The organism is Parabacteroides sp. D25, from assembly GCF_000307475.1.
GTDB lineage: Bacteria > Bacteroidota > Bacteroidia > Bacteroidales > Tannerellaceae > Parabacteroides > Parabacteroides distasonis.
Genome location: NZ_JH976500.1, coordinates 1 through 115,343, shown reverse-complemented (window position 1 = coordinate 115,343; position 115,343 = coordinate 1). Strand labels below are relative to the sequence as shown.

84 protein-coding genes and 2 pseudogenes (1 of these 86 running past the window's edge) are annotated in these 115,343 nt (G+C 47.7%); 32 read left to right on the top strand and 54 right to left on the bottom strand.

The features are described 5' to 3' along the window. From HMPREF0999_RS00420 to HMPREF0999_RS00360, 13 genes are all read right to left on the bottom strand, one after another. On the bottom strand, positions 1-2,764 hold the 5' portion of the coding sequence (locus HMPREF0999_RS00420; RefSeq protein ID WP_009274845.1) for a hypothetical protein. Its footprint begins 821 nt before the window's first position; only the first 2,764 of its 3,585 coding nucleotides appear in the window; the start codon lies at positions 2,762-2,764; its stop codon lies off the left edge, out of view. Between the two features lie 55 nt (positions 2,765-2,819). Next, positions 2,820-4,067: a hypothetical protein gene (locus HMPREF0999_RS00415; protein ID WP_009274844.1), complete on the bottom strand. Its 1,248-nt coding sequence runs from the start codon at positions 4,065-4,067 to the stop codon at positions 2,820-2,822. A gap of 52 nt (positions 4,068-4,119) precedes the next feature. Further along, a complete protein-coding gene (locus tag HMPREF0999_RS00410; RefSeq protein WP_009274843.1) occupies positions 4,120-5,109 on the bottom strand; it encodes a FimB/Mfa2 family fimbrial subunit in 990 nt (329 codons plus the stop codon). 141 nt (positions 5,110-5,250) lie between these two features. After that, on the bottom strand, positions 5,251-6,780 hold the full coding sequence (locus tag HMPREF0999_RS00405; RefSeq protein WP_009274842.1) for an Mfa1 family fimbria major subunit: 1,530 nt from the start codon (positions 6,778-6,780) through the stop codon (positions 5,251-5,253). Positions 6,781-6,834: 54 nt separating this feature from the next. After that, on the bottom strand, positions 6,835-8,319 hold the full coding sequence (locus HMPREF0999_RS00400; protein ID WP_009274841.1) for a DUF3868 domain-containing protein: 1,485 nt from the start codon (positions 8,317-8,319) through the stop codon (positions 6,835-6,837). Positions 8,320-8,366: 47 nt separating this feature from the next. After that, positions 8,367-8,963: a DUF3575 domain-containing protein gene (locus tag HMPREF0999_RS00395; protein ID WP_009274840.1), complete on the bottom strand. Its 597-nt coding sequence runs from the start codon at positions 8,961-8,963 to the stop codon at positions 8,367-8,369. Between the two features lie 478 nt (positions 8,964-9,441). Continuing rightward, positions 9,442-10,335 carry a glycine betaine ABC transporter substrate-binding protein gene (locus tag HMPREF0999_RS00390; RefSeq protein WP_010185031.1) on the bottom strand — a complete coding sequence of 298 codons (894 nt, stop codon included), beginning with the start codon at positions 10,333-10,335 and terminating at the stop codon, positions 9,442-9,444. Continuing rightward, entirely contained in the window at positions 10,332-11,156 is an 825-nt protein-coding gene (locus HMPREF0999_RS00385) for an ABC transporter permease (RefSeq protein ID WP_009274838.1), read from the bottom strand. The genes HMPREF0999_RS00390 and HMPREF0999_RS00385 overlap by 4 nt, the downstream gene beginning before the upstream one ends. Further along, positions 11,153-12,385: a glycine betaine/L-proline ABC transporter ATP-binding protein gene (locus HMPREF0999_RS00380; protein ID WP_009274837.1), complete on the bottom strand. Its 1,233-nt coding sequence runs from the start codon at positions 12,383-12,385 to the stop codon at positions 11,153-11,155. Before HMPREF0999_RS00380 ends, HMPREF0999_RS00385 begins: the two co-directional genes overlap by 4 nt. A gap of 6 nt (positions 12,386-12,391) precedes the next feature. Continuing rightward, positions 12,392-13,522 carry a porin gene (locus HMPREF0999_RS00375; protein ID WP_009274836.1) on the bottom strand — a complete coding sequence of 377 codons (1,131 nt, stop codon included), beginning with the start codon at positions 13,520-13,522 and terminating at the stop codon, positions 12,392-12,394. Between the two features lie 416 nt (positions 13,523-13,938). Continuing rightward, positions 13,939-14,799 (bottom strand): pirin family protein, encoded by an 861-nt coding sequence (locus tag HMPREF0999_RS00370; RefSeq protein WP_008779542.1) that lies wholly within the window; start codon positions 14,797-14,799, stop codon positions 13,939-13,941. 152 nt (positions 14,800-14,951) lie between these two features. Further along, positions 14,952-15,374, bottom strand: a complete 423-nt coding sequence (locus tag HMPREF0999_RS00365; RefSeq protein ID WP_009274835.1) for a YceI family protein — start codon at positions 15,372-15,374, stop codon at positions 14,952-14,954. A 128-nt stretch (positions 15,375-15,502) separates the two neighbouring features. Beyond that, entirely contained in the window at positions 15,503-16,135 is a 633-nt protein-coding gene (locus tag HMPREF0999_RS00360; RefSeq protein WP_008779541.1) for a hydrolase, read from the bottom strand. 313 nt (positions 16,136-16,448) lie between these two features. Between HMPREF0999_RS00360 and HMPREF0999_RS00355 the strand changes: the two genes are divergently transcribed. Beyond that, on the top strand, positions 16,449-17,333 hold the full coding sequence (locus tag HMPREF0999_RS00355) for a helix-turn-helix domain-containing protein (protein ID WP_009274833.1): 885 nt from the start codon (positions 16,449-16,451) through the stop codon (positions 17,331-17,333). A gap of 504 nt (positions 17,334-17,837) precedes the next feature. Here the strand turns inward: HMPREF0999_RS00355 and HMPREF0999_RS00345 are convergent. From HMPREF0999_RS00345 to HMPREF0999_RS00330, 4 genes and pseudogenes are all read right to left on the bottom strand, one after another. After that, positions 17,838-18,086: a helix-turn-helix domain-containing protein gene (locus HMPREF0999_RS00345; protein WP_009274832.1), complete on the bottom strand. Its 249-nt coding sequence runs from the start codon at positions 18,084-18,086 to the stop codon at positions 17,838-17,840. A gap of 125 nt (positions 18,087-18,211) precedes the next feature. Continuing rightward, entirely contained in the window at positions 18,212-18,511 is a 300-nt protein-coding gene (locus HMPREF0999_RS22810) for a hypothetical protein (RefSeq protein WP_009274831.1), read from the bottom strand. 66 nt (positions 18,512-18,577) lie between these two features. After that, positions 18,578-19,801 (bottom strand): annotated as a pseudogene (locus HMPREF0999_RS00335) (type II toxin-antitoxin system HipA family toxin). Continuing rightward, positions 19,794-20,144 (bottom strand): helix-turn-helix transcriptional regulator, encoded by a 351-nt coding sequence (locus HMPREF0999_RS00330; RefSeq protein WP_029257240.1) that lies wholly within the window; start codon positions 20,142-20,144, stop codon positions 19,794-19,796. The pseudogene HMPREF0999_RS00335 and the gene HMPREF0999_RS00330 overlap by 8 nt, the downstream one beginning before the upstream one ends. A 191-nt stretch (positions 20,145-20,335) precedes the next feature. Between HMPREF0999_RS00330 and HMPREF0999_RS00325 the strand changes: the two genes are divergently transcribed. The 8 genes and pseudogenes from HMPREF0999_RS00325 (at position 20,336) to HMPREF0999_RS22375 (ending at position 25,905) form a co-directional block, all read left to right on the top strand. Next, positions 20,336-20,533 carry a helix-turn-helix domain-containing protein gene (locus HMPREF0999_RS00325; RefSeq protein ID WP_010185038.1) on the top strand — a complete coding sequence of 66 codons (198 nt, stop codon included), beginning with the start codon at positions 20,336-20,338 and terminating at the stop codon, positions 20,531-20,533. Positions 20,534-20,551: 18 nt separating this feature from the next. Then, the gene (locus HMPREF0999_RS00320) at positions 20,552-20,878 is read left to right on the top strand and encodes a HipA N-terminal domain-containing protein (protein WP_008779537.1); all 327 of its coding nucleotides are present in this window, start codon (positions 20,552-20,554) and stop codon (positions 20,876-20,878) included. Next, positions 20,875-21,879 carry a HipA domain-containing protein gene (locus HMPREF0999_RS00315; RefSeq protein WP_009274826.1) on the top strand — a complete coding sequence of 335 codons (1,005 nt, stop codon included), beginning with the start codon at positions 20,875-20,877 and terminating at the stop codon, positions 21,877-21,879. The genes HMPREF0999_RS00320 and HMPREF0999_RS00315 overlap by 4 nt, the downstream gene beginning before the upstream one ends. Positions 21,880-21,993: 114 nt before the next feature. Further along, the gene (locus tag HMPREF0999_RS00310) at positions 21,994-23,214 is read left to right on the top strand and encodes a hypothetical protein (RefSeq protein ID WP_048926853.1); all 1,221 of its coding nucleotides are present in this window, start codon (positions 21,994-21,996) and stop codon (positions 23,212-23,214) included. 779 nt (positions 23,215-23,993) lie between these two features. After that, positions 23,994-24,655 (top strand): annotated as a pseudogene (locus HMPREF0999_RS00305) (JAB domain-containing protein). Positions 24,656-24,832: 177 nt separating this feature from the next. After that, complete coding sequence (locus HMPREF0999_RS00300; protein WP_009274822.1) at positions 24,833-25,243, top strand: hypothetical protein; 411 nt, start codon at positions 24,833-24,835, stop codon at positions 25,241-25,243. A 359-nt stretch (positions 25,244-25,602) separates the two neighbouring features. Then, on the top strand, positions 25,603-25,737 hold the full coding sequence (locus tag HMPREF0999_RS23105; RefSeq protein ID WP_009274821.1) for a hypothetical protein: 135 nt from the start codon (positions 25,603-25,605) through the stop codon (positions 25,735-25,737). 24 nt (positions 25,738-25,761) lie between these two features. After that, complete coding sequence (locus tag HMPREF0999_RS22375) at positions 25,762-25,905, top strand: hypothetical protein (RefSeq protein ID WP_154395886.1); 144 nt, start codon at positions 25,762-25,764, stop codon at positions 25,903-25,905. An 80-nt stretch (positions 25,906-25,985) separates the two neighbouring features. On the opposite strand, the gene HMPREF0999_RS00295 is transcribed toward HMPREF0999_RS22375, so the two are convergent. Continuing rightward, positions 25,986-27,863: a SusD/RagB family nutrient-binding outer membrane lipoprotein gene (locus tag HMPREF0999_RS00295; protein ID WP_009274820.1), complete on the bottom strand. Its 1,878-nt coding sequence runs from the start codon at positions 27,861-27,863 to the stop codon at positions 25,986-25,988. A 37-nt stretch (positions 27,864-27,900) separates the two neighbouring features. Further along, positions 27,901-31,329, bottom strand: a complete 3,429-nt coding sequence (locus tag HMPREF0999_RS00290; RefSeq protein ID WP_009274819.1) for a SusC/RagA family TonB-linked outer membrane protein — start codon at positions 31,327-31,329, stop codon at positions 27,901-27,903. A 385-nt stretch (positions 31,330-31,714) separates the two neighbouring features. Here HMPREF0999_RS00290 and HMPREF0999_RS00285 point away from each other — a divergent pair, with 385 nt between their 5' ends. Next, positions 31,715-34,003: an NADP-dependent malic enzyme gene (locus HMPREF0999_RS00285; protein WP_009274818.1), complete on the top strand. Its 2,289-nt coding sequence runs from the start codon at positions 31,715-31,717 to the stop codon at positions 34,001-34,003. A gap of 111 nt (positions 34,004-34,114) precedes the next feature. On the opposite strand, the gene HMPREF0999_RS00280 is transcribed toward HMPREF0999_RS00285, so the two are convergent. Together HMPREF0999_RS00280 and HMPREF0999_RS00275 are read right to left on the bottom strand one after the other, a co-directional pair. Continuing rightward, positions 34,115-35,008, bottom strand: coding sequence for a D-isomer specific 2-hydroxyacid dehydrogenase family protein (locus tag HMPREF0999_RS00280; protein WP_005858200.1), 894 nt, complete (start codon positions 35,006-35,008; stop codon positions 34,115-34,117). Between the two features lie 24 nt (positions 35,009-35,032). Then, the gene (locus HMPREF0999_RS00275; protein WP_029257243.1) at positions 35,033-35,512 is read right to left on the bottom strand and encodes a DUF456 domain-containing protein; all 480 of its coding nucleotides are present in this window, start codon (positions 35,510-35,512) and stop codon (positions 35,033-35,035) included. 95 nt (positions 35,513-35,607) lie between these two features. On the opposite strand from HMPREF0999_RS00275, the gene HMPREF0999_RS00270 reads away from it, so the two are divergent. The 3 genes from HMPREF0999_RS00270 (at position 35,608) to HMPREF0999_RS00260 (ending at position 41,344) form a co-directional block, all read left to right on the top strand. Further along, a complete protein-coding gene (locus HMPREF0999_RS00270) occupies positions 35,608-37,014 on the top strand; it encodes an efflux transporter outer membrane subunit (RefSeq protein ID WP_005858204.1) in 1,407 nt (468 codons plus the stop codon). Between the two features lie 69 nt (positions 37,015-37,083). After that, the gene (locus HMPREF0999_RS00265) at positions 37,084-38,199 is read left to right on the top strand and encodes an efflux RND transporter periplasmic adaptor subunit (protein ID WP_005858206.1); all 1,116 of its coding nucleotides are present in this window, start codon (positions 37,084-37,086) and stop codon (positions 38,197-38,199) included. A 7-nt stretch (positions 38,200-38,206) separates the two neighbouring features. Further along, a complete protein-coding gene (locus tag HMPREF0999_RS00260; protein WP_005858208.1) occupies positions 38,207-41,344 on the top strand; it encodes an efflux RND transporter permease subunit in 3,138 nt (1,045 codons plus the stop codon). Positions 41,345-41,452: 108 nt separating this feature from the next. On the opposite strand, the gene HMPREF0999_RS00255 is transcribed toward HMPREF0999_RS00260, so the two are convergent. Beyond that, a complete protein-coding gene (locus HMPREF0999_RS00255; RefSeq protein ID WP_005858210.1) occupies positions 41,453-41,854 on the bottom strand; it encodes an FKBP-type peptidyl-prolyl cis-trans isomerase in 402 nt (133 codons plus the stop codon). A 987-nt stretch (positions 41,855-42,841) separates the two neighbouring features. On the opposite strand from HMPREF0999_RS00255, the gene HMPREF0999_RS00245 reads away from it, so the two are divergent. Continuing rightward, positions 42,842-44,308: a catalase gene (locus HMPREF0999_RS00245; protein ID WP_005858216.1), complete on the top strand. Its 1,467-nt coding sequence runs from the start codon at positions 42,842-42,844 to the stop codon at positions 44,306-44,308. Positions 44,309-44,379: 71 nt separating this feature from the next. On the opposite strand, the gene HMPREF0999_RS00240 is transcribed toward HMPREF0999_RS00245, so the two are convergent. Genes HMPREF0999_RS00240 through HMPREF0999_RS00220 form a run of 5 tightly spaced genes read right to left on the bottom strand, consistent with a single transcriptional unit; the run spans position 44,380 to position 49,508 of the window. After that, positions 44,380-44,754 (bottom strand): YbaN family protein, encoded by a 375-nt coding sequence (locus HMPREF0999_RS00240; RefSeq protein WP_005858218.1) that lies wholly within the window; start codon positions 44,752-44,754, stop codon positions 44,380-44,382. Then, a complete protein-coding gene (gene fmt, locus HMPREF0999_RS00235) occupies positions 44,754-45,728 on the bottom strand; it encodes a methionyl-tRNA formyltransferase (protein WP_005858220.1) in 975 nt (324 codons plus the stop codon). The genes HMPREF0999_RS00240 and fmt overlap by 1 nt, the downstream gene beginning before the upstream one ends. 30 nt (positions 45,729-45,758) lie before the next feature. Next, on the bottom strand, positions 45,759-47,543 hold the full coding sequence (locus HMPREF0999_RS00230; protein WP_005858223.1) for a chloride channel protein: 1,785 nt from the start codon (positions 47,541-47,543) through the stop codon (positions 45,759-45,761). Position 47,544: 1 nt separating this feature from the next. After that, positions 47,545-48,945 carry a sugar transferase gene (locus tag HMPREF0999_RS00225; protein WP_005858225.1) on the bottom strand — a complete coding sequence of 467 codons (1,401 nt, stop codon included), beginning with the start codon at positions 48,943-48,945 and terminating at the stop codon, positions 47,545-47,547. A 2-nt stretch (positions 48,946-48,947) separates the two neighbouring features. After that, a complete protein-coding gene (locus HMPREF0999_RS00220; RefSeq protein ID WP_008779520.1) occupies positions 48,948-49,508 on the bottom strand; it encodes an L-threonylcarbamoyladenylate synthase in 561 nt (186 codons plus the stop codon). A gap of 223 nt (positions 49,509-49,731) precedes the next feature. Here HMPREF0999_RS00220 and recJ point away from each other — a divergent pair, with 223 nt between their 5' ends. Both recJ and HMPREF0999_RS00210 read left to right on the top strand, forming a co-directional pair. Continuing rightward, positions 49,732-51,456, top strand: a complete 1,725-nt coding sequence (recJ, locus tag HMPREF0999_RS00215; RefSeq protein ID WP_005858229.1) for a single-stranded-DNA-specific exonuclease RecJ — start codon at positions 49,732-49,734, stop codon at positions 51,454-51,456. 9 nt (positions 51,457-51,465) lie between these two features. Beyond that, a complete protein-coding gene (locus HMPREF0999_RS00210; RefSeq protein WP_010185069.1) occupies positions 51,466-53,382 on the top strand; it encodes an ATP-dependent DNA helicase RecQ in 1,917 nt (638 codons plus the stop codon). 97 nt (positions 53,383-53,479) lie between these two features. On the opposite strand, the gene HMPREF0999_RS00205 is transcribed toward HMPREF0999_RS00210, so the two are convergent. The 3 genes from HMPREF0999_RS00205 to HMPREF0999_RS00195 all read right to left on the bottom strand — a co-directional run bounded on the left by HMPREF0999_RS00205 (position 53,480) and on the right by HMPREF0999_RS00195 (position 57,210). After that, entirely contained in the window at positions 53,480-54,391 is a 912-nt protein-coding gene (locus tag HMPREF0999_RS00205; RefSeq protein WP_009274815.1) for a ThuA domain-containing protein, read from the bottom strand. Between the two features lie 40 nt (positions 54,392-54,431). After that, positions 54,432-55,289, bottom strand: coding sequence for an ROK family protein (locus HMPREF0999_RS00200; RefSeq protein WP_009274814.1), 858 nt, complete (start codon positions 55,287-55,289; stop codon positions 54,432-54,434). Between the two features lie 244 nt (positions 55,290-55,533). Further along, positions 55,534-57,210 (bottom strand): putative transporter, encoded by a 1,677-nt coding sequence (locus HMPREF0999_RS00195; protein ID WP_029257245.1) that lies wholly within the window; start codon positions 57,208-57,210, stop codon positions 55,534-55,536. Positions 57,211-57,318: 108 nt separating this feature from the next. Between HMPREF0999_RS00195 and HMPREF0999_RS00190 the strand changes: the two genes are divergently transcribed. Next, complete coding sequence (locus tag HMPREF0999_RS00190; RefSeq protein WP_009274812.1) at positions 57,319-58,128, top strand: peptidylprolyl isomerase; 810 nt, start codon at positions 57,319-57,321, stop codon at positions 58,126-58,128. Between the two features lie 12 nt (positions 58,129-58,140). Continuing rightward, a complete protein-coding gene (locus tag HMPREF0999_RS00185) occupies positions 58,141-58,530 on the top strand; it encodes a hypothetical protein (RefSeq protein ID WP_009274811.1) in 390 nt (129 codons plus the stop codon). Here the strand turns inward: HMPREF0999_RS00185 and HMPREF0999_RS00180 are convergent. Genes HMPREF0999_RS00180 through HMPREF0999_RS00165 form a run of 4 tightly spaced genes read right to left on the bottom strand, consistent with a single transcriptional unit; the run spans position 58,524 to position 63,683 of the window. Then, entirely contained in the window at positions 58,524-59,645 is a 1,122-nt protein-coding gene (locus tag HMPREF0999_RS00180; RefSeq protein ID WP_009274810.1) for a glycoside hydrolase family 43 protein, read from the bottom strand. The genes HMPREF0999_RS00185 and HMPREF0999_RS00180 overlap by 7 nt on opposite strands. A gap of 17 nt (positions 59,646-59,662) precedes the next feature. Further along, positions 59,663-61,267: an NAD(P)/FAD-dependent oxidoreductase gene (locus HMPREF0999_RS00175; protein WP_005858245.1), complete on the bottom strand. Its 1,605-nt coding sequence runs from the start codon at positions 61,265-61,267 to the stop codon at positions 59,663-59,665. Positions 61,268-61,280: 13 nt separating this feature from the next. Beyond that, the gene (gene radA, locus HMPREF0999_RS00170; RefSeq protein ID WP_005858247.1) at positions 61,281-62,651 is read right to left on the bottom strand and encodes a DNA repair protein RadA; all 1,371 of its coding nucleotides are present in this window, start codon (positions 62,649-62,651) and stop codon (positions 61,281-61,283) included. A 33-nt stretch (positions 62,652-62,684) separates the two neighbouring features. Next, positions 62,685-63,683, bottom strand: a complete 999-nt coding sequence (locus HMPREF0999_RS00165; protein WP_005858249.1) for an isoaspartyl peptidase/L-asparaginase family protein — start codon at positions 63,681-63,683, stop codon at positions 62,685-62,687. A 133-nt stretch (positions 63,684-63,816) separates the two neighbouring features. Between HMPREF0999_RS00165 and HMPREF0999_RS23100 the strand changes: the two genes are divergently transcribed. After that, on the top strand, positions 63,817-63,951 hold the full coding sequence (locus HMPREF0999_RS23100; protein ID WP_005858250.1) for a hypothetical protein: 135 nt from the start codon (positions 63,817-63,819) through the stop codon (positions 63,949-63,951). A gap of 60 nt (positions 63,952-64,011) precedes the next feature. Here the strand turns inward: HMPREF0999_RS23100 and HMPREF0999_RS00160 are convergent, their stop codons facing one another. Continuing rightward, positions 64,012-66,318: a GH92 family glycosyl hydrolase gene (locus tag HMPREF0999_RS00160; protein WP_005858252.1), complete on the bottom strand. Its 2,307-nt coding sequence runs from the start codon at positions 66,316-66,318 to the stop codon at positions 64,012-64,014. A gap of 118 nt (positions 66,319-66,436) precedes the next feature. Here HMPREF0999_RS00160 and HMPREF0999_RS00155 point away from each other — a divergent pair, with 118 nt between their 5' ends. Then, positions 66,437-67,309 (top strand): arginase family protein, encoded by an 873-nt coding sequence (locus HMPREF0999_RS00155; RefSeq protein WP_005858254.1) that lies wholly within the window; start codon positions 66,437-66,439, stop codon positions 67,307-67,309. A 68-nt stretch (positions 67,310-67,377) separates the two neighbouring features. Here HMPREF0999_RS00155 and tatC read toward each other — a convergent pair whose 3' ends face one another. Both tatC and HMPREF0999_RS00145 read right to left on the bottom strand, forming a co-directional pair. Continuing rightward, on the bottom strand, positions 67,378-68,205 hold the full coding sequence (gene tatC / locus HMPREF0999_RS00150; RefSeq protein ID WP_005858256.1) for a twin-arginine translocase subunit TatC: 828 nt from the start codon (positions 68,203-68,205) through the stop codon (positions 67,378-67,380). Between the two features lie 6 nt (positions 68,206-68,211). Then, on the bottom strand, positions 68,212-68,406 hold the full coding sequence (locus tag HMPREF0999_RS00145; protein WP_005858259.1) for a twin-arginine translocase TatA/TatE family subunit: 195 nt from the start codon (positions 68,404-68,406) through the stop codon (positions 68,212-68,214). 139 nt (positions 68,407-68,545) lie between these two features. Between HMPREF0999_RS00145 and fabD the strand changes: the two genes are divergently transcribed. Further along, positions 68,546-69,427: an ACP S-malonyltransferase gene (gene fabD / locus HMPREF0999_RS00140; protein WP_005858261.1), complete on the top strand. Its 882-nt coding sequence runs from the start codon at positions 68,546-68,548 to the stop codon at positions 69,425-69,427. A 168-nt stretch (positions 69,428-69,595) separates the two neighbouring features. After that, entirely contained in the window at positions 69,596-70,402 is an 807-nt protein-coding gene (locus tag HMPREF0999_RS00135; protein ID WP_005858263.1) for an alpha/beta hydrolase, read from the top strand. A gap of 76 nt (positions 70,403-70,478) precedes the next feature. Here HMPREF0999_RS00135 and HMPREF0999_RS00130 read toward each other — a convergent pair whose 3' ends face one another. The 9 genes from HMPREF0999_RS00130 to HMPREF0999_RS00095 form a co-directional block, all read right to left on the bottom strand. Continuing rightward, positions 70,479-72,398 carry a SusD/RagB family nutrient-binding outer membrane lipoprotein gene (locus HMPREF0999_RS00130; protein ID WP_005858265.1) on the bottom strand — a complete coding sequence of 640 codons (1,920 nt, stop codon included), beginning with the start codon at positions 72,396-72,398 and terminating at the stop codon, positions 70,479-70,481. A gap of 41 nt (positions 72,399-72,439) precedes the next feature. Further along, positions 72,440-75,607: a SusC/RagA family TonB-linked outer membrane protein gene (locus tag HMPREF0999_RS00125; RefSeq protein ID WP_005858267.1), complete on the bottom strand. Its 3,168-nt coding sequence runs from the start codon at positions 75,605-75,607 to the stop codon at positions 72,440-72,442. 454 nt (positions 75,608-76,061) lie between these two features. Then, positions 76,062-76,427, bottom strand: coding sequence for a hypothetical protein (locus tag HMPREF0999_RS00120; RefSeq protein WP_005858269.1), 366 nt, complete (start codon positions 76,425-76,427; stop codon positions 76,062-76,064). 109 nt (positions 76,428-76,536) lie between these two features. Beyond that, positions 76,537-78,492, bottom strand: coding sequence for a SusD/RagB family nutrient-binding outer membrane lipoprotein (locus HMPREF0999_RS00115; protein WP_008779507.1), 1,956 nt, complete (start codon positions 78,490-78,492; stop codon positions 76,537-76,539). Positions 78,493-78,507: 15 nt separating this feature from the next. Continuing rightward, positions 78,508-81,654 carry a SusC/RagA family TonB-linked outer membrane protein gene (locus tag HMPREF0999_RS00110; protein ID WP_009274809.1) on the bottom strand — a complete coding sequence of 1,049 codons (3,147 nt, stop codon included), beginning with the start codon at positions 81,652-81,654 and terminating at the stop codon, positions 78,508-78,510. A gap of 525 nt (positions 81,655-82,179) precedes the next feature. Further along, a complete protein-coding gene (locus tag HMPREF0999_RS00105; RefSeq protein WP_005858275.1) occupies positions 82,180-83,184 on the bottom strand; it encodes a M28 family metallopeptidase in 1,005 nt (334 codons plus the stop codon). 233 nt (positions 83,185-83,417) lie between these two features. Then, on the bottom strand, positions 83,418-83,579 hold the full coding sequence (locus tag HMPREF0999_RS22570) for a hypothetical protein (protein WP_005858277.1): 162 nt from the start codon (positions 83,577-83,579) through the stop codon (positions 83,418-83,420). Between the two features lie 186 nt (positions 83,580-83,765). Further along, positions 83,766-84,308, bottom strand: coding sequence for a beta-class carbonic anhydrase (locus HMPREF0999_RS00100; RefSeq protein WP_009274808.1), 543 nt, complete (start codon positions 84,306-84,308; stop codon positions 83,766-83,768). A 34-nt stretch (positions 84,309-84,342) separates the two neighbouring features. After that, on the bottom strand, positions 84,343-85,119 hold the full coding sequence (locus tag HMPREF0999_RS00095) for a Cof-type HAD-IIB family hydrolase (RefSeq protein ID WP_005858281.1): 777 nt from the start codon (positions 85,117-85,119) through the stop codon (positions 84,343-84,345). A gap of 96 nt (positions 85,120-85,215) precedes the next feature. Here HMPREF0999_RS00095 and HMPREF0999_RS00090 point away from each other — a divergent pair, with 96 nt between their 5' ends. Together HMPREF0999_RS00090 and HMPREF0999_RS00085 are read left to right on the top strand one after the other, a co-directional pair. Then, the gene (locus tag HMPREF0999_RS00090; RefSeq protein WP_005858283.1) at positions 85,216-86,250 is read left to right on the top strand and encodes an aldo/keto reductase; all 1,035 of its coding nucleotides are present in this window, start codon (positions 85,216-85,218) and stop codon (positions 86,248-86,250) included. Positions 86,251-86,397: 147 nt separating this feature from the next. Continuing rightward, a complete protein-coding gene (locus tag HMPREF0999_RS00085; RefSeq protein WP_009274807.1) occupies positions 86,398-87,567 on the top strand; it encodes a porin in 1,170 nt (389 codons plus the stop codon). Between the two features lie 284 nt (positions 87,568-87,851). On the opposite strand, the gene nifJ is transcribed toward HMPREF0999_RS00085, so the two are convergent. From nifJ to HMPREF0999_RS00065, 4 genes are all read right to left on the bottom strand, one after another. Further along, on the bottom strand, positions 87,852-91,403 hold the full coding sequence (gene nifJ, locus HMPREF0999_RS00080) for a pyruvate:ferredoxin (flavodoxin) oxidoreductase (protein ID WP_009274806.1): 3,552 nt from the start codon (positions 91,401-91,403) through the stop codon (positions 87,852-87,854). Between the two features lie 38 nt (positions 91,404-91,441). Then, positions 91,442-92,620: an ATP-binding protein gene (locus HMPREF0999_RS00075; RefSeq protein ID WP_010185112.1), complete on the bottom strand. Its 1,179-nt coding sequence runs from the start codon at positions 92,618-92,620 to the stop codon at positions 91,442-91,444. Positions 92,621-92,800: 180 nt separating this feature from the next. Further along, positions 92,801-93,820: a branched-chain amino acid aminotransferase gene (locus HMPREF0999_RS00070; RefSeq protein ID WP_005858291.1), complete on the bottom strand. Its 1,020-nt coding sequence runs from the start codon at positions 93,818-93,820 to the stop codon at positions 92,801-92,803. A 181-nt stretch (positions 93,821-94,001) separates the two neighbouring features. Beyond that, positions 94,002-97,241 carry an AAA domain-containing protein gene (locus HMPREF0999_RS00065; RefSeq protein WP_009274804.1) on the bottom strand — a complete coding sequence of 1,080 codons (3,240 nt, stop codon included), beginning with the start codon at positions 97,239-97,241 and terminating at the stop codon, positions 94,002-94,004. A 120-nt stretch (positions 97,242-97,361) separates the two neighbouring features. Here HMPREF0999_RS00065 and metF point away from each other — a divergent pair, with 120 nt between their 5' ends. Together metF and HMPREF0999_RS00055 are read left to right on the top strand one after the other, a co-directional pair. Further along, positions 97,362-98,315, top strand: coding sequence for a methylenetetrahydrofolate reductase [NAD(P)H] (metF, locus tag HMPREF0999_RS00060; RefSeq protein WP_005858295.1), 954 nt, complete (start codon positions 97,362-97,364; stop codon positions 98,313-98,315). A gap of 254 nt (positions 98,316-98,569) precedes the next feature. After that, positions 98,570-99,694: an ATP-binding protein gene (locus tag HMPREF0999_RS00055; protein ID WP_005858299.1), complete on the top strand. Its 1,125-nt coding sequence runs from the start codon at positions 98,570-98,572 to the stop codon at positions 99,692-99,694. A gap of 4 nt (positions 99,695-99,698) precedes the next feature. On the opposite strand, the gene HMPREF0999_RS00050 is transcribed toward HMPREF0999_RS00055, so the two are convergent. Then, positions 99,699-101,021 (bottom strand): MATE family efflux transporter, encoded by a 1,323-nt coding sequence (locus HMPREF0999_RS00050; RefSeq protein ID WP_005858302.1) that lies wholly within the window; start codon positions 101,019-101,021, stop codon positions 99,699-99,701. A 108-nt stretch (positions 101,022-101,129) separates the two neighbouring features. Here HMPREF0999_RS00050 and HMPREF0999_RS00045 point away from each other — a divergent pair, with 108 nt between their 5' ends. Both HMPREF0999_RS00045 and HMPREF0999_RS00040 read left to right on the top strand, forming a co-directional pair. Next, complete coding sequence (locus tag HMPREF0999_RS00045; RefSeq protein WP_008779463.1) at positions 101,130-102,128, top strand: hypothetical protein; 999 nt, start codon at positions 101,130-101,132, stop codon at positions 102,126-102,128. Between the two features lie 181 nt (positions 102,129-102,309). Then, positions 102,310-103,881 (top strand): ClC family H(+)/Cl(-) exchange transporter, encoded by a 1,572-nt coding sequence (locus HMPREF0999_RS00040; RefSeq protein WP_010185117.1) that lies wholly within the window; start codon positions 102,310-102,312, stop codon positions 103,879-103,881. Positions 103,882-103,962: 81 nt separating this feature from the next. Here the strand turns inward: HMPREF0999_RS00040 and HMPREF0999_RS00035 are convergent, their stop codons facing one another. Further along, positions 103,963-105,246 carry a DcaP family trimeric outer membrane transporter gene (locus HMPREF0999_RS00035; protein WP_005858308.1) on the bottom strand — a complete coding sequence of 428 codons (1,284 nt, stop codon included), beginning with the start codon at positions 105,244-105,246 and terminating at the stop codon, positions 103,963-103,965. Between the two features lie 143 nt (positions 105,247-105,389). Here HMPREF0999_RS00035 and HMPREF0999_RS00030 point away from each other — a divergent pair, with 143 nt between their 5' ends. From HMPREF0999_RS00030 to HMPREF0999_RS00015, 4 genes are all read left to right on the top strand, one after another. After that, complete coding sequence (locus HMPREF0999_RS00030; protein WP_005858311.1) at positions 105,390-105,776, top strand: HYC_CC_PP family protein; 387 nt, start codon at positions 105,390-105,392, stop codon at positions 105,774-105,776. 237 nt (positions 105,777-106,013) lie between these two features. After that, the gene (locus HMPREF0999_RS00025; RefSeq protein ID WP_009274803.1) at positions 106,014-109,760 is read left to right on the top strand and encodes an efflux RND transporter permease subunit; all 3,747 of its coding nucleotides are present in this window, start codon (positions 106,014-106,016) and stop codon (positions 109,758-109,760) included. Positions 109,761-109,779: 19 nt separating this feature from the next. Beyond that, entirely contained in the window at positions 109,780-111,246 is a 1,467-nt protein-coding gene (locus tag HMPREF0999_RS00020) for a TolC family protein (protein ID WP_010185127.1), read from the top strand. 4 nt (positions 111,247-111,250) lie between these two features. Next, positions 111,251-112,876, top strand: a complete 1,626-nt coding sequence (locus HMPREF0999_RS00015; protein ID WP_009274801.1) for an efflux RND transporter periplasmic adaptor subunit — start codon at positions 111,251-111,253, stop codon at positions 112,874-112,876. A 162-nt stretch (positions 112,877-113,038) separates the two neighbouring features. Here the strand turns inward: HMPREF0999_RS00015 and HMPREF0999_RS00010 are convergent, their stop codons facing one another. Next, the gene (locus tag HMPREF0999_RS00010) at positions 113,039-114,484 is read right to left on the bottom strand and encodes a glycoside hydrolase family 30 protein (RefSeq protein ID WP_008779458.1); all 1,446 of its coding nucleotides are present in this window, start codon (positions 114,482-114,484) and stop codon (positions 113,039-113,041) included. Between the two features lie 27 nt (positions 114,485-114,511). Continuing rightward, positions 114,512-115,330: an alpha/beta hydrolase gene (locus HMPREF0999_RS00005; RefSeq protein ID WP_029257248.1), complete on the bottom strand. Its 819-nt coding sequence runs from the start codon at positions 115,328-115,330 to the stop codon at positions 114,512-114,514. Positions 115,331-115,343: the final 13 nt, after the last annotated feature.

Below are 115,343 nucleotides of genomic sequence, written 5' to 3'. Positions count from 1 at the left end.
CCGTCGGATACTTGTCCACTATCCAGATGTGCCAGGACCAAAGTGTCGGATTCCCCTTGATCTTTCCTGACTTAATCTCTATCAGCACATTCCCCGGTTTCTGTCCGGGCTTGACATAGATATATGAACCCGGTCCGGAACCTCCCTGCTCGGATAATTCACTGAGTCCTGCTCGCTCTATGTCATTCTGCCCGTCGGGCTTTTGAATGTCCGTCCACACGATATTGACTTTCCAGTCATCATCTTCATCCAGTTTATTCAGCATGAAGTCTGATCTGCTTCCGGGAAGCCCTTGCTTACCACTCAAAACAGCGTCATGTTCCAAAAGCTTGTTATAATACCTATAGGCGGTATTCACGCGGGAAACGGGGATAAATATCCCTTGCTTTGCACCTGCTTTGAGCATATAAGTATTCGCTTCAGGCTGCACTATTCCGGAAACCAGTTCCACCTCGAACTCTCTCTCAGGAAAAAGACCGTCAGGGGAATAAATTTTGAATCTCGCCTTTCCGGAGTAAAGACGTGAGGTTGTGATATCGTCAACAGCCGTGAAAGAAACTGGTTTTCCGGAAAGAGAAGGATCCTTCTCATAGAAAGGAGTGAACGTCTCTATCACATCACCCGCTCCGTTATCGGACAAAGCGGAAACCAGTTCGATCTTGTATTCGCTGTTGGCCTTGACATAATATTGCTTCTGTTTGCCGTCCATCAGGTAGATACTGTTGCTGGACACCAGCAATGACTGATGCAGCCATTTGTCGAAGAAGGGGATGGCATTATATTCTTTCTGCAAGAGGCTGAGTTTTCCCGATGCGCTTCTATCGGTTCCCGCATGTGTTATGGTGAAGACATAAGTAGTATTGAAATTATCGAAATACTCCAGATTCTCCGTGATATCGGGAGCTGTCACCGTGTATCTCCATATCCCTCCCGCAAGTTGATCCGCTTTTTCTATTTTGAACGGGTTGGCGGCTTCGGCATGGAAAACGGGTTCCAGGTCATGGGGCTCTGTCTTCACATAGAAAGTGACCTTGGCACCGGCCTCTTCCGCCGTAAGCGTTCGTCCGTCTTTCATTATCACCTTACCAGGCTGCCCATAGCTCTCGCCGTACTGGTTGACCTCGATAAACTCCAGCGGCTGGCTGCACGCCTCGTCCGCGAAGATCCGTAGGGTGACATTGATATCCTTGGACTGCTCAAAGCCAAGGAACCATTTCATACGGCCCGCTTTCACATAAGCGGCTTTCAGCGCATTCTGGGCATCTTCTGTTTTTTCCGGCCACGTGCGGTCCGTGTCCACTTGCTCCGTGACCGTAAAGGTCACGATTTTCTCGTCGGTCGGTGCTGACTTTCCTGGTTCCGAGGGTTTTATGGAATAGCTGATCCATGCGGGCAGCCCCTCTACCGTGAACCCCTCGGGCCAGGAAGTCTGCACTTTCGCCGTCAGGCTACCCCCCTCCCTATAAAAAGTGAAATGATCATCGCTGACCCCCAGCATATATTGCCCGTCATACTGCACGTTGGACATCGTGGACTCGTTCCATACCACGACATTGTACATGATATTGGCGGCCGGCCCTTTCCTAGCGTCCTCTTCCGTATCGAATCCCGGGCCACCCACCTCCGTGATGTTCACCAAGTAACGGTGGTTCCGCAGTAAGGGCAGGTACTCGTATGTCGCGTCGGCCTCGGTTCCCGTACGTTTCAAATAGTCTATCCGGAAGAACGTCTCCTTGTCGGGACGACTCTTGTCCACGCCGGTCAGCCCGACAACGATATAGGGGCGTCTCAAGAAATTTTCCGTATCCTCTTCCGGGAGCGTCTCTCCGTTGGCTCCTTGCGTGGCACCCGTCGGGGTATTGACCGCCTCCGGGACATAGACTTCACGCAATAATATCTTCTCTTCCGCTATGGAAGATGTCCTGTCGGTCCTTCCTGTTACGGCCGGAGCGGGATCGGGAATGGAAGGTTGTTTCGCCTTTCTATTAACCTGATCCCAATAAGCCTCGCTCTCGAACGGAGAGATCCGCCCTTTTGTATTGGTGTTATAAAAAAATACCTTGGTCAGCGTTATCCCCTCGATACCCTCGGCTTTCTCGTCAAACGTGGAAGCCCCTTCCGACGTTTCGCTCAGTTTAAGCCCCACATCTACACGTGCCACGGCACGGATCAGGTAGATGGTCCCGAGTTTTGGAACGGCGCCGGAACCGTGATCCACCTTGACCGGATCCGAGACTCCCCACATCGGGAGCTCTCCGTCCTTCCATTCCCCCTTGTCGGGCATGAAGAATGTGAAAAGCCCCATGACCTCTTCCCGTGTTTTTCCGGTCAACTCATCCGCCCCGATCTCGTCTGACGTAGCGATATTGGCCAGCATCACGAAGGTACTGGTATTGCCCGAAGGGGTATTTTTCGCCAGCAGGGTCATGGTACCCTTGCTTTTCTTATCATCCGGGGCGCTGGAGGGAGTGAAAGAAGTCACTTTGGCCTCGTATGAGAACCTATTGTCTTTGTCAAACACAAGTACCCTGATCCTCTCCGCCGCCGTCTCGTTCTCTCCCTCCGGCGTAAGGGAGCGGGTCAGAGGATTCCGAAGCCCAAGCCCTTCGACGGACATGGTGACAGATCCCCAGCCATCCTTGGTTGCTATTTCCGTTCCTCTGCCTCCATGCTCATCAAAGGGGTCACTGCACCCTTGCATGAGAGGCATTCCCATAAATATCGCCAAGAAAGCGAATAGCAAAGTGTAATGTTTGATTCTCATATGTATCTATTTTTTAAACTGTTTCTCTTTTTGATGGCATGAGCGGGTGCCTTTGTTACCAGGGGATAGCCACTTCCGTATCCTCCCATTCATCCACAACAACGTCATGCTCCATGTTCTTGGTCCCTTTCAGCGTGGAGAAGACACGGTAGATGGTATTACGACGAATATTGTAATACGCCTTGTCATCTTGCCCAAGATCCGGATTATAGAGTTCGATCTTGTACGTCTCATCGGGGTCTCCCGTCCGGTAATCGATAGATAGTACCAAGGCCAGCGCTTCCTCTTTCCCGTAGACTCCCGGAGCCACATAGATATAGCGAGGTGTCTCTCCCGTATATGGGAGCAACCTTCCTTGACATTTAGCCACAAAGGCGGATTCTCCGGAACCCTCGTTGGCACCTTCGTGAAAACTGGGCCTTTCCGGTAACAACAGGGGATCTCCCGCGTAGTCCACTCCCCTGATATCCGGATTGCCGCTACCGGTGGCGGTATATTCCCCGGCGGAAGGCAGTACGGAATAACCGCTGGTCTCATTATTTAAGGAGAGTTTCGTCACTCTGGAAAGCGGTAACAAAGGCGACAGGTAGTTTCCCGTATCATCAACCGTCGTAAGGATAAACTCGACACGTGCGTGCGTGCGTTCCAGGAGTATACTGGGTGAAAGGGTTACCCTGCCATTGCCGCCCATATTGTCCGGAACGTGGAGATTGCGTTGGCCTGCCATGGGAAGATACTTCCGGTTTTCTCCCTTCAGATCGTCGGACGTGAAAATCTCGGTTTTCTCCGTCAGCAGTTTCGGATCAGGAATCATATGCTCTTCCCGGATCTTTTTCAATCCGGATTCGCAATTGACCAATAAGACAAAATTATAATTACCACCCATCAGCTCCAGGTCCAGGGCTATATCGGAGTCCCCTACGTTTATTCCTCCCATCTCTCTCATCTCGAAATGATCAATGCCGGTTATACCCGTCAATGGGTTGGCAGTGCCTTGGGGATAATAGAAAATGACTTTCTCCGGAGAGGTTCCGATGTTCTTATAAGCGAAGAGGAGGACATGCCTGACGGTTTTCTCATATACCTCCGCGCCGATATAATTCTCCTTCCATTCCCCCTCTGAACGCACGGGGGCCTTCGTCATCCGGGAAGAACTCGTGCCCTTGTTCATTTCCGCCACGATCCGGATGGGAATACCCGTAACGAATCTTTTCATATCCTCCGTATCAGGCGAGCATCCGGTCAATTGTACGATTGCCAGGCAGGTCACTGTCAACAACCTTATCACAGTTCCGTATTTCATTATATATCGTTTTTTATAATAATCTCAACTCCTTTCAGATACCACACGAGTCTTAAATCTGTCCTGAGATGATATCAGCACCTAGCTCTACGGGACGGGAGACGACATTCCAATCCAAGACGGTCGCCTGTACCAGCGTCCATGTACTCTTCTCATACTTGAGTTTCAGAGTTATGGGAAAATCATGGTCACACTCCAGGCTATACGGTGGTTCGCCCGAATCACCCCGGAACATGATGATGTCATCCACCAGATTGGCGGTATAAAAGATTTCCCCGGTTGTCTTGTTGACCAGGGATACGAGCGTGTTTCTGCCTTCCTCCAGCTTCATCAGCGTAAAGTCAGCCTTTAACACCCCTTCCGTGTCACGTGTGGCTTCGGCCACGTACTCAAAACGTTCGCAAAGGGCGATCTGCCCGTTAAAGTCATAAACACCGTTGTCATCTTCTATCCTTATGACGAATTTCTCGTCCATAGGGAATGGATCGGGGATGGACTTGATGGTAAAATGTACCCGGTATGTCAGTTCCCGCATGTTGAAGGACACCCGCTCATATACGCTTCCCATATCCTCCCGGTTCTCCAGCGATACGGAAGCGAGCCCGACATACAGAGGCGCAGGGACTGAAGAGACCCTTCTGTCTTTCAACCGTAGCGCGCCCCACATCTCCTGCTTGGCCGTGACGCCTTCCTTAAAACCTGAAAAATCATAGGCCACCAAGTCGCTGCCACCCCATGCGACAAACGTGAGCTTCCCCGTATGCCGCAATGTGGCGGGCAAGGAATAATCCGCCGAAAGAACCGCCTTCTTGTCGGAGAATTCACCCACCAGCACGTCTTGCTCGTCAAAGGCAAATACCCGGACCTGCCTGATATCTGACGGATAATTGGGGAATTGTTCGCAAGAAGTCCGGCTGTAAAATTGGAAATTGACACCTTGCGGACAACCACTCAAGTTATCGAATATGGCTGAATCGCAACCTATAAGGCAACAGGCCAGCAACATGATAAATATGGCAGGATGTACGCTTCTGATTCTCATTTGATATAGCTTATAATTGGGATTATTAACCGTTTGAGGTCTAACTATTTGTCTATTGGAGAAAGAAGGGGAAAGACTCCCCCTTCCCTCTTTGAAGGTTATGTAAGAAATCGTTGGCTGAGTTTACCTCTTATCTGAATATCATTCAAGAACGACATCACGTGAGACAAGGTTCCACTGGAGTACCTTGGCCACGACACGCATGTAGGTCTCTTCTTTCTCGATATCTGGATTTTCGGGATTAGTTGGTTCAGTAGGGTCTGGATCGGGCTTCGGCAGGTACGGATCCTTAGGGTCGGAAGGGTCCCACGGCATACCCAGGCCCTGGAAAGCCGTAATTGTCAGCAGATAGGTGTTATTACGACGAACATCAGCGTTCACAACCGTCTTTCCATCAGCGGTTGTTTGACGGTTCCACAACGCGCGGTATGCGCATCTTCCGTTTGTATAGGTATAAGCGTTTTGACCCGGGTTCAACTGGCTTTTCCGTGCGGCTTCCTTGCTAGCGTAGATAAGCCCATCACCTTCTCCTCGATAGAACGTCTCGCCCTTTACCCCAGATTTACTGATTAACTTACCTTGATCCGCGTCCCAATCCCATACCTGTTTTGGAGTATAAGTAGCGTAGACCTTGGCATAAGGCAGGCGGTAGTAACCATAATTCTTGTTTCCGGCCGTGAGAGCCTCTTTCTTCACTGAATTCTCCAAGAAATAAATACCTGGTACCTTTTTAGCCTCGGCTGCATTTGCCGCGACCGTCTTGGCCGCGTACATGCCAAGATCAGTCGTTTGTGAACCTTGTGCCGTCAATAGGTTTCCCAGGCGGACCAAATGCTCCCTGGCTGTACCATTCGGGGCTTGGGCATTTTGAAAATCAACATAGTCATCAATGGCGGATGTAAAATCTTTGTAAAGCCCGTCACTCTCCGTGATTGTACGCTCTCCCGCATGGTTGCGGAAAAGATATGTCTTTGCGGCGCCGTTGATAGCCGTATACGTGAGGTCGTCAAGATCAACGGATCCTCTTCCATCCGTTGTTTCCGTATTTAAATTATCCCCCTTTGCGACCATGCCTTGCGACACGACACGTTCCATGTCAAAGGAGAATACATTCTGGGCCTCTTCCGTGCCTGTCTTAACTGTTTCCTTGGAGATATTGTCCTGGATGGTTTTCTGCTCGACGCTCGAGGCCATCACGAACTTATTTTCCGAGGCGAGAGCCGTGATGTCGGCCACCGCGGTAGCCGTATTTCCATACACATAGTTCGTGGCCGTTGCGATACCGGGCTCAAGATTTCCCCTGTTAAACAACAACGCCATTGCTTGGGAGCCCGCAGTGACTTTCCATGGAGCGACCGTGTAAGTGCCGTTGACTGTCGTTGCCCAGAATTTATCCTCCTCGTCAGCCTGTCCTAGCGTCCAGTCTTTAGTCTTGCCGGGAGAAATAAACCGTAAAGTCTCGAGTTTGCTCTCCGCTTCTCTACCCGCATAATCTCCTTGGCTGTCATTTACCGCCTTGGTCATGACATCTTTCATGGTAGAGATGTACATTCCAGCGAATGTGCTTCCCTCGGCAGGATTCCCTACCGGAGGAACATCGTCATCATTGCAGGCCGTCATGCCTAGACCTAAGACCGCAACACCCGCTAAAAGAAATTTGTTTACCTTCATAACTTAAAAGTTTAGTGAATAAATAAATTACTATTGTTATATAAAGTCTTAACTTTATTCATAAGCGCCTTCGCCATAGAAAACCTTGGCACGGTCATCCCCCTGTTTATAAGCCTCCTTCAGCAATTCTTCCGCCTTTTTCCAGTCCCCCTTGATATGGTAGGCGACCGCCATCGGGAAAAGGGCACGGCTGTCGTTCCTCACGTCGCTCAACACCCGTAAGGCGCTGTCTGCCTTTTTCCCGTATTTTAGCAAGGCGTTGGCATAGTTCAGTTTCGCCACCACGTCTTCGGGAAACTGTTCGTACGCCTTTTGGAAGACGGGGAGGGGGCTCTCCCCCCGGATGAGATATATTTCCGAGAGCTGGAACATCTCGTGTGAGCTCAGACACTCCGGCCTCGTGGCAAATATTTCAGGTAACTCCTCCTGGGTATAAGCCCTTACGTCGAAACTGAAACGAAAGGTCGTTCGACGGAGTTGCGGATAAAACTCATTCAAGAGGATGTCATAGGTCCTGCCGTTGTCCAAGTTACGTATGGCGGATTCTCGTTCCGTATCCGTCGGATACCGGTCTATGATAGACAGCAACTCCTCTTTATTGGACAGGGGAGAGATGCCTACGAGCTTTTTAAGGCCCTCCCAATCCTCCCCGGCACCGACCGTCCGGTAAGTCACTGCCCTTTTAAGTCCGGGATATTTCCCGGAGATGTAATTCGAGAGCGCAAGGGTACGCCCTTCCGCCAGTGACCGGTTATATTCCGCTTTACCCTCGGGGGAAGCGAAACCTTCTATGAGGACCTCTTTCAACTCGGCCCCTTTTATATCCAGGCTTCTTGATATGAAGATTTCCAGCCGGGCGAGCTCCTGCCCGTTATTGGCGAAGGCTTTTCTCAGTTCGTAGCTCGCCACGGGAAAAGTGACCTTGCAGTCAAAGGAGTCTTTATAATATTTGAATGCCACCTTCTCTGGCTCGATGAAATCATACATATAATCCTCTTTCTTGAAAATAGGCAGGTCAATAACAGCCACGGTTCCTTGATTCTCACGTATGCCACAACCAACGCAACCCAACAGCTCCTCTCTCACCATCACATGTCCATCCGCCATCCAGCGTTCGAAAGGGACGGATTCCTGCAGGGAAATGCCCTGCTCCTCTATGTCCGAAAAAGGATGGAGCTTATTGTCGAACCGTGATGTCCTTGAATTTTCGCCGAGAGCCTTCGACCGTGTAATGGCCTTATACCGCATTCTGCCCGCTACACTGACAGGCGCGAAATCAATCCTGTCATCCTCATCGGCGGAAACCAGGGATGGATAGATGACAAGGGCGTCCTGTGACTCCAACCGGGTCATGGCATCCACATGCAGGGAAAGACGCAGGCTTTTTCCGTCTGCGCTTCGCTTGACCCTCACGTCATACCCCCAATGTAATGGTGACATGTTCCGCCCAACGACCTTTTGGGCCTGCGTGAATATAGCCGTCAAACCAAGGCTGGCACAGACGGTTGACAGCTTTATGTAATAATGTATCGATCTCATTGACTTCATGTTTTTATATCCTACACCTATTTTACCCAAGGCCTGTTTTATTTAAGTATATAAATGATAGAGAGGGCGGCTCTTGTCGGGCCGAGGTAATCGGCCCCTCCCTTCCCCGTCCTTTGTCCACAAGCCGTACATTTGAACTCGTCATATCTCACGTGCGCGTACCCTATCCCCAAAGCGGCTTCAAGGCTGAACCTGTCGGATAGGATCCAATGATAACCGGCGCTGATGCCGCCACCGTAGAAATAGCCCTCATAACGGTGCGCCTTCATCTCTTTATGCTTGTTCTGGAGAATAAAAGGGATGTTTATCCCACCGACATTCATCTGGCCTCCATGCGCGTGCAGCCCGAGAAACCAACCGTTGAATCTCTCGCAAGCCCAATAGCGTATCTCGGGTTGCACAAGCCAATGGCTCCATTTCCTTGTCTTGTATCCATCTGCGGTGGGATCGTTCTCATAGAAGAAAAAATTCATGCCCACCTGGGTATCCAAGGTCCATTTTTCCCCTAGAGAGAACTCCAGCGAGAGATTAGGAGTTAACAGCGCATCGTATACGAGATTATTCTTTATCGCGACCCTTTGTGAAAAAGACTGCAAGCTGAATAACAGGAAGAAGAAAAAAATACTTTTTTTCATTTTGGCACTGATATTATTTTTAGCGACCGAACCGCTTGGTTCATAATGTTAATTTTTGATGATGCAAAGTTATAAAAGCTAAATGTTACACTTGTTACATAAAACAGACAATTAGTTATCGATAAAAGTCATTTTGAACGAGTTATGTCCGTAATATCAACAATAAGACATAATTCTTGATGGTTTCTGCCATTCCGCTCGCGGTAATAGTGCAAGTCTCATCATACCACAAATCCTCTCATCGTATTTGTAGCGTGTCGTATTTTTTATTCCATGCACGCAATGGTGACAGCATTAGAACGGACAAGGTCCTTCTGAAATATGATAGTACCGACATCAAGAGAGCGAGGCACTTCCCGATGCTACGAGAGAACGAGTGCGGAAACCGGTATCTTTAGAACGATCTCCCCTTTCGGGGCCGGAGATCTACCTAAAAGAGAGGCCGTGGACAGCCTAGCCATCCATTCCATCGTGATGTTCATCGGCTGTATTCCTCCTTGTCCGGAATCCAGCTGTCTATCAAATCCCTATGCCCGTCCATCCACTGGCGTATGGCTCTAGTCTCGGTCCCACTGGTTTCTTCTATGGCCCGCATCAGAGAGTTGATCTCGGTATCAGATAGGTGGATGTTTCCCAGAAGGGCGGCAGCGAACGGATGCTCCTTACTGAATCCTTTCCTAGCGATGGAATGGATTTGCTCGGCCTCCCCATAAACATTTCTCGAGTCTTCCAGCACCCTCAGGCGAAAGCGGTCAAACATCCAGTGCGGGGTCCAGCCGGTCACGACGATCCATTCCTTCTTGTCGATGGCCTTCTTCAGCAATGCCGTCATGGCGGGACCGCTGGAGATCATGAGTCTGTAATCCAGGCCGTATTCAGGGATGGCTTTCTCCGTGCATTTCATGATGCCGGTACCGGCGTCAATCCCCACGATCTCCCCGGAAAACCGCCGGGTATGGGCACCCAGTTCCTCTATCGTATGGATCGGGACATATTCAGGTACCACAAGCCCGATACGGGCGCTGTCGTATATCTGCCCGAGGATTTCCAGCTTACCATCGTATTTCCGAAAATAATCGGCATGGGTCACCGGCATCCAGCTGTCCATGAACACGTCTGTCTTGCCTCTTGCCAGAGAGGTGAATATGGGGGCGATGTCTGCGTTCAGGAGCTCGGTCCTGTACCCTTGTTCCGAAAGGATCTCCTTGGCCAGATAGGTGACCGCTATCCCTTCCGCCCAGTTCGCGTAGGCGATGCGGATTTTCTTGTCGGATATGTTACCGCACGAGAAGAATATCGTGATGGCCATCAGGGCCGTGAAAAGTATCGTTCTGTCTCTCATAATCATTTTGCTTTTTATTATATGTGTCATTCCTTTTGTTTTTTCCGAGCCATTCCCTGCGTGATCCGGTCAAGCACGATCGCCAGTATCACGACGGCAATCCCCCCCTCGAATCCCATGCCTATCTTCATCTGGGTGATACCTTTCAATACCACTTCCCCCAGACCTCCAGCTGAGATCATGGCGGCTACCACCACCATGGAGAGCGACATCATGATGGTCTGGTTGACACCGGCGAGAATGGTGGGCAATGCCAATGGCAGCTCCACCTTGAACAGGAGCTGGACGGGAGTGGCACCGAAAGAGCGGGCGGCTTCCTCCACGTTCTTCGGCACCTGCCGGAGGCCCAATGCGGTGAGCCTCGCTACCGGAGGCAGGGCGAAAATGATCGTGGCGAAGGCTCCCGGTACCGTTCCCAACCCGAAAAATAGCACCGCCGGTATCAGATAGACAAAGGCCGGCATGGTCTGCATGCAGTCAAGCACCGGCTGCAAGATCTTGTTGCAGTGTCCGCTGCCCGCCATCCAGATCCCCAGGGGGATTCCCAGCATCAGCGCCATGCCGGTGGAGGAGAGTACCAGGGCCAGGGTCTGCATGGTCTCCTCCCAGAATCCCATCCCGTAAACGAGCGACAGCCCCAGGAGGGTGAAGATCCCTGTCCCCCTGCCACTCTTGTATAACGCCAGGAAAGTGAGTATCGCGATGGTTATGTAAAAAGGTATCCCGAGCAGGACGCACAGTATCCCGTCGATAACACTTTCCACCCCTAAGCTCAGCAGGTCAAAAAACGATGCGCCGTGCTCGGTCAGCCATTCCACGGCCATTTCTATATATTCTCCTATATTTATCATAATTCTATTGCGTTTTGAATGATTTCATTGATTTCTTCCTTGTCTTTTCCCGTCACCTCGATAATGAGCGACGAGAGCGGTACCATTCCCTCGAACTCCCGTTTCTCGTTGACCACCCAGATGGGCGAGTTGGTCTTCGTCATCAGGGGGAGTATGTCCTCCACCACAGTATCGCCCAATATGGAGTGTACCTCTTTCCTTACGATAGAGTCGATGTTCAGGATACGCTCCTTCCTTAATTGGATAAGTTCCTTCAGATGGACCTCGCCTACCAGTATGCCATCCGGATCCACTACGGGCAACACGGTTATTTTACGTTCTCTCATCTTCCTGATCAGGACCTCCGGTCCCTCTTTTCCCTGCCTTGCCACCATAGGCTTGTCCACCATGATGGATGCGGCGGTGATAATCCTGCTGCGGTCCACGTTCTCCACGAAACACCTCACGTACTTATTGGCGGGATCGGTCAGGATCTCCTCGGAGGTACCGATTTGCTGTATCTCCCCGTCACGCATGATGGCGATACGGTCACCGAGCTTGACAGCCTCCTCCAGGTCATGCGTGATAAATACGATGGTCTTTTTCACCTTCGACTGCAAGGCCAGCAGCTCGTCCTGCATCTGTACCCGTATCAGCGGGTCCAAGGCGGAGAAGGCCTCGTCCATCAGCAGGACTTCCGGATCATTCGCTAAGGCACGTGCCAGTCCCACCCGTTGCTGCATGCCTCCGGACAGCTCGTTGACCATCAGGTCGGCGTATCCGTCCAGCCCGACCAGACGCATGCTTTCCGCCGCCTTTTGCTCGCGTTCCCTCTTTTCCTGGCCTTGAAGCTCGAGTCCGAAAGCGATGTTCTGCAATACGGTATAGTGGGGCATCAGCCCGAAATGCTGGAAAACCATCGCCAGCTCCTTCCGGCGCAGGGAACGCAACCGTTCATCCGGAACTCCGGCGATATCCTCCCCGTTAATCAGTATCTCACCGGAAGTGGGCCTGTTCAAGCGGTTGATACACCTGAGCAGGCTTGACTTGCCGCTTCCCGAAAGTCCCATGATCACGAATATCTCACCTTCCCGGACAGAGAGGCTCGCGTTGTTCACGGCAACCGTACATCCGGTCTCCTTCAGGAGCTCACTTTTACTTTTCCCTTTTTTCAGCATCTTGAAAGCCTTGTTCCTTTCAGAGCCGAAAATCAAATACAAATCCTTGATCTCAATTTTATTTTTATCCATAATCCTTTAAAAATAATATCCTATGTTTATATTAAACCTGACATTCCAGTTGTCTTCCGTTCCACCGGCAAAGGCTTCGTCCCATACGTCGCCAAGCCATGCGTGATTCCTCCCCACGGCATAGTCGATGTAGGTGAAGACCTTTCCTATCGCCAAAGAACACCCCGTCACGTTCTCCAGGCTGTCATTAAACCCGGCGACGCGTTTGCCCAGCAGGCTGAAATCATTGTACAGGCAGATATCGTCCAGAAACCACTTGTTCACGGGGATCCGGTAGGACAATGACACCGTATATATATCCGCCCTGGAGGCGATCCGGTAAGACGACCCGTAAGCCGCCATCGTCACCACACTTCTGTCTTCCCCTGGAGCCCGCACGGGTCTGAGATTATAGTTGGTATACTGCATTTTAAGGTTCCACCGCCGATAGTCGGCAACATAGTGCAGGGCAAAAGCGGTACGGAGTCCTGTCTTTCGTGTGTCCATATTATACAAACCTCCCATAAGGACCGAACCTCCGAGTTGATGTCTCCACAAGTTTCCGAAATGATATACCACCCGGATATTGCCCTGATGCGCCTCCTTATCGCGTCCGGCGATGTCATAGGCATAGCGGCTGGCGGACAGTTCCGAGTCTCCTCCGGTCCCGGAAAGGTCGGCGTTCTGGAAATAGGCGAGCGACAACTCCCAGCGGTCCTTATGGAAGAGGTATTTTATCCCCATGTCCGCATCGTCCTCAAGACCGGCATAATAGTTCAGGTTGAAGAAATAATTGTTACCCGTATAAGGCAGGACACCGAAAGGGACCGTTGTCAGGCCTATCTGTAACCGGTGTGAATCATTGAAACGATAGCCTATCCAACCTTCCCTGAGCATGCCGCCTCCCGAGGAAGAGGGATAGAAGCGGTAATCCACCGCTAAATCGATTTTTTTATAGGAAGCGTTCACGTTCAGACGGAGCACGTCGAAGTCGAATTCTCCGCCACGATTCCGGCTTTCCGGTTTCCAGTCTGAGTAATTGTAGTTGAACCGGAGTGCGCCTCCTATTTTTAACCTCGGTTTTTCCTGCGCTGTCACAGGCAAAATGATATTTATCGCCAAAAGGAATGGCAATAGCAAACTTTCTTTATATCGCATAAAGTCACGTTTTGGCAAGGCATTTATCCAATACCTCGCAATGGTTTATAAAATGATTTTCTTAAAGCAGGCCCTGCGTAATTTCTAAGAGAGGATGAAAAGTTATCCAATGCGTAAAATAGAACTAAATGTACTTAAAAAGTAGTTGGTTTTCGCCTGCGAATTTTTGCAAAGTTAAGAAAAGCAAATGAATATACCAAATTTAACCCAAGAGAACCCTTGAAAATGTGGGACCGAGCTTTTAAAAATGCAAGAAAACCGGCAGCCCCCGTTCTTTCCACTAACCCTGTAATGTTTTCGACATTATCTCGCTACAGAAAACATATATTTTAATATTGACACGTAAGACATAGTCTATAAACCAAACCTCTTGATTCATACTAAACATGGCGGAAAGTATCTGACTCTTCTCAGATTCATTTGATAAACGTTCCGTTCCTCAATTCTTCGAAAGATTCTCGCAGCTCCTCGTGGGTATTCATGACGATGGGACCTCCCCAGGCGACCGGTTCCCTCAAAGGACTGGCGGCGAGCAGGAGAAAACGTGCGCCTTCCGCTCCGGCCTTCACAACCACGGGCTCATGTGTCCTTTCTCCAGGAGCGGAAACGGAATATAATATGGCGCACCCCTTATCCTCGATCGACCGTTGTTCCGGATCGGGGATAAGCGAGCCTTCCAGTAAATAGATAAATAGTGTCTCATTATTGTGGGCCTCCTCGTAGCTCCATAAAATGCCGGCAGGCAAGGTTATGTCCAGATATGTAACCCGGGCGTGCGAACCGTTCAGAGCCCCCCGTATCCCCTGATAGCAACCGGATAGGATACGGACGGTCGCTTTATCGGCCACCACCGGGATATCGGTTAACGAGATATCTCTATATGTAGGTGGCACCATCTTTTTCGTAGCGGGCAGGTTTACCCACAACTGGCACCCGAGCAGCCTTTCCGAAGGCTGCGGCATCTCCTTGTGGAGTATCCCGGATCCGGCGGTCATCCACTGACAGCCCATAGAGCGGATCACCCCCTTGTTTCCCAGGCTGTCCTCATGCGCCATTGTTCCGCTGACTAAATAGGTTACGGTCTCTATTCCACGATGAGGATGCCAGGGAAATCCCTTTATATAATCCTGAGGATTGGTGGAGTCAAAACCGTCAAGCATCAAGAACGGATCGAAATCCTGTATCGTCCGATCCCCCAATATACGGCGCAGACGCACACCCGCCCCGTCAACTGCGTTCCGTCCCCTTACAATTCGGGTCACTTTTCTTTGTCTCATATTGCTGTCATTTCAATATTAATTATCCTTTCTCTATTCATGTGTGAATTCACAGTCCACAATAATCCGTATATCGTCTGCAATCATGGCCGGAACAAACTTAAGACCGAGATCAAACTCTGAGCGTTTGATTTTGCCGCTAAGACGAACGCCTACTGTGTCTTTTTAGATACGGGACTCTTCCTCTTCCCTATCAGTAGTACTTCCAGCTCTATCCTTTGGGTAACCCCGTGAAGTGTAAGGTCTCCATATATTTTTCCTTTCCTGGTCTTCTCCATCTTTATCTTTGTACTTTTAAATGTCATTAGGGGAAAGACCTCCACATTAAAAAAATCTGGAGAACGCAGATGGTTGTCCCGTGCCACCACGCCCGTACTTATACTCGTGGTCTGCACTTCCGCCAGGATATGCGTATTCTTATAATCGTCATTTGCCTGCCTTACAGAGATGTCAAAATCCGAGAAATATCCGCTGACAAAGGAGAGCCCCGCATGTTTCACCTCAAAACCGATACGAGTATGATCGGGATCATCCTTCCATATGGCAGCCAGTGCACTGAGGTTGGTAGTTATCATAAATAAATAATAACAAGATGAAAATTAGTGCTATCATAAATCAAATAACATTTTTGAAAGGCGTATATTATTCCATCTGGTTTCAGGAGAATAAACCCGCCTTCGTTTTTATAGTCCTTCCGACCATATCATTCCTTAAGGGTCTCAACGAAGAAAGAACCATTATCCAACAATCCCTGGACAAACACAGGAACAGTCTCCTTACGCTCCCAGTCCCTTTGCAGTTCACAAATATATTGCGTAACGGAAGTCAGACGGACTCCGGCCTGCTCCATCCGCCTAAGGGCAATCTCATGGGCTACTTCGGATGTGCCACCAACAGCATCAACAATGGTATATACCTCATATCCCTCTTTCAACAAGTCCAAAGCGGGAAAAGAAAGACACGCCTCTGTCCATAGCGCACAAATCACTAATTTTTTTCTCCCTAGTGCCTTGACCGCTTCTTGAAAATCTTTGTCCTCCCATGAATTGATTGAGGTCCTATCGATCTCAGGCTGGTCCGGAAGGACCTTTTTGATCTGGGGAATGGTAGGCGTATTAAGACCAGTGGCGACATTTACCGTAGTTAAGACAATCGGGACGTTGAAACCTTTAGCAATCCGGCATACATTAGATATATTTTCCACCAATTTCTGTCTGTCCATAGAAGTAATGGAATGAACCTGTATTGGTTGATAATCAATTACTAACAACGCTGAATTTTCAGGTGTCAACAAATGATCCGTCTTAGGATCTCTAATAGGCTTAATACTGCTCATTGTATAATGTTTTATAGTCGTTAAATAATTATTGACATGATGATATCCTCTGTTTTTCAGAATCTATTTACTACGACAAAGTTCGTGAATTTTCTCCGTTACGATGTGTTCCTAATAGAGCGGTATTTAGTCCATCACGATACACCTTGCCGGAGATGTGAAGATGATTATCCCATTTGCATATTTGATTTTTTTTTTGTATTTTGCGTTCGCATTTTTAGATGGACGCTGATTTTGTTTATCGGACATTCTAATTTGAGAGACTGACCATTCTAAGAAATTTTATCATTTAATTATGTGATTTTTTGACAACATGGATCATACCAAAGATACACTATTGGAGTTGATACGGGGAACGTTATCGACAACCATATATAATCAAGGAGTCTATATCCTTAATATAGAAGAAATTCTTGATAACTATAAACGTAGGATGTTCCATGCCGGTTTTTTCTATTATATGCTGGTAGAGAGTGGAACGGCCAAATTCATGATAAATTGCCATTCCCTTACCTTAAAAAAAGGTGATATGCTTCTCGTTACTCCCAGGATGTCTGTTTCATTGAAATCCAAGAGCATGGAATTTAACTCCTATGGTATATGTATAGAACCTTCCTTTTTTGACTCATTAGCAGTAGGAAGTTATGCGTATAAAAGCCTCTATAACGCTGGTTCTATGACGTTGGCTTTACAGTTGGATAATGATGATTTTGCATATGTGCATAAAACATTAGAGCTACTGGCTCATAGCCTCACTTTTAATTATCCTGTTGAAATGATGAGTCATTTGGTCAATTTCCTATTATTACAAATAACAAAAATTGTTGACAATCAAAGTGCGCGTTCCTCTGGAAAGATCAGCCGTCCTGACGAACTGTTCCGCTTGTTCAGAAAATTATTGGCCGAACATTACCGACATGAACATACCATTGCTTTTTATGCGGACAGGCTTCATGTGTCCCGTCCTTATCTTTCAAGGATTATACGTCAGGTTTCTGGAAAGACAGTAAATATCTATATAATGGAGGCCCTTCTCTCTGAAGCTAAACGTTTGTTGACGTTTACAGATTTGGCAATAAAAGGTATTGCGGAAAGTTTGGGGTTTGCGGATCAATCGTCTTTCGGAAAGTTTTTTAAGAAAGGAACCGGAATGTCACCCCTAAATTTTCGTAACAAAAATCAAACCTCTATAGAATAAACACTTATCTGTTCCTGAACACCTGTATATTCTCTCTTATCTAGCTTCTTCCTGCCATTGTTTTTTAGGGTACGAGGCCGGTTATTCACGAGAAGGCAGTTTACGGGCTTAATTTTCCCGTCAAGCCAAATGCTAGCTGTTTTCTTCTAACCAAAGGCAGAAACAACCGTTCCATAAGCCTTTCTTGTTTTCAACGGGTACTTTGTTTCTGCCTTTGGCTATGATTTCAGCGGCTAAATCGCTTTTACGCCCGACAACGTGTTTTTGTGGCTTTCCGTTGATGATGGCCTCGATACGAAAGTCATGCCGGGTGTCCTCGATAACGTTGATTTCTGATACCTGAAAACTGTCTTTGTTTCGTATGGCTCGATGACGGTGGGCAAGCAGTGTTTCATGGCTTCTCCTATGGTCGGAGATACTAAGGTGAAAAGATGTCAATCCCCCCTCTAACACTCACAACATTATTTCCCATGTCTTATCCTTTTCGGTTTTTTTATTCATCATTTATTCCATTGTATATGCTGAAACAGGTACCGGCAGTAGGCCGTCCATCTGTTCCAAGCAGTTCACTACCCGTAATAGGAAAAGAAAGTTCCCCATATCGATATTGTAGACCTTTCCATTCTCAAACAGGCGCAAGGTGATAAGGCTGACACCGGCTTTCTCGGCAGCCTCTTGCCGGGTGGGCCCATAGGCTAGTCTATATTCCTTAAATCGTTTGACTAAATCCGCTATGATTTCTGGGTTAGCCATGGCTTGGGTGACGTGATTCGTTGTCTCGCTGCAAGGGTAAATATATTAACTGCTAAATCAAAATATGATAGGTTACAACTAATATATTTACTATTATATTGAATTGTGCGAGATGTCTTTGTGTACTAACCTCCCAATTCCATGCTTCGCTTATTCCCGTCTATAATTGGGCTTTGAGCAGGCTTTATGTCCTGAATACTTTTTAGCATTCTTTCCATTTGGAATATTTTGGCGGCAGCGATAAAGGTGGTGGATGATATATCCGGCTGGAGGCTTTTCAGTACGTTATCCGATGGCTGATATCCTTTCATCTTCAACTCCAGAATGGTGTTGAAGTCATCATCTCGCATAGCCTTTATGAAGGTCTGTTCTTGTTCGTTGACAATATTCGGCATTTGGATCGTATGCGGTTGCTTACCGAACAAGAGCAGATTTTTTCCGATAAAATCAGCGTGTTCCGGTTTGACCCCGCAATCCTTGGCTGTTTCAAGCTAGTGCGATACGGTTTCCTGTACCTTTTCGATAATCTGTTTGTGTTCCCGGATACCCATGTTCTCTCCCACTTTTTGCAGATCTTCCATCGTGAAATTGTCTTGTTTGCCATTGAGTGACAGTTGGTGACGGTTCGTCCATTTGCCGCCCGGTGTGTATGAGTAGCAGAGGTCGTATGCAGGAGACAGTTTCCACTTCCCTTGTTTATCCATCAGGAAAGAGAAGTTCTTGCTATGGTCGTCATGGTTCCGGCTCATGACGTTGAACACCATACGCCGGTATAGTTCTTCTTGTTGCGGATAGGGCAGGTTCATCTGCCGCATGAAACGGAAGATCTCTTCGTATGAACGGCGTTAGTCACGGTCATAGTGGGCAATCCCGGCTAATGTTTGTACATGGATCTTCTCTCCGTTTTCCACACGGTCGAAACGACGTGTCATGAAGTGGCATGACTCTTTTTCCTGAAGTAACCGGCATTCCATCATATCGATACCGCAGGCTTTTGCCATCCGGTGATAGGCATATTCGATGTTACCTATTCCTCGTGGATTGTCCGTTATCTGCGTGTGTTCGCTGTATTTGCCACCATCAAATTTCAATAGCCAGTACCCGAAGCCTTCGGGGGCTTTTACCTGTCCGGAGCGTACTTCTCCGGTGATATCGTTATAGGCGATGATTGCTTTGGGCTTGGCACCTCCGGCGGATGTCCCCACTTTCAGTATGTCCAGTATGTTTCTTCCTTCCTGACGCAGTTGGGCCTGAAATGCTTTCCTGTCCGTGAATATGGATTTGGCAAGCTCCGTCAGTTCCTCGATATGGAGGACCGATGACTCGTTCATGCCGTTGATCGGTGAGTACGGCTCAAACTCCAGTGCGCCCATACCACGTTTACCTACATAGCAAAGCCTGTCTAAAGGGGTGATCTCTTCTCCGGACAATCCCCGGCTGGCGAACCACTCGTTGATGATCTGGTTTCCGAAAGTATCCGGCAGTGAATCGGCGAACAATCCGGGCAACCCTTTGAAACAGTCCGTACGGTTTTCAAGGAACTGGTAGGGCGTGTTTCTGTACTGGGCAATGGGCATAATGATAGGAGAAATGTCAAGACCAGAGCGGATGAACTTCCGTTCATAGTCGAACAAGGCAGAATTGCTTTCCTTTTCCCAATAGAGAGAACCTACGCTTTCTCCCCACAGCTTCACGTCTACTATTAAATCATTCATGGCTATCTTGTTTTAAATGGCGTACACGGTAACGTTTTTTCCCTTGCAGTTTTTTGAGTTCTATCGGGCTGATCCGGATTTCCGGTACCAGTTGTTCCAGGTTCTCCAAAAGGCCGAGTGAACGAAGTACACTGATGAACAACAGCAGCGATACCGATTTGCCTTTCTCGATGTTCGCAACGGTCAAGGGGCTTACACCGGAAGCCGTTGCCAGTTCTTCCTGCGTGATGTGCTGCCTGATACGTGTCTCTTTGATGCGTTGGCCGATTTTCACCAATACAGCCGGGTTGCTCATTTCATTCCACATGGTTGTTCCTTTTTTGTAAATATACAAATAATCTATATAAATAGATGGATTAATCTTGAATATTAGAGTTAATCTATATAAATAAAATGATTATGGTTGTCTAGATTTATCTGTTATTCTTTTTTGAACATAGATGGATTTAATAAAATCACAACACATTGTGATTTTATTTGTTTTTCATGTTTTAAATTGGTATTTTTGTCGAAAAATCACAATATACTGTGAATATGAAAGAGATAGGAAAGATTATCAGGGAACGCAGGAAGAGTTTGAGGGTTAATCAGCTGGAGTTATCCGAACTGGCAGGCGTGGGTATCAATACGCTGGTGGCCATCGAGCGTGGAGAAGGTAACCCTAAATTGAAAACATTGCTTTCCATACTTGACACGCTTGGGCTTCAAATGACTATCGAATTGAAAAGTTGAATTTAACGGTTAATTGAAATGAGACAATGTGAGGTTTATTTGCACGGCATTAAAGCCGGAATGTTGACAGAAGAGGATAATGGAGAATATACATTTATCTATGATTCTTCTTATTTGGAGAAAGGGGATTGTCCATCGGTCAGCTTGACTCTTCCATTGCGTGAAGAACCGTATCGGTCAACGGTCTTGTTCCCGTTCTTCTTTAATATGTTGTCGGAAGGTGAAAACCGGAAATTGCAATCTCAGTTATTGCACGTCGATGCCGAAGATGACTTTGGCATACTGCTGGCCACCGCCCACTATGATACCATAGGTGCCGTAACCATTAAACCTGTATTGCCATGATCACCTTGACGGTTTGTCCTTCAACACTGGCGGAAGGGTTCGATACTCATTCTCCTGCCGCACGTAAAAAAATGTTTGACGATAAAATGGTATCTCATTATTTGAGAGTGCCAAGCCCTTCGACCAACAGTAAAGAAGCCAATGAAGCTATACGAAACGCGAAGCGAATCTCACTGTCGGGCGTACAGCCCAAGTATTCGGTAATTGTTGATGAACAGGAATCGTATCTTCGTTATACACAGGAAGGCGAGCAGGGAACATATATATTGAAGCCGTGTCCCAGCAGTTACCATATACTGAACCGGGATTATTGCGCTGCCAATGAGCATTTGACCATGCAAATAGCGGCACAGGTATATGGAATAGAAACGGCGGCCAACGGGCTTTGCTTTTTCAATAATGATGAAGCCGCTTATTTGACACGGCGGTTTGATGTTCATGACGGGAAAAAATCTCAGCAAGAGGATTTTGCGGCACTGATGGGATATACGAAAGCGAATGGCGGAAGTGATTATAAATATTGCAATGGCAGTTATGAAGAGTGTGCGGAGGTAATACAGAAATATGTAAAAGCTGCCCGGATTGATATACTTCGTTTCTTCAGGTTGATTGTATTTAATTTCATCTCTTTGAATGACGATGCGCATCTGAAAAATTTCTCGCTGATTAATAGTGGAGATGAATATCGGCTTTCTCCCGCATATAACCTGATAAACACCTCATTGCATTTGACTGAACCCAGGAGATTCGCTCTTGATAAAGGATTGTTCAAAGAGGGGATGAATTTGGGGGATACCCATCGGGTAGGTCGGAAGGATTTCGAGGAATTTGGGCGGCGCATAGGGTTGGGCGATAAATTGATAAAGCGTGAAATTGATGGGTTTATTCATGAGAAACCGTTGGTGCAGGCATTGATAGATCGGTCTTTCCTATCAGAAGAACTGAAAAAGCAATACAGGTTGTCTATGAGCTACAGGTGTAAGATGCTTTCTTTGCAATAAAAAGTGGTAAGGCTTATCGGTAAATTATATCTTTGTTTTTCATATTGTTCGTATCTTTAAAGTAAAGTGATAATGATGATGTGTATGTGCCCCGGTATGTCTATCATTGTGGCAATGAAAGCAGAGAGAGGATTGATTTTTAAGTATTGTCATGGCAAAAGAACTGATCGTGTTCCCAGGATTCTTGGGGAAAATTATAATTCCGACCTGATAGAACGGTTGTATGAGGCAGGTGGCAATGTCATGCTGGATCTTATCATATACCTGAGCAGCCATCACCTGAAAGACCTGTTCGGTACCTCTTGGTTCTCTGTGGAGGATTTTTGCCACAAGATGGGTTATAACCGTACCAACTTACAGCGGAAACTGACCGAAGAGCAGTTGACAGCTATGTTCGGAAGCAGGACACCCCCGAAATATGTAGTTGCCGGTACGGCAGGGAAATCGGTCACTCACCCGATAGAGACGGTATTTGAGGCGGCGATCTATAAATTGGGATTGGAGAACTTGTATTATCCGGTAGCCGGTGAAGATGGCCGTACATCTTATAACTTCGTGCAGATCTTGAAACGATTTGATATTGTTTCCGACTTCGAGACAAAGAAATCGACGAAAAGGCTGTATTCGGCGGTGATAAGCCCGGAGATTAAAGACTTCATGTTTTCGCTCTATAACCTCTTGGAACTTCAGGATTATCGAAACTTACCCAGCCGTTATCGTTATTTTTACTTGGAGCTATCCAAGATGATTTACCTGATCAAGTATAGAGTCAAGAATAACGAAACTCCTTTCTATGTGCTGACAGTCGATCAGCTGGCTAAGAGGTTGGGGATAGAAATAGCTGAACCCAAATATCGGAAAAAGAAAATCGCCTCGATACTTACGAAGATGAACGGCTACCTGAAATATACCAATTTCAACTTTTCCTTCATCAAAGGTGAGCATGATAGATGGGCTTATACCGTTTTGTTCTCGTTTCCCCAAGATACGTTGCGTTATTTCGATGAAGGACAGTATGCGGTCGTGACGAAGCGATTTTATAAGAGCCTGCTTAAGTTATATGTGGAGCTGGTTTATCCTGAGATAGAGTTGGAATCCAGAGGAAAGGAAGTGAAAGAACAGGAGAATGATAAGGAACTGTATGGCGAGTTCCTTCAGTGGGCCAATTTCTCTGAAAATATCGAGAAGAAAAAGCAATTATATATAAATGATTTTGTGGCTGTTTTCGGCAGGTTTCCCGAAGGGTGGACACCAGAGAGGCAGCAGGAAGTTCCTGATCCGGAAAAATTCATTTCTTCAAAGAGTGGTGCTGATAGAAAGTCCCCAACTGTGTAAAATCGTTCACTTTTCACGTTTTTTTTGCTGTTTTAGTTGTGTACAGATGTCCCGTTCTTTACTTCCAGCTGTATGCGACCGTCCCTCTTTCCTGCTCCAATTGTGTACAACCGTCCGTAATATAGTGATAGCTGTGTGAAAGTATCCACTCTTTTCAAGAAAGGAGTGATAGGGGGGTAAGTCAGTACATGATTGTTATATAGTCGAATAAAGAAACGGAATCTTCTAAAAAAGCCTGATAGCTGTGTAAAATGATCCACCATATTACATAAGTATACCTAAAACCCTAACCCTTTATATTCCCCGAAAAACTACATACAAAGAAATGACCGGGAAAATGAATTTTCCCTTCACACGCTCCATACTTACTTTCGGAAAAATATTTTCCGGAAGTAGATGTTGAATTTTACGGTTTTTAATATGCCTGAAAGGGTGTCTTGCTCTTTTACGCTAAACTTATTTCTAGGGCGTTCCCTTTCGGGCGGGCTATCCGTTGCAAGTCCTCGTTACCCTCCGGGCTTTTCCCTGCTATCCTTAACGCTTTATGCTCCGGCTGTGCCGGAAGAGAGGTATGATGATTTTTTCCTGAACTGATAGGAACATTGCGAAGGTAGGCGGGGGCGGAACGTCCGATATTGAAAAGCCAAATCTCCAGCCTTCCCTTTGGGAAGGTAGTATTTACCAGTTCAATCCCGTCCTAATATCCGTCTTTCCCGCTTTCTCTTCAAAGCACTGTTCCCAATCAGTTGAGGAAAAATTTATGGTTGGGGCGACAAGCGATGTTTGCGAGTATTAATCTTTTAATTTTTGGCAGTATGAAAACGAAGAGAACCGTATTTGAAGTGAATGACGTTTATCGGGTGATGGAAAACAGCGAGTTGATTTATACCTTGACGAACAGTGAGAAACTGAAACGTGAAGAATATAAGTATGAACAGATGGAAATGGACGGGTTGTTTTTGTCTGATGTACTGGAAACATTGACACCCAGCCGTAAAAAAGTCGCTTATGCGGCGATTGAGCTGTATAAACGGCTGAAAGAAGGACAAGTCGAAAATCCCGCGGTTTTGTCCAGCGGTAATGTTTGAAAATGATGCATCCCGTTTTGTGCGATATCACTACTGAAGAGATGTGGGTGCTGTTGTTGAACAGCTCGTCCAAACTCATCCGTAAAGTCCGTATCTCATGCGGTGTGATAAATACCGCCCCTGTGGATATACGGGTTATCATGAAGCAGGCATTGTATTATAACGCCGTATCTTTTATCATGGTGCATAACCACCCGTCAGGAGCACGCAAGCCTAGCAGTGCGGATGACCGCTTGACGGAAGCGGTTAAAAAAGCCGCTGAAACATTAGACATCCGTCTGTTAGATCATGTGATTGTTGCCGGTAATATATATTATAGCTATGCGGACGAGGGAAGATTGCAAAAAAGGTAAAGATGGACGGGAGGAATCCCGTCTGCCTGAATTTCAGCTTCGGGGTTCTTTTTTGGCAGTCATCCCCAAAAAAGAGCCCCAAAAATGCTTTTCTGACTATCGGATACGATATCGTAAAATACGCAAAGACGTAGCTTTTCAGAATAAATACATATCTTCACGTTAAAGGTAATCGGAATGAATATATTTTCTGCTTTTGATACAAGCGTTATGGTGGCTCTCTTACTGGGTATTGAGTTTCTTAGGAGTGATATCCGAACGATTCTCTATTGTAAAAGGAATGATCCCTGGATTCTTAAGAGTTGCTTATATACGCTGCTTATATTATTGACAAGCCTTTATTCTATCGTGGTCGGTGCCATGCTTCATCCGGAACCCGTACCTGTTTATGAATTGATGCCCGGTTTTCAAATAGGGGTTTATGGCTTTTCCTTCTCGTTTATATTACTTGCTATAGCATGTCTTTATCGTAAAATATTACCTTTTGTCCTTGGGGGATACGCTATAATATATGTAATAGGTGTACTGGTACCGTTACTTAGATTTGTAGTGGCTATGATGGATTATTTCGCTCGAGCAAGGGTGTAGCTGGTTAATTTATTGATTGTATCGGATCGCCCTTTCTGTGGGTTGCCTCCCCCCTATTCTTTTCCTCCGATCCAGGTCCGGCTTTTTGCCCGGCAAAGGTTCCAGTATTCCGCAAATGGCAAGTTACAGCCAAGTGTCTTTACTGTATGAAAAATAACGATGAAGAAGTGTCGCCGTATACAGGCTACACCGATTGTTAACGCATAAAACGCAAAAGTAAGCGAATGACTTAATTAATATTTCGGTGAAAAATTACCAAAGTATTGTACACATTAATCAAAGTTTAAATAAAGTCGTGTTACCGGAGATAAGGAATATGAAAGGATATTTGAATTTCGATATGATCGGTTGTAACAATAATGAGGAAGCCTACCCATATGGTTTATCTCTTCATGAAAGTGTACCCTGCTTTCAGTGGTTGGCAGAAGAACGATATCAAGAGATACGACTTGAATCTGACAATGGATTATCGTCCATGGGATAATTCAGCGTGAGACGATAGCGAATCGTTCGCCAAGGTGGGTATTCCTATCACCTGGCATCATACCGATCCTCGTCCCTACTACAACTTACCGGACGATCATGCGGATCGGATCAATTGGGATAAGGGAGTCGATATTATCACGAAAGCTTCTTTCTCGAGTATGTGGGCCTGTGACTAACGATAAGGAGTTTTAGACAGTTAAATATAAAGAGAGGATGCCGCTATCCTCTCTTTATATTTAACATTGTCTTGAGTGCATTAAAGGATCGGACCAGCTCCCCATTGCGGCGCATTGGTGTCCTGCCAAATACGCTCGCTATTCAATATGTCGCCGGAGCCAACGCTTAAGCCCTGTTCTTTATAAGCCTCGATCAAGTTATCATACATCAAGTCTGTTGGATTCGGTGCGTTCAATGCTACACGACGCGGGATATTGGTCACGGGATAACCATTAGCGCTATAATCCATACGTGGGAAAATTGAAGATCCTATCTTAGGCACGCCGGAACGACGGGCGGTCGAGTAAGCGTCTATCGGAGACATCAAGAAATGTAAGATTTGTTGGATATATACCTTTTCCAAATCAGAAGCCTTGTTTCCTGTCAACTGATAGTCTTTATAAGACATCATCTCATCGATCTCGCCTGCTACCAAATCAATAGGTTTCTCGTTTGGATCATAGTTGTAAGTCGTACCGTAATACGGGATCTTATTCGAGCGAGCCAAACGGTCGTATTCCTCAACAGAAGCGCGAAGCGCTTTATTGAAATAATCTTGGGCCGATCCGGGCAGGTTCGCTCCCAATAACTTGAACTCAGCCAGATACAGGTTCACCTCGGCTGTTGTCATATACATACCATACCAAGGATTGTCTTCGATGTCTTGGATCACAGGATCTCCTGCCGCAACCGGATAAGTAAAGTCTATTCGACCGTAAACTTGCTCTTGTTGGAAGCGAGAGAATGGTTCATAGATATAATCATCATTGTATTTACAATTAATATTATAATTGAACCAATCCCCAAATTTACCAGCTTGTTGTCCGGCATTGTAATCCAATGGGAATCCTTGGTAACGTACCCATGGTTCTCCGGCTCCTTTCCAAGCGTTGAATTTATATTTACCGTCAGCTCTTACTGAATAATCGATGCTCTCCATGATATAGTGAGGAATTTGTGCCTGCTTGCCAGCATCGAAGAATAACTGTACGACATTGGAATTCCATTCATTTTTTTGAAAAACGAAACGGACACGCGGGTCACGGTTGTTAACCATGAAGTCGATCAGCGTCTTCGAGCCTCCCACACTTTGCAAAATGCCATTGTTCCAGTGGTAGGTCTTATCTTGGTTGGATGAATTGTAAGTAACCTTGTTGAACAAGAAATCATCATCCGTGCCATTCAACACGCCACAGGAGGCATTAGCTACTTGTTCGGCGATTTGGATCGCTTTCTGACGGTTTTGAGAGATCAAACGAGCCGCAATCTTCAATTTCAAGGAATTCGCCAGTTTCGCCCATTTCTCTTTCTGACCGTTGTAAATAGCGTCTTGCGCTCCCTCGAACACTTGATTTTGGGCTGTCGTGAAAGTCGTGATCGCTTCGTCCATATTGTTCAGCCACAGCTCATACAAGCGTTCCACGCTGTCATATTTCGGTGTCAAAGTTCCACCATGCAACGCTTGTGCAGCCTCCGTGTGAGAAATATTTCCGATGAAATCGGAGTCGAAGATTCCCATATAAGCGCACAAGACATTAATGGCAGCTTCGTAGGCTTCATATTGGGCGCTTTCCTCTTCCGACATTTGAGAGCGAACGTACTTGATCTCATTGGCATATTTCAATACATCGATTGATTTGAATCCGGGATTCATACCACCGTCAAATACGGTAGAGGTCACGCCCCCTGTGCTGACCAACAACTGTGTCCATTGATACATCTGGTCTGCATTATAAAACCAATAGGTATAATCGGATGGTTCAAAATCCAAAACCCCTTGGGCAAACAAATAGCCGATATCGCCTTTTGTCACCGTCGAGGGATCTTGTTTCAATTCGGAGAAATCATCTTGACAACCACTCATCAACAAAGATGATCCAGCTAATAACAAAGATGTTATATAGTGATATTTTTTCATATTCTTATTCTTTAATTTTATGCGTTAATCAATGAATTTAGAAACCTACATTTACCGTGAACGTGAAACTGGAGGTAACACCCGTCAGAGAACGGATACGGAACTCGGCGGCAGCTGTACCGGAAACGGACTCCGGATTGATGTTGTTTGGCAATGAGTTCAATAAGTAACCCAAGTTGTGCCCATTCAACGTCAATACGCAATGTTTAGCCTTGATTTTCTCGCAAGCGGTACTAGGCAGGCGGTAACTTAAAGAAATGTCGCACAATGCGATATAGTTCAAGTCTTCCACCCATGAGTTATTTACCACACCATAATCGCGACCGGCCATAGTCCAAGCGTTGTTGCGATATGTCCATGCCGAAGCGTGTGTCGGTTCGATCACGCCCTTATCGAACAATTCTTGATAAGACTGTCCGGCAGAAGATACTCCACCCGCTCCAACAGTATAGATCGAACCATCGGGTTGCGTGATTTGCGTGCCTTGCGGGATGATACCTTGTGGGATGATACCGTCGTTATAAGTCTTTCCATCGAATTTGGATGTCCAAGTGACACCGCCATGTCCCGGTGTCCCTTTCAAGGATTCTTCCATGAAGCCATAGGCCGTACCGTAGCGGGAGTTATAGGAAGCTACTTTTCCTCCAAAACGCATATCCAATGAGATATTCAAACTCCAGTTCTTATATTTCAATCCGGTAGATATTGATCCAAGGAAATCAGGAATCATGGAACCGATCTCAACGATCTTCGCTTCGTTTCGCAGGTAATGAGAACGGCGTGTCCCGTCTGTCCAAACCAACATGGGCAAACCGGATGACTTATCGAATTTATAATAGCTATCTGTCATCAGGGTTCCATATGAGGCCCCTACCTTAGCCACGGAACCGATACGGTAGTTCCCATAGGCGACATCACCGGCCAGTGTAATATAATCCGCCACATTCTCGTGCAATTCCACGATTTTGTTCATGTTCTTTGTCCAAGTAAAGTCCAATGTCCACTCCCAGTCTTGATTCTGGAACGGGATCGTGTTCAAGGCCAACTCCACGCCTTTATTTTGGATGTTACCGGCGTTGATCAATTGCTTGGTGATACCAGATACGGCCGGAACCGAGATTTCCATGATCTGGTCTTTCGTGTTCTCTTTATAATAGGTAGCGTCCAAACCGATCCGGTTGTTTAGGAAGCGCCAATCCAAGCCAATTTCCCAAGCGTTCTTACGCTCTGGCTTCAAATCTTGGTCGTACATGGTTCCCGGCAATGACATGCCATAATAGTTTGTCCCGTTTAACGTGGATGTGTTGATTTGGTATGCCGTGTTGATGATGTAAGGACTTGTATCGTTACCAACTTGCGCCCATGAACCGCGAATCTTAGCGAAAGAAATCCATTCCGGTAACTGATCGCGATACGTGCTTGAGATCAACCACGATCCGTTTACGGATGGGTAGAAATAGGAATATGATCCGTGTCCATCGGCGTAAACCAAGGTAGAAGACCAGTCGTTACGTCCGGTTACGTCCAAGAAGATTTGGTCTTTCCAGTTAACGCCGGCTTGGAAAGCTACGGACAACATCTTCTTGCGGTCTTCTACCTTTGCGCCATAAGTGGGTGTTTGCTTTGAGTTTTCGATAAAATATTGGTTGGGAGCGATCAGGCCACCATTCGTGTTCATCGACTGTGCCTGCTGGAAGTTCTCGTAGAATTCACCATGTAAGAAACCATTCACCGTAAAGTCGCCAAAAGTCTTGTTAAACATAAAGTTGGCATTCAAGTTAGTTTGTTCCTTAGTGGTCTGTCCGATACCATAGTAACCTCCTTCATTGGCGTAACCGGAGCCGGGTTGCTTGTTCTCAAAGCGGGTATAGTAGTAGTTGTAGCTACCTTTCACGTTAAACTTCAACCAATCCAATAGGTCGATATTTAATTTCACGACAGGACGGACTGAGATCTCTTTTTGTCGGTAATCGTTCTCATAGACGCTCCACCAAGTACCGATTCCCGGCATATTACCATACTCATCGCCATAGCTTGAGCTGGCCAAACCTCCGTGTACGCCTTTATATTTGTCCTTTGCAGTTGATGGATCATATGAACGTCCCCACACGCCGCTTGCGAAGTTCTCTCCAATGTTGATCGGAGAGTTCTTTGGCATAGAGTTGGCGAACGACATACTGGCTTCCAGTTTGATTTTGGGGTGGAACATGTGCGAGGCCTTGCCTAGGAAGGAGATACGGTCGAAGCTATTATTCGGAGTCGTACCATCTACATGCTTGTAAGACAATGAGGTATAAAATGTCGTTTTCTCATTGCCTCCGCTGATCGCCACGTTTGTATTCGAACTGAATCCTTTTTGATATGCCTTGTGGAAGTTATTCTTTACGGGAGAGTAGGCTCTTGTGGAACCGTCATAGTATTGTATCTCACGTCCATCGAATGCGGGTCCCCACGACATACCTTGATCGTTCATCAATGAGAATTGACCATTTGCGTTGGTAGGATATTGTCCGAAGTTGTCATAGATGTAATAGTCTCCATTAGCGTTTTTATCGCCGTAATCTACGTTACCTGCAATGATACCGTTACCGAATTCGTTTTGGAAACTAGGTGTTTGGGTTATCACATCCATACCGAATGATTGTGAGATATTGATACCCAGTCCTTGTCCGCTCTTGCCGCTTTTGGTCGTGATCACGATCGCACCGTTCAAACCGCGGGAACCATAGAGGGCTGTGGCCGCCGCTCCCTTCAATACGGATACAGACTCGAAGTCATCCGGGTTCAAGTTTTTCAACTCGTTACCGTAGTCATTGGGGTTGGAGTCCCAGTCCGGATTACCTTCCTTGATGGAGTTGTCCAAGATCACGCCATCGATCACATAGATCGGCTGGTTGTTCTTTCCTAATGTGGAAGCACCGCGGATCTGAACTTTAGAGGAACCGAACATACCACCATCCGAACCTGAGATTTCCAAACCGGCCACTTTACCTTGCAAGGCGGCTACCGGGTTAATCAAGTTAGCGTTCAATTCGTCGCCTTTTATCTCTTTCATGGCGTAGCCTAGGGATTTTTCCGAGCGTTTCATACCCAAGGCGGTAACAACTACCTCGTCCAGTTTTTGCGTATCCTCGGCAAGCTTTACGCTGATGGCCTGCCCCTTGTAGATAAGCTCTTGGGTCATGTATCCGATAAAGGAGATCTGGATCAAGTCTCCGTTATTTACTCCTTCCAACGAGAAGTTACCGTTCATGTCGGTAATCGTTCCATTGGTTGTGCCTTTTACTACTACAGACGCTCCGGCTACAGGCCCGAAATTATCCACTACAACTCCCGTTACTTTTCCGCTCTGCAAGGAAATACTTACGTCTAGTTTCTCCGGTACCAAGTCGGCATATGCGCTTACAGGCAACGCCATAGCTCCCACTACGAGGATTAGATTGACCGGCTTAAAGTTTTTCAACATAACTAATGATTTTTTATGGTAATAAAATTAACTATCTCTTGGCGAAACAGCGTCTATTGTTTGGCGTTGAAATCTAAAGTTCTGTGGTTGGTGTATTTCGTGTTTTATTGATTTTTCACTTAAGTACCATGACTACTCTGTTCTAAATTGAAAATACCTGATACCTTCACCATATAAGTTTCGAGTATACTATTTGAATATGGTGGAACTAAGTTGTACGCAAACCTCCGGTATGCACCCAAGCCTTTTTTTGCTTATTCTTTTTCACTTATTAAGGAAAACATAAGCAACTATTTGTAAGCAAAACCAAGCGAACTCATAATAATTTGTTACTTTCGCGGTGGTTTCAAATAGGACAGTCAAAAAACAACTAATAAAAACATCTATGGCAAAGATTACAAAAGAGGAGGCCCTTCGGTACCATGCCGAGGGCAAACCGGGTAAGATCGAGGTTATCCCGACAAAGCCTCATAGTACGCAAACGGATTTATCCCTGGCTTATTCGCCGGGCGTAGCCGAGCCGTGTCTGGAGATCGAGAAGAATCCGCTGGACGCGTACGAATATACGGCGAAAGGTAATTTGGTAGCCGTAATCTCCAACGGTACCGCCGTACTCGGGCTGGGCGATATCGGTCCCTTGGCCGGTAAGCCGGTGATGGAAGGCAAGGGATTGCTATTCAAGATATTCGCAGGCATCGACGTATTCGATATCGAGGTGAACGAGAAAGATCCGGAGAAGTTTATCCAGACCGTGAAGGCGATCTCGCCCACGTTCGGAGGAATCAACTTGGAGGATATCAAGGCACCGGAGTGTTTCGAGATCGAGACTCGCCTGAAGAACGAGCTGGATATCCCCGTCATGCACGACGACCAGCATGGTACGGCAATCATCTCCGGCGCCGGGCTGATCAACGCCTTGGAGATCGCCGGCAAGAAGATCGAGGACGTGAAGATCGTGGTGAACGGCGCCGGAGCCGCCTCCATCTCATGTACGAAACTGTACGTGATGCTGGGAGCGCGCAAGGAGAATATCGTCATGTGCGACAGCAAGGGCGTCATCTCTACCAGTCGCCCGGACTTGAACGCCGCCAAGCGGGAGTTCGCTACCGACCGTCCGATCAAGACCTTGCAGGAGGCCGTGGTGGGAGCCGACGTATTCTTGGGCCTCTCCGTGGCGAACGTATTGACCAAGGAGGTGGTACGTAGCATGAATGCCGACCCGATCGTATTCGCCTTGGCGAACCCGAACCCGGAGATCTCCTACGCCGACGCTATGGCCTCGCGGGACGATATCATCTTCGCTACCGGACGTTCCGACTATCCGAACCAGATCAACAACGTGCTGGGATTCCCTTATATCTTCCGCGGCGCCTTGGATACGCACGCCAAGGCGATCAACGAGGAGATGAAGCGGGCCGCCGTCTACGCCATCGCCGACCTTGCCAAGGAGCCTGTCCCCGACGTGGTGAACGCCGCCTATAAGCTGAAACGAACCACTTTCGGACGCGACTATATCCTTCCGAAAGCGCTCGATCCCCGCTTGCTGACCCGTGTATCTTGCGCCGTGGCGAAAGCCGCTATCGACTCGGGCGTGTCTCGCAAGACGATCACCGACTGGGAGGGCTACGCCAACCACTTACGTGAGATGATGGGATACGATAACAAACTATTGCGCTCGTTCACCGATATGGCGAAAGCGAACCCAAAACGGGTGGTATTCGCCGAGGCGAACCACGTGAATATGCTGAAAGCCGCCGCCGAGGCGAAAGCGGAAGGTATCTGTTTCCCGATCTTGCTGGGTAACGAGGAGCGTCTGGCCAAGATCGCCGCCGAGGAGAATATCAGTCTGGAAGGTATCGAGATCGTCAACCTCCGCCACGACCGCGAGACGGAACGCCGCCACCGCTACGCCCGTATTCTTTCTGATAAGAAGGCACGTGAGGGCGTGACTTACTCGGAGGCTTGCGAGAAGATGGTAGACCGCAATGCGTTCGGTATGATGATGGTGGCTACCGGCGACGCTGACGCTTTCGTGACGGGCGTATACAGCCGCTACTCGGAGGTTACCAAGATGGCGGAGCAGATCATCGGCATCCGCCCGAGTTACAAGCATTTCGGTGCCTTGAACATCCTGACTTGTAAGAAGGGTACCTTCTTCATGGCCGATACGCTGATCAACCGTCACCCGTCGGCCGAGGTATTGATCGATATCGCCCGCCTGACGCACGACGCCGTGAAGTTCTTCGCTCACGAGCCGGTGATGGCGATGTTGTCTTACTCCAATTTCGGGGCCGACAAGCAGGGCAGTCCGCTGAAAGTACACGAAGCGATCGATTTCTTGCATAAGACATACCCGGACATGGTAGTAGACGGAGAGATGCAAGTAAACTTCGCCCTCGACAAGAAGTTGCGCGACGATATGTATCCGTTCAACAAGTTGAAAGGGCAAGACGTGAATACCTTGATCTTCCCGAACCTAAGCTCCGCCAACAGCGCGTACAAGCTATTGGATACGCTGGGTATCACCGAGACGATCGGCCCGATCCAGATGGGATTGAACAAACCGATCCACTTCACCGACGTAGAAAGCTCTACCCGTGATATCGTGAACCTGACTACCGTAGCTGTCGTAGACGCTATCGTTCAGGAGCAGATCGAGAAAGAGAACAGATAAGTTTTGATGCGGATGACGCGGATAACACGGATAAGAATAAAATAAATCCGTGTCATCCGCGTCATCTGCGTCTAAAAGATAGACCACCAAGAGTTTTGACACAGGGTCATGTCAATTTAGATAGCTTTCGATATTCGCTATTACCTTTTGCGACAATCGCTCCATACATTGCTCCGAGTGGCCGGAGACTTTCGGGGTATATATGACATTATCGAATTGCGTCAAGGTATCCGCATAATTCCCAATACCGACCTCATCGCATAAGAAGAAATTCCGCTTATGGGCGCTAAGCCAACGTTGTAAATCCGGGACACGGAAAGTAGGCCCTACCGACGTATTGATCAATATCTTCAGATTACCGAACAAACGAAACTCATCCGCCCCCAGAAGAATCGTATTACGAGGCAAGCAAGTACATAAAATATCCACCTCCGGCAGCAACTCCCGCAAAGGCAGGTAAGCGATACCGGCGGCCTCGGCATCCGGCTTACGGGTACGGCTGAAATAATAGACCTCAGCCCCCAAGAAACGAAGAGCGTCAGCGATCATTCTCCCGGTGCGGCCCAATCCCACGATGCCTACTTTTTGCCCGCCCAGCTCATACGCCTTATGTCTCCACTGTTTCCCGCCGAAACCATGCAACAAACGGACCAGCTCGCTAATGACATACTCCACGACTCCCTCATCGCCATAGTCGCGGATGCCCAAGACCGTTATCCCCCGCTCACGTGCGGCGGCTATATCCACATTCGCGCTAGACTCGCTATAGAGGGTACAGCACATCCCGATGTATTTGATATTCGGGCAAGCCTCGATCACGTTCCTCCGGATCTGTGTATTATAAGAGACGAGTACGCAATCTGCGTCCCCGATCCGGTTCACAATCTCCTCATCCGTTTCCGGAATGCCGGTATAAAAAACAACCTCTTTTCCAAGCTCCTTCAAACGCTCCACTCCCCATGTATTCAACCCGGTAGAATCCACCACTACTATTTTCTCAAACATATCTCACATTATTAATTACCATCTTCAATTAATTATCCCTCTCACAAAGCTATAAATAAAATAGCCGCAAAGGGTAACCTTCAGCACGACACTCAATAAAAAACCCGCGAACGCCCCGAAACTAGCCTTCAACGCATCTCCGGACGCCTTGCCTCCCAAAAGTTCCCCAACGAAAGCCCCCACGAAAGGACCCAGCAAGATTCCCCAAGGCGGAAACACGAATATGCCGGCCACGGTTCCCACGGCACATCCCCAATTTCCCCACTTGGACCCTCCGCTATACTTAGTCCCCAGCATGGGCGTAACATAGTCCATCGCCTGTACCAACACGACCAGCAATCCCCACACGACCAACTCCGTAACCGTAAATTCCGCATAACCCGTAAAATGCAACAGCCACAAAGCCAAATACGCTACCGGCGGCCCCGGCAAGATCGGCAAAAAACACCCCGCCAATCCCACCAACAAACAGATAACGCCTAGTATAACCAATAAGATATCCATATATTTCAGTTTTTGGGATATATAAATAGACAAAGATACAAACATTTCCCACCCTTAACTGTTTTGCTAAAAGCTAAATCTAAACATATATATTTATGCACAAACATTTACGCCTGACATGTTATGCTTTGTTGTGCTTGCTGGTACCGATCGGGGTAATGGCGCAGACAGAGCATACGTATTTAGACCGTGCCCTACCCGGGTCATGGTCTGAGGAAGGGAGTGATTTCCAGCAGACACTTCCCGTAGAAGATAATTGGTGGAGAAATTTTAAGGACCCGTTACTGGACTCGCTGATAGAAGTAGCCGTGAAACAAAACTATTCCGTGCAAATGGCGATGGACAGGATCGCCATGGCAAAAGCCAACCTGCGGTCGGCACAAGGAAGCTACTCGCCCACCCTAGGGCTTTCCGCCGGATGGACACGGCAACAAAGTAGCGGCAATATCAATCAGGTACCCAAGGCGATCACCCAATATTCCAGCGCTACCGTAGATATGAACTGGGAGGTGGACGTATTCGGGAGTATCCGGAACCGGGTGAAAGCGGAGAAAGAGAATTTCGCCGCCTCGAAAGAGGAATACAACGCCGCCATGGTCTCCCTTTGCGCTCAAGTAGCCTCCTCATACATCAATATGAGGGAACTGCAACAAGAGGTAAAGGTAGCGCAACAGAACTGCCGCTCCCAACAGACGGTCGTACAGATCACCCAGAAACGGTATGAGACCGGGCTAGTCTCCAAACTGGATGTAGCGCAGGCGCAATCCGTATACTACAGCACGAAAGCCTCCCTACCGATGCTGGAGGCCGGTATCATCCAATACGCAAACTCCTTGGCGATCCTGTTAGGCCTGTACCCTTCCGATCTACAAAAGATCATGGAGACAGACGCTTCCTTGCCGGAATATATCGAGCCGGTCGGTGTAGGTTTGCCGGCAAACCTGTTGCTACGCCGTCCGGATGTACGTGCGGCAGAACGGCAGGTCAATGCGCTTGCCGCCTCGCTCGGGGCCTCTAAGTCCGATTGGTGGCCGAAAGTATTCGTGAAAGGCTCGATCGGTTTCGCCTCCCACGACTTCGACAAGCTGGCGAATCATAATAGCTTGACCTATGAGATCGCCCCTACCCTTACGTGGAACTTCTTCCAAGGCACCCAGAAGATACAGGCTACCCGGTTGGCGAAAGCCCAGTTGGACGAGTCGATCCGGCAATTCAACCAGACCGTGCTTACCTCCGTACAGGAAGTGGATAACGCCATGAGCTCGTACAAGAACTCGATCAAGCAGATCGTAGCCCTCCGGGAAGTGGTAAACCAAGGAAAACAGACCTTGGATCTTTCCCTTGACCTCTATAAGCAGGGCCTTACGCCTTTCCAAAACGTACTGGACGCGCAACGCTCCCTCCTCACCTACCAGAACCAATTGACACAGGCTCAAGGTAGCTCACTACTGAACTTGATACAGCTTTATCAGTCATTGGGCGGAGGATGGAATCCTATGTAGGCCGTTCGATCCGATCGAACAAAAGCCCACTCAAACAATTAATATAAATAATCATTAAAGACAAAAGATATGAAGACATTTGTTTACATAGGGATTATCGGAGCCTCCGCCTTATTACTGGCGTCTTGCAAGGGGAAAAGCAAGCCGATGGAAACGCCCGTGCCCTCCATAAGCGTATCCACGCCGATCGTGAGGGACATTACCTTGACTAAAGAATACCCCGGATACCTTAGTTCACAACTGAAAGTAGACTTGGTCGCACGTGTCAACGGATACTTGCGTACCTCTTACCTCAAGGCCGGAAGCCGGGTGAAGAAGGGCGATCTTATCTTCGTGATCGAACCGGACACCTATCAAGATAACGTCACCCAAGCCGAGGCTTCCGTAAAGACCTCCAAAGCCCAGCTGGAATATGCACGCAGTAACTACGAGCGTATGAAGGAGGCGGCTAAGAGCGGCGCCGTAAGCCAGATACAAGTGATCCAAGCGGAGGCTACCGTATCGGAGTCTGAGGCTGCCGTGAAGAATGCCGAGGCGGAGTTGAATACCGCACGGACCAACTTGAGCTATTGCTATATCCGTGCGCCTTTCGACGGTGCGGTTACCCGGGCCAGCTACGATATAGGTAATTACATCAACGGAGCCGTCCAGCCGGTTACCTTGGCCACCTTATACAAGGACGACTTGATGTTCGCCAATTTCAATATCGAGGATAACCAGTTCATGAAGATGATGCTGGAAGCCGCCCGCAACGATAGCACCGTGAAGCTTCCGACCGAGATCCTCGTCAGCATAGGCAAGGATGGCGGCAATGCGTATACGGGCCGGCTGGATTATCTATCCCCCAATATCGACCTATCGACCGGTACCCTGAACGTACGTGCCAATCTGGATAACCCGAAGCATGTATTGAAGAGTGGCTTATATGTCACCATCACCCTGCCGTATGCCGAGCAGCCGAATGCGGTCTTGGTTCGCGACGCCTCGATCGGTACCGACCAATTAGGGAAGTACCTTTATATCGTGAACGACTCCAATGTCGTACGATACCGTCCTATCGAGGTGGGCCAATTGGTAGACGATACGCTTCGCCAAGTGACCGCCGGTATCAGCCCCAAAGACTCCTATGTCACCTCCGCCCTGCTTAAGGTACGAGATGGCATGACTATCAAACCTATAAAATAAGCAAGCTATGGTAAAGTTCTTTATTAACAGACCGATATTCGCCACCGTACTTGCTCTGATCATCGTCGTGGCGGGTTTGGTCACCCTCAATATATTACCGATCGCCCAGTATCCGGAGATCACGCCGCCTACCGTACAGGTATCCGCCGTTTATCCCGGGGCGGACGCACAGACCGTAGCGCAGACCGTAGGTTTACCGATCGAGCAACAGGTAAACGGCGTGGACGGTATGCTTTACATGAGTTCAAACTCCTCCAGTTCGGGGGCTTACTCCCTAACGATCACCTTCGCCGTGGGAACGGATATCGACATGGCGACCGTCATGGTGCAAAACCGGGTGAGTATCGCCCAAAGTAGCTTACCGGAACCCGTGATCGTACAAGGTATCACCACCCGCAAGCAATCCTCCAATATCGTGATGATGCTTACCCTAAGTTCCAAGGATTCCATTTACGACGGGTTGTATTTAAGTAATTACGCCACCTTAAATATGATAGACCAGCTAACCCGGCTGCCGGGTGTAGGCTCGGTACAGGTGATGGGAGCCGGAAACTACAGCATGCGTATCTGGCTAGACCCGGAGGCGATGCGTATCCGTAACTTGACGCCGGACATGGTCTATCAAGCCATATCCACGCAAAACGCCCAAGTATCCGCCGGTTACGTAGGCCAACCGATTCTACGGGCGGATAACCCCTATCAATATACCTTGACCGTGAAAGGACGGTTGACGACACCGGATGAGTTCGGCAATATTGTCCTTAAGACCGGGCAAGGTGGTAAGATCCTGCGATTGAAGGATATCGCCCGCATAGAGTTGGGTAGCTCCTCTTACAACGTGGTCTCTAAATTAAGCGGACAGCCGACGGCGGCGATAGCGATCTACCAGTTGCCGGGCTCCAACTCCTTGGATGTATCGAAGGTGGTAAAGGCCAAGATGAAAGAATTAGGCAGTTCCTTACCCGAAGGCGTGGAATACAAAGTGACCTTGGATACGACCGAGGTGATCGACGCCTCCATCCATGAGGTGCTTATCACGTTCTTGGAGACAACCTTGCTGGTGGTCTTGGTCATCTTCTTATTCTTACAGAATTTCCGGGCGGTAGTCATCCCGTTCATTACGATTCCGGTCTCATTGATCGGTACACTGGCGGTCATGGCGGCTTTAGGCTTCTCCATTAATACGTTGACCTTATTCGGCTTGATTCTGGCGATAGCGGTGGTGGTAGACGACGCCATCGTGGTGGTAGAGAACTCCACCCGGCTCCTCGATACCGGGAAATATACGGCCCATGAGGCGGTATCGAAGGCCATGGATGAGATCGTAGGGCCTATCGTGGGCGTGGTATTGGTATTATTGGCGGTATTTATCCCGACAACGTTTATCAGCGGTATCTCCGGGCAGCTCTATAAGCAATTCGCCTTGACAATCGCCGCCGCTACCGTATTAAGCGGATTTAACTCGCTTACGCTTACGCCCTCGCTTTGCGCCCTTTTCTTGGAGAAGAATACGGAAGAACCGAAATTCTTCCTCTTCAAAGGATTCAATAAGGTATACGGAAAGACTCAGAAGATGTACGACTCGATCGTGGAGCGGATGCTGAAACGACCGGGAGCGGCGATGATCGTTTACGGTATCATCACGGCGGTAGCGGTTATCTTGTTTATGCGTTGGCCGACAACCTTTATACCCGAAGAGGATGACGGCTATTTCCTAGTCGTATCCCAATTACCCCCGGCGGCGAGCTTGAACCGGACGGAGGCGGTCACCAAGCAGATTGACGAGATCCTAAAGACGTACCCCGAGGTGAAATCATTCATCAGCGTTAGCGGATTCTCCGTAATGGGTGGAGGGGAGCAATCCAATACGGCCACCTTCTTCGTGATCCTAAAGAACTGGAACGAACGTAAAGGTAAGGAGCATACGGCAGAGGCCGTGACCAACCGTTTCAACCGGGAGGCATCGGCTATCCAAGAAGCGCAGGTATTCGGTATGGTACCGCCAGCTATCCCGGGGTTGGGCGCTTCGGGCGGCTTGCAACTGCAATTGGAGGATCGTAAGAACCTAGGTCCGACGGAGATGCAGCATGCCGTGGAGACATTGCTGGCCAGCTACCGCTCGAAACCGCAATTGCTGAACCTTTCTTGTATGTATCAGGCCAATACCCCGCAGTATCTACTGAAGATAGACCGGGATAAGGTGCAGATGCTCGGTCTTCAGTTGAATCAAGTATTCTCCACGCTCAGCTATTATATGGGAGCGGCGTACGTGAACGATTTCGTGGAGTTCGGACGTATTTACCAAGTTAAGATCGAGGCGAACGGAGAGGCGCAGAAAGTGATCGATGATGTACTCCGTTTGAGTCTGGCGAATAGTAAAGGAGAGATGGTACCCTTCTCCTCTTTTATCGAATTAGACGAGCAATTGGGATTAGACCAGATCAACCTATATAATATGTATTCATCGGCGGCTATTACTTGTATCGCCAACCCGAAATATAGCTCCGGAGAAGCGATCCTAGCGATGGAGGAGCTGATACAGGAGCAATTAGGTGATAATTTTGGATATGAATGGACCTCGGTCGCTTATCAAGAGACGAAAGCAGGATCTACGACGGTGATTATTTTCGCCATGGCGTTGCTAGTCGCTTTCTTGGTTCTCTCGGCTCAATATGAGAGCTGGACAAGTCCGTTGGCGGCTATCATGGGTTTGCCGATCGCCTTGTTGGGAGCTATTATCGGCTGCTGGGTGATGGGGGTTCCGGTAAGCGTATATACCCAGATCGGTATTATCTTATTGATCGCCTTGTCCGCCAAGAATGGTATCTTGATCGTAGAGTTCGCCCGGGATTTCCGAAAGGAAGGTAATCCGATACGGGATTCCGCCTTGGAAGCCGGACACGTTCGTTTACGTCCGATCCTGATGACCTCGTTCGCCTTTGTATTGGGTGTCATGCCTTTGCTTTTCGCTACCGGAGCGGGAGCGGCCAGCCGTATATCCTTAGGTGCGGCGGTAGTATTCGGTATGGCTATCAATACGATATTCGCCACGATGTTCATCCCTAACTTCTATGAACTGATGCAGACCATCCAAGAGAAATGGCTGGATAAAGGAAAGAAGACGGATGATACGCCTAAACAATAGAAAGTTTCCAATCCTCTAATGAGGCAAAAAGAGAATAGCCATGGCTAAACCCATGGTTATTCTTTTTTACTCCCTTCGGATACATTATTATATATTCTATGATTGGAATTAGGCGATTCCCAACAACTCTACCTCAAATATTAATGTGGAGAAAGCAGGGATCGGAGCCGAGGCACGATTACCATAACCAAAATTGTAAGGGATATAGATTATCCATCTATCCCCTACCCGCATTTCTTGAAGAGCCAATTGCCAGCCTTCAATCACTTGGTTCAAGCGAAAGGCTTCCGGGCAACCCCGTTTCCATGAGTTATCAAATTCCCTTCCGTTAATCAACGTTCCTTTATAATGTACGGAAACGACGCTTTCCCGATTAGGAGAGACTTTGCCTGTACCCGCTTGTATTACCTTATATAATATACCGCACGGTAATGTCCGGGTTCCCTCTTCCGAAGCGATCTCGTCCAAATACAATAGATTCTTCTCTTTGTACTCCTCTTTTCTACTCATATATATTACATTATCTTACATTTAGCTCCGCAAATGTAGCAAATAGAAATAGAAACTCAATGGCATGGTAACACAATAGACATGCCAAACGTTCAAATACTATCATTATATGAATCTGATTCCCGCTTTTTTTATCATAGATCAAGAAAACATAGGAATCCGCAAAAAACATGCTATAAAACATACCACGTATGGAATAACGCCGTATATTTGTGTCGTAAAACATAATTGTAAAGCAAATATGGTAAAGAGATTGTTTAAACGTTACATCGATTTGCTAGGGTTTCAACCTTGGACAATTTGGGTTTACCGCATGTGGTAAACCTCACGATGAAAAAGAGGAAGGTTTAGGTTAAGGTTATCAGAAGTCCGGGATTAGGTTAGTAATAGGTTAAAAGGTTAAAGGTTTAGGTTTTCAATTCATTCGTTACTCGGACTTCAAAAGTTATGTGAGATTTAGAACGTGTCGAAAGGCACAGATTTATTAATTAAAAAGAAAATGAGCTATGAAAAGTTTTATTAGACATTTTTTGGATAGCTGCTTGAGATCACTCGCTGCTATCGGTCAGTCGGAGTTAACAAAATGGGGTTACAATAAATAAGTAACACCCCATTTTACCGGGAAGGTGAACATTTGATTTTTTCAAACCATACCGCGGTTGCTTGGCATCTTGCCAGACAATCGCTTTTTTGTATCCATACCTTTTAAACAAGGTATCTTAGTTTCATCGAGAAAGTATCCTAAGTTCATTGGCGAAGTATCTTAGGTGTATGGGGCGATGAAACTAAGATACTTTTATAACTCATGCGCCTATCCCCACTGAGTTTCTACTACCCGTCTATATATTTATAGATATTAACTATTTGACAACTGTCTAACAACATCTTATTTTTGTCAAGAAGTTAAAAACAATTGTTGTTTCTAAACAGTTTTATTTAAAGATTACTTTATCTAAAATTCTTTATTGCGACATAAAAACTAAAGTTATGGAAGACAAAAAACTAACTGCCGCCAACGGGCGCCCTGTTGCGGACAATCAGAACGTACAAACAGTGGGGCCACGTGGCCCGATGGTATTACAAGACCCTTGGTTCATTGAGAAGCTAGCGCACTTCGACCGTGAAGTGATCCCAGAAAGACGCATGCACGCCAAAGGTTCCGGCGCATTCGGTACCTTTACCGTTACACATGATATCACAAAGTATACGAAAGCGGCTATTTTCAGCGAGGTAGGCAAGAAAACTGACTGCTTTGTCCGTTTCTCCACCGTAGCCGGAGAGCGTGGAGCAGCCGACGCAGAGCGTGATATCCGTGGATTCGCCATGAAATTCTACACAGAGGAGGGTAACTGGGACTTGGTAGGTAACAACACCCCCGTATTCTTCTTGCGTGATCCCCTAAAGTTCCCGGACTTGAATCATGCGGTCAAACGTGACCCGAAAACGAATCTACGAAGCGAGGATAACAACTGGGATTTCTGGACTTTGCTTCCCGAGGCCCTGCATCAAGTAACGATTACGATGAGTTCTCGCGGCATTCCTTACTCTTATCGACATATGCATGGTTTCGGTAGCCATACGTACAGTTTTATCAACAATAAGAACGAACGTATCTGGGTGAAGTTCCATCTCAGAACCCTGCAAGGTATCAAGAACTTGAGTGACGAGGAAGCGGCTGCGATCATCGCCAAGGATCGTGAATCCCATCAGCGTGATTTGTTCGAGAGTATCGAGCGTGGGGACTTCCCGAAATGGAAATTCCAGATCCAATTGATGACTGAGGAGCAGGCCGAGACCTATCCGATCAACCCGTTCGACCTCACGAAAGTATGGCCGCATAAGGACTTCCCGTTAATGGATGTCGGTATCCTCGAGTTGAACCGTAATCCGGAGAATTATTTCCAAGACGTGGAGCAAGCCGCATTCAACCCGATGAATACTGTCGAAGGCATCGGCTTCTCCCCAGACAAGATGTTACAAGGTCGTCTATTCTCTTATGGCGACGCCCAGCGTTACCGCCTTGGCGTGAACCTAGAGCAGATCCCGGTGAACAAGCCCCGTTGTCCGTTCCATGCCTATCACCGTGACGGAGCGATGCGTGTAGACGGAAACTATGGAGCCGCAAAGGGTTACGAACCTAACAGCTTCGGCGAATGGAAAGACTCTCCCGAGAAGAAGGAACCGCCTTTGAAAGTACACGGGGATGTTTATAATTACAACGAGCGTGAGTACGATGATGATTACTACAGCCAACCGGGTGCCTTATTCCGTTTGATGCCGCCGGAAGAGCAACAGTTGTTATTCGGAAATACCGCCCGTGCGATGGGTAACGCCCAACTGTTCATCAAGCAACGCCACGTACGCAATTGCTACAAGGCAGACCCTGCTTACGGTAAGGGAGTAGCTGAAGCTCTAGGAATCAGCTTAGAAGAGGCCTTGAAAGAAGACCGATAAAGTAGTAAGGCTACGATAGAAAGCGATAAAAGAGGGATAACCCCAGTAATCCTATGGATGAACAGGTTATCTCATTCTTTTTTAGTAGGATAAGAGAGGATATGCCATGAGACCCCGATACTGATAAGCCCTAACAAAGCTTTCACCCACCAATAGCCGACTAGCAAAAGGGAAGTAATGATCGTAGATAGCCACATGATAGCGATCGTGATAATCTTGGAACGCAAAGGAATAGCCTTATCTTCCACAAAGCCCTTAATATGCGGCCCGAAATAACGATTGCTCATCACCCGGTTATAAAGCTTCTCCGAGCTACGGACATAAAACCAACAAGTCAGTAACCAAAAAGGAGTGGTCGGGAGCAAAGGGACAAAGATACCGATCGCTCCCAATATGAGAAAAAACGTTCCTAACGTAATGTATATGATACGTCTCGTCCCGTTCATCAGCCAACCGTATATTCCGCGATTTGCTTGAAACCATTCAGGAAGTCCGTTATATTCATCCGTTTCTTTCCGGCAAGTTGCAAGGAACGCAAGCGAAGAAAACCGTCCTTCACGGCCACGTCGATATACGATTTATGATCCGTATGGATAGAGCCGACCGGGAAGTTATGCTCCGCCGGACGTTTCTCTGCCTGGTAAATCTTTAAAGCCAGACGTTTGCCATCCTCAGAGATCAATTCCGTCCAAGCAGCAGGATAAGGAGAAAGCCCACGGACGAAATCATAGATATTCTTCACCGGCTGGTTCCAGTCGATATGACAGGTATCCTTGAATATCTTCGGGGCCGGACGCAACTCGGCGGCATCCTTATAGAATTCCTCTTGGGGAATAGCGTCTGTTTTTCCATCCAACAGTAAGTCCACGGTCTCGGTAACCAACCCCGCCCCCATCACCATCAAGGCATCGTGAACGGTTTCTACATCGTCGGTATCAGCGATCGGCAGATGTCTCTGACGGATGATCTTACCCGTATCGATCTCATGCGTAAGAAAGAAAGTAGTCACGCCGGTCTCCGTATCACCATTGATAACCGCCCAGTTGATCGGAGCGGCACCCCGGTATTGCGGAAGCAAGGAGGCATGCAGATTAAAAGTTCCCAGACGGGGCATATTCCAGACCACCTCCGGCAGCATACGAAACGCCACCACGATCTGCAAATCCGCCCGCAAGGCACGCAGTTCCTCCAAAAACGCCTCATCCTTCAACTTCTCTGGCTGTAAGACCGGAAGACCCACCGATACGGCATATTGCTTCACGGCACTCGGTTGAAGCACGCTACCATGACGGCCCATCGGCTTATCCGGCATCGTAATGACACCTACCACATTATATCCACCTTCTACCAAGGCACGCAGGCTCTCCACGGCAAAATCGGGAGTGCCCATATATACGATTCGTAAATCCTCTTTCTTCATGTACAATAAATTGGATCTGTTTTTAACAAGTTAGTCCCCGGAAAAGTTATCGACCAATACCTCCCGATAGGAATTAAATATCTTCGATTTCGACATAAAGCCGATATAATGGCCATTCTCATCGACCACCGGAAGATTCCACGCTTTCGTATCGTCAAACGTCTGCATGATCTGATCCATCGGCGTGTTGATTACGATCTTGGCCGGGGCGGAAACCATGAACTTCGATACATGGAAACGATTATACAACTCCGGACGGAACATGATATTCCGGATATTATCCAGCAAGACGATACCCAGCAACACGCCCCGCTCGTCCACAACAGGGAAGGTGTTACGCCCGCTTCGGGAAATAACCTTTACCATATCGCCCAACGTCATCTCCGGAGACACCATCTGGAAATCTTTCTCGATCACGCTATCCGCCCGTAGCAAGGTAAGCACCGCCCTATCCTTATGGTGCGTCAGCAACTCGCCTTTCTGCGCCAAACGCATGGAGTAGATGCTATGAGGCTCGAACATAAGGATCGTGATATAGGAACTGATCGAGACGATCATCAAGGGGAGGAACAAATCATACCCACCCGTCAGCTCGGCAATCAAGAAAACCCCGGTCAAAGGAGCGTGCATCACCCCGGACATAATGCCCGCCATACCCAGCAAAGCGAAATTCTTCTCTGAGATATACATCGTGAACGGGAAATAATTAGACGTATGCGCAAAGATAAAACCGGCGATACAGCCCAGATACAAACTAGGAGCGAAGATACCACCGCAACCCCCTCCGGCATTCGTGGCGCTGGAAGCGAATACCTTCGTAAGCAAGATCAAGGTCAAGAAGATCAAGACCCCGAAATACGTATCGTTCAGATCGTAAAACAAACTCTTGTCCATGATATGCGAGAACTGCCCGTTCAGCAACGAGCCGATCGTATCATAGCCCTCACCATATAGTGGGGGGAACAGGAATATCAAGATACTCAGCATCACGCCGCCCAACATGAACTTCTTCCAATACGTACCCAACTTCCGGTACATCCCTTCCACCTTGTTCATCACACGGGTAAAATAAAGGGATACCAATCCGCAAAAAACACCCAGCAAGAGCACGTAAGGAATACGCTCGATCTCGAATGCCTCGGTCTGAGAGAACTTAAACATGGCCTCGGTGCCGGTAAAGATATAAGACATCGTAGCCGCCGTCACCGACGAGATCAGCAAAGGAAGCACGGAAGTCATCGTAAGGTCCAGCATCAATACCTCAATCACGAACACCAACCCGGCGATAGGCGCCTTGAAGATACCGGCGATCGCTCCGGCGGCACCACATCCCACGAGCAACATCAACGTCTTCTGCTCCATCCTGAACACCCGTCCCAGATTAGAACCGATAGCCGCCCCTGTCAATACGATAGGAGCCTCCGCCCCGACCGATCCACCAAAGCCGATCGTCACGGAACTGGCTACGATAGACGTCCATGTATTATGCGGCTTGATACGGCTCTTTCGTTGCGAGATGGCATACAAGATCTTCGTCACCCCATGGCCGATATCGTCACGCACGATATATTTCACGAACAAGCCGGCCAACAAGATACCGATCACCGGATAAAGCAAATAGAGATAGTTCACGCCGTCAGCACTGAAATTACCCGTCAATACATGTTGTATGAAATGGATCAATTGTTTCAATATGATAGCGGCCGCAGCTGTGCAAATTCCCACGATAAAGCTGATAATAAGGATAAAATGCTTCTCCTTGATGCGCTTTTCCCGCCATAACAACAATTTATAGAATAACCCTTCGTTAGCCATTTTAAATACCTTTACCTGTAAACACTGTTTTAACTGTATAAATGAGAATCGTTATGTCCAGAATCAAGGACATATTCTCATAGTATAATATATCATATTCCAAGCGCTCGATCATCTCATCCACGCTGCCGGCATATCCATATTTCACCATACCCAACGAGGTGATTCCCGGACGTACATTATGCAGCAGATAGTAGAAGGGGGCTTTCCTCACGATCCGCTCGATGAAATATTTACGTTCCGGACGGGGGCCAACTAGCGACATATCCCCTTTCAGCACGTTCCAGAACTGCGGTAACTCGTCCAAGCGGTATTTCCGCATCACCCGTCCGAAGGGAGTGATACGGGAATCGTCCTCGGAAGAGAGCAACGGGCCTTCCTCCTCGGCGTTCGTGTACATCGTACGGAACTTATAGATCATGAAAGGCTCGCCCATGTATCCGATCCGTTCCTGACTGAAAAACACCGGGCCGGGGGAATCCCGCTTCACCCGCCAAGCGATATACAGGAACAAGGGAGATAAGAGCACCAAGAAAATCAGAGATAACGTCTTATCCATAAAGAGCTTTACATTCTGCTCGATGGGCAAGAAGTTGTTATCCGTCACGTCCACCAGCGGAACGCCCTTTATCGCCTTGATCTTTACTTGCGATAATGAACTGGATTTATCCGCCAATATCTTGATCGGCCGTTTATAACAATATAACGAATACAGGATATCCATCAAACGGTTATTATCCACCGTCTCCAAGGCGACAACCAGCTCATCCACCTTTTTCTCCTCTACGATCACCGGCAAAGATTCTAGCCTACCGATCACACGATCTCCGGCGACCCCGCCCTTTTTCTCCGTACCATCGGAGACAAAACCGACGATATTATAACCCAAACCATACAGGTCGTCGGCAATACACGCCGCCTTCTTCCCCGCCCCAATCATCAATACATTCAACGCCCATTCCCTGCACTTTATCTTCCGTAACCCGGCCTGCGTAATCAATAACCGGGGAATATACGTCAAGACAAACTGCAATCCCCATAAAGAGAAAAACATATCATAATACACGTGATAAGAACGGGGCAAGTCATTCAGCACTAAGGCAAAAAACAAGATCACGACACCGATCGACACGCTCCCAAGGGTAGAGAACAACTCAGTAAGCCTCGACTTACCGAACGGTTTATTATAATAACCGGAAAACCAATATAATACGAACCAGAAAAACGGGATCAATAGCTGCCCCTTCAATGAGGGGATATGCAGCAAAAAGGCCCCGACGGTATCAAACCCTTCATACACCGCCACCTCCTCATAGCGTATCAGGTTAAATAATAACCAGACTACCGACGACGCTATAAAATCCGAGACAATATATTTTCCGGCTTGTACGCTTTTCTTCATCCTTATCTAATTACCTGCACAAGCCCACCGGCTCCTAACTTGATAATGCCGGACGGAGCGGCCTTGCTCATATCGTCCTGACGATAACTCACGATATAATCCACACCCTCCTTGATCACCTCCGATACCTCGCTGAAATTAGCGGGAGAAGGCTCGCCGCTTACGTTGGCGGAAGTAGAGACCAAAGGTTTACGGAAGCGCTCGCACAATTTCTTGGAGAACTCCTCGTTCGTGATACGGATACCCACGCTACCATCGGCTCCCAATAGATTTGTCGCCAAGTTCTTGGCACTTGAGTAAATGATGGTCAACGGCTTATCAGACACGCTAATCAAATCCCAAGCGATATCGGGAACATCCGACACGTACCTATCCAATTTAGCCTCGCTGTCCATCAAGACCAACATAGCCTTATTGTCTGTCCTTCGCTTTAGCTCGTACACTCTTTGTACGGCTTTTTCATTGGTAGCGTCGCAACCAATTCCCCAGATAGTGTCTGTAGGATAAAGTATTATGCCGCCTGCGGCCATTACTTCGCAAGCTTTTTTAATATCTTCCGTCATTGTATTTTATAATATTTAGGCAAATGTACGAATCATTCTCCTACTTCAAAAAAATAATAACAAAAAAACTATTTTCTTTAAGCCATACCGGATATACCATATTTAATTTCTAACTTTACGGGTTGAAATATATTGCGGAAATCTCGCCTTTGTCATACGGTAGATTAAGGATGACAAGGTATCCGTAGTATCAGGCAAGCAAAAAAGAAAAAAACAATATATAATGATTAACAAATGGAACTTTCAAACCCCATCAGAAGAAGAGTTACATAAGAGAGACCAATTGGTGGCTGAATTAGGATTCAGCCCGGTGATCTGTCTCTTGCTCGTTCAACGAGGTATCACTTCGATCGAAGAGGCGAAGAAATTCTTTAAACCCAGCTTGAACGATTTGCACGACCCGTTCCTTATGCCGGATATGGATAAGGCGGTGAGGCGCTTGAACAAAGCCTTGGGGAATAAAGAAAAGATTTTGATCTACGGCGATTACGACGTGGATGGAACGACAGCGGTATCGCTCGTCTTCAAGTATTTAAGACCTTACTCGTCTACCTTGGATTTCTATATCCCGGACCGGTACGACGAGGGGTACGGTATCTCTTACAAGGGTATCGATTATGCCGCCGAGAACGGCGTGTCGCTGGTTATCTCGCTGGATTGCGGTATCAAAGCGATCGAGAAGATCGAGTACGCCAAGGAGAAAGGCATCGACTTTATTATTTGCGACCACCATATGCCGGACGCCACTTTGCCGGACGCTGTCGCCGTATTGGATGCCAAGCGCTCGGATTCTATCTATCCGTATGAGCACTTATCGGGTTGCGGAGTAGGATTCAAGTTCATGCAGGCGTTCGCCAAGAGCAATAATTTCCCGTTCTCGGATCTGGAGAAGTTGTTGGAGCTGACGGCGGTCAGTATCGCCTCGGATATCGTCCCGATTACGGGAGAGAACCGCATCCTCGCCTATTACGGGCTGAAGCAATTGAACAGCAACCCCAGCCTCGGGCTGAAAGGGATTATCGATATCTGCGGATTGACCGGAAAGGAGATCACGATCAGTGATATCGTCTTCAAGATCGGTCCCCGTATCAACGCTTCCGGCCGTATGATGAACGGGAAGGAGGCGGTGGAACTGCTACTGTCCAAGGATAGCGCCAGTGCCCGGGAGAAGAGCGAGAGCATCAACCAATATAATGAGGAACGCCGGGAATTGGACAAGAAGATCACCGACGAGGCTAACGCTGTCATCGACGAAGTAGAGAACATGGATGACCGGAAGGCGATCGTGGTGTATAACCCGGGATGGCACAAAGGCGTGATCGGTATCGTAGCGTCCCGTTTGACCGAGAAGTATTACCGTCCGGCGGTCGTTCTTACCAAATCGTCCGAGTTGATCACCGGATCGGCACGTTCCGTAACAGGCTTCGATATTTACAAGGCGATAGAGAGTTGCCGGGATTTATTGGAGAATTTCGGGGGACATACCTACGCCGCCGGGCTTTCCCTTCGGGAGGAGAACCTAGAGGCATTCACCGAGCGTTTCTTGAAGATCGCATCCGAGGAGATCATACCGGAGCAGATGATCCCGCAGATCGATATCGACGCTATCTTGGATTTGAAAGAGATCAACCAGAAGTTCGTGAACGACCTAAAGAAGATGAGCCCGTTCGGGCCGGACAACCAAAAGCCCGTATTCTGTTCGCTTGGCGTAAAGGACTACGGCACCAGTAAGCTCGTGGGTAAGGAACTGGAGCATCTCAAGCTGGAATTGATCGACGGAAACTCAAGCACCCCCATGCACGCCATCGCTTTCGGCATGCACAGGTACAACGACCATATCAAGGGTATGAAGCCTTTCAACATCTGCTACACGGTGGAGGAGAACACCTACAACGGCAACACCTCTATCCAGCTGATGATCAAAGACATCAAACCCGACGATATATGAGGAGGACAGGTGGACGTTTACCATAAGATATTAGAGAAGTATTGGGGATACCCTGCTTTTCGCCCCTTGCAGGAGGATATTATCCATTCCGTCTGTGCCGGAAAAGATACGCTTGGGCTGATGCCTACGGGTGGTGGTAAATCCATCACCTTTCAGGTGCCGGCATTGGCGATGGAGGGGATTTGCATCGTCGTCACTCCCTTGATCGCATTGATGAAAGACCAAGTGGAGAACTTACGCCGGGTCGGCATCAAGGCTACGGCCGTTTATTCGGGCATGAGCCGGCAAGAGATCATCACGCAACTGGAGAATTGCATCTTCGGGGGGTATAAGTTCTTATATGTCTCCCCGGAGCGGCTTAGTACGGATATTTTCCGGGTCAAGATGGAGGCCATGCAGGTTTGTCTGCTGGTAATCGACGAGAGTCACTGTATCTCGCAATGGGGATATGATTTCCGTCCTTCTTATCTCAATATCGCTGAGATCCGGGACTTATTGCCGGGTGTTCCGGTATTAGCCTTGACCGCCACGGCTACCCCGGAAGTGGTGAATGACATACAAGAGCGTCTGCGGTTCAAGGAGAAGAACGTATTTCAAAAGAGCTTCGCCCGCAAAAATCTGGCTTATATTGTCCGGAAGACGGAGGATAAGTTAAATACACTCGTTTATATATTGGGAAAAGTTCCGGGTACGGCCATCGTATATGTCCGCAACCGGAAACGCACCAAGGAGATCGCCCTCATGCTGCAACAGGCGGGTATCTCCGCCGATTTCTTCCATGCCGGGTTAAACCGTGACGAGAAAGAACTGCGTCAGGCCCGTTGGAAAAACAACGAGTGCCGGGTAATCGTATCGACCAACGCTTTTGGTATGGGTATCGATAAGCCGGACGTGCGATTGGTCGTGCATATGGATATGCCGGGATCGTTGGAGGAATATTATCAAGAGGCCGGACGCGGGGGGCGTGATGAGAAGAAAGCCTTCGCCGTGGCTCTTTGTTCCTCCACGGATAGCGCCAAGCTAAAGAAACGGCTGGCGGATGAGTTTCCGGACAAGGAGTTTATCTATCGGGTCTATGAGGCGTTGGGTAATTATTACCAGATCGCCGTAGGGTACGGGCTAGATACGGTACACGATTTCTCATTGACGGATTTCTGTTCCGCTTATAAGTTCTCTTTATTGCAAGCGCATCATGCCTTGAAGATCCTTGGGCTATCGGGCTATATCGAATATACGGAGGAGGTAGACAACGCTTCCCGCCTGATGTTCACAGCTACCCGTGACGAGCTTTACAGGTATTTAAGTGAGAACAAGCGAACGGATGAGGTGATTCAGACAATCTTGCGTTCTTACACCGGGTTATTCGCAGATTATGTTTATATAGATGAGAGCGTAATCGCCACCCGTGCGAGAGTGACACCTCACGAGGTGTATGAGACCTTGGTAGGTTTATCCAGATACCGGATCGTAAACTACATCCCGCATAAGAAAACCCCGTTGATTATCTATACCCAGACCCGGGAGGAACAGCGGTACCTTTCCATACCCCGCTCGGCGTATGAGGAACGCAAGGAGCGTTTCGGGAAACGGATCGAGAAGGTGCTGGAATATATCAACGAGGAGCGGGTATGCCGTAGCCGCATGCTCCTATCCTATTTCGGCGAGGAAGATTCCGCCCCTTGTGGCTGTTGCGACGTATGCCTATCGAAGCATGAATCACAGCTTATGAATTGGGAATTCAACGCTATCCGGGAAAGTCTCATAAAGATATTGGCCGGGGAATCCCCTATCCCCGTGAAAGAACTTATTGAGAAATTACCTTTCCCTCAAGAGAAAATCCTCACGGCCATCCGCTTTCTGGCGGATCAAGATTCTCAATTCACATTAAGCGACGGCTATCTATCGCACGAGGATTCAGCAAAATAGCACGATGCCCATCGTAAGCTCCTTAGAATGCCCATTGTTAGCTTGCTAGAATGCCCATCATAAGGAGCTTACAATGGGCATTCTAATAAACCATGTATCACCGCTTATAATTACTCCGATTAGATACTTGTTTTTCCGTCGGGAAATCAGCGGGAACCTTTTGGGTTACCTTGCCGGTAGCGGCCCATTCCGCACCTCTTAACAAGGTAATCTGGAAGCCGGCGCATTGCATAGCCGGACAATTCTCTACCGTTTCCCCCGCGTGCCCTAACATCGTATGAAATATACGGGCATTCCCATAATCAACCGTAAAGATCAACGGCTCCTCACGGCCGGAACCTCCGGTCTCCTTATCCGAATAAGCCGTATACAAGCAATCCTTTATATTTCCCGGGCCACGCATACGATCATATAACTCATCCTGCGCATGTTTCCATTTATTCGGCAACCCCTTCATGATCGGATGCTCATGGTTCCGGGCATTCAGCACATACTCATGTTGCTTGCCATGAGAGCCACCCACGCCCGCCGAGCTATCCTTTATCAACTTACCATCGCTCCAATATACATAGGGTCCCGCTTTCTCATCCCGGTTCTCCCAACCGCCCAAGGCACAAATCTTATTGTATTCCGGCCAGTTCACGAAGGCGTTATCAGCGGCATGATAGATCACGACACCTCCACCCCCTTGCACATACTCCAAGAAACGGCGGTTCGTCTCCTCCGGCCAAGCATCCCCATTATAATCCAGCACCACCAGCTCGTAAGGACTGAAATCCAAGACAAAGCCGGACATATCCTTCCCCGCCTCCGGAGAGACCGCAAAATCCACGGAGAAGCGTCCCGAGTTCTCCAATATCTGTTTAAGCACCACATGGCTCACCTGCCAATTATGGTTATTCTGCCCCGTTATTAATAACGTCTTGATCGGCTTACGGGCCGACATGCCGCATACAACCAGTAAAGCGGCCAAAAGGAAAACGACCTTCCTACAAAATACATGTCTCATGGTATGAATCAGATTTAAGTAAACAATTGATTATCCGTCTTTATTTATCATAACAAAGGGAAGCGGCACCGAATAGCCCCGGATTCTCCAGCTTAGAGAAACGTATCTTCAAGTTCTTGATAGAGTTCGGATAAGCGAAATCCTTCAAGTCCTCATACATGCTCTCCTCAAACAACTCATGGGCGGCGGTCACCGAGCCTCCGAAGACGATCATCTCCGGATCTACCGTCAATACCACGATCTTGATAGCGGCGGCCACATGTACGCCCAACTGCCGGTAAGCCTCCAGCGCCTGCTCGTCCTTCCGCATCGCACGGGTGTACATCTCCTTCCCATCCACGCCCCATACGTTCATGAAATAGGAACCGCTACAGAAATATTCCAAGATCTGTCCTTGGTACGGAATCATGCCAAACTCTCCCGAGCCACAATTAGCGTCGGCCAACAGCTTGCCATTCTGGATAATTCCACCCCCCAAGCCCGTACCCAAGGTGAGGCCCACGAAGTTATCAACCGTCTTTCCTTCGCCAAAGATACGCTCACCCAGAGCGAAGCAATTCGCGTCGTTATCCACATAAACCGGCACGGAGAAGCAAGCCTCCAAGATCTCCTTCAAATGTACCTCCTCCCAATGCGGGATATTCACCACGTTATATACGATCCCCTTCTCACGATCCACCACACTCGGCACACCGATACCGATAGCTACCACACTCTCGTCCCACACGGAACGGATCACCTCTATCAAAGCCTCCAATGTCTCCCCGCAATCCGCGGCGTCCTTGGGAGTCGGGGCGCTCCCCTGAGCCACTAATCGATCCCCTACGATACGGCCGGCACGCATATTCGTCCCCCCTAAATCCACTCCGATATAAGCGTTTTTCTTCTCTACACTCATTCTTTCCACGATATTAAATTAGATTATACTCCCACAAAGCTAACAAAAAAGGCAATGTTACGAATAACATCGCCTTTTAAACTGATAAATTTAATACATCTATGCTTTTTATTTTCCCCGGCGTCAACTCCATCCAGCACGTATACCGACATCGCCTCACGCCTACGCTCTCATAGGCCAACGTCGATATACGTGTGAGGCAATGCCGATATACGTGTAAGACGGCACCATTATAACTACCGCATCAAGCGAAGAACAAGATCAATAATTGCGCCGTAAGTACCCTCAAGAACATGGTCAAGGGGTATACCGTAGCGTAACCTACGGAAGGAGCGTCGTTTCCAGCCGTAGCGTTCGAGTAAGCCAAAGCGGGCGGATCCGTCGTACTACCGGCGATCAAGCCCATTAAGGTGAAATAATTGATCTTATAGAAATAACGGCCTACACAACCGATGATCAGCAAAGGAATCGTCGTGATAATGAAACCGTAACCGATCCAAGCGAATCCACCATTGTTCACGATCGTATCCACAAAACCATCGCCGGCACTGATACCCACACAAGCGAGGAAGAGGGTGATACCGATCTCACGCAACATCAAGTTTGCGCTCTGGGTCGTATAGGTAACCAACTTATAGCGGTAACCGAAACGGCTGATCAAGATCGCCACGATCAACGGACCTCCCGCCAAACCTAACTTAACCGGTTGCGGAATGCCCGGGAACGTGATAGGAATACTCCCCAAGACAATACCGAGGGCAATGCCGATAAAGATCGTGATCAAGTTCGGCTCGTTCAAACGTTTCATGGAGTTACCCAATACCTTCTCCACGTTAGACACGGCCGTCTCGGTACCTACCACATTCACACGGTCGCCCACCTGCAACGTCAGACCCGGCGTAGCTACCAAATCCACGCCCGCACGGTTGATACGGGTGATATTGATACCGTATAACTTGCGTAATTTCAATTGTCCCAGTTTCTTGCCATTCAAATCCGGCTTTGTAATCAAGATACGTCGGTTGATAAACTGGCTTTCCATACGAATCCATTGCTTACGCTCCATGTCAATCTCCTCGCCGATGAATGTCTTTACGGAATCGGCATCTTGATCGGTCGTGATCACGAAAATCTTATCATCCTCATTCAAGATCGTACCGGCGGAAGCGATCTCGATCTGCTTGTTATCATTACGCCATACACGGGAGATCACGAAATCCAGATGATCCATCAAACCGGATAACTCCCCTACCGTCTTACCGAAAACCGCCGGGTTCTTTACGACCAGCGAGATCGGCTTCGCCTCATTCGTATGCGAGGCATCCTCCTTATTCAAATCGTCATTCTCCTTATCGAAATTCACACGGAATACGTAACGTACGAAAATGATCGAAAGAATAATACCGATCACGCCCAGCGGATAAGCCACGGCGTAACCCAAGGCGATCGTATTATCAGAAACCCCGTACATATCGGAATAAGCCTGCTGAGCCGCACCCAATCCCGGAGTATTCGTCACCGCACCCGATAAAATACCCACCATCGTAGGCATCGGAATACCTGTCACGAAATGCAATACCAAAGCCGTAGCCACGCCAAGGAAGACAATTCCACAGGCAAGCATATTCAACGTGATCCCCCCCTGCTTAAACGACGAGAAGAAACCCGGCCCTACTTGCATACCTACCGAATAAACAAATAAGATCAATCCAAATTCCTTAAAGAAATGAATCACATTGTGGTTAACCGTAAACCCGAAATGCCCTAAAATAATACCAACAAACAACACCAAGGTAATCCCAAGTGAAATCCCAAATACCTTTATCTTTCCTAACTGGATGCCGGCGGCAATCACGAAAGATAGTAAAAGAATGGAGTGCCCGATACCTTCTCCCCATAATAAATCGTTTATCCAATCCATGCCAAAATCTTTAAAAATCTTATTACCTATTAATAAAGACGCGAAGTTAGGCATTTACTTTGTGTTTTACAACATAACGCCTATATTTACCTTTCAAATTAAAATCTCATGAAAAAGATCTATTATATTTTATCAGCACTATTCCTATGCTTGACAGCCACCTCTGCGCAAGAAGCGGGAAAGACAGTCGTGATTAAAACCAACGTAGGTACGATGAAAGCCATCCTGTACGATGATGTGCCTAATCACACCCGTACTTTCATCGAACGGGCAAAACGGGGGGATTTCAACGGGACCTTATTCACCCGTGTCCTGCCGGAGTTTATGATCCAAGGAGGAGCCCCGGATTCCAAGAACGCTCCCGCCGGTGCCAAATGCGGCTTTGGAGATCCTTCCGCCGAGATACCGCCCGAGATCAACGAGAAATATTTCCATAAGAAAGGAGCCTTGGCCGCTCCCCGCCAACCGGACGATATCAACCCGCAAAAGAAATCGGATATGTCGCAATTCTTTATCGTGCAGGGGAAGGTCTATAGGGAAACCGAACTGGATACGTTAGAGCGTACCGCCAACTATCCGGCCCGGCAAAAGGCCCTGAAGGAGTTTTACGCGCCGGTACGTGCGGAGCTGAATATGATAAAGATGAGTAACAAACGGGAGTACCAGAAGCGATTGAGAGCGATCAACGCCCAAATAGACTCCGTTATTCAAGCAACTCCCGGGCATTTGCTATTTACGGACGAGCAACGGAAGGCTTATACCACCGTAGGCGGTTGCCATCATCTGGACGGCACTTATACGATCTTCGGGGAGCTGACGGAGGGGTTCGACGTTCTGGATCAGATCGCCACCCAGCCGAAAGACCAGAATGACCGTCCGAAGAAAGACATCCGCATCCAAAGTATAACGATCGAATAATTCACCACTCCTATGTTAAAGAGAGATTTCATCATGGTACAGATCGAGGAACTGGGCAAAGTGATCGCTCAGATCATCTTCAATCGTAATTCCAACGATGGGGCACGCAAGAACCCCGAGTTAATCCAATCCGTCTACACATCCTTAAAACTGGATAACGATTTCTTGCTGAACACGCCTATCGACGGCATCCGCACTTATCTGGACGGTGATGACTCGTGTGGCCTCCAACGCATGGAGCTGGCGACCAAGACCTTGCTGGAAGAAAGTTTCCTTTTGCCGGAGGCGCAAGGTAATAAACTCCGGGCAAGAGCGAAAGAGCTATTGGAATATATCCAACGCAACGACACTACGTTCTCGTTGGAACGAGTGGCGTTGCTGGAAGAGATAAATAACTATTGAATAGATTGCGGATCGGTGGTAGGGCCTTCCACGACTAGAAGGCCATTCTCATCGATTCGCATTTTATCGATGAATACGACCCGCTCATCCCCTGTCTTCTGGGTACGCCCGTGATAAACGCAATACATTTGTTTTCCGTCCTTCGACCAAGTAACGCTATTATGTCCGGTACCCGTGACGATACCGCCTTTTTCCACGTTCTTCTCCAGCACCGGATTATTAGATGCCTTCTCAAACGGTCCTAACGGATGTTCGGACACGGCATATCCCACCGCATAATTTGCCCCGCCAAAATAATTAGCGGAATACATCATATAATACAAGCCGTTGTGACGTAGCATGAAAGAGCCTTCCGTCCAACGACGTCCGACCTCCCCTTTGGTAACCGAGCGACTTTCCCATTCACTTTGCGCATCATCCAATTTTACGGGTGGACGCAGCAGAAGTACGGGTTCCCCAATCACGTGCGTAAGATCCGGAGCGACCTCCACCCCGTAAATCCAGCTTTCCTCAACGGAGTCGAACATGCCTTTCTTCTTTGCCTCATCGGCGATCTCGCTTTCTACCGGATGCTTATAGCAACAACGGGAATAATAGAGATAGGTACGGCCATCCTCATCCTCGATCAAGTTTCCGTCGATTACAGGATATCCCGGATCGAACAAAGGAGCATCGGCCAATTCCTTAAATGGTCCGGTCGGCTTATCCGACACAGCTACGCCGATACGGAAATTTTCCTCCTCGTTGGTCGGATTCTTCCGCCAATCCGCGCTGAAGAACATATAGAACTTCCCGTCACGCTCGTACACTTCCGGCGCCCAGAAATTAGCGATTGCCCAAGAATCGGGCGTATTACCCCGATAAACCTGCCCTTCCGACTTCCAATGGATCAAATCATCGGAAGAATAGGCGCAAAAACCGTCTACAGCCCCGGCACCGGTACCATACATATAATAACGTCCGTCCGAGGCCAACAATACGTATGGATCGCCAAACTGGACCGACAAAGGATTACTGTACGTTAATTCCGGCTCTTCCGCAGCAGACTTCTTTCCCGTACAACCCGCATTCAAACACATAAGAACTCCCAGACAAAGGGATATTCCTATTTTCATACCACTTTTCATTTTTCTTATTTATTGGATTCTAAATTATACACTCCTTCCGCACAACGTTCCCCGTCGATGGCAGCGGATACGATTCCTCCCGCATACCCCGCTCCCTCACCGCAAGGGAAAAGACCTTTTACCGTGACGTGTTGATAGGTATCCCGATCACGGACGATACGAACCGGAGCGGATGTACGGGTCTCTACGCCGATCATGGTTGCCTCGTTGGTCAAGAAGCCTCTAGAGACCTTACCGAAATAACGGAAACCTTCCCGCAGGCGACTGGTCACGAATTCCGGCATCCAAAAATGCAACGGAGAGGCCAGCAGACCCGGCGTATACGAGGAAACCGGTAAATCGAAAGAGTTCTTCTTCCGCATGAAATCATCCATGCGCTGGGCGGGAGCCGTTTGCTTCATGCCTCCATTCAACCAACAGACCTCTTCCAGACGTTCCTGAAAGGCCATCAACGCTAATGGGGAGTCCGCATCCACCTTCTCGCCATTCCGAAGATAAAGCTCCTCCTGCCCTACCAGTTCGGAATAATCTTCCGGACGGATCTCTACCACCATCCCTGAGTTAGACCAGCGGGAACCCCGGTTAGAAGGCGACATTCCATTTACCACGACCTGCTTAGGTCCGCTCGCCGCAGGAACTACGAAACCTCCCGGACACATACAGAAGGAATAGACGCCCCGGTTATTCGCTTGCGTCACAAAACTATACTCTGCCGCAGGAAGATATTTCCCACGACCTTCTTTCCGATGATACTGGATTTGGTCGATCAATTCCTGAGGATGTTCCAGACGAACACCGACTGCGATCCCTTTCGCCTCGATCTGGATCTGGCGTTCGTATAAATAGTTATAGACATCACGGGCGGAATGGCCGGTAGCTAAGATAACAGGCCCGTAAAAGCTCTTTCCCGTATTCGTCTCGATGCCGATCACCTCGTTCTCTTTCATGATAAAAGCATCCATACGGGTCTCGAAATGTACCTCACCTCCGCATCGCTTGATTTGCTCCCGGATATTCTCGATCACACGGGGGAGCTTATCGGTTCCGATATGCGGATGGGCATCCGCCAAGATAGAGGGACTTGCCCCAAACTGGCAAAAGATATTCAGTATCTTATCTACCGAGCCTCTTTTCTTGCTACGGGTATACAGCTTTCCATCAGAATAAGCGCCGGCACCGCCCTCACCAAAACTATAATTTGATTCTCCGTTCACCTTATGCTCACGACTGATCAAGGCGATATCTTTCTTGCGTTCCCGCACGTCCTTACCTCGCTCGACGATGATGGGGCGCAAACCTAACTCTATCAAGCGCAAGGCGGCGAACAGACCTCCCGGACCGGCTCCTACGACGATCACAGGTTTCCCTGCCGAGACATCTTTATACTCTATCAATTGATATTCCGGCTCGCTAGGCATCTCGTTCATGAAAACACGCAGTTTCACGTTGACAAATATCGTTCGCTGGCGTGCGTCTATCGAACGTTTCAATACACGTACGGCCCGGATATTTTTCGGAGCCTCACCCGTCTCACGGGCTACTACTTGCCTTAGCGATTGCTCATTAACAGCCTCTTCCGGCAATATCCTGAGTTGTAATTCTTTTATCATTGTTTATTATATATTAACCGAATAGTTGCCGAAAGGCTTCCTCCACTTTCTTTACCTGTACGATTTGAATCTTGCTCTTCGCCGTATCGAAACCTTTTAGATTATTATGCGGAATGATAATCCGGGAGAAACCCAGCTTCTCCGCCTCCAAGATACGTTGCTCAATACGGTTGACCGGACGGATCTCTCCGGACAAGCCCACCTCGCCAGCCATACAAACACCCGGCTCGATGCTGATATCCAAGCTAGAAGAAAGGATGGAACTGATTACCGCCAAATCGATAGCCGGATCATTCACTTTCAAACCTCCGGCGATATTCAGGAAAACATCTTTCTGGATCAACTTAAAACCCGCCCTTTTCTCCAATACTGCCAATAACATATTCATTCGGCGTAAATCGAATCCGGTGGCGCTACGTTGCGGCGTACCGTAAACCGCCGAGCTGACCAAGGCTTGCGTCTCGATCAAGAAAGGACGTACCCCCTCGATAGCGGCGGCGATGGCGACACCGCTCAGTCCCTCATGATTCTGGGTTAATAATAACTCGGATGGATTGCTGACCTCACGAAGCCCGTTCTGGCGCATCTCGTAAATCCCTAGTTCCGCCGTACTGCCAAAACGGTTCTTGATGCTCCGCAGGATACGATACATATAATGCTGATCGCCCTCAAACTGCAACACCGTATCCACGATATGCTCCAATACCTTCGGACCGGCGATACTGCCTTCCTTATTGATATGGCCGATCAATAAGACCGGGACACCGCTTTCCTTGGCGTATTTCAAGATAGCGGCACTACACTCACGTACTTGGGAAACACTGCCGGGGGAAGATTCCACGACTTCCGTAAAGATGGTTTGTATGGAATCTATGATCATCAAGTCCGGCTGGATATTGGCCGCTTGCGTAAAAATCTGTTCCAGATGCGTCTCGCATAGGATGAAACAGTTCGGATTATCATGCGATAATCGGTCCGCCCGGAGTTTCAACTGGCGACTGCTCTCCTCGCCCGAGACATATAGGGTTTTCAAGCCTGTCAAGCCCAACACGGTTTGCAAGACCAAGGTAGATTTTCCGATTCCCGGCTCTCCACCGATCAAGACCAAAGAGCCCTTCACCAAGCCTCCGCCGAGGACCCTATTTAATTCATCATCTTTTAAATCGATACGGGCCTCCTCTTCCGTCGTTATATCACGCAATAACACCGGACGGATCTTATTGCCCTCCATAATACCGGGAACTGGCCGCTTCACGGCAGGCTCCTTTGTTACGATCTCCTCTACATAAGTGTTCCACTCCCCACAATTCGGGCATTTACCCAGCCATTTCGGGGAATCAGCGCCACAGTTAGAGCAGACATATACGGTTTTTGTTTTCGCCATTCTATCCTGAATTTGGCGTAAAGATACAAAAAACTACTTTTCCCCTACCACAACGATCTTCTTTCCGATACCGCAGCCCTTCTTAATTTCCGGGCTACCTTTCTCCTTATACAAGAATCCGCGGAACATACCGCCACTGTTATAAGGCATGGCGATATTTCCTAGTTTATCCACGGCGATCAAGCCGCCGTTGCCGGCGTTCGTATTCAATTCCGTATGGATGATATAATCCGCCGCTTTCTCTACGCTTTCCTTAAGGTATTTATAGCGGGCACACACATCGAACGCTACCGCATGACGGATAAAATACTCGCCATGCCCCGTACAGGAGACGGCGCAACTGTTATTATCCGCATACGTTCCCGCCCCGATCACGGGCGAATCACCGATACGCCCCCAACGTTTCTTGAACATACCGCCGGTACTGGTCCCGGCCGTTAAGTTTCCTTGCTTATCCAGAACGACACAGCCTACCGTACCGTTCTTCTTACTTTCTTGCTTTAACTTCTCGATCCACTCCATCGTCTTGGGCGTAGCGAAATACATATTGTCTTCTACCATTTCCAAGCCTTGTTCCTTGGCGAACTCCTCAGCACCGGCTCCGCTCAGCATGACATGCGGAGATTTTGTCTTTACGGCATAGGCGGCATTGATCGGATGCTTCACGTGTTTTAAGCCAGCTACAGCGCCTGCGCTTAAATCCTTGCCTTCCATGATGGAAGCGTCCAACTCAAAAGTTCCCTCCACCGTACAGGTAGCACCAATTCCGGCGTTAAACAACGGATTTCCCTCGAAGTAATTGATTACGGCCATCACCGCTTCCGGCCCCTCGCCTCCCGCAGAAAGGACCTTATCTCCAATCATTAAAGCGGAGTCCAATGCGGCGTAATATTGAGCCGACTTAACCGGATCTTCCTCCAATCCGGCCATCGCCCCCGCACCACCATGTACCACGATTACATACTCCCGGTCTTGCGCAAAAGCAATGGATGACACCATCAAAGCCGTCAAGGCTATCATTTGTTTTAACATGCTATTATATTTAATCATTTATACAATGCTCAAAAATAGAACAAATATCTGAATTATCTTAGAGACATAGACTTATTTCCCGATTTTTATCCGTACATTTACCTCGAACGGTAATCTCTTAAATAATAACATTATGGAAGAATACATCGATTCTATCATAAGAGTGGGAAAGATATTGATCGGAAGCATAATGGTCGTGTTCGTACTCTGGTACATCGTAAAGGATATTGTCAAGGCTTATGGGAAAGATTCGCATGAACCGGATTAAAAAAAGTGCCGTGGCGATATGACCACGGCACTTCTCTTCATTATATCATAGAGAGCTATTTCATTCGTTCGTATACCATACCGGTCCCGGCTGGCTGCCCATGACGAACTCCAATGTCGCCCCGCTCATGATTTGCTCGTGGGTGATATAACTCTTATCATAAGGTTGTCCGTTCAGCTTCACGGATTGGATATAAATATTCTCCGCAGAGACCTCGGGAGCCAAAACCGTAAAGATCTTGCCATTGCCTACATGCATCTTCACCTCCGGGAACAACGGGGAACCGATCTCATATTGGCCGCTGATCGGATCAACCGGATAGAATCCCATGGCGCTGAACACAAACCAAGCGGACATCTGCCCACAGTCCTCATTACCGCAAATACCGTCCGGAGCATTCAGATACAAGTCATGTAATACCTGAGCCACGTATTTCTGGGTCTTCCAAGGCTGGCCGACCTTATTATATAAGTAGATCACATGATGGCTCGGCTCATTTCCATGCGCATATTGACCAATCATGCCTGTACTAAAGATAGGCAATTCCTCATCCGATTTGGGGACATAGGTAAACATACTATCCAATTTCTCGGCGAAACGTTCCTTACTTCCTACCAATCCGATCAAACCGTCCAGATCTTGCGGCACGGACCAGAAATATTGCCAACCATTGCTCTCGCAAATATCTTCCGTATAATCATCGGGGCTGAAATTAGCGGCAAAGTTTCCTTTCTCATCACGAGGCTGCATAAAGGAAGTTGCCGGATTGTACACATTATGATAATTCTGTGAACGTTTAAAGAATTCGTCGGCGATCTCTTTCTTACCCATCTTCTCAGCCATCTTAGCGATGCAATAATCATCGTAGGCATACTCCAAGGTCTTCGATAAAGACCAGTTCTCCCATTTTTTCGGATCGCTATAAGCCGGTACGTAGCCCAACTTCTTATAATCGCCGATACCCCGATAGTCATCCCGGTTGGCTGTCGCTATACAAGCCTCCAGCGCTTTCTCGGCATTGAAATCACCGATACCTTTCAGATAAGCGTCTACGATAACGGGCACCGCATGATAACCGATCATCATATTCGTTTCCCAGCCATAAAGGTTCCATAAAGGCAAAGCCCCGTTCTGCTCATAGAACTTCAAGAAACCCTTGATCATATCATTCGCCCGTTCCGGCTCCGTATACGTAAACAACGGATGGGAGGCACGGTAGGTATCCCATAAAGAGAAAGTAGAGTAATTCGTCCATCCGTCCGCTTTATGGATTTGCTGATCCGGGCCGTAATAAGAACCATCCACGTCGCTATAGATCGTCGGGGCGATCATGGAATGATACAAGGCCGTATAGAATTTCACCATATCGTCTGTATTCCGGCTCTTCACCTCAATCTTGGAAAGCTGTCGGTTCCAATTCGCGCTAGCCTGCGCTTGATAGTAATCGAAATCATCCTTCGGGGCTTCCGCACGCAAATTCTTTCCCGCTCCCTCCATGCTGACGCCAGAGATTCCGGTCGTGACAAGGATTTCCTCATCCTTCTTCGTATTGAAATCGAAACGGGCCACATAGGCCGTACCGATCCAACCTTTTTCCTTGGTCACGATAGAAGTCGTATCCATATGACAAGCCACGAAAGGCTTAGAGAAACGGGTCTCGAAATAAACATGCTGCAAGGGAGACCAGCCTTGGGATAGGCGGTATCCACGAATCGTCGTAGAGTCTACCACCTCGATCTTGGAATCCAAGGTAAAGTCCCAATTCATCGCCTTCTTCAAGTTCAAGAATACCGAAGCCTCGGCCTCCGGGAAGGTATACCGCTGGATACCGCAACGCTCGGTAGCCGTAAGCTCCACGTTAATGTTATAATCCTTCAGCAATACCCGGTAATATCCTGCGGAAGCCGCCTCGTCATTATGCGAGAACGTGGAATAGATTCCTAACGGCGCCGGGGCCTCTTTATAAGGACGGGTCACGGGCATAAAAGAGATATCGTATAAATCGCCTGCCCCCGTACCGGAAAGGTGCGTATGGCTAAAGCCGGCGATCGTCGTATCCGGATAGAAATACCCCGAGATGCGATCCCAACCCGGCAAACCGTTATCCGGGCTCAATTGTACCATACCAAAAGGAACTTGGGCTCCCGGGTAGGTATTGCCGGTAAAATCCGTACCGATCATGGGGTTCACATACTGCGAGTAATCCGCCTCCTGTTTCTTTTCAGGCGTGCAGGCCACGAGTGCCAGCAAAGAGACCGCCAATATAGACATGTGCTTCATGTTATGCAATTCGTTTTGAGTTTGAGCAAACATACATAAATTATTTCGAAAGAGAAACAGTTTACGGGGAAAACTTTCTATTTTCATCGGGGTGAAAATCTTTTTTCATTATGATGAGAATCTATTTTCATCAAGGAGAAAATCTTTTTTCATCAAGACGAGAATTCGGTGGAATCCTTTAACTTTGTACAAAAACTACGATAACATGGAAGATAAAACATCGACACTTCGTTTGATCTATCCCCAATGGCAAGGTGGGATCGTGAATCATTGGATGCCCGACCTTCCTGCGGACGACGCTTCCAGAGGGTATTACCTAGGAGCTCAATTACTCAATATCCTCGCTCCCCCAAGTCCCCAGAAAACCGTGGAAGTACCCATCTCACTAGATATAAACGATAGAGAAACGGATCTAGGGATCAGCGCCCGCAAGGTTATTCTGAAACAAACAAAAGCAGCCCTCGAATTACTGCACGAAAACGCTCCAGAAAAGATTGTCACCTTAGGGGGCGAATGTTCGGTAAGTGTCGTACCCTTCACCTATCTGGCTGCTAAATATCCGGATGATATAGCCATTGTCTGGATAGACGCACATCCGGATATAAACTTGCCGTATGACGAGTATAAGGGATATCATGCGATGGCCCTTACGGCCTGTCTAGGGATGGGTGATGAAGAGATTCTTCAATTATTACCGGGAAAGTTCAAGGTCTCGAATACCTTAATCGTAGGTTTACGCTCGTGGGATGAGGGCATGAAAGAACGGCAGAAGAACTTAGGTATAAAAGGTTTATCACCAGAGGAGGTGGCGAAGGATAGTTCCTCCATCCTCAAGTGGTTAAAAGGGACGGGCGCATCCAAAGTTGTCGTTCACTTCGATATGGACGTAATCGATCCGGCGGATATGATAGCGGGAGTCGGCGTAGAGCCTAACGGGATGAAAATAGACGAGGTCGTACGTGTTATCAACAATATAGCATCCAAGTATGATCTGGTAGGTCTTACGGTAGCCGAGCCGATGCCTCGTATAGCCATCAAGCTAAGGAATATGCTGGACCGGTTACCTTTATTGAAATAATAAAAAAAGACGTAGCCCTTAAACAGAGTTACGTCTTTTTTATATTACATTATTATAACTTTCGGGATTTATTCCTCATTATTATCTTCCTCATTCTCCTCGTCTTCTTCCTTTGGGGCTTTTTTCACGAAGAACGCACTCAACTCATACAAACCGTAGAGCGGTAAGAATACGATACTTAACGTAAACGGATCACTACTTGGAGTGATGAACGCCGCACCAACTAACAAGCCGACAACAGCATGCCGTCTGTATTTATGAAAGAACGAGCGGTTTAGCAGCCCTATCTGAGATAATAGCCAAGATACCAATGGCATCTCAAATACGATTCCCATCACGAATATCAACATCAAGAAGTTATCCATGTAAGAATCAAGGGATACCTGTTCCGTAATGGCGGCACTCAACTCGTAAGTCGCCAAGAAACGTAGTGTCATCGGGAACACCAAGAAATAACCCACTGAGCATCCGATAAAGAACATTATCGTTCCGAACAAGAATACCCAACGTACATTTTTCTTCTCATTTTCGTAAAGAGCCGGACTTACGAACTTCCAGATCTCCCACATCAAATAGGGGAAAGTCAATAATAACGCCAACCAGAAAGAACTTGTCATATGCGTGAAGAACTGGGAAGCCAGCTTGATATTGACAATGTTCACATGGAAAGTATCATTACAAAAGTCCGGGAGAAAAGAAAAATGAGAACTAATCTTACACATTTCCCGATAGACGATGAAATCGGAGCTACACGGGGCCATCACGACATTATCGAACAGCCACGGCATTACCGAGAACCCGGCTATAGCAAAAACAAAGAGCGCTAAAATAGAACGAAATAAAGTCCAACGAAGTTCTTCTAGGTGATCCCAGAATGACATTTCTTCTTGTTGCATCTTCCTTTACTTCTTTTCCGTATCGTCTAATTTGATATCGTCTTCCAATCCTTTTACACCGTCCTTGAAATTCTTCACGCCCTTACCGATACCTTTCATCAGCTCAGGAATTTTCTTACCACCGAAAAGCAATAACACAACAATGGCGATGATCACGATCTCGCCTGTACCTAAGTTTCCTAAAAATAGTAATTCATTCATGATATTATAATATTAGTCATTAATATTCTCGTTTCTATGGGGGCAAAGATACAATTTGTAATGAATAGTAGCCTCATTATTCCAAATTTATTACCTTTGCACCGTCTTAAAAAACTGAAATTAGAAAAAAATTAGAAAGATGAAAGCGTACGTATTTCCCGGTCAGGGGGCACAGTTCGTAGGTATGGGCAAAGACCTCTACGATAATAATCCTCTTGCTAAAGAGATGTTTGAGAAGGCTAACGAGATCCTTGGTTTCCGTATCACGGATTTAATGTTTGCCGGAACAGACGAGGATCTGAGACAAACCAAAGTTACTCAACCAGCGATCTTCTTACACTCTGTCATTCTCGCGAAAACATTAGGTGATCAATTCCAACCGGATATGACCGCAGGTCACTCATTAGGAGAATTCTCTGCCTTGGTAGCTGCCGGAGCATTGTCTTTCGAGGACGGCTTGGTATTAGTTTCCAAACGTGCCATGGCTATGCAAAAGGCTTGCGAGGCAACTCCCTCTACAATGGCCGCCGTATTAGCCTTGCCGGATGCGACGGTTGAGGAAATTTGCGCGAGCATCAAGGACGAGGTAGTGGTTTGCGCTAACTATAATTGCCCGGGCCAATTGGTAATCTCCGGCTCTATCCCCGGTATCGATCAGGCTTGCGAGAAGTTATTGGCCGCAGGCGCTAAGCGTGCCTTGAAGTTGAAAGTAGGTGGAGCGTTCCATTCTCCATTGATGGAACCAGCTCGTACTGAGTTGGCTGCCGCTATCGAGGCTACGACGATCAATAAACCTTCTTGCCCGGTTTACCAGAACGTAAGCACGAAAGCCGAGACTTGCCCGGAAACAATTAAGACTAACTTGATCGCACAGTTAACCGCCCCGGTACGTTGGACCCAAAGCGTACAGAACATGATCGCCGACGGTGCCACTCATTTCATCGAGTTAGGCCCGGGTGCCGTTCTTCAGGGATTAGTTAAAAAGATCAATAAGGAAATGACTACGGAAGGTATGCAATAATTTATCTTTCAATGTAATAGGATAAAAGTCCGAAAAGGATGGAGGGTGATTTTCCTCGTCTTTTCCGGACTTTTTTATATACGATGATGATTCGAAAAGATCTTGAATGCTAAACTAATCAAAGGCCAACGTTGTTTTATACTATAAACACAATTCAGAATATAGAAAATGGAAACAATACAACAGAAAAATAGGATTATCCTACTTTGGCCGGATGGAGCGCCCACTAGTAATGGATTGGCCGGCGTAGAATTGGAAGATGCCCCGAATGCCATATCCAATATATCGAACCCTTCCCTATTGGTTTATCCGGCGACGAAGCCGAATGGCAAGGCGATCTTGATGTGTCCGGGTGGCGGACTTTCCAAGATTTCGATCGGACATGAGGGGCGTGATATGGCCGCATGGTTTAACGCGCAAGGTATTACTTATGCCGTATTGAAATACCGGATGCCGAACGGACATAGGGAAGTTCCTCTGGACGATGTTCGCCAAGGTCTCCGCATCCTCCATAATTACTCGGAAGAGTGGAAGATTACGAAGGTCGGTGTCATGGGTGCCTCCATTGGCGGTTATATCGCCGGGCATGCCGCAATATTCGGGGTAGACGACGCACGTCCAGATTTCCAAATACTCCTTTATCCGGTTATCAGTATGCTACCTCATTTAACGCACCTTAAATCGAGGGAACGGCTATTAGGAGCGAATCCCACGCATGAGGAAGAGGAAGCTTTCTCTCTGGAATTGCACGTAAACGCACTGACACCTCCCGCCTTTATAGCGTTGGCTTCGGATGACGAGGCGGTTAGCCCGGAGAATAGCGTGCTTTATTATCTCGCTTTGCTAAAAAACAAGGTGTCCGCCTCCTTACATATTTACCCAAAAGGCGGCCATAGTTTTGGGTTCCGGGACAACTTCGTATACAAACGTCAATGGACTGACGAACTGGAGAAATGGCTAAGCACGATTGAGTAAATCTCAAAAAAACGGTGCCACACAAATAAATGCGTGACACCGAAAAAGTATATATAAAACAGACCAAGCAGGTTCGCTATTTAGCGTTCCACCAAAGTGGAGTAGTCGTCAAGTCCGGGCCGCCCAAAAGCTGGAGAGCTTGCGCATAACCCGCTTGATTATTCGTTTGGATATTCGCCGGATAACGATAACGTTTCGGGTAGAAATCCCAACGGCATTCCTTAGAGGTAGCGACCGTCAAAGGAACTTGATTCAATGGGTTGTAATCCTTCTCTACCGCTTGGTTCTCGAAGAAAGGAAGACCTAAACGACGATGATCGCTCCAAGCCTCTTCCGGCAACCAAGGAACTTGCGCTATATATTTCTGGGTGATAATCTTCGTAAGGGCGTCATTATTATAAGCGCCATTCCGATAGATCGAGTTATGGGGATATTCATACGTACGGCTTTTTACCTCCTTCGTATAGGGGTCCGTATAACGGATCGTATATGATTTCGCCTCTGTCGTATGGTCGAAAGCGACGGAAGTACCTACACGGTTGTATTTCTGAGACGATAGGTAATCACCGACTTGGCTCAATAAGCCATGATACTCAAAACTAGCCGTAACACCAGACTCATAATTGGATTTAGCCGTTCCCGGAACTTTCCAGCCTTTCACCGCAGCCTCCGCCAATAAGAAGTAACTTTCCCACGGGCCGAAGAAGACACGCTTATTGGTGCTCATTCGATATTGTTTCGATATAGAGGGATAATTATAATTCTTACCTGTCAGCTCACTTACCAGACCGGCTTTCACGTCCCATTCTCCGGCGACCCAAGTGCCCCACGTATATTTCGGATCGATCGTCAACATATTCTGGGTATTATCCGCCGGATTCTTCAAGTGAACCGGCTTCACCTCGCTGGCCGCACCGATATAATCGGAATAAACCACACCATCATCCCAGCCCACTACACTAAACAACTTCGGGGCACGGGGATCTACATATTGAGGTATACCGTCGAAATAGAAACCGGCGCACGGATCATTCGTCGTCAGCGGGAAGTGCTGGTTCAAATATAAACCTTGATAATCGTATGGATTCTTCAAATGGCTTTTTAAGGAGTCCGGCAACGGAAATTCCTGTCCACCCAAACCAACTACCAAGTTCTTAAACGTCACGGACATCGCCTGCCCATTCCAAGGACGAGACATCACGCTCGTCAGCTCATCCCAACCCTCTTTCTCCTGCACGGAAGCGATATCGGTTGGCTCGGAAATAAATGTCTTAGAGGCGGCATCCTCAAATTCCGCTTTCGCTAAGGCAGGATCGACAGCCGAGATACGCATCGCCAAACGCATACGCAAGGAGTTGGCGTACTTCTTCCATTTCGCAACATTTCCCGCATAGAAAGCATCCTCGTTAGCCATAGCGGACATATCCAAGGAGGGGTCCAACGCAGACTCAGCTTCCCGTAACTCTTTCAATATAAATTGATAGATAGCCTCTACACTATCGTACTCAGCCGGTACACCGGAGAAAGCGGCTAACGCTGGGATCGGCCCGAAACCGTCAGCGACTTCCGAGTTCAAGTAAGCACGCCAGATACGGGACATCTGGATTACGTTCTTATAATAGGGATAGGTATCCGCCTCCCCATTGGCAACCATCCGCTCTCCCAGCTGGATCGCTTTGGTCACTTGATTCAGCCAACCTACGGCGTAATCATTACTCAAGTAGATCGTACTATAATCATTGTTATCCGTACCGATCGTAAAACCACTTCCCCTATTGAAACGGGAAGCACGGTCCCAGTACAAGATAAAGATACGCTCGGCTATCTCTGGGTTCATCTGGTCTCCCATGATAGAGGCATTCAGGAACCATTGGGGCTTCACCTTATCCTCTCCCACAAGATTCGGGTCCTCATTGATCTCCTGAAAGTCATTACAGGAAGAAAGAAGAGCAGCCACCGATACCAATCCGGTAAAAAGTATATTTCTTGTTTTCATCTTCATCATTTTTATCGTAATTCAAATTATCATGTATTCCATTAGAATCCCACGGTTACGTTAAACGTATAGGAACGACTGGTCGGCGCAGCTCCATTCTCGAATCCGGTAGCGTTGGTATTCGTGGCGGCAACAGACTCGGGGTCGATACCCGGCAAGTTATAATGGATCATCCAAACATTGTTACAAGTAGCGGATAGACGTACACGCTGAAAAGGCGTTTTCTTCAACATCTGTCGATTGAACTCGTAGCCAAAGGTGATATTACGCAAACGGACATTGGTGGCGCTATAGGTATAAACCTCTGGTAAACCATAATTTCCGGTAGACCCAATACGCTCCCAATAGTTCTGGGGAGTGACGGCGACCGTATTCTCCGCATAACCACTACCCTGTTGAACCACGGTATTCGGTACCACGAATTCGGCACGATCACCATTCACCACTGTTCCGGCGGCGTTACCCCGGGTATACAGGTTGGAGGCTGTCGCCGAATAGATGCTACCACCGATACGGAAGTCTATCAAGAAGCTCAGGTTAAAACCTTTATAAGAGAAATTATTGGTCCAACCCATCATCCAATCCGGACTCTGGTTTCCTACTTTCGACTTCTCGGTAGAGATCAAAGGCAAACCATCATCACCTACGACGATCTTTCCATAGTGAGGACTATTCTCATCGGTCACACGCATAAAGGTCTGCCCGTAGATCTCACCATAATAACCACCTACCGGAGCTACGATCTGGATAGCGTCGAACGTCTTTATATCATATAGATTCACGCCCTCGTATAATTCTTTGATCTTATTCCGGTTCAAGGAGAACTGCGCCGTAGAGCTCCAGCTCAATCCGGCGGGATTGTCTAGAATCGTACCGTTCAAGGAGATCTCCAAACCCTCGTTCTGAATGTTACCTGCGTTAATCTTACGGGAAGCATAGCCGGAGAACGGATCCATCGGTAAATCCAGTAACTGGCGGGTAGCGTTGGATTTATACCAAGCGGCATCCAAGCCCAATCGGTTATTGAAGAAACGGATATCGAAACCGGCCTCCCATGATTTAATCAACTCGCTACGTACGTCCGAGTCGTAAAGTACCTTACCCGGTTTCGCCGTCGTATTCCCGTTGGGGTCCTTGCCTACAGAGTAGAAGTTATATAATTGATACGGATCCAAGTCGTTACCTACCTCAGCGAAGGAGGCACGTACCTTAGCGAAAGAGAACCAATCCGGCATGCTTCCGCCAATCTTCGGCAACATATCTGAGATCACAAGCGATAAACTGACAGATGGATAGAAATAAGAGCGGTTGGCTTTCGACATCGTAGACGACCAATCGTTACGTGCCGTAACATCCAAGAACAGATAACCATCCCAGTTCAACTGCAACGACCCATACAAGGAATTCATACGACGGCGGATCAACTCGGAAGTGACTGTCGGCTTATTCACGCCATTATTCAGCGAGAACAAGTTCGGCACCAACAACTCTCCGGCAGAAGCGTTCATCTTATTACGCTGCTGGAGCATCAAGTTACCACCGAAAGTAACGAAGCCTCCCAGCCGATCGATCAAGTTATCCTTCCGGGCCGTAGCCAAGAAACTGAAGTTATTCTCATAGAAGGTCTCCGATCCCTCGGTATACAGACCTCTCGGACTGGTATTACCACCGGCATATACTTTCTCGCTCTTCGTCGTGGTATAATAATCCGTACCACCTCTCAACTCAATATCGAACCAATCGGTCGGGGCATATTTCAAGGAGATATTTCCTAACAAACGGTTACGGGTATCCTCGTTCTGGCGATAACGGGTCACCCAATAAGGGTTCTCCTGCGGATTCTTGGAGGCGTCATACCAAATCATATTGCCTTGCTCATCCACGTCATCCTCAAATTCGCGGATATTCAAGGAACGAGGCAGGTTATAGATCGTATTGAAAGCGTTCGAGGGATTCACGCCCTGAATCGGGCGGTTATGCGCGTTTTGATTGATATAATTCACCTTGGCATCTACTTTCCACTTTTCCGCCTCATCCAAGAAAGTGGTGGCACGCAAGGTAATATTCGTCTTGTTTAGTTTTGAGCGTGGGGTGATACTAGCATCGTCGGAACGGTTTACGGAGGCGAATACCGCCGTACCCTTTATGTTCTGCTGGAAGCTGACACCCTCGTTAAAGGAGGTTCCGGTGCGGAAAAAAGCGTCGATATTATCATAAGTATGCAGAGGGATTTGGTTGCCTCTCCAATCGGTTACCATTTGTCCCATGGCTTTCGGTCCCCAGCTAAGGCGGGATTGGTTATCGTAAACGCCCACGGAGCCTTGTCCGAAGTCGTTCTGTAAATCAGGTTTCAGGAAAATCGTCTCGGCGGTGATACCGGCGTTGATCGTAATACCGAGTCCCTCGTTCTTACGTCCGGACTTGGTAGTGATCAAGATCACGCCGTTACCGGCACGTGAGCCATAAAGGGCGGCGGCGGAAGCACCCTTCAATACCGTCATGGACTCGATATCTTCCGGGTTGATATCCGAAAGGCCGTTACCCATGTCCGCTCCGGAGTTACCCCATACATCATCCACGCCACCGGTGAAGTTATCCATCGGGGTACCGTCTACGACGATCAAGGGCTGGTTGCTACCCGTCAAGGAGTTGTTACCACGAAGTACGATCTTAGAAGACCCTCCTACGCCATTGCTTGAACGGACGATCTGCAAACCGGAAACCTTACCGGAAAGGGAGTTCGCCAAGTTCGGCTCACGGGAGGCCAAGAGGTCATCCCCTTTCAACTCCTGCATGGCATAACCCAAGGCTTTCTTATCCCGTTTCATACCCAAGGCGGTCACCACCACCTCATCGAGTTTCTGGGTATCTTCCACGAGTTTAACCGTAATCTCGGACTGGCCAGTATACGGGATGTCTTGCGAGGTATAACCGATAAACGATATCTGTATGATATCCCCTTTCTTCACGTTATCCAAGGTAAAATGTCCGTCCAAGTCGGTCATAGTACCATTGGTAGTTCCTTTCACGATTACGGACGCCCCGGTAACGGGTCCTAAGGCATCCTCAACTATTCCCGACACCTTTGCGTTTTGCTGTGAAATGTCAACCCTCGGAATCCCGGACATAGGCGTGGCGTATAAGTTTCCCGAGAACCCAAGCGCCCCTACCAACAGGATTAAGCTGACTGGTCTGAATCTTTTCAACATAACTACTGTTTTTTGTTTATTTTTCTAGACAATGTTTTAGTTTTTGCGTCAACAAATGTCATTTATCCTGTATAAACATAAAAAGGGCAGATATGTTTTGAGTTTAACATATACAAGAGGTAACTGGTGAGGATACCGCAACTACTCTCTCCTTACAGACAAAACGAATAAGAGTTATCCTTACTAACATCCATAAAAAATTGATTTACAGAAATTTTAACCAAACCGTAAAAGAGGCAGGAAGCCGTTAGTTATTCACTTCAGAAGCCAATAAAAGTTCCAGTTTACCCATACAAATCATCACCACAAAAAAAAGAAGGCGTACCGACATTTACATCGATACGCCCTTTTCTCGTAAGAATATTATTCTCTATAATTTCCGAATCAGTTACAATACAAAGTTGTCAAAAGACAAGAAAAGACAAGAAGTAGATATCTTTATTTCCTATAAAGTCTAATAAGCATGAATAGTAATCGTCAGCACATCACCATTCTTGTCTGTGACACAAAAAACAGCCGAGTCCCCTTTACTTGCACTCTGTGTCCAAATTAACGCAAAACGTCCAGACCCACCGGGATTAAATTGAATATAGTCACTTCCACTCATTTTTTGCCACAAGAAATCTCCAGTAGAAGGTTGAGTAAAACGAATTTCCACTGATTTCCCAGCTTCAATACCAATTGAATTACTAGTCCTAGGTTCTCCATCCGCAAAAAGCGCTAGATTACCACTGTCTTTTACATAATAACCATCTATTTGGGCATTGCAAAAAACACTAATTGTTCCAAATAAAAACAATACCATTAATAACTTTCTCATAACTGTAAAATTTAAAAGTTTAACATTAAAAACATAAATCCTCACGTTGAATGATGATACATCCCAACGTGAGGATTCCTATTATTTTGCAGTAAAAATACTATTCATATTATTTCATATTCCACCACAAAGAAGTTGTCGTCATGTTCGGACCACCAAGTCTTTCTAAAGCTTGGTTATACCCTTCCAAGTTATTGGTTTGAAGAACTGCCGGGTAACGAAGACGCTTCGGGTAGAACTCTACTTTACATTCCTTGCAAGTAGCAGGAGTTAACAACACTTGGTTAGTTGGATTGTAAGCAGCCTCTACAGCTTGATTCTCGAAGAACGGCAAACCTAAACGACGGTGATCAGACCACACTTCCAAAGGCAACCAAGGATTCTGAGCGATGAACTTCTGCGTAATGATCTTAGTCAATGCATCATTATTATACTGACCATTCTTATAGATCGTATTTTTAGGATACTCATAAGTCGTTGTCTTATTCTGTTTCGTATATGCATCGTAATAGTTGATCGTATAAGCCTTAGCCTCTACCGTATGATCGAAAGCTACAGATGTTCCTACACGGTTATAAGCCTTAGATTGCAAATATTCTAAGAGTTTATCGGAAACACCGTTATATTCAAAACTAGCGGCGATACCTTTCTCATAATTATCCTTTGCGCTACCCGGAACATTCCAACCATAAACCGCAGCTTCCGCTAACAAGAAATAACTTTCCCACGGGCCAAACCATACACGTTTGTTCGTGCTATGACGGAACTTATCAGCCAAAGAAGGGAAGTTGTAGTTATAACTTGTATAGTCACCAACTAAACCGGCCTTATCGTTCCAGTTTCCGGCAACAACGGTCGTCCAAGAATATTTCATGGGAAGTTTTACTTCCGGCGCGGAAACTTTTTGTCCGGTCAGCACATCCGTATAATCTCCCGCAATCAATGTTATCTCATCCTTTACCTCGGAAGCGGCACCTATATAAGAAGGATAAACCACTCCGTCATCATACCCCGGAATGCTATACAACTGAGGCGCACGAGGATCGATATATTGTGGGATACCATCGAAAAAATAGCCCGCACAAGGATCATTTGTGGTTGTTGGGAAATGCAGGCTGACATTCTGGCCTAAGTAAGTATAAGGATCTTTCAAATTGGATTTCAACTCATCAGGAACAGGAAATTCCACACCGCCTAGTCCCACTACGAGATTATTGAAAGTAGTAGACATCGCTTGGTTATTCCAAGTTCTTGTCATGACACCTGTATACGGATCCCATCCATCTTTCTCCGCAACCTGGGCGATATCATCCATAGAGGCGATAAACTCACCCTTGGCAGCATCCTCAAACTCAGCTTGCGCCAAAGAAGGATTGACCGCAGTCAAACGCATCGCTAGACGCATACGCAAAGAGTTTCCATACTTTTTCCATTTCTTTATGTCACCACCAAAAAACGGATCATATTTGGACATCGCACTCATATCAATGCTCTCATCCAAAGAAGCGACCGCCTCTTTCAACTCTTTCAATATATAGGTATAGATATCCTCCACCTTATTATATTCTCCAGGAACACCGGTAAAAGCAGATAACGCCGGTATCGGGCCAAAGTTATCAGACAATTCAGAGTTCAAATAAGCTCTCCAAATACGAGCCATATTCGGGATATTCCGATAATAAGGATAGGCATTATCCACATCTAATTTGATTTTCTCCTCTCCGACCTCTATCGCTTGATTCGCCTTATTCAACCAACCTACGCCATACGAGTTCGAAGTCAAGTATAATCTATTATAGTCATCATTATCCGTACCGATTGCGAAACCGCTACCCCGATCAAAACGAGCAGCCCGCTTCCAATACAAAATAAAAATACGTTCTGCTATTTCAGGGTTCATTTGAGCATCTCCAATGGAGCCATTCAAGAACCATTCCGGTTCCACTTGCTCCAAATCAGCCTTATTCGGGTCTTTGTTGATATCCTCAAAGTCATTACAACTTGTAACCGTTGTCAATGAAGCGACCGCCAAGGCTCCTAATATAATGATATTTTTCGTTTTCATATTATCTCCTTTCTATTAGAATCCTACAGTTAAATTAAATGTATAAGAACGATTTGTAGGCGCGCCACCATTCTCGAATCCTACCGCATTCGTATTTGTAGCTGCCACAGATTCAGGATCGATACCCGGCAAATGAGAAACAATCATCCATACGTTATTACAAGTCGCGGACAGACGCAACTTTTGGAACGGGGTTTTCTTCAACAAATTCTTATTGAACGTATATCCTAAAGTAATATTTCTCAAACGGATATTCGTAGCGTCATACGTAAACACCTCCGGCAAACCATAGTTTCCTGAAGAAGCGATACGCTCCCAATATCTTTGAGGCGTAACAGCGACATCATTCTTCACATACTCATCACCTTTTTTCATGATTGAGTTTGGAACCACGAAATCAGCACGATCACCATTCACGACCGTTCCGGCAGCGTTACCATTCTTATGCAAAGAAGAAGTCGTCGCCGAGTAAATCTCACCACCTATACGGAAGTCGATCAAGAAACTCAAATCAAAACCCTTATAAGAGAAATTATTCGTGAGACCAAGCATCCAATCCGGGTTCTGATTACCAATCAACTCTTTATCTGTCGTAATCAAAGGAAGACCATCTTCACCTACCACGACCTGCCCATTGTGGCGAACAAATTTCTGTCCATAAATATCACCATATTTACCACCTTCGGTAGCGGCAATCTGTAAGACATCCACAGTCTTGATATCATAGACAGTCACCCCTTCGGTTAATTCCAAGATCTTACTTCTATTCAAAGAGAAATGAGCTTGCGCATCCCAGTTAAACCCATTAGCAGTCTGCATAATAGCACCATTCAACGAAAGTTCGAAACCTTGGTTCTGGATATTACCCGCATTCACTTTTCGAGATTCATATCCGGAAAAAGCATCCATCGGAATATTCAGCAACTGATTGGTCGCATTTGTCTTATACCAAGCGGCATCAATACCAAAACGGTTATTGAAGAAACGTAAGTCGGCACCAACCTCCCAAGACTTGATCAACTCACTCTTAACCGAAGAGTCAAACAAGGTACTTCCGGCAGAAGCCATACTATTACCATTAGCATCCTTAGAAATTGTATATACATTATATAACTGATAAGGATCCAAATCATTACCTACCTCAGCGAAAGAAGCACGCACCTTCGCGAAACTAAACCAATCAGGCATACTTCCTCCGTTTTTCTGTACCATATCAGAGATTACAGCAGATAAGCTAACAGAAGGATAGAAATAAGAACGATTCTCTTTTGACATAGTGGATGACCAGTCATTACGTGCCGTAACATCCAAGAACAACCAACCATCCCAGTTCAACTGGAGAGATCCGTACAAAGAGTTCATTTTACGCTGGGTCAAAGAAGATGTAATAGAAGGTTTATCAACACCATTATTGACATCAAACAAATCAGGAACCAACAACGTTCCCGCACTTGCATTCATTTTGGTACGTTTCTGCTGCATGATGTTACCACCAAATGTAACAAAACCACCCAATTTGCTGATCAAATCATCCTTACGCACCGTAGCCAAGAAGCTAAAGTTATTCTCATAGAATGTCTCAGAACCTTCAGAATAGCTACCTTCCGGCTTCGTATTACCTCCTGAATATAACTTTTGAGTAGTCGTGGTAGTATAATAGTCAGTACCTCCTCTCAGCTCGATATCAAACCAATCCGTAGGAGCATATTTTAAAGAAGCATTTCCTAAAATACGATTACGCGTATCGTCGTTCTGACGGTATTGAGTTACCCAATAAGGGTTCTCCTGTGGACTATTACTTTTATCATACCAAACCATTTTCCCTTGATCATCCACACAGTTCTCAAAATCAAGAACATTCAAAGAGCGAGGCAAATTATAAACGGTTGAAAATGCGTTGGATGGGTTTATACCAATGATCGGACGATTATGGGCGTTTTGGTTTACATAGTTCACCTTCGCATCCACCTTCCATTTCTTAGCCTCATCCAAAAATGAGGTAGCACGTAACGTTAAATTCGTCTTATTCAGACTTTGCTCTGGGGTTACACCCGAGTCATCTTGGCGATTGAAAGAAAAGAACATAGAGGTTCCATTCACATCTTGCTGGAAACTTACGCCTTCATTGAAAGAGGTACCTGTACCAAAGAAAGCGCCAATATTGTCATAAGCGGCCATTGGCACTTGACGTCCGTCATACGTAGTAATAGTCTGTCCTTCAATCCTCGGACCCCAGCTCAGATTGGTTTGGTCATTGTAAGCACCAACAGAACCCTGTCCGAAAGAACTTTGCAGTTCCGGCAACATAAAAGGAGTATCCGCCGTAACTCCAAAGTTCACATTGATACCCAGACCATCATTCTTCTTTCCTGATTTCGTCGTAATCAAGATAACACCATTACCGGCACGAGAACCGTAAAGAGCGGCAGCGGAAGCACCTTTCAATACAGACATAGACTCGATGTCTTCTGGATTGATATCCGAAAGACCGTTACCCATATCCGTACCGGAGTTACCCCAAGCATCATCTACACCACCGGTGAAGTTATCCATCGGAGTACCATCTACAACTACCAACGGCTGATTAGAACCGGTCAAAGAGTTCGCACCACGAAGTACAATCTTCGAAGAACCGCCTACACTACCACTAGAACGAACGACCTGCAAACCGGAAACCTTACCGGACAACGCATTGGCGATATTGCTCTCGCGAGAATCCAGCAAAGCGTCTCCCTTCAACTCTTGCATCGCATAACCCAAGGACTTCTCAGATCGCTTCATGCCTAAGGCCGTAACCACGACCTCATCCAATTTCTGGGTGTCTTCCGCTAATTTGATAACGCCTACCGGTTGGCCGGTATACGTAATTTCCATGGTGGAGTAACCAATGAATGAGATTTGGATTACATCACCATTCTTGACACCTTCCAAGGTGAAATTACCGTCCATATCGGTAATCGTACCATTGGTCGTGCCTTTCACGACAACTGACGCTCCGGTCACTGGGCCGAAATCATCTTCCACTGTACCTGTTACTTTCCCGTTTTGCTGGGAGATAGAGGTACCTTGCTCAACAGGTGCGATGTTGGCATACATGCTTCCCGAGAAGCATAACGCACCCGCACATAGAATTAAGCTGACAGGTTTAAAGTTTTTCAACATAACTGATGGTTTTATTGATAAATAATTAGACAATGTCTTGGCGAAACATTTGTCTTTTAAAATTATTCACATACATACACTCACTCCTGAGTTCTAGCGTAATTAAGTTCAAATAAAAAATGGGCTAACTATCGGAGTCCTACATGAACTTTTCTTAAGTAGAAGTTGTTTTATTTAGTTGGCGCCAAAATACCTAGCACATTTTATATCGGAGGCAAAGATATGAAATATTCATTATATTGTGTTATTATAATTAAATAAATCTTTCCTTATTTTTATGTTTTACAATATAAAATTAGAAATATAAACGGTTTTAAGTTAAAATCGACTTGAGTTCATGTAGAACTAAGTATCTGCGGTAAGATATGAAATCACAGTAATTCAGGCGTTTTTTCAGAATATAAAAGCAAGCCAGCTTCATTAGCAAAGTAAGTTAATTAAAATGCCAAAGTAAGTTAACTTACTTCGCCGATGAAGTTAACTTACTTTTATTAGATATCTTCTATTGAAAAAGAAGTATAATCTCTAAAAATCTTTCTCATTCGCCATATACCACATATTAAGGAACGAGGCCTTCGTGATATTCACCACCTTGTCCCAATTAATCCGGTCGGCATGGTCGCTCGGTTGATGGTAATCCGGATGTCCGTCGGTATGATACCAGATAATAGGGATACCTATCTTTGCGAAGGAACCGTTATCACTCCCTCCTACCGGGTTATCCCACGGACGATAATCCGGTGCCAGATTCAAGTTGTATTTCTTGATATCGTTCTTCAGCCAATCGCCGAAAGCAGGGTGCGCCTCCGTATAGAAATAAACCACATGGGTAGGCTTCGCCTCGTTATTGTTACGGCCGATCATATCGAAATTCAAATATCCTTTCACGTTCTTTATCTCTGGAAAAGACTGAACGAAGGCTTTCGATCCGAGAAGCCCTTTCTCCTCACCGTCCCAGAAAGCGAATACAACGGTTCGCTCCGGTTGCTGGCCCGTGGCAAGGAAAGCCCTCGCTATCTGCAAAACGGCAGAGACTCCGGAGGCGTTATCGTCCGCCCCGTTATAGATCTGGTCGCCATCCAGCATCGGGTCGATACCCAGATGGTCATAGTGAGCGCCGACAATCACGATCTCGTTCGGGTTCTTCCCCTCTATCTTACCCAATATATTATTCAAGGATAGCTTCTGGAAAACACCGGTCTGCTTGATAGCGGCCACCGAGTCCGGGTGGACTTGCCAACGGGCTCCTCTTTTCTGGCGTTCCAGATGGTAAGCCTCGAACGGATGGTAATAGGAATCGCCCACGGGATCGATACCTAAGGACTTCAAGTTCGCCACGATATAATCTCCCGCTATACGGCCTCCACGGAAACCGGCCTCACGGCCCTCCAGATCATCATCGGCCAAGAAACCGATATGCGCCTCGGCGGTCGATCTATTTATCACGTCCAAACCTTTCTTCTCCGGACTTTCCGCCCAAAGAGCCGTACTTAATGCCAGCGACATTAAGAGTAATCCTGCTTTTTTCATCGCTTTTGTGTTCAAATGATTATTGTTTTAGCTTTTTCATTCACAAATATAAGTAATTTCCCTGATACGCGAAGGAGAAGGAAAGGAAAGGGCACAAAAAAAGGCTCACCCGGCCGTATTGCCAAAGGTAATCCTCATTTCCTATCTCTCACCATTCCGTTTTGAACGGAGGTAAGAGATGACATCTAATTTATTTCTTACTTTAATTCTTTACTTAAAAAAGACGCAGTCTTTTAGTTCTTATCCGCATCTACACTCATTTCGCTCATAAGGCGACGGATCTCAGCGTTTAATCGCTGACTCATGGCACCATTGCCAGCTGACTGGTAACGATCTGCTTGATAACGCAACATCGCTAAAGCACGAAGGCTTTTCTCATTTTCTCTCATCATCATAATCTTTTTGTTTTACGCTTCCCACGCTTGGAAAGCCAGTTAATAAATAATCCTAAAACGATCTTTCTTTCTTAATTCGTTACAAAGATAACCATTTTATCCGAAACAATGTTGTAGAACATAATAAAATATTTCATTTTTTCGATTATTTATGAATTGTGCAAATAAGTCTAAATACGCCGGGGATTACTCCACCGGCGTTAATTCACCTGTAACAGAGTCTATTACAAACCCTCTTACCGTTATATCCGACGGAATCAGCGGATGATTCCGAATTTGCTCCACGGTCTCGTGCACGGAAGCCTCGGAGGTCTCGAATCCCCGCAACCACGACTCGAAGTTTATACCGCAATATCGGATCATATCTATTCGTTCCTGCGGGATTCCCCGCTCTTTCATCTTTTCGATCATCTCGGAGCTATTCATGTGCTTGGCTCCACAATCGGTATGCCCGATTATCATTACCTCTACAACCCCAAGCTCGTAAATCGCCACTATCAAGCTCCGGATAACGCTTCCGAAGGGGTGGGATATGATCGCCCCTGCGTTCTTTATAATTTTCACGTCTCCATTCTTGATGCCCAAGGAGGCGGGTAGCAACTCGGTCAGCCGGGTATCCATGCAAGACACGATGGCGATCTTCTTATCGGGATATTTATTCGTGATATACTTCTCATACCCCTTGTTCTTTACGAACTCACGATTATAGCTTACCAATTCATCAATCATAGCGTTTGTGATTTAGCGTTATTAAACTGTTTATTTATATAACATCGAAATGTCTTAAAGCGTTCATGACACCATCGTCATCTACGGAGTCGGTCACGTAATCCGCCGCCTCTTTCACCTCGTCGCCGGCGTTACCCATGGCTACCCCGATCCCGGCGTGGCGAAGCATGGCCATATCGTTGCCTCCATCGCCAAAAGCCATCGTCTCGTGGAGCGAGATCCCGTAATACTCGATGATCTTATCGATCCCTACCGCCTTACTGCTCCCCCGCGGCACGACATCCGCAAATAGCGGGTTCCAGCGAGTAGCCTCGCAATGCGGCAAGACGGACATGATACGTTCTTCATGGCCGGGAGAGAAAAAGGCTATCAGCTGGTATACTTCCTTACCCCCGTTGCCACGCAAAGGACGCAAGGGAGGATGAGGGAAGTCTAGCATGTCGTAAAGCTGTCGCACAGAATCATCCACGTAGTTCTGGTAAATCCCATCTTCCTCCACCAAGGCGCACGGGAACGCCTCCTCATTCTCTTGATAGCGGATCAACGCCTCTATATCCCCCGACGGGATATTATGTTTATAGATAACCTTATCTTTTCCGGCCAAGCAATATCCTCCGTTCAAGGTAACATAGCCATCGAACTCTTGCGTCCCGAGGTTATTGATAGATTGCAACTGGCGGCCGGTAGCGATGAAAACCTTGATTCCCTTTTCTCGCAACAGGTCCAAGGCCCGGACCGTGGAGTCCGGTAGTTTATGCGTCTTGAAACTTACCAACGTACCGTCAATGTCAAAAAATACTGCCTTAATCATACTTATACCTATTATCTTCTTTTAATGACAAAGATACACTTTATTTGTTACATTTGTATTTTCATTTCCTTCATCAAATAATAGATATAGTTTTTTATGGAATACAGACAACTAGGAGGTTCCGGATTATACGTTCCGGCACTTTGTTTAGGTACGGCTACTTTTGGTGGCACGAATGGTTTTGAAGGTTGGGGACATACCAAGGTGGAAGAGGCTACCCGTATGGTCAATCTTTGCTTGGACGCCGGGGTGAATCTATTCGATACGGCGGATGTCTACTCCAACGGTCTTTCCGAGGAAATCTTGGGAAAGGCGATCCACGGATTGAGGAATCGCCTCTTGATCTCCACGAAGGCGACTTTCAACCTCAGCCCGGAGAGCCGTAACGCCATCGGTTCTTCCCGTTTCCATCTGATACAGGCGTGCGAGGCGAGCCTGAGACGATTGAACACGGATCATATCGACATTTACCATATGCACGGTTTCGATGCGAATACCCCGGTAGAGGAGACACTCCGAGCCTTGGACGACTTGGTGACGAGCGGGAAGGTCCGTTATATCGCTTGCTCGAACTTCTCCGGCTGGCACTTAATGAAGTCGCTTTCCGTATCGGAGCGGTATGGATGGAGCCGGTACGTGGCCCAACAGGTTTATTACTCCTTGCTGAACCGGGAGTTCGAGTGGGAACTGATGCCGCTAGGCATCGACCAGAAGGTGGGCGCCATTATCTGGAGCCCCTTATCCGCCGGACGTCTGGGCGGGAAGTACCGCCGGAATAACCCGATCCCGACGGACGGGCGTGTCGCTCGCGGAGGAAGCCCGATACCTGACGAGGCTACTTCTTACGAACGCCTGTACGACATCGTGGAGGTATTGGAACAGGTAGCCGAGGAGACCGGGCATAGCGTAGCCCAATGCGCCTTGAACTGGTTATTGCAACGGCCTACAGTAAGCAGCCTTATCATAGGTGCCCGCACGGAAGAGCAGCTAAGGCAGAACCTAGAGGCCGTAGGCTGGAGCCTCAGCCCGGAGCAGGTGAAGCGCCTCGATATGGCAAGCCAGACGACCCCGATCTACCCGTATTGGCATCAAGCGCAGTTCCCGGAATTGAATTCTCAATTGAGGTTCTAGACGGAGGCTAGAGAAAGCGTATACACCTCGGGATGCGGATAGCACGAAAGTCCGCATCCCCTAAACACCCATTTTCATCCCCTTAAACGTATCTTGGTTAAGACGTTTTTTATACTTTTGTAGGCTGTTACCAACTAAATCTATCGTATGAGGAAACATTTTCTACTTTTCTTGCTTTGTCTAGCCACGAACGCCAGCCTGACGGCCCAAGAGACCCTTCGGGAGAATAACGGGGAACCTACACTCGTGGAACGATTATCGAACGGAGAGATCAAGATCAATAGCGCCGAGATGAACTTCCAGCTTTTCACCTCGGCCAACGCTGAGTTTGTCGGGAACGAGCTAGACGGTATGAACTTCAAGCTGAACCGTGTCCGGCTGGAGATCAAGGGGGACGTGGGCAAGTGGCTGGGGTATCATTACCGGCAGTCGTTCAACAAATACTCCGATCCCTATTCGCTCGACAACCTCTCCTCCTCGCTCGAGTTGGCGTACGTGAACCTGAAGGCACGGCCTAATCTCAATTTCACGATCGGCAAGCAATTCGTCAATTTCGGGGGATACGAGTATTACGTCAATTCCATCCGGGTACGAGAGTTTAGCGAGTTCAATAATTTACTGACCGCCTACCAAGCCGGTATCTCGGGCAACTGGCAAGTCAACCCGGACCACGAGCTTTGTTTCCAGATCGTGAATAACCGCAACGGTAACGATGAGGACATCTACCCTACCGGACTTCCCGAGGGTACCGCCAAGGCCAAGATACCCTTTATGTACACGGTCAACTGGAATAGCTATTATCTGGACAAGACCTTGCAACTGCGTTATGCCACCGCCGTCGGACAGCAGACCCGCAAGCGCTATTCCTACTATTTCACCTGTGGCAACACCTATGAGAAAGGCCCGTTGCTAACGTACCTCGACGTTATGTACACCCGCCAAGGGATCGACCAGCATGGGGTCGTCAGCCGTCTGCCCGGAACGCCTCATACCGCCATGAACACCGAATACCTATCGATTATCGGCGACGTGGATTACCGTGTCCACCCCCAATGGAACGTTTACGTGAAAGGGGCGTACGAGACCGCCCGGGTGTATAAGAGCAACGGTGATTTCCGGAAAGGGATGTACCGCCGTTCGTGGAACGCGCAGAGTAGCGTGGAATTCTTCCCCTTCAAGCAACTCGACCTTTTCGTATTCGTCCTATACACCTACCGGGGCGTTATCCTAGAGAAAGCCGCCACGCGAATGGGAGCCATAGAGCCGGATACACACCGTATATCGCTGGGGCTGGTCTATTCGATCCCGGTCTTCTGACAAACCGCGCATACGGTAGTACAAGCTTGTAGATACGTTAGTACATACTTGCAGATACGTTCGTGCAAACTTGCAGATACGTTCGTGCAAACGTGTAGATACGTTAGTACGGATTTGTAGATACGGTAGCGCGGGCTGACACATAAGGAAGTACAGGCCGGCACATACGGTAGTACAGGTCCGTATCGCCTTATGTGCAGCTTCCCCCATCCACCCCATAAAAAAAGCGGTGCCTTCCGTTTCCGGAGACACCGCCCTCATTCTATACTAAAAGACCTGTTATATTAAGCCTCTACATCCCAATTCTCGGCAGCCATACGTTTGTAGCTACGCAGACGCCATTTAGCGTTCTCCTCGGCGGCGGCAAACAACTCAGCGGCCTCAGCCGGATATTGTTTAGCTACGGAAGCGAAACGAACCTCACCCTTCAAGAAGTCTTGGAACTTGCTCCAATCCGGCTCCTTGCTATCCAAGGTGAACGGATTCTTGCCCTCTGCCTCCAAAGCCGGGTTGTAACGCCACAAGTGCCAGTAACCGCATGCTACGGCTTCTTTCTCCTCAGCTTGCGACTTACCCATACCCTTCTTCAAACCGTGGTTGATACAAGGAGCGTAAGCGATGATCAATGAAGGACCGTCGTAAGCCTCGGCCTCGCGGATCGCCTTCAATGTCTGGGCTTGGTCGGCACCCATAGCGATCTGAGCCACATATACGTAACCATAAGTAGTAGCCATCAAGCCAAGGTCTTTCTTACGTACCCTCTTACCGGAAGCGGCGAACTTAGCGATAGCGCCCACCGGAGTAGCCTTCGAGGACTGACCACCCGTGTTAGAGTAAACCTCGGTATCCAATACCAAGATATTTACGTTCTTGCCGGAAGCGATCACGTGATCCAAACCACCGTAACCGATATCGTAAGAAGCGCCGTCACCACCGATAATCCATTGAGAACGTTTTACCAAGAAGTGAGACAATTCCTTGATCTGAGCGCAAACCGGACAACCCTCCTTGATGCCTTGCTCAACGAATGCCATGATTTGCGGAGCCAATTCCTTCGTCTTCTCAGCGTCGTTCTGGTTAGCGATCCAAGCGGCGGCTATTTCCTTGGCCTCAGCCGGAGCATGCTCGCCCACGGTGATCTGTTGCAACAAGCCTTCCAAACGTTTACGCATCTTCTCGTTCGCCAATTCCATACCCAAGCCGAACTCGCAGAAATCCTCGAACAAAGAGTTTGCCCAAGCAGGACCTTGACCCTTCTCGTTCGTTGTATAAGGAGTGGAAGGAACAGAACCGGAGTAGATAGAAGAACATCCGGTAGCGTTAGCCACCATCTCGCGGTCGCCGAACAACTGGGTGATCAACTTCACGTACGGAGTCTCGCCACAACCGGAGCAAGCGCCTGAGAATTCAAACAACGGAGTAGCGAACTGTGAGTTCTTCACGTTAGACTTCACGTCTACCAAGTTTTGCTTAGAAGAAACGTTAGCTACGCAGTAGTTCCAGTTATCGGCCTCAGCCAACTGGCCTTCCAGCGGAACCATAGACAATGCCTTGTTGCCCTTGAATCCCGGACAGATATCGGCGCAGTTACCGCAACCCAGACAGTCGAGAACGTCTACCTGCATACGGAACTTCATACCTTTCATAGCGGCCGGAGCCTTCACGTCCAACATAGCGAAGCTGGCGCCCTTCTGCTCCTCATCGTTCAATACGAACGGACGGATAGAAGCGTGAGGACAAACGTAAGCGCATTGGTTACACTGGATACAGTTCGCCTCATTCCAAACCGGAACGAAAGCGGCCACGCCACGTTTCTCGTATTTAGCGGTTCCTTGCGCCCAAGTACCATCCTCGATGCCCTTGAATGCGGAAACCTTCAATAAGTCGCCATCCTGAGCGTTGATCGGACGAACTACCTCGTTGATGAAAGCGGGATCGTTGTTTACGACAGCCTCATCATCCGGAAGGTTAGCCCAAGCGGGATCAACCGTCAATTGGTTGTACTCGCCACCACGGTCTACAGCCGCGTAGTTCTTGTTAACCACGTCCTCGCCCTTCTTACCGTAAGACTTAACGATGAATTTCTTCATCTGCTCGATAGCCAAGTCTACAGGGATAACACCCGTGATACGGAAGAAAGCGGACTGGAGGATCGTATTGGTACGGTTACCTAAACCGATCTCCAAGGCGATCTGTGTAGCGTTGATATAATATACAGTGATATTCTTCTGAGCGAAGTAACGTTTTACCTTATTAGGCAAGTGCTTAGCCAACTCCTCGGCGCCCCAAACGGTATTCAACAAGAAGGTACCGTTCTCACGCAAACCACGAGTCACGTCGTACATGCGCAAATAAGCCTGAACGTGGCAAGCCACGAAGTTCGGGGTATTCACCAAATAAGTAGAACGGATCGGATGATCACCGAAACGTAAGTGAGAACAAGTGAAACCGCCGGATTTCTTAGAGTCGTAAGAGAAATAAGCCTGACAGTATTTATCCGTGTTATCACCGATAATCTTCACCGAGTTCTTGTTAGCGCCTACCGTACCGTCGGCACCCAAACCGTAGAACTTAGCCTCGAACATACCCTCACCGCCCAAGGCGATCTCTTCCTTCTGAGGCAGAGAAGTGAAAGTAACGTCATCCACGATACCGATCGTGAATTGGTTCTTCGGCATCGGCAACGCCAAGTTCTCGAATACGGACAGGATCTGAGCCGGAGTCGTATCCTTAGAACCCAGACCATAACGGCCACCTACGATCACCGGAGCATCCTCCTGACCATAGAAGCAGTCTTTTACGTCCAGATACAACGGCTCACCGTTAGCACCCGGCTCTTTCGTGCGATCCAATACGGCGATACGCTTAGCGGTCTTAGGCACGGCAGCCAAGAAATGCTTAGCGGAGAACGGACGATACAAGTGAACGGATACCAAACCTACCTTCTCGCCCTTAGCGATCAAGTGATCGATAGCCTCACGAGCGGCCTCCGTAACAGAACCCATGGCGATGATCACACGCTCAGCGTCCTCAGCTCCGTAATAATCGAACAAACCGTATTTACGGCCTGTGATCTTGGAAACCTCGTTCATATATTCCTCTACGATAGCGGGAACTGCCTCGTAGTACGTGTTGGAAGATTCTCTGTGTTGGAAGAAATGATCCGGGTTCTCGGCCATACCGCGAGCGACCGGTCTCTCCGGGTTCAAGGCACGGGCACGGAACTCGGCCAAGGCCTTCTGGTCGATAAGCGGAGCCAAGTCCTCATTCTCCAAAGCCTCGATCTTCTGGATCTCGTGAGAGGTACGGAAACCGTCGAAGAAGTTCACGAACGGCACACGAGACTTGATCGTAGCCAAGTGAGCTACACCGGCCAAGTCCATAACCTCCTGTACGGAACCCTCGGCCAACATGGCGAAACCTGTCTGACGGGCAGACATCACGTCTTGATGGTCACCGAAGATACACAACGCATGAGAAGCCAATGTACGAGCGGATACGTGGAAAACGCAAGGAAGCAATTCACCGGCGATCTTGTACATATTAGGGATCATAAGCAACAAACCTTGAGAAGCAGTGTAGGTTGTTGTCAAGGCACCCGCTTGCAATGAACCGTGAACAGCACCTGCGGCACCACCCTCTGATTGCATTTCCTGTACCATTACAGTCTCGCCGAAAATATTCTTACGTTCGGCTGCAGCCCATTCATCTACATATTCAGCCATTGTAGACGACGGAGTGATGGGGTAAATCGCAGCCACCTCGCTGAACATATACGAGATATGAGCAGCGGCCTGATTACCATCACAGGTTAAAAATTTCTTCTGTTTTGTCATAGACCTATAAAACTATTAGTATTAAAAAATATCCTTACTCAATATAGAAAACCGAACAACCAAAGCGGGATCATGTTCCCCTCCCCGATCTCGGTCTTATCAACAGCATAGTACATATCCGGATTGTTCTTCACTTTCATGCTTTCCTCGATCCGGAAATTATACATCGTATTCACCAGAAAGTGGGCGTTCTTGTTTCCTTCATTCAGCTTATTGTCTTTCAGTAGTTGGTTATAAAAGAACGACTCACGCACCGCCCCGGCATTTACCTCCATCGGACGGATGGGGTACATCAGGTTCGAGTTATACATATATACCTTGGAGGGCTTCTTCGGAAAGGATTCGCCCACCGGATACAGCATATTCATCAAACGAGCATCTGTCAAATACTTGATATAGTTCATCACGGTGGCCCGGGATGTCTCGATATCCTTGCTCAACTGACTCACGTTTGGGGTACAAGGAGCGCTCGTAGCCAATAAGTAGAGTAGTTTGCGTAGCTTTGGTAGGTAGCTTTGTTCGATTTGTTTTATGTATAACACGTCCACCTCTAGCATCATGTTCATGGTCTTCAGCAGATTCTCGGAGAAGTTGCGCTTTTCCAAGAAGAACGGATAGAAACCATGATGGAGATAATCTTGGAAATAAGCCATCGGCCTTACGACCGAGCAAATACGTTTGGCGATTTCCTGATGATTCTCTACTACCTCATCGAACGTGTACGCGGAAAACTGGTTCCCCGACATCAAGTTCAAGAACTCACGGAACGAGAACCCCCTGAGGTTATACGATACCACCTTGCCGGACAAGTCCGGGTTCTCCTCTTTCAGACGCATCACCGACGAGCCGGAGAAAACGATCTTCAAGTCCTCGAAATTATCATAGCAATACCGCAACTCTCTCGACCAGTTGGAATACTTAAACACTTGGTCTATCAACAACACCTTTCCGCCTTTAGCCCGAAACTCGGCGGCGAAATCAACGAGTGTGCGTTCCGTAAAATAGAAATGATTTAAATTAATGTATAAGCATTCCTTATTATCGGCACCAAAATATTCACGGGCATAGTCTAACAAGAAAGTGGTCTTTCCGACTCCTCGCGAACCTTTAATACCGATCAACCGATCCTCCCAATTGATCTCATCCATCAATCCCCTTCGTACCGGAGAATACAGATGCTCTACCAGATATTTATGTGTTTTAAAGAATGCTTCCACCTACATAATTGGTAATTGAAAATTTGGAATTACCGATGCAAAGATAAACATCTTTTCTCATTTGCAATGCGGAGATTGCAATTTTATTGCAAAAAGTAAAGTTCAAACTAACAATTGCCTATCAACGTATTCTGTCTCGTAAAGACGGAGCGCACTCCAGTCCTTACGAAACAAAAGATATTATTCAATGATCGAGATCCATCCGTAAGTATCCGGCTCGTCGCCATACTGGATGGCACGTAGCTTATGATATAGTTTCTCGCAAACAGGACCCGGTTTGCCATCTTTGGCGATAACAAAAGATTTGTTCTCGTCCAAATCGTCGATTTGCGAGATCGGGGCGATAACCGCGGCGGTACCACACTCGGCAGCCTCGTCGAATGTAGCGATCTCCTCGAAAGGAACCGGACGACGCTCTACCGTCAAGCCCATATCCTCGGCCAATTGCTGCAAGCTCTTGTTCGTGATCGAAGGCAAGATCGAGTGGGATTGCGGAGTGATATAGCTATTGCCACGGATTCCGAAGAAGTTAGCCGGACCGCACTCATCCAGATATTTCTTCTCTTTCGGATCCAGATACAATACGGCGGCGTATCCCTTGGAATGAGCGATCTCGCCGGCTACCAAGCTAGCGGCATAATTACCACCGACCTTGATCGTACCTGTCCCGTTAGGAGCCGCACGGTCGTACTCACGAAGTACGCATACCTTCGAGGGCTGGAATCCACCCTTGAAATACGGACCTACCGGAGTGACAAATATCATAAACATATATTCGGGAGCCGGCTTCACACCCACCTGAGCGCCCAAGCCGATCATCAGCGGACGAATATATAAAGCGGCACCGCTCTCATAAGGAGGAACGAAACGCTCGTTCAATTTCACGACCTTACGTACAGCTTCCTCGAACATCTCTACAGGCAACTCAGCCATCTTGATACCCCGGCTGGAAGATTGCATACGTTTAGCGTTCTCATCCATACGGAATACACGGATCTTACCGTCTTTCCCGCGGAAGGCCTTCAAGCCCTCGAAAGACTCTTGTCCGTAATGCAAGCAAGTAGCGGCCATGTGAATATTGATAATCTCGGATGAAGAAACTTCCAACTCACCCCATTTGCCGTCACGATAGTAGCATCTTACATTGTAGTCTGTCTTGATATAACCAAATCCCAGCTCAGACCAATTTAAATTTTCCATATCTATACAATTTGCTGTAATTAGTTTAAAATTAACAAATTACACTGTTAATAATATCGCTCAAAAGCAAAAACGCCCATAGCCGTCGCTATGGGAGATTTTGTGTACCGCAAATATACGCTAATTTATATATAGTTCGGCCTATAAACTAAAAAAAGCAAGCGGAAGGCTACATTTCGGCCTATAACGAATTATACCAATCTATCACTTGGTCGAACTCATTCTCCAACTCTTGCGCTGGGAAATCAAGGGCGACCGGATAGATCAAACACATCCATAAGGAAGGCGAATCGGACAACTTACGGTAAAAAGAAACCGGTAAATCCGGTAAAGTCTCCGTCGGATCGGTCATCAAGACCTCAAATATCAGTTGATAGGGATGCGAGTAAATCACCCGGTAACGGTGATGGTATTCCGGACCAGTCAAGAATGAGTATCTTGGAATGGGGCGTATATCTTGCTTTCTATCCTCCGGTTCCGTTGTTTCCGGATCGATCTCATCTTCTTCCAATAAATATTCTACTTGGCTATCCTCTGCTCCCGGGAATTCTAAGTCTGGAGTCTCTTCCATGGCCTCGATCTCCCCAAAATCCGGAAGTTCCGAGAAATGTATTCGTTGAAGCCCTGTATCCTCCTCGGAAAAACAGATAATCTCCGGGCTGAAATTCCGGTTCTGCCGAGACCACACCTCATAATCCCCGATAAAATACACCCGCTTCTTCGCCCGGGTAACCGCCACGTTCAGGATATTGCTATTTACCCAACCTATCGCACCAGTTGAAGAAGGTTGGCATCCCAACAGGAAGATAACCTCCTCGGCTTCTTTTCCTTGGAATTTATGGACCGTTCCGCAGTTGGCAGTCTCCCACCCCTTAAATTTACCTTTAAGCCCACTATACTCCTCCGTATTCAAGACGGCTTTAACCGCAGCCTTAATGCCTTTCACAACCGTGGTGAAGGGGGAGATCACATATAATTTCCGGGTATCCTCTTTCTCCCGGTGTTTTCCCATCCACGCCAATATCAAGCGCAAGCATACCTCGCCTTGCTCCGCCACGTAATGATCATTATTCCCTTTAGCGCTAGTACCTTTCTTACCGGGCACATCGATCCATAAGGAATGATCTAGCAACAATTGACTTTTCTCCTCGTCTTTCACCGCATCTTTCATTCCCAGAATCATCGTATCGTCGTACGACACCCGGTTGGAGATGCTAAACATAGGATTGATACAACGACGGTGCACGACCAACGGACAGCCTACCCACGTCTCTCCAATCCAAGACCCATAACGGTTTATCAAATCGGCGAAACCTTGCACGGAATGGGATTTCGAGAGGTAAGAAGACAAGGATACGATACCACATTTCTTTTGATAGAGAGTCATCAACGTCTCATCGGTGGTGACTACCGGTTCCACTTGTTTCGGGTCTCCCACGATGATCGCTTTCTTTGCCCGCCACAAAGCGCCTACCGCACATTGGGGAGCGGCTTGCCCGGCCTCGTCCACGATCAACAATCCCAATTGCTCCCTACCCATGTACTCCAGCATCTTCTGTACGGAAGCGAATGTGGTAGATACCACAGGCACCAAGAAAAACAAGCTATTCAACACATGTGAGAATATCAATTCTTTCTCCTCCGGCATATATTTATTATCCCAAAAGGCCAACAGCGAATAAAGGTTGCAACGCCATTTGTAGGAATTGATCACAAAAGAGCCATGCAGGACCAAAGCTTGATAAAATAGTTCTTCCCTTGCTTTGTCGAATTCAGCGTTCTTCAAAGGATTCGAGGACTGCATCTTCTCGTCCGCCATCCTAAATACCTCTTCGTTACAAGAGACCGACCGCCGCAATCGCTCCACTATTCGATATTGCTTCAAGAACTCTTGTTGAGCGATATCGAAAGAAGGGAAACGGTTCTTAAACTCCCGCATAACCTTCTCATTGTCTCTTTTAGGACTCATCTTGGAAACAAACGGCCTTAATACCATTTCGCTGAAAGAACGGATATTATCCCCTTTTCCTAAACGGGCGGATATCAATCCCCAGGCCTGTTTCGTATGTTTTCCCGGATCGGTATTTCCATTGAGCATATTGGAAGCCAAATCTCCGAAAAATAAATCTTTACCCTCACTAAAGACTAGAGAGTGCCCGGCTTTTGACATGGCTTCAGCGGTAGGTAGTTTACTCGTCTCGGGTAACTCGAAGGTGATATTCTCTACAGCCGTATTATTACAGGATGTCACCAGAATTCCATAATCGGCCAATCCCCGTCCCGTCTGCAAACCAAATGTCTTCTGACTTTTACCTGCCTCCAAAGACTTCACTAAAAGCGGAGTCTCTGTAAAGGCATCATCCGGCTGATTCAAATCCGCTAATAACCGGGCACGCCGTACCACGTACTCGGCGATAATATCTTTCAGCAATGTTGTCTTACCCGTTCCCGGAGGGCCATTCACGGAGAAAATGCCACAGCCTCCCGCATTTTCTTCGGCCAACGCTATATTAATAGCCATCTGTTGCATCAACGCCGGGCTGAACTCAGAAGGCCAACGGCCCAGCGGATATCTTTCCGGACCTAACCATTTCCTATAATTCTCTATTGAGCATATACTTTGACGGTTCCCTCCACTCATCAAGGGAGCATTTATATAGTTCACCAGTAAACGATTGGGCCTTTTATCCAGCAGACTTTTACGAACCCTGCTTAAATCTTTCGCATAGAAGCTTATGCTTAAGTCCTTATCATCCGATTTTAGCGCACGGGCACAAACCCGCTCCAAATCATTCCTTCTAAATCCATCATTTACGGTAAATAGACTCCGGATCCGCAGTCGATCTAGCAACTCTACCGTCTTCTGCCGCAAAAGAGAGAAGAACTCTATCCCTTCCTCATCCTCAATTGTCATAAAGAAGTCGTTTCCATCCTCCAGTAGTTCCTCCAACCACTCCTCATCAACCTCCCGGTCATGAATTAAGCAGCTGATCGCCCAGATATAAGGCGAAAGTTGGAACGAGCCTTCTATGTACTCTCCGGACGGGGATAAATCAATCGTATAGAGCACGCTTACAGATTTATTCTTCTCCAACAGCTTACGAAAACGCTCATTATCCTTATCCGCCGGAATCAAACGATATAGCTCGGACAAAAGATCATATTTAGGAACACCTCCCACATACAGACGGAAGCTATCCGCATCCCTGTATGGAGCATATATGAAATACTTCAACTCATCCTCCGATCTCACATATCTTACCCGTACCTCATCCTCCGGTAAACCAGATTTAGAAGCCTGAGGGAATGACAGCTCTTGAAAATATTCCAACACTTCCCAGTAAGCCAGAATACTAGTTGTTGTATCATGGGTACGATTCGAGACAAAGCCCAATAGCGTTTTTAAGTAAGTTAAGTCCATGCTTTAAAAAACCTTAGTTTACACGAAAGCGCTCAGTTAGCCGCTTTGTTAGATTAATGATCGTAAATGTAAGCTATTTCGAAGTATATTTGCTACATTCGCGTCAAAAATAATTAAAATATGAAAGTCATTGATCTGATAAGGAATAGTAAGAGTACCGCTTTTTCTTTCGAGATATTACCGCCGCTGAAAGGTAACAGTATCCAGAAGGTATATAATGTGATTGACAAGTTGAAGGAATTCGACCCTAAATACATAAATATCACCTCCCATCATAGCGAGTTCGTCTATAAAACCTTACCAGACGGAAGTTTCCAGAAAGTAAACATCCGTAAACGTCCGGGCTCCGTAGCGATCGCTTCGGCTATCCAGAATAAATACGGTATTCCTGCCGTACCCCATATTATATGTAAAGGCTTTACGAAAGACGAGACGGAATACGCTTTGATCGATTTGAACTTCCTTGGCGTAAACAACCTCTTAATATTAAGGGGAGATATAAAGACCTTAGAGGCCTCCCAGCAAAAACCGGAGTTATATCACGACCACGCAACTGATTTACAACAGCAGGTAAATCATTTCAACGAAGGTATTGCGTTAGACGGTTCCAAGATAGACGGTATAGAGACTCCCTTCTCGTACGGCATGGCTTGCTATCCGGAGAAACACGAGGAAGCACCCAATATGGAATCCGATATCTATTACTTAAAGGAGAAAGTAAAAAATGGCGCTGAATATCTGGTAACCCAGATGTTTTTCGATAATGACAAGTACTATGCGTTCGTGGATCGTTGCCGTGCGGAAGGTATCACGGTTCCCATCATCCCCGGTATCAAACCGATCGTTTTCAAGAACCAATTAACGGTTCTTCCGAAGATATTCCGTGCGGATATCCCAGAGCCTTTCGCGACAGAATTACGTAAATGTAAAGATGATGCGGAAGCGAAAGAGGTGGGTGTGGAATGGTGTATACAGCAGTGCAAGGATCTGATCGCTCATGGCGTACCGAGCTTACATTTCTACACAATGATGGCCTCGGATAGCGTTTACAAAATAGCAAAAGAAATTTATTGAGATACAATAGGGGTTTTTCCACGCTGAGTTGTCTAATAGAAGTACACGATTGAACAATCATGTACTAAGTATGGTTATTTTTAAAATTCTAAGGTAATGAAATACATATTCTTTATTGGACTTGACTTGTTATTGTATCCGTTTTTAGTTTTACTCTATATATGTCAATTGATATTTACAAAACCCCGCACCTTTTGATATCTGAATACTTTTCCGTAACTTCGTTCCTTATTCTATAGAAAAGGAAATATCTCATGTATTTTAAAGATATCATCGGGCAAGAGGAAGTAAAGGAACGGTTGAGGCAATCGACTCGGACAGGGATCGTACCCCATGCGCAGTTATTCACGGAGCAAGGGGGGGCCGGGGCGTTTCCGCTGGCTTTGGCTTACGCCCGTTATCTGAATTGTACGAACCGGACGGAGACGGACGCTTGCGGACGTTGCCCGTCATGCCTTAAATATGACGAATTGGCACATCCCGATTTGCATTTCGTATTCCCGATCGTAGCCAAGAAAGAGAAAAAGAAAGAGGTCTGCGATGATTATCTCAGTGAATGGCGTGGGTTCCTCAAAGAACATCCCTATTTCAATATGGATGAATGGCTGGATTATATCGAGGCCGGAAACTCACAAGCGATCATCTATTCCAAGGAAAGCGATGAGATTATCCATAAACTGAGCCTAAAGATTTATGAGGCGGAATATCGTATCCTGATGGTTTGGTTGCCGGAGAAACTACATCCTACTTGCGCCAACAAGCTTCTGAAAATCATAGAGGAGCCTCCTATGAAAACGGTTATCCTTATGGTATCCGAGACACCGGACCTTATCCTCGGGACCATCCAATCCCGTGCGCAACGCATCCACATCCGTCCCATTGAGACCGATGCGATCATGAATGCCATGGTATCCCGTTTCGGGCTTTCGCCCGACGACGCTAAACACGTCGCTCACCTCTCCTCCGGAAGTTTTATCAAGGCGATGGAGGCGATTAGCTTGGGCGAGGAAAATAAATTCTTTCTGGAGCAATTCAAGGCCATGATGCGAAACTCATGGGCACGAAACGTAAAAGGCATGAAAGCGATGGCGGACGTCATGGCAGGGATCGGACGGGAACGACAAAAAAACTTCCTCTCCTATTGTCAGCATTTGATCCGGGAGAACTTCATGTACCGGTTCCAATCGCCGGAACTTAATTATATGAATCTGGACGAGGCTAGCTTCTCCGTTAAGTTCTCCCCTTTCGTCAACGAGCGAAACGTGATCGATTTGATGGAAGAATTGGCGAAAGCGGAACGCCATATCACACAGAACGTGAATGCCAAGATGGTCTTTTTTGATTTATCCTTACGAATTACCGTACTAATCAAAAGATAAGTCTTCAGATTTTCTTGTTACGCCAATTTCCTTTCCATAGATAGAAGAAAGAAGAAAGGATCATGATATTATATACATACTCCGTAGTCCAGCAAACCGCCACGTCCGCACGCAACCATACGGCGACATACAATATATATAATACGTACACGAATATGCTAGCCATATCGATTTCCAGCGCACGGCGGGTATTGCCTGTCCCCGATACGCTAAAGAAATAAATAAAACCGGGAACGGCGAAAAGATAAGAGGACAGCATCACCCACAGCGAGGGGATCGAGCTAGCGATCAGATCCGGGTTATCCGTATAAATACGCAATACGGTAGACGGGAACATAGCGATCAAGATACCGATCGGTAGCACGAACGCATAGCATAGCCCGATCATCCTCCGGCAAAGCGGAAGCACCCGGTCCGACTCCCCGGCGCCGATCAAGTTACTTACCAGCGAGCTGTTCGTGGAGGCGAAAGCATTCACGAACATAAACAGGAACGAGGAGATGCTACGTACCACATTCGTAATCGCCAACGGCCGCTCGCCCAGATGCTCCATAGCGATGAAGAAGATAAACCATCCCCCAAAAGCGATCCCATGCTGGATCATCACCCAGATAGAGACACTCAGTATTTGTCCCAGCATCCTAAAATCCACTCTCGTAAAACGGAACAGACCATATTTTTTATAATCTATCTTCTTCCAAGTATAAATCACGAAGAACAATACGGAAACAGCTTCCGAGATCGAGGAAGCGATAGCGGCACCCGCTATCCCCAAAGCGGGGAACCCGAACTTACCGAATATCAAGATATAGTTCAAGACCACGTTGGTAAGCACCATCACCACCGAATTGGCCGTCAAGATCTTCGTATTCGTCGTACTCACGTAAAACGCACGGAACATCACCGCTATAAAAGAGAAGAAGAACCCGTACACCCGCCAGTCCAGATAGCTCATCGTCGCCCGATACACCTCTTCTGAGCCGATCATCCGGTGGAGCAGATAGGGCGTAAGCAGATTAGAGGCCGTAAACAACACCGCCGCCAGCAGAAAAAGGAATAGCCCGCCTTGCGTGAAAACCTCGCCGATCCGCTTATACTCCCCCTCACCATTACGACGTGCCATCAGCACCTGAGCTCCTACACTGAAACCAAAGCCCAGCATATAAATCACGAGATAATAGACTCCTGCCAAGGCGGAGGCACCTAGCTCAACCTCGCCGACACGTCCCAGATAAGCGGTGTCCGTCAATCCGATCATATGCTCCATGAGCAAGCTGATTAATACCGGATACGTGATCTTTAGAATTTGTTTGTTCGTATATCGCATGATGAATCTTAAATAAAAGGGAGGCAAAGGTAGTAATAAGATGCCAGTCACACAATATTACCCCATGCGATCCGTTTCTTATCATATTACATTATTATACGAAGAGATATGGTTACAAAACTCATCATGGCCTGCATTTTGTCCGCTACGCTATTGAGCTGCAACGGGCAAAACACAAATACGATCAACTACGCTACCGTCGAACCCCTGCATATCAATCGTTTTGACAAGGATTTATTCCGGCTGATCGATACGGGAGATACCACCTTGCAACCCGAACTAATCAAACAATACCCGGAAATGCTGGATATCATCGGGAAAGGCATATTAAACCTGCAAACCATCGAGACTCCCGGCTTCTTCGAGAAAATGCGGAATTATTACTCGGAGCCTACCTTGAAAGGCTTGTATCGTGACGCTATCACCCAATATGATTCCGTGGAGGATATCGAGAAATCCTTGGGGTACGGATTCGCCTATCTAAAGGAGAATTTCCCCTCGATGCAGATCCCTGCTATCTATATGCATGTATCTGGTTTCAACCAGAACGTATTGGTAGGCGATAGCCTGCTTTCCCTTTCCATCGATAAGTATATGGGAAAGGACTATCCCTTGTATCAGGATTTCTTCTATGACTCCCAGAAATTGAAAATGCAACGTGGACTTGTAGTCCCGGATTATCTGGCGGGTTGGCTCATGTCCGAATATCCTTTCGCAGGAAAAGAGAACGTATTGCTGGACCGGATGATTTACGAGGGAAAAATCAAATACCTGCTCTCGCAAGCCTTAGGCGTTCCCGATGCCGCCGAGCTAATGGGATACACCGAACAGGCCTACAACTGGTGCAAGGACAACGAAGGAACAATCTGGAAAGCAATCATCGAGCGCAAGCATCTTTATACCCCGGATCAACTGACGACTTCCCAATATTTCGAGGATACCCCGACCATTTTCCCCGGGAACGACGCTCCCGGGAATATCGGGACTTGGATAGGCTGGCAGATCATCAACCAGTACATAAAGGAGACGGGATCTACCCCGGAGGCGTTGATGCAAAACAACGACGCCCAAGAAATCCTAACCGCCTCAAAGTACAAACCCCTATAAACAGGAAAACCGCCCTATTCTCACGAACAAGACGGATAACCTAATCTAACTTAATTCTAATACCATGAAAAACACTATATCTTAATAACAAGGCTTTTAAAAAAAGGTTCAATGGAATGAGATTTTAAACCTCTTATTTACCTTGGTTGTTGTAACAGGAAACGAAAACAAGGTGAGTCCGATGGATAATGATCTCTTAGATATAACAAAATTGAGGCGCTGGCGGATCTGGAAATTGAAACTTATTGACGCCAGGCTTTATTTTGTAAGCATTTTCGTGGGATTGCTGACCGGGTTGGTAGCGGTACCTTATCACTATCTGCTCCAGCAGTTATTCAATAGCCGGAAACTTTTTTTCGACGGTCATTACCCTTGGTATTTCCATGTCTTGTTCTTCTTCACGCTATGGGGTATATTGCTTTGTGTGAATTGGATGGTCAAGAAGATGCCGCTGATTACCGGTGGGGGCATTCCCCAGACACGGGCGGTTATCAATGGCAGGATCACTTATAAGAACCCGTTGACACAATTAATCGCCAAGTTCACGGGAGGGATATTAGCAATCAGCGCCGGCCTGTCCCTTGGTCGTGAGGGGCCGTGCGTACAGATCGGATCTTACGTGGGGAATATCATTTCCAAATGGGGACACGTATTGGCTGGAGAGCGCAAGCAACTTTTGGCCGCCGGCGCAGGTGCCGGATTGGCCGCCGCTTTCGCCGCTCCCCTCGCTTCCTCACTTTTGGTGATCGAGTCCATCGAACGGTTCGACGCTCCCAAGACCGCCATTACCACCTTGCTGGCAGGGGTCGTGGCGGGAGGCGTAGCGAGCTTGATTTTTCCCTTCAACCCCTACTCGCAGATTAGCGCTATTGCCCCGCAGGCTACTTTTATAGATCAACTGAAGTTGTTCTTATTTCTGGCCGTGGTTATTTCCGTCTTCGGGAAAATTTACTCGATGTTTACCCTTTGGTGCAAGGATTTCTTTACCAGACTGAAGCATCCTCCTTATATGAAGATGTTGTACCTGCTTATCATAGCGTATACGATCTCATTGACGGAGATCGACTTGACAGGAGGAGGCGAGCAATTCCTTATCATGCAAGCGATGCATGGATATCACCCCGTTTTATGGATAGCGGCGATGATGCTCATCCACTTGATATTCACGTCTCTCTCTTTCTCCTCCGGACTGCCGGGAGGGAATTTCATCCCTACACTAGTTACCGGGGGATTGTTCGGGCAGATCATCGCCTTATTATTGGTGAAGTATGGTTTCATTGAGACGGAGAGCATCAGCTATATCATGTTAATCAGCATGGTAGGTTTCTTGGTGGCGGTAGTCCGGACACCACTGACGGGTATCGTCTTGATTACGGAGATAACCGGGCATCTGGATGTATTCTACCCCTCTATCATTGTCGGCGGGCTTACGTATTACTTCACGGAAATGCTACAGATAAAGCCCTTTAACGTGGTTCTCTATGACGAGATGATCTCGACTCCAGCCTTCCGTGCCGAAGGGCGTTCCAGCCTGTTCGTCGAGATCATGACAGGTGCCTATTTCGACGGGAAGGAGGTAGATCACCTCACCCTCCCCCAACGTTGTATCATCAAGACTATTCACCGGGATCGCAAGGACTTGGCTCCTGCTGGACAGACCCTTATCCCCGGCGATCAGGTAGAGATCGAGATCGATTCGCAGGATATCGAGAAGCTGTATGAGCCGCTGGTTAGCATGGCGAACATCTATTAATCGCTGATCTGCCAATCGCCTCGAAAAGAAATGCCACACCAAGAATCCCCCGGTGTGGCACATTTACAAAACGCTACATTATCAGAAGTTATATTGAGCGGAAACATTAAGTCGATTGGCGTGGCGGGTCATATCGTTGAAATCGGTACGCCAACCTCTCAAGTACTCGGCGCCGACTTGCAGATTGGCGTTCACGTTCCAGAAAATGTTGGCTACCAAGTATTGACCGTAGCGGTATTGATCCGACGGAGTAACCGGGTAATCATTCTCGCTGTATAAACGAGTCTGGCTATAGGTACTGGAGACGAATACCTTCGGCGTGATATTATACTGCAAGCCAGCATACCAACCCATCATCGGAAGCACTTGCATCTTGCCTTTGGCCTCGGGGTCCGGAACCAGATCCACGTCCAGATTACTGATATCATTCAAGAACTGGCTGATACCCCGGCCGTAAGTAGCCTGACCGTAGAAGTTCAGCTTGCTCGTCACATTGAACGTAGAGGCGGCAAACACGCCCCAGCCGGCCTTAGACTCGGCCCGTTGCGCCACCAAGTTCTCGTACGTCATATTACGTACGATACCAGCTACACGGATATGGCTGCTCTTATTCCAAGCGTATTGGATATAGGCAGGGAAGTTCGGCATACGTTGGTTACTGATATTCACGCTTTGGTTCGTGATGCCATCCACCACTGGCATCTCGATACCTACACCCGCTTTCCATCCCTTACCGAAAGCACGCTCATAGCGTAACAGGGTGGCACGGCTGAAAACCTGTCCGGCAGGCCCCGCATAATCGATCGAGGGCGGAAGAGCGGCCAGATCCATGAAGGTACTATAATCGTAACCCATCGTGAAACCAAGGAAAGACACATAGGCGTTCTGGAGCTCGAAGACCTTGCTGCCTCCCCGGAAGTTACCCGCCGTATACACGACGAAATCCCCGAGGTGTTTGGTACGACCCACTAATTTCAAGAATATCGTACTGGTAGTAGCGTCCATCTGGAACTGGTTACGGACGTAGTTCTGCCCACCATTCGGGATCATGGACGGATAAAAATCGACATCATCCGAGATCCCGCCGAAATCATACTCCGCCGTAGCCTTCACGTAACCGCCGATACCCAAGGCGAAACGTCCCTTACGATCGGTCAATACGAAGCGGGGGGCTTTCGGGTCGTGGAAACGAGGGCTCTGCGTCTCATTCATTATCCTCACGATTTCATCACCTGCCTTGTCTTGGCTGACAAGGACTATCGAATTTGGCGCATCATCCTCGATGACCACCTTTTGAGCCTTAGCGGGAGCCGATAAGAATCCCATACCTAGCAGTAATACTGCTCCTTGTACAAATAGTCTCATAAATGTGTTTTGTTTAGATTAATTACCTACCTTGAACAAGGCTATAAAGAAAAGGTTCTGATTTTAACAACCCTACGAGCACTTTTTCCACCCTATTGCCCGTTCAAAAAATATTCATATATTTGCGGAATATATTACTTGGGATGAGAAGATTTTTATTGTTCATACTCGCTGTTCTTTACCTCGGGGTTTCCTCCGGGTTTGCGCTGAATTACCATTATTGTATGGGTAAGTTGGCGGAGGTGAGTTTGCAGTATCTTGACACTTGCCCCAGTTGCGGTGAGGCGGGCACGTCCCATAAGTGCTGCTCTACCGAGACGGAATATGTTAAGTTATCCGTCGATCAGGATGTGGCGAATACGCTCGTGCAATTGTCCGCTCCTGTCGCTGTAGTTTTGTTGTTCGATCTACTCGACTCCTATAAGATCGCCGGGCGAGACGAGACAACACGTTCCAATCCCTTTATTAATCCACCCAAGGAGAATAGCGCTATCCCGTTATTCGTCCATCATTGTACTTTTTTGATTTAGCGTATAGGCTTCCTTTTTAAAAGGCGATTTACGTCTGTTTACGCACGAGTACCGGCGTAATCTATTGCGAGTACTGGAGTAATCCACCGCAAGTACTGGAGTAATCCATTGCAAATACTGGAGTAATCCATTGCGAGTACTGGCGTAAAGCATCACGAGTACTCATGTGATCGCTTGCCTTCAAAGACGAACAAATAAGCGTTCTCATATGTTTTCAAATCATAAAAGCTCATTCAAATGTTAAATAGAATCATTCGTTACTTCCTTGAGAACAGGGTGGTAACCTTACTTTTACTAGTGCTGATTATCGTATGGGGCATTTCCACGTCCCCCTTCAATTGGCACGGAGGGATCATTCCCCGGAATCCGATTCCGGTAGACGCCATCCCCGATATCGGCGATAACCAGCAGATCGTGGCCACGGAATGGATGGGCCGTTCGCCGAAGGATATACAAGACCAGATCACCTATCCGCTGACCACCTCTCTTTTAGGTATCCCGGGAGTGAAGACGATCCGTAGTTCCTCCATGTTCGGGATGTCCTTCATATACATTATCTTCGATGACGATATAGAGTTCTACTGGAGCCGTTCCCGTATATTGGAGAAGCTGAACTCCCTGCCTCCGGGAACCTTGCCGGAAGGCGTACAGCCTACCTTGGGACCGGACGCTACCGCCCTCGGGCAGATCTATTGGTATACGCTGGAAGGACGGGACCCCAAGACCGGTAAACCTACCGGAGGCTGGAACGCCGAGGAGTTGCGTACGATACAGGATTTCTACGTCAAGTACACCTTATCCTCCGCAGAGGGGGTATCCGAGGTTGCCTCGGCGGGCGGTTTCGTGAAGGAGTACCAGATCGAGTTGAACCCGGATGCCATGTACGCCTTCAACGTCTCCGTGATGGATATCATGAGCGCCATCAAGAAGAGCAACCTCGATATCGGCGCCGAGACGATGGAGATCAATAAGGTGGAGTACCTGATCCGGGGCTTGGGGTATATCAAGAATGTAAAGGATATAGAGAATGCCGTCATCACCGTTCGGGAAAGCGTGCCGGTTCGCATATCGGACGTGGCCTTCGTGAATATCGGTCCGGGAACCCGACGGGGAGGGCTGGACAAGGAGGGTGTGGAGGCCGTGGGCGGAGTGGTCGTAGCCCGCTATGGCTCCAACCCCTTGGAGGTTATCAATAACGTAAAGGCGAAGATCAAGGAGATGGAACCGGGATTACCCCAGAAGGTACTGGCGGACGGGACGGTCTCCAAGGTAACCGTCGTGCCGTTCTACGACCGTACGGGGCTTATCAAGGAGACGATCGGGACGTTGGAGACCGCCCTCTCCCACGAGATATTGATCTGCGTGATCGTTATCATCGTGCTGGTGCTCAACCTAAGGGCCTCTATCGTTATCGCCAGCATGCTACCGATAGCGGTGCTCGCCACGTTCATCATCATGCGTTATACGGGGATAGCGGCGAATATCGTGGCTTTATCGGGTATAGCAATCGCCATTGGCGTGATGGTGGATGTAGGGGTCGTCTTCGTGGAAAGTATCATCCGTTACCGGGAGATGCCCGAGAACAGGCATATACAGGGGGGAAAGGCGTTTGTCAACCTTATTTATAAGGCGGTAAGCGAGGTGTCCGGGGCGATCAGCACGGCGATGATCACGACGATCGTCAGCTTCCTCCCCGTCTTCACCATGGAGGCGCAGGAAGGGAAGATGTTCTCGCCCTTAGCCTACACCAAGACGTATGCTTTGGCTTCCGCCTTCGTGCTGGGATTGATCTTGCTTCCTTCCCTATCGTATTGGTTGTTCTCGATAAAGATCCATTCAAGGCTGATACGGAAAATACTGAATTGCCTGTTGATCGTGGCCGGAATCGCCTTACTTATTATTTATGGAAGTATTCCGGCTATCGGGCTAACGGCAGTCGGGGTGAATAATCTATTGTCCGGTTATTGGAAGAAGCCTCAAATGAGCACTTATATCAATATCGGTATCACCCTCTTTGTCACGATCTATTACCTATCCGAGGAATGGTTGCCGATGGGGCCGCAAAAAGGGATGCTCGCCAATATCCTGTTCGTGGCGGGTTGCGTAGCCATCATCCTAAGCATCCTGTGGCTGCTCGTTATGTATTATGAGAGGATATTGCGCTGGTGCTTGGATAACCGCTGGAAATTCATGTTGATTCCGGGAGCTACCATCGTATTCGGTTTCTGGATATGGAGAGGCATCGGACAGGAGTTTATGCCTAGCCTGAACGAAGGTTCTTTCCTACTGATGCCGACTAGCATGCCGCATTCCGGTATCGAGCAAAACCTTGATTATATAGAGGCGCTCGACAAACGGCTGGCCTCTATCCCCGAGGTGGAGACCGCCATCGGTAAATGGGGCCGTGTAAACTCCGCCCTCGATCCAGCGCCGGTACAGATGTTCGAGAATATGATCAACTACCGTCCGGAATGTATCCTGAATGAGGACGGGAAAAGGGAACGTTTCAAGGTAAACCGGCAAGGGGAGTATCTCCTAAAAGATGGAGGCGTATATAACCCCAAAGACGGTTTCCGGCTGATTCCCTCAGACAGCCTGATCCCAGACGCTAAAGGCGATTACTTCCGCCAATGGCGACCGGAGATCAAGAACACGAACGATATCTGGCAACAGATCGTGAACGTCACCCATCTTCCGGGATTGACTTCCGCCCCGAAGCTGCAGCCTATCGAGGCCCGTCTCGTCATGTTATCCACCGGTATGCGTGCCCCGATGGGTATCAAGGTGTATGGCCCGGATCTGGAGACGATCGAGAAAGCCGGAAAGGCGATCGAGAAGGCATTGAAAGAGGTACCCTCCGTTATCCCCTCTTCCGTATTTTACGACCGTGCGGTAGGCGCCCCTTATCTGGAGATCGAACTGAACCGTGAGAATATGGCCCGTTACGGCGTAAACGTGGAGGACTTGCAAGAGATATTAAGTGCCGCTGTCGGTGGCATGGTACTGACCCGCACTGTGGAAGGCAGGGAACGTTTCCCGGTGCGCCTACGCTACGCTCGTGAGCTTCGAGATAATCCGGAGGCGCTAGGTATGATCCTCGTACCGATCGCCACTGGGGCGCAAGTCCCGCTTAAAGAGCTAGCCGATATCAACTATACCCGTGGAGCGCAGATGATCCAAAGCGAGAACACTTTCTTGGTAGGCTACGTCATCTTCGACAAACTGGCGGGGAAGGCGGAAGTGGATATCGTGAAAGAGGCTTCCCGCATCCTTGAGCAACAGATAAAGGAGGGCGAGTTGAACCTTGATCCCGGCGTATCCTATAAGTTCGCCGGCAATTACGAGCAGCAGGAGCGTGCCACCAGCCGGCTGATGATCGTCGTTCCCCTCGCCTTGTTGATCGTCCTGCTGGTTCTATACTTTCAATTCAAGACGGTCACTGCCTCACTGATCCATTTCTCCGGGGTGTTCGTGGCCTTCGCCGGAGGTTTTATCTTGCTATGGCTTTACGGACAGGATTGGTTCATGAACTTCTCCATCGCCGGAGAGAATATGCGGGATCTTTTCCAGATGCACACGATCAATCTGAGCGTGGCAGTCTGGGTCGGTTTCATCGCCTTGTTCGGTGTGGCTACGGATGATGGGGTATTGATGGGAACCTACATCCATCATGTATTCCTCGAGCGAGACCCCCGCACCAAGCACGATATCCGGGAAGCGGTAGTAGCCGCCGGACTGAAACGGGTACGCCCAGCGGCCATGACTACAGCCACTACCCTGATCGCTTTGCTCCCCGTACTTACCTCTACCGGTAAGGGGGCGGATATCATGGTACCGATGGCTATCCCTACGTTCGGAGGAATGCTGATCCAGAGTATGACCATGTTTGTCGTTCCCGTCCTGCAATGCTGGTGGCGGGAGAACGCTATAAAGAAAGAACAAAAGAATAAAATTCAAGAGGAGGTAACGACTTATGAGATATAAAAGAATCAGATCAATCATCATGGCAGGTGTACTGGGGATGCTAAACATCCTTTTCGCTTACTCCCAGCCGGCCGATAGTTTAGGCTATTATCTGGAACTGGCGGCACGTAACAATCCGCAGATCAACGCCGACTTCTCCCTGTATAAGGCATCTTTGGAGAAAGTCTCGCAAGCCGGAGCCTATCCGGACCCGGAACTGGAGATCGGTTTCTTCCTGAAACCGATGGAGATCTTGTCCGGAAAGCAAATAGCGGATTTCACCTTGATGCAAATGTTCCCTTGGTTCGGTACCCGGAAGGCGGCCCGCAACGAGGCGACCGAGATGGCCCGGATGGCTTACGAACAATTCCGTAACAGTCACAACAACCTGTATTACGAGGTGAAGAGTCAATGGTACCAGCTTTGCAATATCAGCGAGCAATATAAAAATACGCAGGCGAACCTTCGTCTGCTAGACCAGTTGGAACAGTTGGCATTGAACCGCTTCTCCGCTCCGTCGGCGAAGGCGGGCGGTTCCTCCGTCCTACCCTCCCCCGTATCTTCTGCTCCATCGACTCCTCCCGCCGTATCCGGTGGAGGTATGTCGGGTATGGGAGGCAGTAGCATGGGAAGCCCTACGGTACAAAGCACGGGAGCATCCGGTAGTACGATGTCCGGAATGTCCGGCGGTAGCCCTATGGGTGGAGGCTCTATGGGAAGTGGCAACTCTATGGGCGGAATGTCGGACGTACTGCGAATCCAGATGGAGAAGGTAGAACTGGAGAATACGCTAGCCTCCTTGTTATCGCAACGGAAAACGGCCGAGGCTGCTTTTAATACGTTGCTCAATCAGTCGCTAGCTACCCCGATTTCCGTCCCCGACTCGTTGGAACGGCTTCCTCTCTCATGGAGTGAGTCGATGGCTCTTGACAACGTCATCTCCAACAACCCCATGCTTACCATGCTGGAGGCGGAAGGAAACGCTTACCGGGCCAAGGCGGAGATGGACAAGAAAATGAGTTACCCCATGCTAGGTATCGGCCTCCAGTATTCCTTGATCGGGAAGAAACCAGAGGATATGTCTATGGGCTCTATGTCCGGTATGAACGGAAAGGATATGTTCATGCCCATGCTAAAGATCAGCCTTCCTATCTTCCGTAAGAAATATAACGCACAGCAACGGGAAAGCAAGCATTATTGGAAATCCAGCGAGTTGAAGTACGAGAACACGATGAACCAACTGCAAGCCGAGTATATCCGTATTACCCAGCAATTGGAAGATGCCGCACGGAAAATCGATTTGTACCAGAAACAATACGATCTATCGTTGGCCACCTACCAACTGATCGTCCGGGAATTCTCGACAGGAAGTACGACCTTGACCGACGTGATCCAAGTGGAGCGACAAATGTTGAACTATCACTTGAAGAAAAGCGAAGCGATAGCGGAATATAATACCCAAATCGCCGGAATCGAGAAATTAATATCCATCTCTGTAAACGAATAAGAAAATGAAAAATATAAATGAAACCGTAAAATCCAAGTACCTGATATATATCCTGTTCCTAGCGGGCGGCCTCTTGTTGGGCTGGCTCCTGTTCCATAACTCCGATACCGACAGCCATACGTCACAAGCGAGCGAGACCGGCACGGAAGTTCACGACCCTACGCATGGCCACGACCTCCAACAGAACGAGGCCGGCGAGTGGACTTGTTCCATGCATCCCCAAATTCGCCAAGACAAGCCGGGTAAATGCCCTATCTGCGCCATGGATTTGATCCCTGTACGTAAGAGCTCCTTCTCCGACAAGGCCATCGATCCCAACGCCATTCAGCTTTCGGAAGAAGCAGCAGCCTTAGCGGACGTACAAACCTCCAAGGTATCCCGCCAGAATCCGGTCAAGCAAGTCCGTTTATACGGCAAGATCGTACCGGACGAGCGTAGCCTGCAATCTCAAACAGCCCATGTAAGCGGACGCATCGAGAGCTTGAACGTTGATTTCACGGGTGAGACGGTGCGTGCCGGACAGACCCTCGCTACCCTCTACTCCCCAGAGCTTTTCACCGCCCAGCAAGAATTGTTGGAAGCGATCCGCATGGGACAATCTCAATTGATACAGGCCGCCCGTGAAAAACTATATTTATGGAAGATGACAGATGCCCAGATCGCCGCTATCGAGAAGTCCGGCTCTATCTCCCCGGTTGTAGAGATCAAGTCGAACACGAGCGGTATCGTCCTGTCCAAGCGGGTAAGCCAAGGTGATTATGTATCCCAAGGAGCTATCCTTTTCGACGTGGCGAACCTCACGAAGGTATGGGCCTTGTTCGACGCTTTCGAGGTGGATCTCCCTTTCCTTAGCAAAGGTGATCCGGTGGAATTTACCCTGCAAGCGCTACCCGGCAAGAAGTTCTCGGGTAAGATCTCTTTCATCGACCCGATCTTGAACACGACGACCCGTACCGCCAAGGTCCGTGTAGAGGTACCGAACGCCTCTTTGGAGCTCAAGCCCGAGATGTACGCCACGGCAAACGTAAGCGCCCCGCTCCGCAACTATAAGAACGAGATCGTCGTACCGCAAACCGCTGTGCTCTGGACGGGTAAACGTGCTATCGTGTACGTAAAGCAACCGGATACGAATACCCCCGCTTTCTTGATGCGTGAGGTGGAGCTAGGCCCTTCCCTTGGTAACTCTTATGTTATCTTGAATGGCTTGCGAGAAGGTGAGGAAATCGTAACCAACGGAGTCTTCGCCATAGACGCCAGCGCACAGCTGGAGGGAAAAACTTCCATGATGAATAACGGCGACGAGCCCGCCAAGCCTATGACTGGGCATGAGGGGCATATGATGCATGCGCAAAGCGCCACGGGGGTAGCCTCCGAGCATGCCATGTTCGGTGTCAAAGGCTCTTGCGATATGTGCAAGGAACGTATCGAGAAAGCGGCAAAAGGGGTAAATGGTGTGTTATCCGCTCATTGGGACAAAGATACCCAGATGATCCATCTCCAGTACGATCCCCAAAAGACCTCCACGAAAGCGATCAGCAAGGCGATCGCTAAAGTAGGCCATGACACGGATATGGATAAGGCGGATAAAGCCGTATATGATAAGCTACCGGCTTGTTGCCACTATAGATAAAGTATTGGACATTCGGGGGTGTGTCAAAAGTGTGAACATGGCACGCAGATAACGCTGATTGAGCAGATGACCGCAGATTTATGATATGAAAATCAATATATTATCTGCGTAAATCTGCTAAATCTGCGTGCCATAATACCAACTTTTAACACACCCTCCTTATTAGTAAAGATTCCAACGAAAAGAAGCGACTGCTTTAGCGGGAACCTCGTAGGTAAACGAACGTTCGCCGCTGTTTACCGTTATATTTTTAGTCCCGTCCGTATTATTTAGTAATACGAGCGCTTCCGTTCCATCTAAATTCTCGAAGGCGGAATACATAATCCCATCAGCCGTATACCCTTTAGAGCCGATCCGTACTGCCCCCGGTTTCACCACAGAGGATAAATGACCGATAATATAATAATGAGAATTCCGGGTAATCGTCTTATAATCCGAGCGATCGATATCCACAGCACCATAACAAGTCTGGCAACCACCCTCTCGGTTCGGTCCCCGCTCGTTGTCCAGCATTAAGTTCCATACGATAACTGCCTTACACCAGTTATTCACCGTACCCAAGGCCGTCTCCTCCATATCTTCCATCAAGCGTTTCTCTAAGTTACGTCCATCATTCCACATGCCGATAGAAGTTTCCGTAAATATTAATTCTTTATCGGGAAACTTGCCGTTTACGTTATTCAACTCTTCCCGGTCGCCCCCGTAATTATGGTAAGCGGCACCTGTCAGGAAAGAAGCGGCATTCTCATCCTCGTAGATTTTCATCGGATAGCCTTGCTGCTCCAACATATTATCGTAATTGTAATTATGGTCGAATGCGTAGATCTTCGTCTTGAGGCCAGTCTCTTTCAGTTTAGGGCCTAGAGCGTCACGCACGAAAGAGAGTTGCTCCTCCCATCCCATAAATAAGGAAGCGGAATTTCCTCGGTTCAAAGGTTCGTTTTGGGGAGTTATCGCCTCGATAGGAATCCCCTCGGCCTCCATCGCCTGTATCCATTTCACGAAATAGGTAGCGTAATCTTGATAATAGGCGGGATTCAGCTGTCCGCTAGTCCACGACTCGAACGGACGTAAATCCTTTAAGTTATCCACCTTCATCCATCTTGGACAAGTCCAAGGCGATCCCAAGATTTTTATAGAAGGGCTGATCGCCAAGATCTCCTTCAAGATCGGTATCACATACTCCTTCTCCTCGCTCTGCAAGGCGAAATTCTCGACACCCTTCGTGTCACAACAAGTATACTCACTTAAAGAAAAGTCCGAACAGCCGATCGAGATACGGATATAGCTATACCCCATCCCCTCCGTATCAGAGAAAGTCTCTTTCAGGAAAGCTGTCCGATCCTCGGGAGCCATCCGCATCAAGTTATAGCAGGTAGAGCCTGTCACGGCGGCGCCAAAGCCATCCATCGTCTGATAGCGGACCGAAGGGTCTATCGTTATCACGGAAGGCGAGGCGGCTTGTTTGTCCCCCAAGGCGATCTCACTTCTCACGAAATCTTTCGCACGATCGTTTGTCGTGACATACACCGTTACATTGTCCGAGGTCTTCGCTCCAGAACATGCGTTCAAGCAAATCAAGACCATTAATAAAGAAAAGAGAACCATACGTATTAAATTAAATAGTTTATCGAATTACCGGGTTTCTGAACCTTTCAAGATCGCCTTCACGTGATTCTTTAAGATGTGGAAGGCAGGAGCGGCCATCGATCCATGATCATATCCGTCCAACTCATAGATATAAGTATTCTTATGTCCGGCCACTTTCATCATACGCCAAAAATAGGCGTTCTCCTCATAGCGGCCCAGCATCTCCATCTCCCGGTCGCCCGAGACGATAATCAATGGAGGAGCGTCAGGACGTACGTAAAACAAAGGGGCGAACTCGTCGATACTCGGTTGGGTATCTTTCATCCCCTTCGCCTGCCGATAAGCGAAATGGCTGATCGCATGACCGCTGAAAGGGATTAATGCGGCGATGGAATCAGCATCTATCCGGTACTTAGTCAACCACTTCTTATCCAGTCCGACCATATTTGTTAAATAACCTCCAGCGGAATGACCTGAGACAAAGATTTTACGCCTATCCCCACCATACTTCTCAATTTCGCTGAATGTCCAAGCGACAGCGGCGGCGGCGTCATCGATACAATCGCTCAACGTGGCTTTGGGTAGCAGACGGTAATTTACGGCGATAACGGCTAATCCGCGGTTCTTCAATTCCTCCGGGATGAATTTGCTACCTCCCGACAAGCCGCCTCCGTGAAACCAGACTACCGTAGGGAAGTCTTTTGCGTTCTCGGGATAATAAAGATCCAATTTACAACGTTCCACCGCATATGGATTTTTCGATTGGGTATAAGAGATATCTCTGACTATTTTATAGTCTTGATCTTGCGCCGCAAGGATATTACAGATAAACAGACTAAATAGAAATAAATAGATTTTCTTCATGATATTAGATAAT

What these genes read in the sequence shown, in the direction of transcription:
- HMPREF0999_RS00050 (WP_005858302.1), bottom strand. Translation starts at nt 101,021, where the DNA reads ATGCGATATACGAACAAACAAATTCTAAAGATCACGTATCCGGTATTA.
- HMPREF0999_RS00015 (WP_009274801.1), top strand. Translation starts at nt 111,251, where the DNA reads ATGAAAAATATAAATGAAACCGTAAAATCCAAGTACCTGATATATATC.
- HMPREF0999_RS00295 (WP_009274820.1), bottom strand. Translation starts at nt 27,863, where the DNA reads ATGAAAAAATATCACTATATAACATCTTTGTTATTAGCTGGATCATCT.
- HMPREF0999_RS00375 (WP_009274836.1), bottom strand. Translation starts at nt 13,522, where the DNA reads ATGCGATATAAAGAAAGTTTGCTATTGCCATTCCTTTTGGCGATAAAT.
- HMPREF0999_RS00280 (WP_005858200.1), bottom strand. Translation starts at nt 35,008, where the DNA reads ATGTTTGAGAAAATAGTAGTGGTGGATTCTACCGGGTTGAATACATGG.
- HMPREF0999_RS00030 (WP_005858311.1), top strand. Translation starts at nt 105,390, where the DNA reads ATGAGAAGATTTTTATTGTTCATACTCGCTGTTCTTTACCTCGGGGTT.
- HMPREF0999_RS00385 (WP_009274838.1), bottom strand. Translation starts at nt 11,156, where the DNA reads ATGATAAATATAGGAGAATATATAGAAATGGCCGTGGAATGGCTGACC.
- HMPREF0999_RS00395 (WP_009274840.1), bottom strand. Translation starts at nt 8,963, where the DNA reads ATGAAAAAAAGTATTTTTTTCTTCTTCCTGTTATTCAGCTTGCAGTCT.
- HMPREF0999_RS00300 (WP_009274822.1), top strand. Translation starts at nt 24,833, where the DNA reads ATGAATATATTTTCTGCTTTTGATACAAGCGTTATGGTGGCTCTCTTA.
- HMPREF0999_RS00200 (WP_009274814.1), bottom strand. Translation starts at nt 55,289, where the DNA reads ATGAGTGTAGAGAAGAAAAACGCTTATATCGGAGTGGATTTAGGGGGG.
- HMPREF0999_RS00020 (WP_010185127.1), top strand. Translation starts at nt 109,780, where the DNA reads ATGGCAGGTGTACTGGGGATGCTAAACATCCTTTTCGCTTACTCCCAG.
- nifJ (WP_009274806.1), bottom strand. Translation starts at nt 91,403, where the DNA reads ATGACAAAACAGAAGAAATTTTTAACCTGTGATGGTAATCAGGCCGCT.
- HMPREF0999_RS00035 (WP_005858308.1), bottom strand. Translation starts at nt 105,246, where the DNA reads ATGAGACTATTTGTACAAGGAGCAGTATTACTGCTAGGTATGGGATTC.
- HMPREF0999_RS00260 (WP_005858208.1), top strand. Translation starts at nt 38,207, where the DNA reads ATGGTAAAGTTCTTTATTAACAGACCGATATTCGCCACCGTACTTGCT.
- HMPREF0999_RS00355 (WP_009274833.1), top strand. Translation starts at nt 16,449, where the DNA reads ATGGATCATACCAAAGATACACTATTGGAGTTGATACGGGGAACGTTA.
- HMPREF0999_RS00285 (WP_009274818.1), top strand. Translation starts at nt 31,715, where the DNA reads ATGGCAAAGATTACAAAAGAGGAGGCCCTTCGGTACCATGCCGAGGGC.
- HMPREF0999_RS23105 (WP_009274821.1), top strand. Translation starts at nt 25,603, where the DNA reads ATGAGGAAGCCTACCCATATGGTTTATCTCTTCATGAAAGTGTACCCT.
- HMPREF0999_RS00135 (WP_005858263.1), top strand. Translation starts at nt 69,596, where the DNA reads ATGGAAACAATACAACAGAAAAATAGGATTATCCTACTTTGGCCGGAT.
- HMPREF0999_RS00255 (WP_005858210.1), bottom strand. Translation starts at nt 41,854, where the DNA reads ATGAGTAGAAAAGAGGAGTACAAAGAGAAGAATCTATTGTATTTGGAC.
- HMPREF0999_RS00160 (WP_005858252.1), bottom strand. Translation starts at nt 66,318, where the DNA reads ATGAAAATAGAAAGTTTTCCCCGTAAACTGTTTCTCTTTCGAAATAAT.
- HMPREF0999_RS00205 (WP_009274815.1), bottom strand. Translation starts at nt 54,391, where the DNA reads ATGAGACATGTATTTTGTAGGAAGGTCGTTTTCCTTTTGGCCGCTTTA.
- metF (WP_005858295.1), top strand. Translation starts at nt 97,362, where the DNA reads ATGAAAGTCATTGATCTGATAAGGAATAGTAAGAGTACCGCTTTTTCT.
- HMPREF0999_RS00085 (WP_009274807.1), top strand. Translation starts at nt 86,398, where the DNA reads ATGAGGAAACATTTTCTACTTTTCTTGCTTTGTCTAGCCACGAACGCC.
- HMPREF0999_RS00290 (WP_009274819.1), bottom strand. Translation starts at nt 31,329, where the DNA reads ATGTTGAAAAACTTTAAGCCGGTCAATCTAATCCTCGTAGTGGGAGCT.
- HMPREF0999_RS00220 (WP_008779520.1), bottom strand. Translation starts at nt 49,508, where the DNA reads ATGACGGAAGATATTAAAAAAGCTTGCGAAGTAATGGCCGCAGGCGGC.
- HMPREF0999_RS00065 (WP_009274804.1), bottom strand. Translation starts at nt 97,241, where the DNA reads ATGGACTTAACTTACTTAAAAACGCTATTGGGCTTTGTCTCGAATCGT.
- tatC (WP_005858256.1), bottom strand. Translation starts at nt 68,205, where the DNA reads ATGCAACAAGAAGAAATGTCATTCTGGGATCACCTAGAAGAACTTCGT.
- HMPREF0999_RS00180 (WP_009274810.1), bottom strand. Translation starts at nt 59,645, where the DNA reads ATGAAAATAGGAATATCCCTTTGTCTGGGAGTTCTTATGTGTTTGAAT.
- HMPREF0999_RS00195 (WP_029257245.1), bottom strand. Translation starts at nt 57,210, where the DNA reads ATGGATTGGATAAACGATTTATTATGGGGAGAAGGTATCGGGCACTCC.
- HMPREF0999_RS00225 (WP_005858225.1), bottom strand. Translation starts at nt 48,945, where the DNA reads ATGAAGAAAAGCGTACAAGCCGGAAAATATATTGTCTCGGATTTTATA.
- HMPREF0999_RS22570 (WP_005858277.1), bottom strand. Translation starts at nt 83,579, where the DNA reads ATGATGATGAGAGAAAATGAGAAAAGCCTTCGTGCTTTAGCGATGTTG.
- HMPREF0999_RS00165 (WP_005858249.1), bottom strand. Translation starts at nt 63,683, where the DNA reads ATGTTAAAACAAATGATAGCCTTGACGGCTTTGATGGTGTCATCCATT.
- HMPREF0999_RS00025 (WP_009274803.1), top strand. Translation starts at nt 106,014, where the DNA reads ATGTTAAATAGAATCATTCGTTACTTCCTTGAGAACAGGGTGGTAACC.
- HMPREF0999_RS00110 (WP_009274809.1), bottom strand. Translation starts at nt 81,654, where the DNA reads ATGTTGAAAAACTTTAAACCTGTCAGCTTAATTCTATGTGCGGGTGCG.
- HMPREF0999_RS00345 (WP_009274832.1), bottom strand. Translation starts at nt 18,086, where the DNA reads ATGGCTAACCCAGAAATCATAGCGGATTTAGTCAAACGATTTAAGGAA.
- HMPREF0999_RS00105 (WP_005858275.1), bottom strand. Translation starts at nt 83,184, where the DNA reads ATGAAAAAAGCAGGATTACTCTTAATGTCGCTGGCATTAAGTACGGCT.
- HMPREF0999_RS00315 (WP_009274826.1), top strand. Translation starts at nt 20,875, where the DNA reads ATGATCACCTTGACGGTTTGTCCTTCAACACTGGCGGAAGGGTTCGAT.
- HMPREF0999_RS00265 (WP_005858206.1), top strand. Translation starts at nt 37,084, where the DNA reads ATGAAGACATTTGTTTACATAGGGATTATCGGAGCCTCCGCCTTATTA.
- HMPREF0999_RS00270 (WP_005858204.1), top strand. Translation starts at nt 35,608, where the DNA reads ATGCACAAACATTTACGCCTGACATGTTATGCTTTGTTGTGCTTGCTG.
- HMPREF0999_RS23100 (WP_005858250.1), top strand. Translation starts at nt 63,817, where the DNA reads ATGGAAGAATACATCGATTCTATCATAAGAGTGGGAAAGATATTGATC.
- HMPREF0999_RS00120 (WP_005858269.1), bottom strand. Translation starts at nt 76,427, where the DNA reads ATGAGAAAGTTATTAATGGTATTGTTTTTATTTGGAACAATTAGTGTT.
- HMPREF0999_RS00055 (WP_005858299.1), top strand. Translation starts at nt 98,570, where the DNA reads ATGTATTTTAAAGATATCATCGGGCAAGAGGAAGTAAAGGAACGGTTG.
- HMPREF0999_RS00175 (WP_005858245.1), bottom strand. Translation starts at nt 61,267, where the DNA reads ATGATAAAAGAATTACAACTCAGGATATTGCCGGAAGAGGCTGTTAAT.
- HMPREF0999_RS00370 (WP_008779542.1), bottom strand. Translation starts at nt 14,799, where the DNA reads ATGAGACAAAGAAAAGTGACCCGAATTGTAAGGGGACGGAACGCAGTT.
- fabD (WP_005858261.1), top strand. Translation starts at nt 68,546, where the DNA reads ATGAAAGCGTACGTATTTCCCGGTCAGGGGGCACAGTTCGTAGGTATG.
- HMPREF0999_RS00145 (WP_005858259.1), bottom strand. Translation starts at nt 68,406, where the DNA reads ATGAATGAATTACTATTTTTAGGAAACTTAGGTACAGGCGAGATCGTG.
- HMPREF0999_RS00365 (WP_009274835.1), bottom strand. Translation starts at nt 15,374, where the DNA reads ATGATAACTACCAACCTCAGTGCACTGGCTGCCATATGGAAGGATGAT.
- HMPREF0999_RS00040 (WP_010185117.1), top strand. Translation starts at nt 102,310, where the DNA reads ATGGATAATGATCTCTTAGATATAACAAAATTGAGGCGCTGGCGGATC.
- HMPREF0999_RS00240 (WP_005858218.1), bottom strand. Translation starts at nt 44,754, where the DNA reads ATGAACGGGACGAGACGTATCATATACATTACGTTAGGAACGTTTTTT.
- HMPREF0999_RS00090 (WP_005858283.1), top strand. Translation starts at nt 85,216, where the DNA reads ATGGAATACAGACAACTAGGAGGTTCCGGATTATACGTTCCGGCACTT.
- HMPREF0999_RS00380 (WP_009274837.1), bottom strand. Translation starts at nt 12,385, where the DNA reads ATGGATAAAAATAAAATTGAGATCAAGGATTTGTATTTGATTTTCGGC.
- HMPREF0999_RS00245 (WP_005858216.1), top strand. Translation starts at nt 42,842, where the DNA reads ATGGAAGACAAAAAACTAACTGCCGCCAACGGGCGCCCTGTTGCGGAC.
- HMPREF0999_RS00310 (WP_048926853.1), top strand. Translation starts at nt 21,994, where the DNA reads ATGAAAGCAGAGAGAGGATTGATTTTTAAGTATTGTCATGGCAAAAGA.
- HMPREF0999_RS00155 (WP_005858254.1), top strand. Translation starts at nt 66,437, where the DNA reads ATGGAAGATAAAACATCGACACTTCGTTTGATCTATCCCCAATGGCAA.
- HMPREF0999_RS00100 (WP_009274808.1), bottom strand. Translation starts at nt 84,308, where the DNA reads ATGATTGATGAATTGGTAAGCTATAATCGTGAGTTCGTAAAGAACAAG.
- HMPREF0999_RS00410 (WP_009274843.1), bottom strand. Translation starts at nt 5,109, where the DNA reads ATGAGAATCAGAAGCGTACATCCTGCCATATTTATCATGTTGCTGGCC.
- HMPREF0999_RS00230 (WP_005858223.1), bottom strand. Translation starts at nt 47,543, where the DNA reads ATGGCTAACGAAGGGTTATTCTATAAATTGTTGTTATGGCGGGAAAAG.
- HMPREF0999_RS00400 (WP_009274841.1), bottom strand. Translation starts at nt 8,319, where the DNA reads ATGAGATCGATACATTATTACATAAAGCTGTCAACCGTCTGTGCCAGC.
- HMPREF0999_RS00130 (WP_005858265.1), bottom strand. Translation starts at nt 72,398, where the DNA reads ATGAAAACAAGAAATATACTTTTTACCGGATTGGTATCGGTGGCTGCT.
- HMPREF0999_RS00325 (WP_010185038.1), top strand. Translation starts at nt 20,336, where the DNA reads ATGAAAGAGATAGGAAAGATTATCAGGGAACGCAGGAAGAGTTTGAGG.
- HMPREF0999_RS00070 (WP_005858291.1), bottom strand. Translation starts at nt 93,820, where the DNA reads ATGGAAAATTTAAATTGGTCTGAGCTGGGATTTGGTTATATCAAGACA.
- HMPREF0999_RS00045 (WP_008779463.1), top strand. Translation starts at nt 101,130, where the DNA reads ATGGTTACAAAACTCATCATGGCCTGCATTTTGTCCGCTACGCTATTG.
- fmt (WP_005858220.1), bottom strand. Translation starts at nt 45,728, where the DNA reads ATGAAGAAAGAGGATTTACGAATCGTATATATGGGCACTCCCGATTTT.
- recJ (WP_005858229.1), top strand. Translation starts at nt 49,732, where the DNA reads ATGATTAACAAATGGAACTTTCAAACCCCATCAGAAGAAGAGTTACAT.
- HMPREF0999_RS00125 (WP_005858267.1), bottom strand. Translation starts at nt 75,607, where the DNA reads ATGTTGAAAAGATTCAGACCAGTCAGCTTAATCCTGTTGGTAGGGGCG.
- HMPREF0999_RS00010 (WP_008779458.1), bottom strand. Translation starts at nt 114,484, where the DNA reads ATGGTTCTCTTTTCTTTATTAATGGTCTTGATTTGCTTGAACGCATGT.
- HMPREF0999_RS00185 (WP_009274811.1), top strand. Translation starts at nt 58,141, where the DNA reads ATGTTAAAGAGAGATTTCATCATGGTACAGATCGAGGAACTGGGCAAA.
- HMPREF0999_RS00005 (WP_029257248.1), bottom strand. Translation starts at nt 115,330, where the DNA reads ATGAAGAAAATCTATTTATTTCTATTTAGTCTGTTTATCTGTAATATC.
- radA (WP_005858247.1), bottom strand. Translation starts at nt 62,651, where the DNA reads ATGGCGAAAACAAAAACCGTATATGTCTGCTCTAACTGTGGCGCTGAT.
- HMPREF0999_RS00320 (WP_008779537.1), top strand. Translation starts at nt 20,552, where the DNA reads ATGAGACAATGTGAGGTTTATTTGCACGGCATTAAAGCCGGAATGTTG.
- HMPREF0999_RS00095 (WP_005858281.1), bottom strand. Translation starts at nt 85,119, where the DNA reads ATGATTAAGGCAGTATTTTTTGACATTGACGGTACGTTGGTAAGTTTC.
- HMPREF0999_RS00115 (WP_008779507.1), bottom strand. Translation starts at nt 78,492, where the DNA reads ATGAAAACGAAAAATATCATTATATTAGGAGCCTTGGCGGTCGCTTCA.
- HMPREF0999_RS00390 (WP_010185031.1), bottom strand. Translation starts at nt 10,335, where the DNA reads ATGACACATATAATAAAAAGCAAAATGATTATGAGAGACAGAACGATA.
- HMPREF0999_RS00415 (WP_009274844.1), bottom strand. Translation starts at nt 4,067, where the DNA reads ATGAAATACGGAACTGTGATAAGGTTGTTGACAGTGACCTGCCTGGCA.
- HMPREF0999_RS00405 (WP_009274842.1), bottom strand. Translation starts at nt 6,780, where the DNA reads ATGAAGGTAAACAAATTTCTTTTAGCGGGTGTTGCGGTCTTAGGTCTA.
- HMPREF0999_RS00190 (WP_009274812.1), top strand. Translation starts at nt 57,319, where the DNA reads ATGAAAAAGATCTATTATATTTTATCAGCACTATTCCTATGCTTGACA.
- HMPREF0999_RS00360 (WP_008779541.1), bottom strand. Translation starts at nt 16,135, where the DNA reads ATGAGCAGTATTAAGCCTATTAGAGATCCTAAGACGGATCATTTGTTG.
- HMPREF0999_RS00275 (WP_029257243.1), bottom strand. Translation starts at nt 35,512, where the DNA reads ATGGATATCTTATTGGTTATACTAGGCGTTATCTGTTTGTTGGTGGGA.